The sequence below is a fragment of the Achromobacter sp. MUI-25009338 genome (assembly GCF_057359325.1).
In genome coordinates this window covers 1824862-1938392 of sequence record NZ_CM170627.1, presented here as the reverse complement: position 1 = coordinate 1938392, position 113531 = coordinate 1824862, and the positions used below count along the sequence as shown (strand labels likewise).

The window sequence follows — 113531 nt, the reverse complement described above, 5'->3', positions numbered from 1 at the left end:
TTCTTCAGTAGACATAAACACCCTCGGACTATGCGACCCGTGCCGATATCGGGCGATGATAGCCCTTTCTACGAGAACAGATTGCGCACCCGCCGGGCCACGTCCACGCTCGGCGCCTGCGGCTGCGGCGACGCGCCGCGCCCTTCGGGCAGCGGCGGGGGCTTGGGCAGGTGCTCGAACAGCGGCAGCATCGCATTCGAGATGTAGCGCGTGCGCGAGCCGTAGACGTGGCGGTCGCCCATGCCGGTCTGCTGGTGCACGTAGAAGCGCTGCGGCACGATGAGCTGCAGGCGCTCGCGGGCGCGCGTCATGGCCACGTACAGCAGGCGGCGCTCTTCCTCGATCTCTTCGGCCGTGCCGGTGCTCATGTCGGACGGGATGCAGCCGTCCACCACGTTCAGCACATAGACCGCCTTCCATTCCTGGCCCTTGGCCGAATGGATGGTGGACAGGATCATATAGTCCTCGTCGCGCAGCGGCGCGCCGGATTCGTCGCTGGTGGCGTCCGGCGGGTCCAGGGTCAGCTCGGTCAGGAAGCGCTCGCGCGACGGATAGCCCGAGGCGATGCGCAGCAGCTGGTCGAGATCGGCGCGGCGCACCCGGGCGTCGTCGTACAGCCGCTCCAGCTGACTGCCGTACCAGCGCAGGGCCAGGTCGGCGTCGGCCGGCCACTTCAGGCCGGGATCGCACAGCGCGGCGTAGGTGTCGGCGAAGCCGCGCCATTCCTCCTGGGCCGCCGCGCCCGGCTTGAATTCGCGCAGCGCCTGCAGCGGCTGCGGCGAGGCCGACATGGCGTCCATCAGCCTGGCCGCGGTGGCCGGGCCGATGCCCGGCAGCAGCTGCGCCACGCGAAAGCCGGCCATGCGTCCGCGCGGATTCTCGGCCCAGCGCAGCAGCGAGAGCAGGTCCTTGACGTGCGCGGCCTCCAGAAAGCGCAGCCCGCCGAACTTCACGTAAGGGATGTTGCGGCGGGTCAGCTCCAGTTCCAGCGCGGCGCTGTGGCTGGAGGTGCGAAACAGCGCGGCCTGCGACTTGAGCGTGGCGCCGCCCTCGCGCTGGGCCAGCACCTGGTCGGCGACCCAGCGCGCCTGGCCGGCCTCGTCGCTGACCGTCACCAGCTCGGGCAGCTGCGACGACTGGCGGTCGGTCCAGAGATCCTTGGCATAGCGTTCCGTGGCCTGGCCGATGACCGCGTTGGACGCGTTCAGGATGGGCTGGGTGGAGCGGTAGTTGCGCTCCAGCGTGATGACGCGCGCCGGGTCGGGAAACTGCGCGGGGAAGTCCAGGATGTTGCGCACGGTGGCCGCGCGGAACGAATAAATGGCCTGGGCGTCGTCGCCCACCACGGTCAGGCCGCGCCCGTCGGGCTTCAGGGCCAGCAGGATGGCCGCCTGCAGGCGGTTGGTGTCCTGGTACTCGTCGACCAGCACGTGGTCGAAGCGCGCCCCCAGGTCGGCCGCGATGCCGGGGTCGCCCATCATCTCGGCCCAGTAGAGCAGCAGGTCGTCGTAGTCCAGCACCTGCTGGTCCTGCTTGGCCGCGACGTAGGCGCGAAACAGGTTCTTGAGTTCGTCCTCCCATTGCGCGCACCACGGGAAGGCGGTCTTGAGCACGTCGGCCACGGGCGTCTGGCTGTTGACCACCCGCGAATAGATCGCCAGGCAGGTGCCCTTGAGCGGAAAGCGCGACTTGGTGGCCGACAGCCCGAGTTCGTGGCGCACCATGCCCATGAGGTCCTCGGCGTCGCCGCGGTCATGGATGGTGAAGGTTTCGGCCAGGCCGATGCGCTGCGCGCAATCGCGCAGCAGCCGCGCGCCGATCGCGTGGAAGGTGCCGGCCCACGGCAGCGACGGCGGCTGCTGCGTGGAGCGCAGGTTCATCGCCCGCTGCAGCACCGTGCCCACGCGCCGCTCCATCTCCAGCGCCGCGCGGCGCGAGAACGTCAGCAGCAGCATGCGCTGCGGGTCCGCGCCGTTGAGAATCAGGTGGGCGACGCGGTGCGCCAGCGTGCTGGTCTTGCCCGAGCCGGCGCCCGCGATCACCAGCAGCGGCGCGGCCGCGCCGAATTCGGCGGCTTCGCGCTGGGCGGGATTGAGATCGGCCAGGGGATCGGGGCGTTCGGAGGCGGACGGAGACGGCAGGCTGTTGGGGTCGGACATGGAACGGGGGCCGCCGGCGGCGGCCTCGGCAGGCAAGGCGCCGGGACATTGCCCGGCTCGGGATTGGCACTGTATATTTATACAGAATTTTTTGGATTCCGTCTGATTCCGTGCGCCTTCTGACCGGCACCGCTTCCTGGACCGACCCCACGCTGCTGGCCTGCGGCCGGTTCTATCCGCCCGAGGCCCGCAGCGCCGAGGCGCGGCTGCGCCATTACGCCTCGCGCTTCGGCATGGCCGAGGTCGATTCCAGCTATTACGCCATGCCCACGGCGCAAAACGCCTATCTGTGGGACCAGCGCACGCCCGACGGATTCGTCTTCAACATCAAGGCCTTCCGGCTGTTCACCGGGCACCAGACGCCGCTTTCGGCGCTGCCCGCCGACATCCGGCGCGAACTGGCCGACTGGCCCGAGCCGCTCATCTACCACGACCAGATGCCGTCCGACCTGCGCGACGAGCTCTGGCGCCGCTTCCAGCTGGCGCTGGAGCCGCTGCGCCTGCCCGGCAAGCTGGGCGCGGTGCATTTCCAGTTTCCGCCCTGGGTGCGGCGCGATGCGCGCGGCATGGCGCGGGTCGGCGACTGCGCGCGGCGCATGGAAGAACACCTGGTGTCGGTGGAGTTCCGCCACGCAAGCTGGTTCGCCACGCCCGCGGCCACCGAGGCCACGCTGGCGTTCGAGCGCGAGCTGGGCGTGGCGCACACGGTGGTGGACGCGCCCCAGGGCTACGCCAACACGGTGCCCGCGGTCTGGGCCTGCACCCATCCGGAACTCGCGCTGCTGCGGCTGCACGGGCGCAACGCGGCGACCTGGAACGCATCGGGCGCGGCCTCGTCGGGACGCTTCCAGTACGAGTACACGGAGCAGGAACTGGCGGAGCTGGCCGAACGCTTTGCGCGGCTGGCGGCGCAGAGCGCGCAGGCGCACGCCGTCTTCAATACCAATTTCGAGGACCAGGGCATGCGCAACGCCGCCGCCTTCGCCGCCGCGTTAGGGCGACGGCCGTAGCGCGGCGGCCTTGGCGCCGCGCCGGGCGGCGGGCGCGTGCGCCACTTCCGCCAGGCTTTCCAGCAGCACTTCGAATTTGCGCGCGATCTCATGGTCGGGCACGCAGGCGTAGCCCAGCAGCAGGCCGGGCCGGCGCGCCTCGTCGTTGACGTAGTAGCGCGACAGCGCGCGCGTCAGCACGCCTTTGCCGTGCGCCACTTCCACCACGCGCCGGTCGTCCATGTCCGGCGGCAGCGTCAGCACCAGGTGCAGGCCGGCCATGCTGGCGTCGCGGTGCAGCCACTGCGGCCCCAGCCGCCTTTCGATCAGATTGACCAGCATGGCGCGGCGGCGTCCGTACAGCATGCGCATGCGGCGGATGTGGGCGGCGTAATGGCCGTCGGCGATGAAGGTGGCCAGCGCCGCGTGCGTCATCAGGTGGCCTTCGCGGTACAGCTCGGCGTGCGCGGCCTGGAACGCCGCGGTCAAGGCCTTGGGCAGCACCAGGTAACCCACGCGCAGGCCCGGATACAGCGTCTTGCTGAAGGTGCCCATGTAGATCACGGGCGCGTCCGGCTCCAGCCCCAGCAGCGAGGCGATGGGCCGGCCGGAGAAGCGGAATTCGCTGTCGTAGTCGTCTTCGATGATCCAGCTGCCGCTGGCGCGCGCCACGGCCAGCAGCTGGCGGCGGCGCGCCAGCGACATGACCGGGCCCAGCGGATACTGATGCGAAGGCGTGACGAAAATGAAGCGCGGCGGCTCGACGGGCGATTCCGGCAGCCGCATGCCCTCCTCGTCCACCGGCAGGTGCAGCGTGCGCAGGCCGTTGGCCTGCAGCACGGTGCGCGCGCCCCAGTAGCCGGGGTCCTCGACCCAGGCGGTTTCGCCGGCCTCGCCCAGGATGCGGGTGGTCAGGTCGATGGCCTGGTGCAGTCCCTCGGTGATCAGGATCTGCTCGGGGTCGCAGTCGATGGAGCGCGTCAGCGCCAGATGCTGCGCCAGCGCCTCGCGCAGCGCCGGCAGGCCGCCGCCGTACGAGTAGGTCAGCAGGTCGGGCGTGGGATTGCGCCACAGGCCGCTCATGATGCGGCCGAACTTCTTGTGCGGGAACTCGGCCAGGTCGGGCACGCCGGGCATGAACGCGCCCCACTGGTAGGGCGAGGCCGAGGCGCCGTCGACGATGGCCGCGCCGCGCGCCGACAGCGCCGGGCGCGGCACGGCCGGCGGCGGCTGGCGGCGGCGCCGGCCGCTGGCCAGGTAGGAGTCCGGCACCGAGGCGTTGACGAAGGTGCCGTTGCCCTGGCGGCTGCGGGTATAGCCTTCGGCCAGCAGCTGGCTGTAGACGTGCACCACGGTATTGCGGGCGATGCCCAGCTCGGCCGCCAGGTCGCGCGTGGCGGGCAGCCGCGAGTCCGCGGCGATGGCGCCGTCCAGGATGGCTTCGCGGATGCCCTGGTACAGGCGCTTGTTCATGGGACCGCTGGCGCCGTCGCCCAGGCGCAGCAGCAGCAGGTCACCGACGATGGAACGCAATTGGTTCTACCCGTTTTAGAAAAGTGGTTCCCATAAATGGGGCCATCGTAGCATTAAATATTGGTTTTACCGTCCCCATCACGCTCTGCGAGGCCGAGATGAAGAATCAGGATCTGAATACCCGCCGTTCCCTGGCCACGCCGCGTGGCGTCGGCGTTATGTGCGACTTCTACGCCGTGCGCGCCGAAAACGCGACGCTGTGGGACGCCGAGGGCAAGGAATACATCGATTTCGCCGGCGGCATCGCCGTGCTGAACACCGGCCACCTGCATCCGAAGGTCAAGGCCGCGGTCGCCGCGCAGCTCGACGCATTCACCCATACGGCCTACCAGATCGTTCCGTACGAGGGCTACGTCACGCTGGCCGAGCGCATCAACCGCGTCGCGCCCATAGCCGGCCTGAAGAAGTCGGCCTTTTTCACCACCGGCGTGGAAGCCGTGGAGAACGCGGTGAAGATCGCGCGCTCGGCCACCGGGCGCTCGGGCGTGATCGCCTTTTCCGGATCGTTCCACGGCCGCACCATGCTGGGGATGGCGCTGACCGGCAAGGTCGCCCCCTACAAGCTGTCGTTCGGCCCGATGCCGGGCGACATCTACCACGTCCCCTTCCCCAATGCGGCCCAGTCCGTCAGCGTGGCCGATTCGCTCAAGGCGCTGGACCTGCTGTTCAAGTGCGATATCGATCCGCGCCGGGTCGCGGCCATCATCATCGAACCGGTGCAGGGCGAAGGCGGCTTCAACATCACCCCGCCGGCGCTGATGACGGCGCTGCGCAAGGTCTGCGACGAGCACGGCATCCTGCTGATCGCCGACGAGGTGCAGACCGGATTCGGGCGCACCGGCAAGCTGTTCGCCATGGAGCACCACGCGGTCCAGGCCGACCTGATCACCATGGCCAAGAGCCTGGGCGGCGGCTTCCCGATCTCGGGCGTGGTCGGACGCGCCGAGATCATGGACGCGCCGGCCGCCGGCGGCCTGGGCGGCACCTATGCCGGCAACCCGCTGGCGGTGGCCGCCGCGCACGCGGTGCTGGACGTGATCGCCGAGGAAAAACTGTGCGAGCGCGCCGCCGTGCTGGGCGAGAAGCTGCGTGCGCATCTGGAAGGACTGCGCGCCACGGTCCCGGGCATCGCGGACGTGCGCGGCCTGGGCTCCATGGTCGCGCTGGAACTGAACGACGCCGCCAGCGGCAAGCCGGACGCGGAAGCGGTCAAGCGCGTGCAGGCGCGCGCCCTGGAGCGCGGCCTGATTTTGCTAAGCTGCGGTGTGTACGGCAACGTTCTGCGCTTCCTGTACCCCTTGACCATTCCCGACGCCCAGTTCGACCGGGCGCTGGCCATCCTGTCCGAGGTTTTGGCCGCCTGATGCGCGGGGCCTGACCATTCAAGGAGACTGCAACATGACCGCATTGACTCAACCGCTGGCGCGCCCGGATCTGCTGCGCGACGCCTGCTACCTGGACGGCAAATGGGTGGGCGCCGGCGACGGCCCTTCCATTCCCGTCGACAACCCTTCCACCGGCAAGACCATCGTGTCGGTGCCCAAGCTGGGCCGCAAGGAAACCGAGCAGGCCATCGCCAGCGCCCAGGCCGCCCTGCCCGCCTGGAGCGCCAAGACCGGCAAGGAGCGCGCCGCCATCCTGCTGAAGTGGGCGCAGCTGATGCTTGCGCACCAGCGCGACCTGGCCGCCATCATGACCTCGGAACAGGGCAAGCCCGTGACCGAGGCCGCCGGCGAGATCGCCTACGCCGCCTCGTTCCTGGAATGGTTCGCCGAAGAAGCCAAGCGCATCGACGGCGACATCCTGCAAAGCCCCAAGGCCGGCCAGCGCCTGATGGCGCTCAAGCAGCCCATCGGCGTCACCGCCGCCATCACGCCGTGGAACTTCCCGGCCGCGATGATCACGCGCAAGGTCGGCCCGGCGCTGGCCGCCGGCTGCACTATGGTGGTCAAGCCGGCCCAGCAGACGCCGCTGACCGCGCTGGCCCTGGCCGTGCTGGCCGAAGAGGCCGGCGTGCCCGCGGGCGTGTTCCACGTCATCACCGGCAGCTCGCGCGAAATCGGCGCGGCGCTGTGCGAAAGCGAGGTCGTGCGCAAGCTGAGCTTCACCGGCTCCACCGAAGTCGGCCGCACGCTGATGGAACAGTGCGCGCCCACCATCAAGAAGCTGTCGCTGGAACTGGGCGGCAACGCGCCCTTCATCGTGTTCGACGACGCCGACCTGGACCGCGCCGTCGACGGCATTCTGGCCTCGAAGTACCGCAACGCCGGCCAGACATGCGTGTGCGCCAACCGCATCTACGTGCAGGCCGGCGTCTATGAAGAGATCGCCAAGCGCCTGGTGGCCAAGGTCGAAGCCATGAAGGTCGGCGACGGCTTCGCCGAGGGCGTGACGCAGGGCCCGCTGATCGACGCCAGCGCGGTCGAGAAGGTGCAGGAACACATCGCCGACGCCACCGCGCACGGCGCCAAGGTGATCGCCGGCGGCAAGCCGCATGCGCTGGGCGGCACGTTCTTCGAGCCGACCGTGGTGCGCGACGTAACCCAGTCGATGCGCTTCGCTTCCGAAGAAACCTTCGGCCCGGTGGCCCCGCTGTTCCGCTTCGACACCGAAGAGGAAGTCATCGGCATGGCCAACGACACCATCTTCGGCCTGGCCGCTTATTTCTACACCCGCGACTACGCCCGCATCTGGCGCGTGTCCGAGGCGCTGGAATACGGCATCGTCGGCATCAACACCGGCATCATTTCCAATGAAGTCGGCCCGTTCGGCGGCGTCAAGCAATCGGGCCTGGGACGCGAAGGCTCGAAGTACGGCATCGAGGAGTACCTGGAGATCAAGTACCTCTGCGTGGACCTGGGCGCCTGAGCCCGTCGGCGGCCATAAAAACGGGAGGGCCGCGCGCCCTCCCGTTTTGCATCCGCCGCCCGCGCCGGCGTGGTAGATTTGCCCGTTCCCTGGATAAGCCACGAGCGCAATGAGCAGAACCTTTACCCGCGAGGAAACCCGCCGGCTGGCGGCCATACTGGCCGAGACGGCGCAGACCGAAGTCATGCCGCGTTTCCGCAACCTGCCCGACGGCGCGGTGCGCGGCAAGACCTCGCCGCGCGACCTCGTGACCGACGCCGACGAGGCCGCCGAGCGCCTGATCGCCGCGCGCCTGTCCAGGCTGTATCCGGGCGCGGTGCTGATCGGGGAAGAAGCCTCGGCGCGCAATCCGGCGCTTTTGAACATGCTGGTCGACGCCGACCTGGCTTTCCTGATCGACCCCATCGACGGCACGCGCAACTACGTCGCCGGCCTGCCGCTCTTCGGCATGATGATCGCGGCCTGCCATCGCGGCGACGTGATCGCCGGCGTGATCTACGATCCGCTGAACCGCGACGGCGCGCTCGCCGTGCGCGGCGAAGGCGCCTGGATCGAATACGAAAACGGCCGCCAGGCCGCGCTCGCCGTGGCCAGCCCCGCCCCGCCCGAGGACATGGACGGCCTGATCGCCACCGGCAACCTGCCCGAGCCGCTGCGCTCCACCGTCAACGGCAATCTCTCGCGCCTGGCCAGCACCGCGTCGCTGCGCTGCGCCGCGCACGAATACCGCACGCTGGCCGCCGGCCACTGCCACGTCGCGCTTTACAACCAGCTGACCGCCTGGGACCACGCGGCCGGCTGGCTGCTGCACCGCGAAGCCGGCGGCTATTCGGCGCACTTCGACGGCTCGCCCTACAAGCCCACGCACCGCACCGGCGGGCTGCTTTACGCGCCCGACGCCGGCAGTTGGCAGGCGGCCCGCCGGGCGCTTATGGGGGACGGGGCCGAATCCGCCGAGACTTGACAAGACCGCCCCGGCCCAGGGTCAAAAATCCGGGTAATCCCTAGGAGTTATCCCCAGTTCCTGTGGACAACCCTATGGAAAGGTCTGTAACCGCGGCAAAAAAACCTTGCGCGGCAAGCACTTGCTTAGACCGGTCAAAAACCGGCCTGCCGCCGGCCTGGTTACAAGGCCTCCAGCGCCACCGCGCAGGGCTGTTCCACTTTGAGCGCCAGCATGGCGTCGGCGCGGGTGCGGCCCAGGTTGATCGCCGCTATCGGCACGCCGTTGCGCGCGGCGGCGGCCACGAAGCGGTAGCCCGAATACACCATCAGCGACGAGCCGACCACCAGCACCGCGTCGGCCGCCGCGAGCGCGTCATTGGCGCGCTCCACGCGGGCCGCGGGCACGGTTTCGCCGAAGAACACCACGTCCGGCTTGACCACGCCGCCGCAGCGCGGACAGGCCGGCACGCGATAGCGGCCGAAGTCCTCGCCGTCCAGGTCGGCGTCGCCGTCGGGCGCGTCCTCGGCCTCCAGCGCCAGCCAGTCGGGATTGGCTTGCTGCAAGGCCTGCTGCCAGGCGTGGCGGTCGCCGCGCCAGTCGCAGGCCATGCAGCGCACCTGGTCCAGCCGGCCGTGCAGGTCCACCACTTCGCGGCTGCCGGCGGCCTGGTGCAGGCCGTCGACGTTCTGCGTCACCAGCAGCCCCACGTTGCCGCGCGCCTCCAGCCGGGCCAGCGCCCGGTGCGAGGCATTGGGCTGCACCTGGCCGAACCGGCGCCAACCGACCATGCTGCGCGCCCAGTAGCGCGCCCGCGCCGGCTCGCCGCCCATGAAGGTCTGCAGCGTCATGGGCGGGGTGCGCTTCCAGGCGCCGTCGGCGTCGCGGTAATCGGGAATGCCGGAATCGGTGCTCACGCCCGCCCCGGTCAGCACGAACAGCCGCGGGTGGCGGTCGACGAAGCCGCGCAGCGCGGCCAGGTCCGAGGTCCGCGTGTCCATCCGTTCAGCCGCCCAGGCCGCAGTCCGGCATGTCGCTGACCAGGCTGGCCTGGGTGACGTTGCTGCCCGGCGGCACGCTGCGCGTGAGCCAGACGTTGCCGCCGATGGTCGAACCCTTGCCTATCGTGACGCGGCCCAGGATCGTGGCGCCGGCGTAGATCACCACGTCGTCCTCGATCAGGGGGTGGCGCGGCAGGCCTTTCTTCAGTTCGCCGTTCTCGCCCGGCGGGAAGCGCTTGGCCCCCAGCGTGACCATCTGGTAGAGCCGCACGCGGTCGCCGATGATGGCGGTTTCGCCGATCACCACGCCGGTGCCGTGGTCGATGAAGAAGCTCTTGCCGATGGTGGCGCCCGGATGGATGTCGATGCCGGTGTCGGCGTGCGCGATCTCGGCCACCATGCGCGCCAGCATCGGCACGTTCAGGCGGTACAGCACGTTGGCCAGGCGGTGGTGGATCATGGCCGCCACGCCGGGATAGCACAGCAGCACTTCGTCGACGTTGTGGGCCGCCGGGTCGCCCTGGTAGGCGGCGGTCACGTCCAGGTCCAGCGCGGCGCGCACGCGCGGCAGCTCTGCGCCGAACTGGCGCACGATCTCGATGGCGCGCTGGCGCGTGTCCGCCGAGGCGGCCTGTTCCGGCCGGCCCACGTACTGCAGCTCCAGACAGACCTGGTGCAGCAGCGCGTCCAGCGCCGCGCCGATGGTGTGGCCGACGTAGAAGTCCTCGACCTCTTCGCGCAGGTCGATCGGGCCCAGGCGCATCGGGAACAGCGCGCCGCACAGATCCTTGACGATCTGGCGCAGGCTTTCCTGGGACGGGAATTCGCGCAGGTCGGCGTCCTCGCGCAGGCGTCCGCGCGGGCCGCGCCAGGCCACGCGCGCCTCGCGCAGGCCCGACACGATGCTGTCCAGGTTCCAGTGGGCCGGCGTGGTGGAGGACGGCCCGCTCATCGCCGTTGCTCCGGCCGGGCGCCGGCCGCGCCGGCATGCGGATAGAAATCGAACATGGTGGTACCTCGCTGACGGTGTATTGCCCCGGCGGCGGGCGCCGGGCGATGTTGCTTCGCAATAATTCCGTCAACTGTAACCGCTCGCGCCCATTTCCCGGAATCCGTCCGACATGGCGTAGGGGTTTATGCCGCGTAGCCCTGCGGATTGCCCTGTTGCCAGCGCCAGCCGTCGGCGCACATCGCGTCCACGTCGTGCGTGCTGCGCCAGCCCAGCAGCGAGGCCGCCAGCGCCGGATCGGCCCACATCCGCTCGATGTCGCCGGGCCGCCGCGGCTGCGTCTGCAGCGGGATGCGGCAGCCGTTGACGCGCTCGAAGGCGCGCACCAGCTCCAGCACACTGGTGCCCTGCCCCGTTCCCAGGTTGACCGCCACGAAACCGGGATGGCCGGCCGAATAGGCCAGCGCCTGCACGTGGCCCTGCGCCAGGTCCATGACGTGCAGATAGTCGCGCACGCCGGTGCCGTCGGCCGTGCCGTAGTCGTCGCCGAAGACCCGCAGATAGGGCTGGCGCCCCACCGCCACCTGCGTGATGTAGGGGAACAGGTTGTTGGGCGTGTCGCGCGGGCTTTCGCCGATCCGGCCGCTGCGGTGCGCGCCGATCGGGTTGAAGTAGCGCAGCGTGACGGCGCTGAAGCCGGGATCGGCCTTGCACACGTCGCGCAGCATCTCCTCGACCATCAGCTTGGTGCGGCCGTAGGGATTGGTGGGCGCCAGCGGATGGGCCTCGGTGAACGGCAGGTACTGCGGCTCGCCATAAACCGTGGCCGAGGAACTGAACACCAGGCGCGCCACGCCGGCGGCGCGCATGGCGCGCAGCAGCGCCACCGAGCCGCCGACGTTGTTGTCGTAGTACTTGAGCGGGTCGGCGACCGATTCGCCGACCGCCTTGCTGCCGGCCAGGTGCAGCACCGCGCCCACCGGCTCGCCGCGGGCGGCCGCCTCGCGCAGCACCGACTCCAGCAGGCCGGGGCTGCGGATGTCGCCCTCCACCAGCGGAATGCGCGCGCCGCACAGCTCCTCCACGCGGCGCACGGCCTCGCGGCTGCCGTTGCTGAAGTCATCGACCACCAGCGGCCGCTGGCCGGCCGCCAGCATCGCCACCAGCGTGTGCGTGCCGATGTAGCCGGCCCCGCCCGTCACCAACACATGCAGATCCGGCATGGACTGCGGCCTCCTTCAAAGATGCGCGGCCACGCCCGGCACCCAGGCATGGCGCGGACGCGGCGCCTGCGCGTGGCTGCGGTAGCGGTCGATCCAGTACGAGGTGGACGCGTCATGGCCCCAGTCCACCACGCCGGCCGACACCGGCACCGCCAGCTCGCGCTCGATGCCGGTGGCCAGGCGCTTGCCCAGTTCCACGCCCCACTGGTCGAAGGGGTTGATGCCCCACACCACGCTCTGCACGAACACCTTGTGCTCGTACAGCGCCAGCAGCGCGCCCAGCCCGCGCGGATCGAGCTGGCGCAGCACGATCAGCGTGGACGGCCGTCCGCCCGGATGGACCATGTGCTGCGCCAGGGTGAGCGCGTGCTCGCGGTCGTCGATGTGGGCCACGTCCAGCAGCGCCTGCTCCAGGCTCTTGCCGCGCAGCAGCGCCTGGCGCTGGGCCAGGCAGTTGGCCAGCAGCTTGCGGTGCGCGTCGGGGCTGTCGGCATGGCCTTGCAGGCTGGCGATGAAGTCCACCGGCGCGCCCGCTTCGCTTTGATGCAGCCACTGGAAGAAGGTGTGCTGGCCGTCGGTGCCCGGCATGCCCCAGATGATGGGCGCGGTCGGCACGCCGACCGCGGCGCCGTCGCCCGCGACCCGCTTGCCCAGCGATTCCATCTCCAGCTGCTGCAGATAGGTGACCAGGTGCAGCAGGCGCGCGCTGTAGGCGGCGATGTTCAGCGAGTTGTGGCCCAGCACGCTGCAGTTGACCAGGCCTGCCAGCGCCAGTTGCACCGGCGCGTTCGAGCCGAACGGCGCCTGCTGGAAATGCTGGTCCATGGCCTGGGCGCCGGCCTGCATGCCGATCAGCACCTCGGCGCCCACCGTCAGCGCGATGGACAGGCCGGCGACCGACCAGACCGAATAGCGCCCGCCCACCCAGTCGCACATCTTGAAGACCTGGGAGGCCGGCACGCCCAGCGCGCGCGCGGCCGACGGATTGGCGGTCACGGCGGCCAGCTGTTCCGACACGTCGGCCGCACCGCCCTGCTTGAGCCAGGCGATGGCGGCGCGCGCGTTGTGCAGCGTCTCGGCCGTGGTGAAGGACTTGGACGACACCACCACCAGGCAGCGGCGCGGGTCCAGCCCGGCCACGGCGTCATGGAAGGCGTGCCCGTCGATGTTGGACACGAAGCGGATCTGGCGCCGCTGCGAGGCGCCGCCGAAGGCCTGGATCGCCAGGCGCGGCCCCCAGTCGCTGCCGCCGATGCCGATGTGCAGCACCGTGGAGAAGTCGGCGGTCTGGTCCACCCTGCGCACGAAATCCATCATGCGCGCGTATTCGCAGACCGAGTCGGCATCCTGGCCGTCCGGCTGCTCGCGGGTGCGCCCGGCGCGCAGCGCGGTATGCCAGGCCGGCTTGCCTTCGGTCCAGTTGACCGGCTCGCCGGCGAACAGCGCGCGGCGCGCCTCGGCCAGTCCGCGCGCCTGCAGCAGGGACTGCGCCGCGGCGTCCAGCGCCGGCGACTGCCGCTGCATGGTCAGGTCCACGCACAGTCCCGCCGCCTCGATGACCTTCAGCGCCCCGGCGTCCAGTGCGGCGGATTGCGCGGCCTGCGCGAACCCCCGCCATTCGGGGCTGTCCGCCAGGCCGGAATCCGCCCTCGACGCTTCAATCGCATTGTTGGCCTTTCCCATCGCGTGATGCTCCTTAAAACGGTAAACGAACATGAGGGGCAATGCGTCGGAACGCGTTGCGGAAGTCCTCCTCGATACGGGCCAGTGCGGCCACGGTGTCTCCTTCGAAACGCAACACCACGGTAGGCGTGGTGTTGGACGGACGCGCCAGACCGAAGCCGTCGGCATAGTCCACGCGCACTCCGTCCAGATTGCTGATGGAGACCGCGCCGGGGAATTCCCCCTGCGCGCGCAGCGCCTCCACCAGGTCGAACTGCTCGCCTTCGGCGGTTTGCAGCTTGATTTCGGGCGTGGCGCATGCCTGCGGCAGGCCCTCCAGCAGCGCGGACGGGTCCGGCGCCGCCGACAGGATTTCCAGCAGGCGCGCGGCGGCATAGATGCCGTCGTCGAAGCCGTACCAGCGTTCCTTGAAAAAGATGTGCCCGCTCATCTCGCCGGCCAGCAGCGCGCCGGTCTCGCGCATGCGCGCCTTGATCAGCGAATGCCCGGTGCGGCACATGGTGGGCTTGCCGCCGGCCTCGGTGACGGCGCGCGCCACCAGCCGGCTGCACTTGACGTCGTACAGGATCTCGGCGCCCGGATTGCGCGACAGCACGTCGCGGGCGAACAGGATCAGCTGGCGGTCGGGCCAGATGATCTGCCCGGACTTCGTCACCACGCCCAGCCGGTCGCCGTCGCCGTCGAACGCCAGGCCGACCTCGCAGTCGGAATAGCGCAGGCAATAGATCAGGTCCTGCAGGTTCTGGGGATCGGCCGGATCGGGATGATGGCCGGGAAACGAACCGTCGACTTCGCAGAACAGTTCGGTGACTTCGCAGCCCAGCGCGCGAAACAGCGCCGGCGCCACCGCGCCGGCCACGCCGTTGCCGCAGTCGATGGCGATCTTCATGGGCCGCGCCATGCGGATGTCGCCCAGCAGGCGCGCCGCGTAGCAGGGCTGTATCTGCATCTGGGTGCGCCCGCCGGCCACGCCGGCCGACTCGATCGGCTGGCGCATCGCGTCGCGCAGCGCCGTGATGCCTTCGCCGTACAGCGAGGCGCCCTCCATCACGATCTTGAAGCCGTTGTGCGCGGGCGGGTTGTGGCTGCCGGTGACCGCGATGCCCGCCCCCGTGTCCATCAGGCGGGTCGCGAAGTACACCATCGGCGTGGTCGCCATGCCGATGTCGATGACGTGCATGCCCGCCGAGCGCAGCCCGGCCTGCAGCGCGGCCGCCAGCTCCACGCTGCTCAGGCGCCCGTCGCGCCCCACCACCATCGACCGCGCCCCCTGTTCGCGCGCCCGAGCCCCCGCCGCCATGCCCAGGCTGTGCGCGAACCGCGCGTCGATCTCGTCCGGCACCGTGCCGCGTATGTCGTAAGCCTTGAAAACCGCATCCAGAATTTGCGGGGTGTCCCAGCCAAATGTTCCGTGCATGCCATCTTCTCCGGGTGGCGTTTACTTACTTTGGACCGTTCTGTTTGAAATCGCCGTAATAGGCCGCGCGGGAATAGCGGTAGCTTCCGTACTTGGAACGGAAGCCGAAGCGTTCGGGCAGCAGCTTGAGACCGTTGAACAGCACGCCGTCGACCGGCGCGCCAGCCTGGATCAGGCGCTTGGCCGTCTCCCGGATCTCGCCCACCGTGTTCATGCCGGAGCGCACCACCACCATGACCGCCGCCGCATGCGTGCCGACCACGGCGGCGTCCGGAGACGACAGCACGGGAGCCGTGTCCAGAATCACCATGTCGTACTGCGACGCCAGTTCGCGCAGGGTCTCGCCGAACACGGGCGAGGCCAGCAGCTCGGAAGGATCGAAGGTCACCGCGCCGGTGGCGATGAAGTCCACGCCCTCGGACACGCTGTGCTTGCGCACGCGGCTCAGCGGAATCGTGCCCGACAGCACTTCGAACAGGCCGTCTTCCTTGGGCACGCCGAAATAGCGGTTCAGCTGGCCCTTGCGGAAGTCGGCGTCGATCAGCAGCACGCGCTTGCCCACGCCGCCCTGGATGAAGGCGAAATTGGCCGACAGGAACGACTTGCCCACCCCGGCCACCGGCCCCGTGAACATGACCATGTTGTTGGCCGACTGGCGCAGCGAGGCCTGCAGCACGTTGCGGAAGGAACGCAGGCTTTCGATCGGAGGCGCGTTGCCCTGGCTCTGCGCCAGCAGCGCGGGCACCGTGGCGTTCTTGCGCCGGCTGCGGCGCCACAGGCGGTCCTGCATGTCGCTGTAGGGAATGGCGGCCAGCACCGGCAGGCCGGTATGGCGCTCGACGTCTTCCGGCTCCGACAGGCCGCCGAACAGCGCGTTGCGCACGAAGGCGCACAGCATGCCGAAGATCAGGCCGAAGGCCGTGGCCACGCCGATGATGATGGCGGCCTTGGGGCGCACCGGCTTGTCGGGCTGCACCGCGGCGTCCAGGATGCGCACGTTGCCCACCTTGCCCGCGCGGATCAGGCGCAGCTGCTGGGCGTTGTTGAGCAGCGTGGTGTAGAGCTCGGTGTTCACGCGCACGTCGCGCACCATGCGCACCACGTCCTGTTCGAGGTCGGGCAGTTGCCGGATGTGGCCGCCGATGCGGTCCACGTCGCCGGTCAGCGCGGAGATCTGGCGGTCCAGGGCCACGATGCTGGGATGGCTGGGCGCGAAGCGCGTGATCATCTCCTGGCGCTTGGCGCGCAGTTCCATCACGCGGGTCTGCGCGTCGACCGACTGGCCCAGGATCAGCTTGGCCTCTTCGCTCAGGTCGATGGTGCCGCGCTTGTTGCGCAGCGAGTTGTACTTGGTCTCGGCCGCGTCCAGCTCGCTCTTGAGGATGGGCAGCTGCTTTTCCAGAAAGACCAGCGACTTCTCGGCCTGCGCCGACTTGCGGTTGAGGTTCTGCTGCACGTACTCCTGGCCGATCTGGTTGAGCACGGCGGTCGTCATCACCGGATCGTTGCCTTCCAGCGTGACGCCGATCACGCCCGAGGTGCGGCCGCGTTCGAAAATGCCCAGGCGCCCCTGCACGTCCTCGATGGCCGCCAGGCGCGAGCTGCGCGACACCACGAACTCGGTTCCCGGACGGCCGCTGAGCGCGTCGACGTGCACGTCCAGCGCGCCGCCGCCCGGCAGCAGGAAATGCTCGGGCTTGCCGACGGTGCCGTTGAACGTGGCGCCGGTCAGCTTGTCGTTGAGCGTGTAGCGTCCGTCGCCCAGCGTGGTGATGCGAAACGGCTTGCCCAGCCATTCGTTGGGCACGTCCAGCTGCGAGACGGCGATGGTCTCTCCGCCCCAGGCGTAGCCGCCGCGCGGCAGGCTGGACGGATAGGGCAGGCTTTCGTAGCGCTGCGCCAGCCATTCACCCACCACCGGGAAGTAGCGCGGCTTGGCGTGGATGTACAGCAGGAACTTGTCCACGGCCGGGCCGACCACCATGCGCGAGCGCAGCACTTCCATTTCGCCCGAGGTTTCGGCCTTGGTGTCGAACATGGTCGAGACGTCGCCCAGCAGGCTGCGGCTCTGGCCCTGCGGCAATTCTTCCTCCACTTGCACGATGATGTCGGCGGAGTAGACCTTGGGCGTGACCATCACATAGGCAACCGCTCCCAGAAAGGCGAGCAGCGTGATGGCGAGGATCATCCACCGGTTGGAGAAGATGGCGTCGACGTGGGACGTCAACGGGGTTTCCTGTTGGCGAGCCGGCACGGACGGCTCGAACGATTCGATAGGCAACGACATGCAGCTCTCCAAGAGAAGGCGCCGCTGCGGGTAGCGGCGCCCCCAAAGGCGTGGGTTAAAAACTAGTCAATGGCTTTCACGGTCTGTACCGTCTGCGCGCTCGGGAACAGGTTGCTGATGAAGCGGTTCCACCTCACCAGGCCGGCCGAATCCACGAACACAACGTCTTTGGGTTGCAACTCAAACTTCTCCCCTACTGCCAAGGCTTGCGGTGAACCGGCGTTCAGATGGAACACCAGCGGCTTCGCCTGCTCCGTGCTGCGCACGACAAAGATCTGCGACGGATTCGAGGTCGTCTGATTCGGCCCTCCCGCCAAACCCAGCGCCTCGGTCAACGACATGCGGCCGTCGCGCATTACTGCCGCGGTGGGCAGGGTGACCTCGCCCATCACGAATACCTTGCTGTCGTCGCGCGGCGTCACCCTCACGGTGTCGCCCGGCTTCAACAGCACCTGGTTCAAGTCCTGGCCGCGTTCGATCAGGGCCGGCACGTTCACGCGGGTGCGGCGTCCGTCGCGGATCACGTACACCGAGCTGCGATCGCCCGTCGGCAAAATCCCGCCGGCCCGGTTGATCGCTTCCAACAGGGTCATCGGAATGTCGTTGATCGCAATCGCGCCAGGCGTCTTCACCTCGCCGTCCACGTAAATACGCTTGCTGCGATAGCCCAGCACGCGTACTGTGATCTGCGGGTCCTGGATGTACTTGCTTGAACTATTCACTATGAGATTGCGCGCCTGGAGTTCCGTCAACCCCGCCACTTTCAGCAGTCCGGCATAGGGAAATTGGATATATCCAGTGGATGAGACCGTATAGCCCGGAATGCCCGAGGCGGTATCCCCGATGGCTAGTTCGGTCACCCCAGTCCCAATGGCGTAGGTTTGCGTCGGAAGGACGAGTTCGGGGTGATCCCACACCACGATGGAAAGAATGTCGCCCGGTCCGATGAGGTAGGGCCCGGACTTTCCGTACAGCTTTTCGACGCCATCGCTGGCGATCAGGGCTTCGCGCGCGCGCTGCTCTTCGAGCACCAGGCTGGGGGTGATCTGTCTTATCTCAGCTTTGGAGTTGGGGTCCAGCGGGTCGGCGAGCTGGTTGGCGTCAAACGTCATACCGGGGGACAAGGCGCAAGCGCCCAGCGAGGACACGAGCGCGATAGCGGCTATGGCTCGGCTCAACGTTCCGAAAAATGTAGTCATGGCAAATCCACTTGTGAATGACTTCGTTGCTTGGAAAGGAGCCCGATGCGTAACGGGTTGCGACATTCCACTCTCTTTTCCTGGCCCCGCACATTCGACGGATGTCCTAAGCCTTCTCCTACATCGTTTGGAGGTTTCGGGTGGCCCGGGCACTCAATAAGATTTTGTCGGTAGCCACAGGCTTTGCGGCGGTGCACGGCTTTTTTTCCCGCGCGCGGCAGGCCGGCTTCCAACGAACAGGAGTGCGCGATGGAACCGTCCCAAACGGACACGTCGACCAGATTCAGCGGGGCAAGCTATCTCTATCGCTTGCTGGATGCCGCGATCGTGATTGCCTGCGGCCTGACCGCCACCGGATTGAAATTCTCGGATGACGCGCTGGCGGACCCTCCGCAAATCCATCTGTTCCTGATCTACCTGTGCGGCCTGGGCGTGGTCGCGATCTTCCCGGCGTTCCGGCTGTACGTGTCCTGGCGCGGCCGTCGCCTGACCGACCTGGTCGGACGCAGCGTGGCGGCCTGGGCCCTGGTGTTCGCGCTGGGCATCTGCATCAGTTTTCTCATGCACCAGACCGCCGCGATATCCCGCATATGGGCGGCGACCTGGTTCATCATGACGGCGCTGGCGCTGATCGGCGTGCGCATCGCGGTCTACTCGGTGCTGGGCGCGGCGCGCGACCGCGGCATGGACCGCAAGCGCGTGCTGCTGGTGGGTTTCGGCGCGCTGGGCCACGACCTGTGGCGCCGCGTCGAGCAATACCGCAACACCGGCTACGAAGTGGCCGGCATCTACGCCGAGCCGCACGAGAACCTGCCGCCGCAGGTCCGCCGCCTGCATGAGCTGGGCGGCCTGCACGACTTCGTCAAAGAGAACAACGTGCGCGAGATCTGGATCGTGCTTCCGATGGAGGCCGGTCAGGAACTGCGCGAAGTGCTCTACCACCTGCGCAACGACCTGGTCGACATCCGCTGGATTCCCGACGTGATGTCCATCCAGCTGCTCGGCCACCAGATCGGCGAATTCCTGGGCCTGCCGGCCATCCAGCTCAACAGCCTGCCGGCCGCCGGCGTGCGCGGACTGGCCAAGGAAGTGTTCGACCGCAGTTTCGCGCTGTGCGCGCTGATCGGCCTGTCGCCCGTCATGCTGACCGTGGCCCTGCTGGTGAAAGCGACTTCGCGCGGGCCGGTGTTCTTCACGCAGCCGCGCCTGGGCGTGGACGGCAAGGTGTTCCACGTCTACAAGTTCCGCACCATGACCGTGCACCAGGAACAGGGCGTGGTCACGCAGGCCACGCGCAACGACAGGCGCGTCACGCGCATCGGCGGCTTTCTGCGGCGCACCAGCCTGGACGAGCTGCCGCAGTTCCTCAACGTGCTGATGGGCGACATGTCGGTGGTCGGTCCGCGGCCCCACGCGCTGGAGCACAACGAACTCTACAAGGACTTGGTGCAGCGCTACATGATGCGCCATCGCGTCAAGCCGGGCATCACGGGCTGGGCCCAGGTCAATGGCCTGCGCGGCCAGACCGACACCCTGCGCAAGATGAGCGACCGGGTCGAGCACGATATCTATTACATCCAGAACTGGACGTTCAGGATGGATCTGCTGATCATCGCCCGCACGGCGGTATCGGGATGGACGGGCCGCAATGTCTACTGAACCGTTGGGATGGCCCGAGCGGCGGGGAACGGCCGCGCGCGCAGACGGCGTGCTGGCCGGCGCCGACTTCCGCGAGGCGGTCGAGATGCTGCCGCTGGTGTCGATCGACCTGCTGCTGCGCGATGCGCGCGGCCGCTACCTGACCGGGCTGCGCGCCAATCCGCCCGCCCAGGGCGCCTGGTTCGTGCCGGGCGGACGCATCCGCAAGAACGAAACGCTGCGCCAGGCGCTGTGCCGCATCGCGCGCGAAGAACTCGGCTTGCCCGTACCCGACCAGGCCTGGCGGCCGCGCGGCGTGTACGAGCATTTCTATGGCACCAATTTCGCAGGCGAGGCCGGACGCTCCACGCATTACGTCGTCCTCGCCTATGAAGCGGAAATTCCGTTGGACATCTCCAGCCTGCCGCAGGCCCAGCACCGCAGCTACCGCTGGCAGCCCGCGGCGGCCATCGCCGCCGATCCCGGCGTCCATCCGTACACCCAGGCCTACTTCAAGGAGTGAGCGCCATGACGAATCCCCCTCCCCCGTACCGGGCAGTCATCCTCTGCGGCGGCTCCGGCTCGCGGCTGTGGCCGCTGTCGCGCGAGCTGCTGCCGAAGCAGTTCATCCGCCTGACCGATGACCGCAGCCTGTTGCAGAACACCCTGCTGCGCCTGGCGTCGGCGGGCGCCGAAGCCAGGCCCACGCTGGTCTGCAACGACGCGCACCGCTACATCGCGGCGGAACAGGCGCTGGAACTGGGCATCAAGGACGCCGAGGTGATCCTGGAGCCGTTCGCGCGCAACACCGCGCCGGCCATCGCCGCCGCCACGCTGCGCGCCATGCGCGACGGCGAGGACCCGGTCATGCTCATCATGCCCTCGGACCACGTGCTGGAGGACGGCGAAGTGCTGCGTGCCGCCTTCGCCGAGGCCTACCAGGCGGCCCTGCAGGGCGCGCTGGTGACCTTCGGCATCACGCCCACCGCGCCGCTGAGCGGCTACGGCTACATCCAGGCCGACGAGCCGGGCGAAATGGGGCCGGCGCGGCGCGTGCGCCGCTTCGTCGAGAAACCCTCGCCCGAAGTGGCGCAGCGCTTCATCGACGACGGCGGCTATTACTGGAACAGCGGCATGTTCGCCTTCCAGGCCTCGGTATTCCTGTCGGAAATGGCCCGGCTGGCGCCCAAGATGCTGGAACAGGTGCAGGCGGCGGTGGCCATCGGCCACGGCGAGAACGCCCTGTTCCACCTGGACGGTCCGTCCTTCGAGGCCTGCCCCAGCGATTCGATGGACTACGCCATCATGGAGCGCACCGACAGCGCCGTGGTGATTCCGCTGGCCGCCTCGTGGAGCGACGTGGGCGCCTGGGACGCGGTCTGGGGCATCGCGCAGAAGACGGTGGAAGGCAACTCCACCACCGGCGACGTGATGGTGGAGGATTCGCGCAACTGCCTGATCCACTCGACCAGCCGGCTGGTCGCCTCGGTGGGGCTGGACGATATCGTCGTCATCGAAACGGCCGACGCCGTGCTGGTGGCGCACAAGTCCCGCTCGCAGGACGTCAAGCGCCTGGTGGAAGTGTTCAAGACGCAACACCGCTCCGAGCTCAACCACCACCGCGAAGTGCAGCGCCCCTGGGGCTCTTACGACTCGGTCGGCCAGGGCCCGCGCTACCAGGTCAAGCGCATCACGGTCAAACCCGGGGCGCGCCTGTCCTCGCAGATGCATCACCACCGGGCCGAGCACTGGATCGTGGTGTCGGGCACGGCGCGCATCTACAACGGCGACAAGCAGTACCTGCTGACCGAAAACCAGTCGACCTACATCCCGCTGGGCGAGATCCACAGCCTGGAGAACCCCGGGAAGATTCCGCTGGAAATCATAGAGGTGCAGTCGGGCGCGTACCTCGGGGAGGACGACATCGTTCGATTCCAGGATATGTATGGCCGAGTTTGAGAGGGATGAGGAGAGGATTCCATTCTGGCGGCCTGGGGCGGCGCGGATCTGCCTGCCGGTGGCGGGGTTGTTCTTTCTCGTCTTGATCACGGTGGGCAACCTGCCAGGGCTGGCGGCGGAAATGTCCGACGCCTTCGGCGACAAGCGCTTGCACCTGGCCGCCTATTCCCTGCTGGCGGGACTGGTCTATGCCTCGGTCAACCGGCGCCCGGCGCTGGTGGCCATGCTGACCGTCACCATCCTCGGAATGGTGGATGAATCGATCCAATCCCTTTTTCCCTACCGAGAGGCTGAGCTCTTAGACCTTTTGGCCGATATCTCCGCGGCGGGTGCAACAGTAATCTCATTGCACATCGGTACCGCAGCCTTCGGCTCCTTTCGTGCAGTTACTAAGTCTTAAGGATACAACCATGCCAAAACGGGCATTGATTACCGGCGTCACCGGCCAAGACGGGTCCTACCTGGCGGAGTTCCTGCTTGCCAAGGGCTATGAGGTCCACGGCATCAAGCGGCGCGCTTCCCTGTTCAATACGGCCCGCATCGATCACCTGTACCAGGACCCTCATGACCAGCCGCGCAACTTCGTGCTGCACCACGGCGACATGACCGATTCCTGCAGCCTGATCCGTATCGTCCAGTCGGTGCAGCCGGACGAGATCTACAACCTGGCCGCGCAAAGCCACGTCGGGGTCTCGTTCGAAGAACCGGAATACACCGCCAACGCCGACGGCCTGGGCACCCTGCGCCTGCTGGAAGCCATCCGCATCCTGAAGCTGGAGAACAAGACCCGCTTCTACCAGGCCTCGACCTCCGAGCTGTACGGCCTGGTGCAGGAGATTCCGCAGAAGGAGACAACGCCGTTCTATCCGCGCAGCCCGTACGCGGCGGCCAAGCTGTACGCCTACTGGATCAGCGTGAACTACCGCGAAGCCTATGGCATGTACGCCTGCAACGGCATCCTGTTCAACCACGAATCGCCCAAGCGCGGCGAGACCTTCGTGACCCGCAAGATCACCCGCGGCCTGGCCCGCATCGTGCTGGGCCTGCAGGAGTGCCTGTACCTGGGCAACCTGTCGGCGCTGCGCGACTGGGGCCATGCGCGCGACTACGTCGAAATGCAGTGGCTGATGCTGCAGCAGGACACGCCCGAGGACTACGTCATCGCCACCGGCATGCAGTACAGCGTGCGCGAGTTCATCAATACCGCCGCGCGCGAGCTGGGCATCCTGCTGGCCTGGGAAGGCGAAGGCCTGGAAGAGACCGCCACCGTGCTGTTCTCGCCGGTGCACGACGTCAAGCCCGGCCAGGTCATCGTGCGCGTGGACCCGCGCTACTTCCGCCCCACCGAAGTGGAAACCCTGCTGGGCGATCCCACCAAGGCGCGCGAGAAGCTGGGCTGGTCGCCTCGCATTTCCTTCGCCGAACTGGTCAAGGAAATGATCGAGAGCGACCTGCGCGACGCGCGGCGCGATGCGCTGGTCGAGCAGAACGGCTACGAAATCTACGCCTACAAGGAGTAGTCGGACATGACGAACCAGGAGCAACGCGTCTTCGTCGCCGGGCATCGCGGCATGGTGGGCGCCGCGATCACCCGCGAGCTGCAGCGCCGCGGCTACGGCAACGTGATCACCCGCAGCCGCGCCGAACTGGACCTGGAAAACCAGAACCAGGTGCACCGCTTTTTCTCGACCACGCCGGTCGACGTGGTGTACCTGGCCGCCGCCAAGGTGGGCGGTATCCTGGCCAATCAGACGCACCCGGTGGAGTTTCTGTACAAGAACCTCATGATCCAGTGCAACGTCATCCGCGCCGCCCACGCGGCGGGGGTGCGCAAGCTGTTGTTCCTGGGTTCGTCATGCATCTACCCGCGCGAGGCGCCGCAGCCCATCCACGAGGACGCCCTGCTCACCGGGCCGCTGGAATCCACCAACGAACCGTACGCCATCGCCAAGATCGCGGGCCTGAAGCTGTGCGAGGCGTACCAGCGCGAATACGGCGCGCGCTTCATCTGCGCGATGCCGACCAATCTGTACGGCCCGCACGACAACTACGACCTGCAGAACAGCCACGTGCTGCCCGCGCTGATCCGCAAGTTCCATGAAGGGCGCGAAGCCGGCCAGGACGCCGTGACCATCTGGGGCACGGGCGCGCCGCTGCGCGAGTTCCTGTACGTCGACGACCTGGCCCAGGCCTGCGTGATGCTGATGGAGCATCCCGACGCCGAGGGCATCTACAACATCGGCGCGGGGCAGGACATCTCCATCGCCGACCTGGCCAGGCTGGTGGCGCGCGTGGTCGGCTACACCGGCGAAATCGTCTACGACACCAGCAAGCCCGACGGCACGCCGCGCAAGCTGATGGATTCGTCGCGGATGCAGGCGCTGGGCTGGAAGCCGGAGATCTCGCTGACCCACGGCATCACGCTGGCCTACGGGCATTTCCTGCGCGAGCGCACGCAGCAAGCGCTGCCCGTGGCCTGACGGCCGTATCGACAGGCCCTCGCCATGCTCGGATTGCTCAGGAAACACATCGCCGGCAACGCCTCCTTCTGGGGGCTGGTGGAGTACGGCATCGGCCCGGTGGCGGCGCTGGTGGCCCTGCCCATCCTGTTCCGCCAGCTGGGCACGGTGGGCTTCGGCCAGTATTCCATGATCATCGCCCTGGCCGGCTTCGGCAACGCCGCCAACCTGGGCGCGGCGGTGACGGCCACCAAGCTGGTGTCCGAGCGCCTGCACGAGCCCGGCGGCGCCTATCGCGCCGCCGGCGTCAGCATGTCGCTGATCGGCTGCGCGCTGGGCGTGGTGACGCTGGCCGCCCTCATGCTGTGGGGCGCGGTGGGCCTGGGCTGGCCCGACGCCACTTTCGGCGGCGTGGCGGTGACGATGCTGGCGCTGCCGGCGCTGGCCATCTACCTGACCCAGCAGTACGACCAATTGTTCTCGGGCTGCCTGAAGGGGCGCGAGGATTTCCGCGCCACGGCGCTGTGCGAGGTGTTCAGCCGCAGCGGCACGATGGCGCTGGCCTGCGCCACGGCCTGGATGACGGCCTCGCCCACCTGGACCGGACTGGCTCAGGCGCTCGGGCTGCTGCTGGCTGGCAGCGTCAAGATGGGCGTGTTCTCGTGCGCCTACGGCCGCCTGGTGGTGCGCCCCGTGCGCGACCGCGGCGCGATGATGGACGCCTTCCGCTTTTCGCGCTGGTCCTGGCTCAACAGCCTGAGCGCGCTGGCCTTCGGCTCGGTGGACCGCGTGCTGGTGGGCAGCCTGATGGGGCCCGCCGCGCTGGCCATCTATACCGTGGGCGTGCAGGTCGGGCAGATCATCCACACCGCCTCGGTCGCCATTTTCCAGAAGGCCATGCCGCGCGTGAGCCGGCTGTCGGCCTCCCCTCCCTATCCCGGCGCCGCCGAACGCGAGATCCGCCGCATGATGCTGTGGAACCTGGCGCTGTCGGCCGGGGCCACGATCGCCGTGCTGGCCGTCAGCCGCCCGCTTCTGAACATGTTGCTCAGCGCCAGCGTGGCCCAGGACCACCTTGGAACCTTCCAGCTGCTCATCATCGCGTCGGGGCTGCTGTCCCTGAACGCCGCGGCGCATTTCTCCCTGCTCGGACTCGGCAATTCGCGGGCGGTCGCCATCCTGAACGGACTGGGCGGCCTGGCGATGCTGTGCGTCATGGCGGGGCTGGTGCAGATTGCGGGCGAACACGCCGCCGCCTGGGGCCGCATGGCCTACGCGGCGATCACGCTGGCGGGCGTGGCCTTCGCCATCCGCCAATCCCGTCCCGATTTCCCTGGTGTCGTGCCTGCGGCCACCCGATAACCAACAAGCTGAGGTATTCCATGCGCAAGCGCCATAACGAGTATTCACGCCAGCTCATCGACTTTGTCCGCGAGCTCCGCCCGCCAGCCCCGATCGCCGGCGGCCTGATGCCCAAGGTGACCATCGTGACGCCCTCGTTCAACCAGGCCCGCTTCCTGGAACGCACCATTCTGTCGGTGCTGAACCAGGGCTATCCGCGGCTGGAGTACATCATCATCGACGGCGGCTCGACCGACGGCAGCGTGGACATCATCCGCAAGTACGAGCGCTACCTGAGCTATTGGGAAAGCACGCCCGACCGCGGCCAGTCCCACGCCATCAACAAGGGCTTCGAGCGCGCCACCGGCGACTACGTGGGCTGGCAGAACTCCGACGACCTGTATTTCCCGGGCGCGCTGCGCAAGCTGGGCGCGGCCGCGTCCAAGGGCCGCGCGCCCATCGTCAGCGGCAACCTGTTCGTGGCCGACGCCAACAACCGGATCTTCCGCAAGATCCACTACACCCCGGTTAACCGGGGCACGCTGACGGTGGTCAAGGCCTCCATCCCGAACCAGTCCGCCATCTTCCGCCGCGACCTGCTGCGCAAGTACGGCCTGCTGCAGGAAAGCATGCGCTACTGCATGGACCTGGAGCTGTGGAGCCGCCTGCTGCGCGAGGGCAAGAACCTGATCGTGCCCGACGCCATGGGCGTGTACACGGTCCACGACGAGACCAAGACCGCGCTGATGCAGGACGTGCTGCTGGAGGAGCGCGAGCAGATCGTGACCCGCATCCGGCGCACCGAGCCGGGCCTGGGCCGCCTGTTCGAACTGTCGTGCAGGGCCTCCAAGGTGGCCGCGCACGCGCGCCAGGGCGATCTGTCCTACCTGTTCGAAAAGCTGACCACCAAGATCTTCGGCCGCGACGACTGGGCCGCCCACTAGCATCGCCGGGCCCAGCCTGACGGAGAAAAGCCGCAATGAATCCGCACCGCCGCCTTTCCACTCTGCACCTGCTCGGCCTGTTCGCCTTCACCGCGCTGGCGCTCAACGACGACCGCTTCATCCTGGGGGTGGGCAGCTTCAAGCTGTCGCCCTTCGATTTCCTGTTCGTCGCCATGCTGGGAGTCAAGGCGCTGCGGCTGGCGGACCCGCGCGCCTACGCCCTGCCGCGCGGCCTGCTGGGCCTGCTGCTGGGGCTGCAGGCGCTGTCGGTGGTCTACCTGCTGCTGGTGTCGGTGGACCACCCCGGCATCGAGACCGGCGACGTGGCGCGCGACCTGCGCATCGTGTTCTATTTCCTGTGCACGCCGTTCCTTTGCTACAAGGACATCGACAGCCCGCATGCCTACGCCGTGCTGCAGAAGTACATCGTGGCGGCCTGCCTGGCCGTGGCCACGCTGATGCTGCTGGAGCAACTGCAGGGCTTCAGCGTGTCCAATCCGCTGCGCAACGTGCGCCTGGGCGTGTGGGCCATTCCCTTCGGCGTGGTGTCGCTGCTGTACTTCCGGCGCACGCTGAACGTGTCCGGCCCCAAGGCCTATGCGCTGACCGTCTACATGCTGCTGGCGCTGGTGTTTTCGCTCAACCGCAGCCAGTACCTGCAACTGGCCGCCTCGGTGCTGATCGCCGTGCTGCTGGGCGCCGGTCCCGAGATCCGGCGGCGCGCCGTGCTGGTGTTCGCGCCGGCCGCGATCGCCGGCGTGCTGGTTTTCGCCAGCATCGGCTACCTGGACGTGCTGACCAACCGCATCTTCAGCGTCGAGCGCCTGGACGAGGACTCCAGCTACGGCGCGCGCATCCAGGAGATGCAGGGCCAGATGGACTCCTTCGCCGAAAGCCCGGTGTTCGGCAAGGGCGCCGGCTTTCGCAGCTGGGTGATGGGCGAGAACGGCTTCGAGCTGAGCACCTTCGCCCACAACTCCTGGGCCTTCTACCTGATGAAGTTCGGCGTGGTCGGCACCATCATGATCATGCTGCCGCCGCTGCTCATCCTGCTGCTGACGCTGCTCAGGCGCTACGCCCATCCCGGCCTGGAGCTGCACCGGCGCTACCTGCTGGCCACCGCGCCCATCTACATCTTCATCGATTCGCTCTCGGGCGGCCTGGCCTACGCGCCCAAGACCGCCTTCACCGGATTCCTGCTGTGCTATTGCCTGTCGCTGATGCGCAATGCGCAGATCATGCCCGTTCCCTCGACTACGCCGCCCGCCCCCAGCCCCCGTCCGGCCGCCGCGCGCCGGGCGCCAACACGAGTGATCCCACATGCCTGATGTTTTGTTTGTCGCGCCGGACCTGCACGGCGGCGTCGGAAGATGCGTCGCCTTCATCGTGGACGCGCTGCCGGAACAGGGGGTGGATTCCGCCCTGTTCCTGCTGCGCTCGCGCAACCGGGAGTATCCCGTCTCCAACCCCAAGGTCACGCGGGCGCTGCCCGTGTACGAATCGCCCGCCGCGCTGCGCCTGATGCTGCCCGTGGCGTTCCTGCGCCTGCTGCGCCAGATCCGGCGCGACAAGCCGGCCATCGTCTGCTCGCACGGCCTGCTGTGCAACATGCTGGTGGTGCTGGCCAAGAAACTGCTGCGCGGCCGCTTCAGCACCGTCGCCTTCGAGCACAGCAGCCCCGCCATCCATTACGGCGCCTCGCGCATGCGGCGCCTGAAGTGCTGGCTGGTGAGCCAGACCTACCGGCGCCACGACGCCGTGGTCGGCGTATCGCGCGGCGTCAAGGAGGACCTGGTCAGCATGTTCCCGCCGCTGCGCGGCAAGGTCCACACCATCTACAACGGCGTGCCGCTGGACAATGTCCGCCGCCAGGGCGCGGCCGCCGCGCCCCAGCCGCCGCAGCAGGCCCCGGCGCAGGCGCCCTACCACGTGGTGGCGGTCGGCCGCCTCGAAGCGGTCAAGGACTACGCCACCCTGATCGACGCGGCCGCGCTGCTGGACGATCCCGGCATCGCCTTCACCATCCTGGGCGAAGGCTCCGAACACGACGCCCTGCAGAAACGCATCGACGAACACGGCTCGCGCACCCCGGTCAGGCTGGCCGGCCACATCGACAACCCGTTTCCGGTGATCGCCGGCGCCGGCGCCTTCGCCCTGACCTCGGTGCGCGAGAGCTTCGGCAACGTGCTGGTCGAGGCGCTGTGCCTGGGCGTGCCGGTGATTTCCACGGACTGTCCCCACGGCCCCGCCGAGATCCTGGACGCGGGCCGCTACGGCCTGCTGGTGCCGGTGGGCGACGCCGCGGCGCTGGCCGACGCGGTGCGCCGCCTGGCCTACGACAGCGAGATGCGGCAGCGGCTGGCCGCCCAGGGCCCCGAACGCGCCGACGCGTTTTCCCTGGAGCGGCACTGCCGCAACGTCATCTCGCTATTTCAGCCGCTCATGCAGCGCGGCACGCCCTGAACAGGAAGCATCATGCAGAAGATACCGGTTTCGGTCGTCGTCATGACGAAGAACGAGGAACGCAACATCGCCAAGTGCCTGAAGGCGCTGGTCGAATTCGATGAAGTCTTCGTGGTGGACTCCAACAGCACGGACGCCACCTGCTCCATGGCGACCGCGCTGGGGGCCAAGGTCTCCAACTTCCAGTGGAACGGCAAGTATCCGAAGAAAAAGCAGTGGTGCCTGGAGCAGCTGCCGTTCTCGCATCCCGTGGTGCTGTACGTGGACGCCGACGAGGAAATGACCCCGGGCCTGGCCGCCGAGATCCGCGAGGCGCTGCCGCGCTTCGCCGCCGGCGCCGGCGGCGCCTTCGTGCCCTTCGACTACGTGTTCTGCGGCAAGAAGCTGGAGCACGGCCACCGCGTCTACAAGCTGGCGCTGCTGGCGCGCGACCGTTCCCGCTTCCTGGACTACGACGACCTGGACGTGGCCCACATGTGGGAGGTCGAGGGGCATTACCAGCCGCAGGTCGAGGGCGAGACCTTCGCGCTGCGCGAGCGCATGGTGCACAACGACCACGATTCGCTCTTCCACTATTTCGACAAGCACAACCGCTATTCCGACTGGGAAGCCAACCTGCGCACCAAGGGCCTGATGAACGACCCGCGCGAAGCCAACGTGGGCGCGCGCGCCCTGCTCAAGCGCATCTTCCAGGCCATGCCGTTCAAGGCGCCGATCGCCTTTCTGCACTCCTACGTGTTCCGGCTCGGCTTCCTGGACGGCAAGGCCGGCTACGACTACGCGGTGGCGCGCGCCATGTACTACTGGCAGATCCGCATCAAGACCGAGGAAATCCAGAAGGCGCGCCAGGCCAGCGCGGCCGCGGCGCGCGACGACGCCGTGGCGGGAGCGGCGAAATGAGCGCCCTGCAGCGTCTGGACCAGTTCACGCTGGCGCCCGGCCAGCGCGGCCGCTCCGCCCTGACGGTGCAGCTGTGGTGGATGGTGCAGGGCACGCTGTTTCGCTGGTCGCCGCAGGTGGCGTACGGATTTCGCCGCTGGCTGCTGCGCTGCTTCGGCGCGCGCATCGGCCGCAAGGTCCTGATCCGGCCCAGCGCCACGGTCACCTACCCCTGGAAGGTGGAGATCGGCGACTACGCCTGGATCGGCGACGAGGCGGTGATCTACAGCCTCGGGCCGATCCACATCGGCGCCCATGCCGTGGTGTCGCAGCGCAGCTACCTGTGCGCGGCCGACCATGACGCCGCGCAGCCCGCGTTTCCGCTGCGCGAGCGCGCGGTACGCATCGAGGAAGGCGCCTGGGTCGCCACCGACGTATTCATCGGCCCCGGCGTGACGGTGGGGCGCGAAACCGTGGTCGGCGCCCGCAGTTCCGTATTCCGCAACCTGCCGGCCGGCATGATCTGCCACGGCAATCCCTGCCGGCCGGTGCGGCCGCGCCAGGCTGGCCCGGCATGAAAATCCTCGTCTACGGCATCAACTACGCGCCCGAGCTGACCGGCATCGGCAAGTACAGCGCCGAAATGGCCGAATGGATGGCCGCGCGCGGCCACCAGGTCAGCGTCGTGACCGCCCCGCCCTACTACCCCCAATGGCAGGTGCAGGAAGGCTACCGCGCGGGCCGCTATCGCAAGGAAACGCGGCGCGGCGTCACCGTGCGCCGCGCGCCGCTCTGGGTGCCGGCCAGGCCGGGCGGGCTCAAGCGCCTGATCCACCTGGCCAGCTTCGCCCTGTCCAGCCTGCCGTCGCTGCTGCGCGCCGCCGCCGGCCGCCCCGACCTGATCCTGGTGGTCGAGCCGGCGCTGTTCTGCGCGCCCGCCGCGTGGCTGGCCGCAAGGCTGTGCGGCGCGCGCGCGTGGCTGCACATCCAGGACTACGAAGTGGACGCGGCCTTCGAGCTGGGCCTGCTCAAGGGCGCCGGCCTGCGCGCCGCCGTGCGCCGCGCCGAACGCTGGCTGATGCGCCGCTTCGACCGCGTCTCCACCATCTCGGGCCGCATGCTGGACCTGGCGCTGGCCAAAGGCGTCGACCCCGGCCGCGCCCTGCTGCTGCCCAACTGGATAGACGTGAACGCCATCGCGCCGCGCAGCGGCGGCGACTACCGCGCCGAACTGGGCATTCCGACCGACGCCGTGGTCGCGCTGTACTCGGGCAACATGGGCGGCAAGCAGGGCCTGCAGACCCTGGCCGACGTGGCGCGCCGCCTGGACGGCGAGACCCGCCTGTGGTTCGTGTTCTGCGGCCAGGGCCCGGAACGCGCGCCGCTGCAGGCCGCCTGCCAGGGACTGGAGCGGGTGCGCTTCCTGGACCTGCAGCCGGCCGAGCGGCTGGGCGAACTGCTGAACACCGCCGACGTCCACCTGCTGCCGCAACGCGCCGGCGCGGCCGACCTGGTCATGCCGTCCAAGCTGACCGGCATGCTGGCCAGCGGCCGGCCCGTGGTCTGCGGCGCCGCGCCCGGCACCGAACTGGCCGCCGTCGTGGCGCGCTGCGGCCTGGTGACCCCGCCCGAAGACGGCGCGGCCATGGCCGCAGCCGTGCGCACGCTGGCCGACGACGCGCCCCGGCGCGAAGCCCTGGGCGCGGCCGCGCGGCAGTATGCGTTGGCGCATCTGCACATCGATGCGGTGCTGGCCGAGGCGGAGCGTGAGTTCATTGCGGTGGCCGAGTCGAAAGACAAACCGGCCGAGCGCAACGCCGGGGTTTGAGGCGGGGAAAACCGGTCTTCATGTGGCGTTCAGCGCGTAGGATGGGTGCAGCGCGCGCTTGCCCGGGCCAGAACGCCGGATCTCCAACGCGCGTAACCCATCGGCCGGCGCAAGCCGGCGATTCTGGTGCCGGCAAGAAATCCAACTCTGCATGCGACGAAAAACGGCGGCTGGCGCCGCCTGATGGGTTGCGCGCGTTTGGCGCTTGGGTTCTTGTGTCGGTGGTCTCGCGCTTGACCCATCCTACGGGTCTTCATCCTGGCGGATCGCGGTCGGTGGGGCGCCGTTGCGGACCAGGCCCATCTGCACGGCGATGTAGGCGGCTTCGGCCTGGTTGCGGGCGTTGAGCTTCCAATACAGGGTGCGCGCATGGCTCTTGACGGTGGCCACCGAGATGCCGACCTGTTCGCCGATCTCGCGCATGGTCTTGCCCTGCACCAGCAGTTGCAGGATCTCTTCCTGTCTTTGCGTCAGCTCGCGTAGCGCCTGCGGCGCGGCCTGGGTGGCGCCCTGCGGCCGGGCCACCGCCTGCGGATAGCATTGGCCGCCCGCCATCACCAGGCTCACCGCCGCGGCCAGCGCGTCCGGGTTGGACGCCTTGGGCAGATAGCCCGCGACGCCGGCGCGCGCGCATGCCGTCATCACGCCCTGGTCCAGCACGGTGTACAGCACCAGCACCAGGCGCGGCATGAAGAACGCCATGGACTGCGACAGCAGGCCCACGTCCTGTTCCGCCAGGCCGCTGCAACCCACCACCAGCAGTTCCACTGGGCGGTTGATAGAGCTGGACATGTTGAGCAGATGCGCTGGCGAGATGGCCAGGATGTCGTCGGCGTTGCGTACGCGCTCCAGCACATGCTGGATCGCCACACGAAGCAGAGCGTAGTCTTCGATCAGTACGGTTGTCATCCCCGGGGGAACCTTGTGACACTCGGCCCATACACGGTTCCCATGACGCTGGCGCATCGCTTGCCGCTATCGCGGCGTGACGGCGTCATCGACTTCACGGGAAGCTCGCCCACAGCATCGGATCGCATTGGCGAGGCGGCGGTGGTTCGCCCTTTCGAGCCATGCTTGCGGACACAACCCATGCTATCAGCGGCTACGTCCGCTGAATCTCGTACAGGTGGATGAATGGCGGTGGAATGCGCTTGCATTGCGACCGCTGCACTGCTATGAACGGCGTAGCCTCGATGGCTATGCGCATCCGGCAGCGGGACGCCTGGCGTCCCGGACTGCCGGACCGACTGCGCGACCGGCAAGCGCTATCCGACCTTGCGCCCATACATCTGTCCTGCGTCCACATCCCTGCCACTGCTGGGCTCGTGCCATTCCAGCGTGGCGCCGCGCTGCAGCGCCGCGTAGACGGCTTCGCCCTTGTTTTTGACATGCAACCGTTGGTACAGCGTACAAGCGTGCGTCTTGGCCGTCGCCACCGAGATATTGAGCATCCTGCTGACCGTCTTGATCGGATAGCCGCGGGCCAGCAGCACCAGCACTTCATACTGCCGCGGGGTGATCTGCAGCAACTGCGCGCCCGCGCTGACCGGCATGGCGCTCTTGGCGGGAGCGTCCTCGGCGTCGCGCGCCGGCAAGGCGCACACCGACTGCTGCGCCGGCGCCTGGATGGCCTGCTCGCTGGGGAAGCACTGGCCGCCGGCCATGACCAGGCGGATGGCCGCCTCCAGGATTTCGACCGAAGCCGTTTTCATCAGGCAGCCGTAGATGCTGGCTCCCGGCAGGCCCTGCACCGGCATCGGCAATGGCATGACGTCCGTCAGAAGCAGGATCCGCTTCGGCGTCAGCACCCGCTGGATTTCATGCAGCGCGCTCCACGCTTCGTCGGTATCCACCGGCAGTCCATAGATCAGGAGATCGGCGCCAGCGTGCACGCCATCGGCCTTGGAAATATCCGCCAGGCCCATCCCCTCGATTTCCCACACATCGTCCAACTTGCTAAGAATCTGCCACAACCCCAGCCGCAGGAGCGGATGGGCTTCAATCAGGACCATCTTGGCCATGGTGTCCTCCCGGTTTTTCGACGGCCTAGAAAGGATCTTCGCTGTGCTGAAGACTATTTTTTTTCCAACCCTGCGGGGGTGGTCCGCAATATCCCGGAATATCTAATGAAGCTGAACCGGGACATTTGGGCTGGGAGACTTTGGTAGCCACCATAACGGATGGCATGGACCCATCTTATGGTTCGAAATCCGCAAAATCAAGACGTTTGCCCACGATATAATCCGATAAAAACAGACATCATTCGTGAGCCTTAATCAATATAGTAAATATGGCTGAGCAGCGGCTTTGATGCTTTCCGGCGCTAGGGTTTTCACCAGGATTTTCGGCGTCCACACTTGCCTTTCCCTATGAAAGCCGTGGCGCGGGCATGCGTCCCCGCTAGGCCGGGCGCGGCTCCGGCCGTGAAAAAGCCGCGTTCGGGCATCTGCCGGACACGGCCGTAAAACGCGGGCGCCAGGCCCGATTTCTGTCCAGATGTATCTGCTGACACATTCCGCCCGTAGGCGCATTGCTTATTCGAAATATGGGTAACATTTTAATTTGTGCGTCACGCGCATCATTTACTCCATATAAGCGAAGTCGAATACCGTATGGCCGCCCTGGTGATGCCAATGGTGCATTGAAGCATGACGCTTCCTCAGGAAATTGGCGTAGTGGATTTCGCCGTCCGTTTCGACGTAGGTGGAGGGCGACAGCTCCTCTATCCGGTTGAGCGAGACGCCCTTGCCGTAGTGGCAGAAGCCCTGGTACTGGGCGCAGCGCATCACTTCCCCCTCGGGCGACACCACGATCCCGGCGTTGCGGGCCCGCATCGGATTGCGCACGATGGGGTTGCACGCATGCGGCGTCCACTCAGTCGAGCGCGGCGAATCGGCGAAGAAGGCGAATAATTCGTCGCAGTGGCTCTGGCCATCCGTGCGGTCGATATTAGTTAATAGCCACCAATATTTTCCGTGCTTGAAAATAATCGTATCGACGGCGGATATATTGGTCATCAGATTAACATCCAGCTCCCACTTCAATGGAAATTCCGTGCATTTCCATAATTCTATACTGCGATTTCCGCAGGTTTCCGGAACCATGTATGTCACGCCTTCGTGCTCGAATATATACGGAAACGAAAGGTGGTAAGGCAGGTTCAGGGCCGTGCCCAGCAGGCGGAAAGCCCCGTCGGAGTAGGTCGCGACGGAGATCGTACCCTTGCGGGAATTAAAATCGTAGTCCTCGAAAAATATATATGGCTTTTTATCCTGGGTATATACAAATGGATCTGCGAAGAATCTGCCCTTGGGCGGTTGCAGGACCATGGCCTCGGATACTACGGCCTGCTGCCGGAAAGACGGGAACATTCCAATCCGCCAGCGTATATTGCGTTTCATGACGCGCCGCACAATCAAATCCGACATCAACCAGGCCTGGCGCGCGATATAAGCGGCGGAATTCCACTCCGCCGGATCGGCGCGGCGCTGGCCGCTCATGATCTGCATGCCGGGCGGCGCCGCCCCCTGGCGCAGTCGCGCGAGCGCCTGGAGCGCGTCATAAACCATGAAGTTTCCGAGGCTGAATGCGCGCGCCTGATTCTTCAACCAGAACACTTCGGTGTTGAAACTGCGCTGGTCCAGAAGCTCGTCGTCTTCGAGCCGAGCGCCGACGCGCCAGAGTTTTACCGTGGTGTGGTCCTCGCGCTGGTAGACCTCCCAGAAGCCGGCGTAGCGGCTGGTCTGCACCGCGATATCCGAATAACTCAGCTGCCATACGCCCAGCCGGGCCCAGTCCTGCAGCTGTTCGCGCGAGGCCGGCGACGTGCCCAGCGTAATCACCAGGTCCAGCTCCAGCGCGGCCACCGCGTCCTGCAGCGCCGCCGGCGCGGCCTGGTGCGCCAGCGGCACGACCGCGGCCGAGTCCGCCGGCAGGCTGCCGCGCAGGTCGCGGCACTCCAGCATGGCGCGCTGCTTGGCCGGCAGCAGCCTGCCCTCCAGGCGCGACAGCGTGCCGAACAGCGCCTTGACGCCCAGGCGCGGCTCCTCGCTAGGCGCGTGCATTACCAGCAAAGCGGCAACTTCGAAATCCTGGCTGTGCCGGAGCCACTCGACCATCTCGTGCATCCAGCCGGGCTGTTCCAGCCCGTCAACCAGCAGTCCCACTTTGAAGGTCTTCATTTCTGCTCCTGAGTCTGCACCGCTGCCCGTACAGCGAACGGGCTAGCCATGCTTGGCGGTCTCATCGATGGTGTGCGTCTCTATCTCCTCGCGCTGATACTGCGGTCTTTTGCGCCTATGTTCCAGCCCGCATTTAATCTAGGCCGGCAGCCCGAGGCGGGCGGCCCGTTCATCATTCCGACGGCCGAGTACAGCGCTCGCCGGCCTGCGCGGAAGTCCTCGTCCATGAGTAGGAGCCGTAGGGCTGCCAACGGCGTACCGGCGGCTCGCGGCTGCGCCGCTAGTGGTAAACCCTATTCGGGATAGCCGAGGCTCGCATCTCCGCCATCGCTAGCGCATAATGGTTTTTAAACGAACGTTTGAATTCAACCTTATGCAAGAAATCAGCCAGCCCACTACCCGTGACGCGATCCTGGATACGGCCGAGGCCCTGTTCGCGCAGCAGGGGCACGACGCGACGTCGATGCGCCAGATCACCAGCGCGGCCGGCGTGAACCTTGCTTCGGTGAACTACCACTTCGGCTCCAAGGAGTCACTCGTCCAGGCGGTGCTAAAACGCCGCCTGGCCGTGCTGAACCGCGAGCGCCTGCGGCTTTTGGACGAACTGGAGGCGCAGGCCGAAGGCCGGCCCCTCAAGCCCTCGCAGATCGTGGACGCCTTTTTCGGCACGCTGCTGCGCCTGGCCGCCGATCCGGCCCAGGCCGGCAGCACCTTCCTGCCGCTGCTGGAACGCACCATGACCGACCCGTCCGACTTCATCCGCGCGCTGTTCGCCGAAGAGTACGCGGACGTGCTGGAGCGCTACCGCAACGCGCTGTTCGCCGCGCTGCCCGACGTGCCCAAGGCCGAAATCATGTGGCGTTTCCAGTTCATGCTGGGCGCCACCTCGTACGCCATCATCGGCACCGACCTGCTGCGCTCCGTCACGGGCTGGACCATCGACGAAGCCGAACAACCCAACAACCCCGAGCTGCTGCTGCCCCGCCTGATGAGCTTTCTGCTGGGCGGGCTGCGCTCGCCCCTGCCGCAAATGCCTTAGGGCGGGACGGCCGGCCGCAAACGAAGAACATGGAGGCAAGAACATGAACGCAGTCATCCTCGCCCTGGCCGTCATCGTGCTGCTTGCGGCCGTCGTGCTGGGCGTGCGCCCGATCCGCCGCGCCCTGCTGTCGGCGCCGGTCTTCCGGCTCTACAGCAAGGTGCTGCCGCAGATGTCGGACACCGAGCGCGACGCGCTCGAGGCCGGCACCGTGTGGTGGGAAGGCGAGCTGTTTCGCGGCCGCCCGGACTGGAGCCGGCTGCTGGCGTACCCGCGTCCCCGGCTGAGCGAGGATGAGCAGCGCTTCCTGAACCACCAGGCCGAGGAGGCCTGCCGCATGGTCGACGACTGGGAGGTCACGCAGCAGCGCTACGACCTGCCCGCGCCCGTCTGGGACTACCTCAAGACCCAGGGTTTCCTGGGCATGATCATTCCCCGCGAATACGGCGGCCTGGGCTTCTCGGCCTATGCCCATTCCGAGATCGTGACCAAGCTGTCCACGCGCTCCTCGGCGCTGGCCGTGTCGGTCATGGTGCCCAATTCGCTCGGCCCGGCCGAACTGCTGCTGCACTACGGCACCGATGAGCAGAAGAACCACTACCTGCCCCGCCTGGCGCGCGGCGAGGAAGTGCCGGCCTTCGCGCTGACCAGCCCCTGGGCGGGCTCCGACGCCGCCGCCATCCCCGACAGCGGCATCGTCTGCAAGGGCGAATGGCAGGGCCGCGAAGTGATAGGCATGAAGGTCACCTGGGACAAGCGCTACATCACGCTGGCCCCGGTCTGCACGCTGCTGGGCCTGGCGTTCCGCCTGTACGACCCGGACGGCCTGCTGGGCGGCAAGAAAGACCTGGGCATCACTTGCGCGCTGGTGCCGCACGACCATCCCGGCGTCGATACCGGCCGCCGCCATTTCCCGCTGAACGCCATGTTCATGAACGGCCCCACGCGCGGCACGGACGTGTTCATGCCGCTGGACTTCATCATCGGCGGGCCGGCCATGGCCGGCCAGGGCTGGCGCATGCTGATGGAATGCCTGGCGGCGGGCCGCTCGATCTCGCTGCCCTCGTCGAACACCGGCATGTCCAAGCTGACCGCGCGCGCCGTCGGCGGCTATGCGCGCGTTCGCAGCCAGTTCCGCACCCCGGTGGGCAAGTTCGAGGGCGTGGAGGAAGCGCTGGCGCGCATCGGCGGCAACACCTACATGATGGACGCCGCGCGCGCCATGACCGCCGGCGCGGTGGACCTCGGTGAAAAGCCCTCGGTCGTGTCCGCCATCGTCAAATACCACGTCACCGAACGCGCCCGCCAGGTCGTCAACGACGGCATGGACGTGATCGGCGGCAAGGGCATCTGCCTGGGCCCCTCCAACTTCCTGGGCCGCGCCTACCAGCAGATCCCCATCGGCATCACCGTGGAAGGCGCCAACATCCTCACGCGCAGCCTGATCATCTTCGGCCAGGGCGCGATCCGCTGCCATCCCTACGTGCTGGCGGAAATGCAGGCGGCCCAGTCGCCCGACCGCCGCCAGGGCCTGATCGATTTCGACCGCGCCTTCTGGGGCCACGCGGCCTTCGTCGTGCGCAACGCGCTGCGCGCCGCGGGCGCCGCGCTGACGGGCGCGCGCTACGTGCGCGTGGACGCCGACGTCGCGCCCGAAATGAAGCGCTACTACCAGCAGCTCAGCCGCTACAGCGCCGCGTTCGCGCTGCTGGCCGACAGCGCCATGCTGGTGCTGGGCGGCAGCCTCAAGCGGCGCGAGCGCCTGTCGGCGCGCCTGGGCGACATCCTGTCGCAGATGTACCTGGCAAGCGCCGCGCTCAAGCGCTACGAGGACGAGGGCCGCCAGGCCGCCGACGCGCCGCTGGCGCACTGGTCCGTCCAGGACGCGCTGTACAGGCTGCAGCAGGCCTTCGACGGCGTGCTGGAAAATTTCCCCAACCGCGCGGCCGCCTGGGCGCTGGCCCGCCTGGTGTTTCCGTGGGGCCGCCCCCAGGCCCTGCCGTCGGACCGTCTGGGCCAGGACGTGGCGCGCCTGCTGATCCAGCCGGGCGCGGCGCGCGACCGCCTGACCGCGGGCTGCCACCTGCCGGCCACCGAGCAGGAACCGGTAGGCGCGATCGAACTGGCGCTGGCGGCCACGCTGGAGGCCGAGCCCATCGAAGCCAAGATCCGCGAACTCGAAAAGCGCGGCGCGCTCGACGGCAACCCCAAGGCCAACGTGCGCGACATCGCCGATGCCGCCTATGCGGCAGGCGGCATCACCGCCGAGGAATACGCGGTGGTCCAGCGCCGCAACCGCTTGCGCGACACCGTGGTGCGCGTCGATGATTTCGCCTTCGACTTCGGCGCGGGGCAGGACATCGAACCCGCGGCCGAACGCAAGGTCGCCTGAAGGAGGCAACGGATGGCATTCAAACCGGTCTACGTCGTCGATGGCCTGCGCACGCCTTTCCTGAAGGCGCGCAGCGGGCCGGGCCCGTTCTCGGCCGGCGATCTCGCCGTGCAGGCCGGCCGCAGCCTGCTGCTGCGCCAGCCCTACGCGCCCACCGACCTGGACGAGGTCATCGTGGGCTGCGCCGCGCCCTCGCCCGACGAAGTGAACATCGGCCGCGTGATCGCGCTGCGCCTGGGCTGCGGCAACAAGGTGCCGGGCTGGACCGTGATGCGCAACTGCGCCTCGGGCATGCAGGCGCTGGATTCCGCCATCGCCAACATCCAGTCCGGCCGTTCGGAACTGGTGCTGGCCGGCGGCACCGACGCGCTGTCGCGCGCGCCGGTGTTGTTCTCGGACGACATGGTGCGCTGGCTGGGCGGCTGGTACGCGGCCCGCGGCGCTGGCGCCAAACTGGCGATGCTGCGCCGGTTCCGGCTGCGCAACCTGGCGCCCGTGATCGGCCTGCTCAAGGGCCTGACCGACCCCGTGGTGGGCCTGTCCATGGGCCAGACCGCCGAGAACCTCGCCACCCGGTTCAATATCGATCGCCAGGCGATGGACGCCTACGCGGCCGAGAGCCACCGGCGCGCGCTGGCGGCCCGCGCCGCCGGCGCCATGGGCGAGATCGCCGCCTTGATCGACACGCAAGGCAGGCTGTACGCTGAGGACGACGGCGTGCGCGCGGACTCCACGCCCGACAAGCTGGCCAAGCTCAAGCCGGTCTTCGACAAGCCCTGGGGCAACATCACGGCGGGCAACAGTTCGCAGGTCACCGACGGCGCCGCCATGCTGGCGCTGGCTTCCGAAGAAGCCGTGCGCAAATGGAATCTGCGGCCGCTGGGCCGCATCGTCGACAGCCAGTGGGCCGGCCTGGATCCCGCGCAGATGGGCCTGGGGCCGGTGCATGCCGCCACCCCTATCCTGCAACGCCACAACCTGGGGCTCAACGATCTGGACTTGTGGGAAATCAACGAAGCCTTCGCCGCCCAGGTGCTGGCCTGCATGGCCGCGTGGCGCGACGAAGCCTATTGCCGGGAACACTTCGGCACCGCGGCCTGGGGCGAACTGGACCGCGCCCGGCTCAACGTGGACGGCGGCGCGATCGCCATCGGCCACCCGGTGGGCGCATCCGGCGCGCGCATCGTGCTGCATCTGCTCGACGCGCTCAAGCGCCGCGGCGCGCGGCGCGGCATGGCGGCCATCTGCATCGGCGGCGGCCAAGGCGGCGCGATGCTGGTCGAAACCCTGGACGAGGACCGCCCATGACGACGATCGATACGCTTTCCCACTGGCGCCTGGAGCGCGAGGCCGACGGGCTGGCGTGGCTGACCTTCGACCGCGCCGGCAGCGCCGTCAACGCCCTGTCCGCCGACACCCTGGCCGAACTCGCCGTGGTGCTGGACGCGCTGGACGCGCAGCCGCCGGCGGGCCTGATCATCCGCTCCGGCAAGACCACCGGCTTCATCGTGGGCGCGGACGTCAACGAGTTCGCCAGCCTGGACACGCCCGAGCAGGCGCGCGCGCTGGTCGCGCGCGGCTGGAACCTGTTCAACCGCGTGGCCGCGCTGCGCTACCCGACGCTGGCACTGATCGAAGGCCACTGCCTGGGCGGCGGCCTGGAGCTGGCGCTGGCCTGCCGCTGGCGCCTGGTGGCCGACCAGCCGGGGACCTCGCTGGCGTTGCCCGAAGTAATGCTGGGCATTTTTCCCGGCTGGGGCGGCATGCTGCGCCTGCCGCGGCTGATCGGCGCGCCGGCGGCGCTCGACATGATGCTGACCGGCCGCGGCGCCGACGCGCGCCGCGCCGCGGCGCTGGGCCTGGCCGACGCCCGCGTCCCGCCGCGGCTGCTGCTGGCCGCGGCCCGCCAGACCGTGCTGTCGGGCAAGGCCCCACGTCGCGCGCGCGGCCCCGGCGCCTGGTTCAGGCGCTGCACCGACCACTGGCCGCTGAAGGCCATCATCGCCTCGCGCGCGCGCAAGCAGATCGCGGCCAAGGATCCGCAGGGCCACTATCCCGCGGCGCCGGCCATCGTCGACATCTGGGAAAAACACGGCGGCAACGCGCTGCAGGCGCCCGCGCTGATCGACCGCATCATCGCCTCGGGCACCGCCCGCAACCTGCTGCGCGTGTTCCGCCTGCAGGAACGCCTGAAGGCCAACGGCAAGCAGCCCGGCGTCCCGCCGGCGCGCCACGTGCACGTAGTGGGCGCCGGCGTGATGGGCGGCGACATCGCGGCGTGGTGCGCGCTCAAAGGCATGACGGTCACGCTGCAGGACCAGGACATGGCGCGCATTGCGCCGGCCCTCAAGCGCGCCGCGGCGCTGTACGCCCGCCGCCTGAAGGACCCGCGCCTGGCGCGCGCCGCGTTCGATCGCCTGATTCCCGACCCGGCGGGCGACGGCGTGCCGCTGGCCGACGTCGTCATCGAAGCCATCAGCGAGCAGCCCGAGGCCAAGCGCGCGCTGTATCGCGCGCTGGAACCGCGCATGCGCGCCGACGCCCTGCTCGCCACTAACACTTCCAGCCTGCCGCTGGAAACCCTGCGCGCCGGCCTGGCGCGCCCGGCCCAACTGGTCGGCATCCACTTCTTCAATCCCGTGGCGAAGATGCCGCTGGTCGAAGTGGTGCACGCCGACGGCGACGACGGCGCGGCGCAGGCGCGGGCCTGCGCCTTCGTGGGCCAGATCGACAAGCTGGCGCTGCCGGTGAAAAGCGCGCCCGGCTTCCTGGTCAACGCCGTGCTGGCGCCTTACATGCTGGAGGCCATGCGCAGCGTGGACGAAGGCCTGGCGCCGCAGGCCGTGGACGCGGCGATGGTGGCCTTCGGCATGCCGATGGGTCCGCTGGAGCTGGCCGACACCGTGGGCCTGGACATCGCGCGCGCCGCGGGCGAGGAACTGGCCGGCGGCGCCGAGCCGCCGCGCTGCCTGGCCGACCGGCTGGCGCGCGGCGAATTGGGCAAGAAGACCGGCCAGGGCTTTTACGCCTGGCGCGACGGCAAGCCCGTCAAGAATGGCGCGGCCTCCCCTGGCGCCCCGCCGGGACTGGCGCGCCGCCTGATTCAGCCCTTGATCGACGCCACCCGCGAGCGCGTCGAGCAAGGCATCGTCGCCGACGCCGACCTGGCGGACGCCGGCGTGATTTTCGGCACGGGTTTCGCCCCCTTCACGGGCGGCCCCATGCATTACCAAGGCAGCGACAGGCCGGCAACAGCCGGGCTGGCAGGACCCGCAGTGCAATAGAGACATACATCAAACACGAGGAGGCATCACCATGCGCAGCAAACGTTCCTTGTCCTTGAGCACCTTGTCGGCCGTCGCGGTTGGCCTGGGCGCGGCAACGACGGCCCATTCCGCCGGCTTCCAGCTTCTTGAGCAGAACGCCAGCGGCCTGGGCAACGCTTACGCGGGCTCGGCGGCAAATCCGGAAAACGCCAGCATCATCTACTACAACCCGGCGGGCATGACCTATCTGCCGGGCCTGAACGTCTCGGGCGGCGTCAACCTGATCAGGCCGTCGTTCAAGTTCAAGGACAACGGCGACAGCCGCAATCCCAGCATCCCGGGCCTGCCGGGCACCGGCCTGGGCGGATCGGTCCCCACCGGCGGCAACGGCGGCGACGCCGGCAGCCTGGGCGTGGTTCCCAACCTCTACGGCTCGTGGCAGCTGAACGAACAGTGGTACATCGGCCTGGGCATCGGCGCGCCGTTCGGCCTGATGACCGATTACGACGACGGCTGGGTCGGCCAGTACCACTCCAACAAGTTCGACATCAAGACCATCAACATCAACCCGTCGATCGCCTACAAGGTCAACGAGAAGTTCTCGATGGGCTTCGGCCTGAACTGGCAGCACATCGACGCCAACTACAAGAAGAAGACCGTGCTGCCCGTACCCGGCATGCCGCTGGGCACCACCGGCGACGCCGACCTGAACCTCAAGGGCGACGCCTGGGGCTGGAACGTGGGCTTCATGCTGCAGCCGACCGAGGACACCCGCATCGGCCTGTCGTACCGCTCCAAGATCAAGCACACGGCCAAGGGCGACACCGACATCGACAACATCTACCCGCGCGGCAACTCGGTCTCGTTCGACGCCAAGGCCTCGGTGACGCTGCCCGACACCCTGATCCTGAGCGCGGCGCACCAGCTCAACGAGCGCTGGGAACTGCTGGGCGACGTGTCGTGGACCGGCTGGAGCAGCATCCCCGAACTCAAGATCCGCAACTCCGGCCCCGGCGCGCGCGACGACGAACTGCCGCTGAACTTCCGCGACAGCTGGCGCGTCGCGCTGGGCGCGAACTACAAGTTCGCGCCGGACTGGAAATGGAAGTTCGGCGTGGCCTTCGACCAGTCGCCCGTCTACCAGGCGTCCGACCGCCCGACCTCGCTGCCCGACAACGACCGCTACTGGTTCTCGACCGGCGTGCAGTGGCAGGCCGGCAAGAACACGACGCTGGACGTGGGCTACACCTATCTGTACCTGCGCAAGACGGACATCGACACCACGTCCGGCAACGCCTTGACCAAGGGCCGCGTCGCGGGCACCTATGACAGCAACGCCCACATCCTGGGCGTGCAGCTGTCGTCCCGCTTCTAGCCTTTCCGCCCTGCCCGGAGGGCGGGTTCGCCCCGCCCTCCGTTTTTTCAGGAGACTTCCTTGAGCAAGTTCCTCGTCAAACACGCCGCCGTCCTGGGCGCCGGCGTCATGGGCGCGCAGATCGCCGCCCACCTGGCCAACGCCGGCGTGCCCGTCACGCTGTTCGACCTGGCCGCGCCCGAGGGCGATCGCAACGGCATCGTCAACAAGGCGCTGGCCGGCCTGAGGAAACTGGAGCCGGCGCCGCTGGCCGGCGCCGCGCGCCTGGCGCTGATCACGCCGGCGAACTACGACGACCACCTGGACCGCCTGCGCGGCTGCGACCTCGTGATCGAAGCCATCGCCGAGCGCATGGACTGGAAGACCGCGCTGTACGAACGCATCGCGCCGCACGTCGCGCCCGACGCCCTGATCGCCTCCAACACCTCGGGCCTGTCGATCGACGCGCTGGCCCACGCGCTGCCCGAGAGCCTGCGCGAACGCTTCTGCGGCATCCACTTCTTCAACCCGCCGCGCTACATGCGGCTGGTGGAAATCATCGCCACCCCGCACACGCGCGCCGACGTGCTCGACCAGCTCGAAACCTGGCTGACCTCCAAGTTGGGCAAGGGCGTGGTGCGCGCGCTGGACACCCCCAACTTCGTGGCCAACCGCATCGGCGTGTTCTCGATCCTGGCGGCCATGCACCACACGTCCCGCCTGGGGCTGGGCTTCGACGAGGTCGACGCCCTCACCGGCCCGAAGATCGGCCGCCCCAAGAGCGCCACCTACCGCACCGCCGACGTGGTCGGCCTGGACACCCTGGCCCACGTCGTGGGCACCATGGAAAAGAACCTGCCTGACGATCCGTGGCACCGGTACTTCGCCCTGCCCGGCTGGCTGTCGGCCCTGATCGCCAAGGGCGCGCTGGGCCAGAAGAGCGGCGCCGGCGTCTACCGCAAGCAGGGCCGCGACATCCAGGTGCTGGACCTGAAGGCGCAGGACTACGTGCCCAGCGCCGGCAAGCTGGCCGACGAGGTCGCCGCCCTGCTCAAGGAACGCGATCCCGCGCGCCGCTTCGCCGCACTGCGCGCCTCCGCCCATCCGCAGGCCCAGTTCCTGTGGAGCCTGTTTCGCGACATCTTTCACTACAGCGCGGTGCAGCTCGAACACGTGGCCGACAACGCGCGCGACCTGGACCTGGCCATGCGCTGGGGCTTCGGCTGGTCGCAAGGGCCGTTCGAGACCTGGCAGGCCGCCGGCTGGCAGGACATCGCCGCGGCCGTGGCCGAGGACATCGCCGCCGGCCGCGCCATGAGCGACGCGCCGCTGCCGGCGTGGGCGCTGGAGCCGGCCCGCCAGGGCGTGCACACGCCCGAAGGCTCGTATTCGGCGCGCAGCGGCCAGCTGCATCCGCGCTCCAGCCTGCCGGTGTACCGCCGCCAGCTGTTCCCCGAGCGCCTGTACGGCGAAGGCGCCGCCGCGCGCGGCGCCACGGTCTGGGAAAACGAAGGCGTGCGCCTGTGGCATCTGCCCGAGCACGACGCCGGCATCGCCATCCTCTCGGTCACGTCGCGCAACCACACGCTGGGCGCCGAAGTACTGGAAGGCGTGCTGCAGGCGGTGGCCCGCGCCGAACGCGAATTCGACGGCCTGGTGATCTGGCACGACGCGCCCTTCGCGCTCGGCGCCAATCTGCAGCAGGTGTCGGAAGCCTGCGCCGCCGGCCAATGGGAAATGCTGGAAGCCACGGTCGAGAAATTCCAGCGCGCCTCGCAGGCCTTCAAGTACGCGCAGATTCCCACCGTGGCCGCGGTGCAGGGCATGGCGCTGGGCGGCGGCTGCGAATTCCTCATGCACGCCACGCACCGGGTGCTGGCGCTGGAAAGCTATATCGGGCTGGTCGAGGCCGGCGTGGGGCTGATTCCGGCCGGCGGCGGCAGCAAGGAGTTCGCCGGCCGCGCCGCCGCGCTGGCGGCGCGCACAGCCACGCCGGGCGAGGTCTTCCCGTACCTGCAGCCGGTGTTCCAGAACATCGCCACCGCCCAGGTCGCCAAGAGCGCGCTGGAGGCCATCGCGGCCGGCTTCGGCCGCGACCGCGATGTGGTGGTTTTCCATCCGGACGAGCTGCTGTTCGTCGCCATCGGCCAGGCCCGCGCCGCCGCCGAGGCCGGCCACACGCCGCCGCCGCGGCTGCGCGACGTGCCGGTGGCCGGACGCGGCGGCATCGCCAACTTCGAAATGGTGCTGCTCAACATGCGCGAGGGCGGCATGATCAGCGCCCACGACTACCGCGTGGCGCGCAGCGCCGCCGTGGCCCTGTGCGGCGGCGAGGTCGACCCCGGCGCCAAGGTGGACGAGGAATGGCTGCTGGCGGTGGAACGCCGGGAATTCATGGCGCTGCTGCGCACGCCGGAAACCCAGGCGCGCATCCGCCACACCCTAGACACCGGCAAGCCTTTGAGGAACTGATATGAGCAAGCAGATTCAAGACGCTTACATCGTGGCGGCGACGCGGTTGCCGGTGGGCAAGCGCAACGGTGCCTACGCGACCACGCGGCCCGACGACATGCTGGCGGCGGCGATCAACGGCGCGCTGGCGCAGGCGCCGGGGCTGGACCATGCCCGCATCGAAGACGTGATCGCCGGCTGCGCCATGCCGGAAGCCGAACAGGGCATGAACGTGGCGCGCATCGGCCTGCTGCTGGCGGGGCTGCCGCAAAGCGTGGCCGGGGTCACCGTGAACCGCTTCTGCGCCTCGGGGCTGCAGGCGGTGGCCGACGCCGCCGCGCGCATCCGCATGGGCGAGGCCGACATCATGATCGGCGCGGGCACCGAGTCCATGAGCGCCATGCCGCAGATCATGGGCAACAAGGTGGCGATGAACCCGGCCATCTTCGCGCATGAAGAAAATCTCGGCATGGCGTTCGGCATGGGCCTGACCGGCGAAAAGGTCGCCGAGCGCTGGAAGGTCTCGCGCGAGGACCAGGACGCCTTTGCGCTGGCTTCGCACCAGAAGGCCTGCGCGGCCATCGCCGCCGGCCATTTCCGCGCCGAGATCACGCCTTACGAAGTGGTGGCGCACCTGCCCGACGGCGCCAGCGGCGCGGTGCGCGAGGTGCGCCGGCTGGTCGAGGTGGACGAAGGCCCGCGCCCGGACAGCAGCGCCGAGGCGCTGGCCCGGCTCAAGCCGGTGTTCGCGGCGCGCGGCAGCGTCACGGCCGGCAACAGCTCGCAGATGTCGGACGGCGCGGCCGCCGTGGTCCTGGTGTCCGACCGCATCCTGCGCGAATTCAACCTGAGTCCGCTGGCGCGCTTCGCCGGTTTCGCGGTGGCCGGCGTGCCGCCCGAGGTGATGGGCATCGGCCCGGTCGCGGCCATTCCCAAGGTGCTGGCGCGCGCCGGCATCGGGCAGGACGCGCTGGACTGGATCGAACTGAACGAAGCCTTCGCCGCCCAGTCGCTGGCGGTGATCCGCGAACTGAAGCTGGACCCGGCCAAGGTCAACCCGCTGGGCGGGGCCATCGCGCTGGGCCATCCGCTGGGCGCGACCGGCGCGATCCGCACCGCCACCATCGTCCACGGCCTGCGCCGCACCGGCGGCAAGTACGGGCTGGTGACCATGTGCATCGGCACCGGCATGGGCGCGGCCGGCCTGTTCGAAGCCATGTAGGTGGCGCGCCGGCGATGAAGCCCTATTGGTTCAAGAGCCTGTCGCCGCGGTGGCGCGCGCGCCTGATGCGGGTGGGATTCAACCTGCATCCGGCGTTCCGCGCCACCGGCGGGCGCGTGGTGCACGTGTCGCCGGACTTCCAGCACATCCGCATCAAGCTGCCGCTGCTGCGCCGCACGCGCAACATCGTCGGCTCCATGTACGGCGGCTCGCTGTTCGCGGTGACCGACGGCGCCCACCCCACCATGCTGATGTCCGCGCTGGGCGCGGACCACATCGTCTGGGACAAGGCCGCGACCATCCGCTACCGCAAGCCGGCCTACGCCACGCTGTACGCCGATTTCCGGCTGCCGCCGGGCGAGATCGCGGAGATCCGCCGGCTGCTGGCGCAGCATCACGAAACCACCCGCAACTACACGGTCGAACTCAAGGACAAGGACGGCGTCGTCTACGCCGTGGTGGAGCGCAGCATCTACATCGCGGACAAGACGTTCTACAAGCGCAAGAACACCGGCGGCGCGGACTCCGGGCCGCCGCCCTGACCTCCCCGGACATCGCCGTCAGCCGTTTGCGCGACAATACGCCCGCGCGGGCGGCGCCGAAGACGGTCCGCCCGGGCAACCCGCAGCAGTGCATACGAGCGACGATGGAACGAATCTGGCAGAAGAGCTACCCACCCGGCGTCCCCGCCGAGATCGACCTGGACGGCGCGACCACGCTGGTATCCGTGGTGCGCGAAAGCTGCCTGCGCTACGCGGACAAGACCGCGTACATCAGCATGGGCAGGCCGATGCGCTACGCCGAGCTGGACCGGCTGACGCGCGACTTCGCGGCCTGGCTGCACGCCAACGGCCTGGGCCGCGGCGACCGCGTCGCGCTCATGATGCCCAACCTGCTGCAATACCCGGTATGCCTGTTCGGCGCGCTGCGCGCCGGCTGCGTGGTGGTCAGCTGCAATCCGCTCTACACCGCCCATGAACTGCAGCATCAGCTGGCCGACTCGGGCGCGCGCGCCATCGTGGTGGCCGACAACTTCGCCGCCACGCTGGAAAAGGCCCTGCCCGGCACCGCGATCGAACGGGTGCTGGTGACCTCCATCGGCGAAATGCTGGGTCCGCTCAAGGGCCGCCTGGTGGACTTCGCGGTGCGCCGGATCAAACGCATGGTGCCCGCGTGGACCATACCCCGCGCCGTCCGGCTGGGCGCGGCATTGCGCGCCGGGCGCGCCGCGCCCTTCGAAGAGGTCCCCCTCGACCAGCGCGACCTGGCCTGCCTGCAATACACGGGCGGCACCACCGGCGTGGCCAAGGCCGCCATGCTGACCCACGGCAACCTGGTGGCCAATCTCAACCAGGCCTACGCCTGGGTGCGCCCGCTGGTGACCGAGGGCGAGGAATGCATCGTGACGGCGCTCCCGCTCTATCACATCTTCGCGCTGACGGCGAACTGCCTGACCTTCATGCGCATGGGCGCAAGCAACCTGCTCATCATCAATCCGCGCGACATCCCCGGGCTGGTCAGGGAAATGCGCAAAGTACCGTTTTCCGCTTTCACCGGCGTGAACACGCTGTTCAACGCGCTGCTCAACAACCCGGATTTCGCGCGCCTGGATTTCTCGCGGCTGCGGCTGACCATGGGCGGCGGCATGGCGGTGCAGCGCGCCGTGGCCGAACGCTGGCGCGCCGTGACCGGCCGCTCGCTGGCGCAGGCCTACGGCCTGACCGAGACCTCGCCGGCCGTCACCATCAATCCGCTGGACGTGCAGGCGTTCACCGGTTCCATCGGCCTGCCCGTGCCGTCGACCGACATCTCGATCCGCGACGACGCCGGCCGCGAGCTGGGCATAGGCGAAAGCGGCGAGATCTGCGTGCGCGGCCCCCAGGTCACGCAGGGCTACTGGAATCGCCCCGACGAGACGGCGCTGGTCATGTACCCCGACGGGTTCCTGCGCACCGGCGATATCGGCTACGTGGACGAGAACGGCTACGTGTTCCTGGTCGACCGCAAGAAAGACATGATCCTGGTGTCGGGCTTCAACGTCTATCCCAACGAGGTCGAGGACGTGGCCGCGCTGCATCCCGGGGTCAAGGAAGTGGCGGCGGTCGGCGTGCCCGACGAGCGTTCGGGCGAGGCGGTCAAGCTGTACGTCATCCGCAAGGACCCGGCGCTGGACGCCGAGACCCTGATCGCGCATTGCCGCCAGCAGCTGACCGGCTACAAGGTGCCGCGCTACGTCGAGTTCCGCGAGGACCTGCCGCGCAGCAGCGTGGGCAAGATCCTGCGCCGCGAGCTCAAGCCCGCGGCGCCCCCGGTGCGGGCCTGAGGCGCGCTACCACTGGCCGAAGAAAATGCCGGCCCGCTTGTGCGCGTTGGTGGATTTTTCGATGGCCTCGTCGCTGATGGTGGTGCGGCGCTTGGTGCGCAGCATCCATTCCAGCAGGCGCTGGCGCAGCGCCTGGCGCGTGCCGGCATGCGCGCTGCTGCGGCCCAGGTCCTGGAACTCGCCGGGATCGGCCTGCAGGTCGAACAACTGCTCGGGTTCGTCCAGCCAGTACACGTAGCGCCAGCGGTCCGTGCGCACCGACCAGGCGCGCGCGTTCTGCGGCGTCTTGCCGCACAGCACGCGGGCCTGGCGGAAACTGTAATCCAGCTCCGAGAACACGCAGTCCCGCCATGCCGCCGCGCCATCGCCGCCGCCATGCAGCAGCGTCTGCAGCTCGCGGCCTTCCAGCCGGTGACCGGGGACGGGCGCGCCCAGCGCGCGCAGCACCGTGGGCGCCACGTCCACGCTTTCGACCATGTCGGCAAGCGCCTTGCCGCGCGTGGCGTCGGCCTGGGCCGACGGGTCCATCACGATGAACGGCACGCGCTGCACGGTGTCGTAGAACAGCTCTTTTTCGCCCAGCCAGTGATCGCCCAGGAAGTCGCCGTGGTCGGCCGTGAACACGATGAGCGTGTTCTTCATGAGGCCCGCGCCCTCCATGTAGTCGAACAGCCGGCCCAGGTGGTCGTCGAGCTGGCGGATCAGGCCCTGGTAGGCCGGGCGCACCACCCGCACGCATTCGTCGGTGGAGAAACTGAGGCTTTCCTCATGCTGGCGGTAGGCCGCGACCACCGGATGCGCGTCGGCCAGTTCTTCCTGGTTGCGCTGCACCGGCAGGCACTGGTCGGCCGTGTACATCCGGTGGTAGGGTGACGGCGCCATGTACGGCCAATGCGGCTTCACGTAGCTCAGGTGCAGCACCCAGGGCTGGCTGCCGCGGCGCTTCATGAAGTCCAGCGCCTGGTCGGTCATGTAGGCGGTTTCCGAATGCGCCTCGGCCACGCGCGCCGGCAGGTGCACGTTGCGCATGTTCCATCCGCTGGCCACGCGCCCGTCGGCGTCCAGGCCGGCGATGACGTAGTCGGTCCAGGGATCGGCGCTGTCGTAGCCATGGCGGCGCAGGAACGCCGGATAACCGCTTTCGTCGCCGGGTTCGTGGTGGCCGTCGTAGCGGTCCAGCTCGGTGAAGCCGCCGCGGCTGAGCAGCACGCCCAGCTCGGAGGCGCCGTCGATGGACAGGCGCTCCATGCCGGCCTTGTCGGCAATGATGTGCGTCTTGCCGGCCAGCGCCAGGTCGCGGCCCTGCCCCGCCAGGTACTCGCCCAGCGTGACTTCGTTGACCGACAGCGGCACGCGGTTCCAGGTCGCGCCGTGGCTGGACGGATAGCGCCCCGTGTAATAGCTCATGCGCGAAGGGCCGCAGACGCCCGAATTCACGAACGCCCGGTCGAAGCGCGCGCCGCGCGCGGCCAGCGCGTCCAGGCTGGGCGTCTGCAGATAGGGATGGCCATAGCAGCTGAGGTGATCGGCCCTGAGCTGGTCGGCCATGATGAACAACACGTTCTGCACGGTACTCATGCCTGCTCCTATTGTTCCGCCTTGAAGCCGGATTCTCGCACCACGGGCTCCCACTGCTTGCGGTACGCGGCCAATTCTCGGGCGGTTTCGCCCGCGTCCATGGACACCGGCTCCAGGTAGACCGCGCGCACCGCTTCCTGCATGGCGGGCTCCTTCATGACGGCGGCGATGTCCGCGCTCAGGCGGTCGATCCTGGCCTGCGGCATCGACGCCGGCGCGAAGAACGCGTTCCAGCCATCGGCCACCAGGTCCAGGCCCTGCTCGCGGAAGGTGGGCACGTCATTCAGTTCCGCGGGGCGCTGCTCGCCCGACGTTGCCAGGATGCGCAGCTTGCCGGAGCGGTGCTGCGGCAGCAGGGTGTCGAGCGAATCGATGCCTTGCGGCAGGACGCCGCCTATCAGTTCGGTGATCAGCGGCGACGAACCGCGGTAGCCGACCACCTCGGGCGCGTCGCCCAGCTCGCGGCCCAGCATCAGCGCGAAGAAATGCGGCAGGCTGCCGGTGGCCGGCACGCCCAGGCTGAACTGCCTGGGATGACTCTTCAGCCACTGGCGCAGGCCGTCCACGTTCCGGATCGGCGAATCGGCCGACACGGCCAGCGCGAACTTGTAGCGGCTGACCAGCGACACCGGCTTGAAATCGCGCTGGGCGTCGTAGCCGGCCTTGGCGTACACCAGGGGCGCCACCACCATGACGGCCGGATTCGCCAGCATCAGCACGTTCTGCTCGGCCGATACCGCGCGCATGCCCTGCGCCGCGATGCGCCCGCCCGCGCCCGATTTGTTCTCCACCACCACGGGCACGCCCACCCGCTCCGTCAGCCGGGTGGCGACCAGCCGCGCGATGCGGTCGGAACTGCCGCCCGGCGCATACCCCACCACGATCGTCAGCGGGCTTTCCAGCGGGGCCTGCTGCGCACAGACCTGCGGCACGGTTCCCGCCAGCGCTGCCGCGACCGCGGCGCCCGTCATCCACTTAAGCATTGTCTTCTCCTGCCGACAGCTGCGCTGTCGATTATGGTGATTACTGCCTGTCCCCGGATGGGAAAGCCGACTGTAGCAACGCGGATATTTGTTGATCTAATCCACTACTTGCAATCATGATTTGCGTTGCCTCAAGAAAGGAGCAGCCATGCAGAACCCCCTCCCGCCTGGCCAACGTCCCGTGACGGACATGCTGCTGTACCGGCTCTACCAGGCCTGGTGGCAATCCAATCCGGTGTTCCTGCGCCTGTGCGAAGGACGGTTCGGCATCACGCGCCGCCAATGGCGCATCCTGGCCTGTACGGTCGAAGACGGCACCATGAGCACGGCCGAACTGGCGGCCACCGCCAAGCTGGACCTGGCGCGCACGTCCCGCACCGTGGGCGCGCTCTGTGAAAAAGGCTTGCTGCGCCGCCTGCACGACAGCGCCGACCGCCGCGTGGTGCGCGTGGCGGTGACGGACGAGGGCCTGGCCCTCTACCAGGGCCTGCTGCCCGAAATCGCCCGGCTCAACGACCTGCTGGTGCAGGACCTGAGCGCCCAGGAAGTCGCCGTGCTGCGCGACCTGCTGGGCCGCATCGAACAGCGCGGACGCCGCATGTCGCAGGACAACATCGTCGCGGAAAAGGCCAGCAGGCGAGAGGGCGGCACGCGCCGCGCCCGCCCAACCTGAGGCCGCGCATCCGCCGCTATTGATCGGCCTTGAAACCCGATGCCCGCACCACCGGCTCCCATTGCTTTTGATAGGCCGCCAGCGCTTCGGCGGTTGCGCCGGCGTCCATGGACACCGGCTCCAGGAACGCCGCGCGCACGGCTTCCTGCATCTCGGGTTCCTTCATGACGGCCGCGATATCCGCGCCCAGCCGCTCGATCCTGGCCTGCGGCATCGCAGCCGGCGCGAAAAAGGCATTCCAGCCCTCGGCCACCAGGTTGACGCCCTCCTCGCGGAAGGTGGGCACGTCGGGCAGATCGGCGTCGCGCTTCTCGCCTGAAACGGCCAGGATGCGGACCTTGCCGGAACCGGCCAGCGGCAGCAGCGTATCCAGCGTGGTGATGCCTTGCGGCAAGACGCCGCCGACCAGCTCGTTGATCACCGGCGTCGAGCCCCGGTAGCCGACCACCTCGGGCTGCTCCTTCAATTCGCGGCCCAGCATCAGCGCGAAAAAGTGCGGCAGGCTGCCCGTGGCCGGCACGCCGATGGTGAGTTGCCTGGGATGCGCTTCGATCCACTGGCGCAGGTCCGCCAGGTTCTTGATCTGCGAATCCGGAGGCACGGCCAGCGCGAACTTGTAGCGGGTGACCAGCGACACCGGCTTGAAGTCGCGCTGGGGATCGTAGCCGGGCTTGGCATAGACCAGCGGCCCCACCACCATGACGGCCGGATTCGCCAGCATCAGCACGTTCTGCTCGGCCGACGCCGCCCGCATGCCCTGCGCCGCGATGCGCCCGCCCGCGCCCGACTTGTTCTCCACCACCACGGGCACGCCGACGCGCTCGGCCAGCCGGCTGGCGACCAGCCGCGCGACGCGGTCCGCCGTGCCGCTAGGGGCAAACCCCACCACGATCGTCAGCGGTCCTTCCAGCGCAGCCTGCTGCGCACCGGCCGGCGCAACGGCGCCCGCCAGCATTGCCGCGACCGCGGCTCCTGCCATCCATTTACACATGCTTGTCTCCTGGTGACAGCGGCCCACTGTCGTTTATGGTTGTCGCTGCAAGGCCGGCTCCCGAATGCGGGATTCGAATGTAGCAACGTGAGCATTTATTGATCTAATTCAGGACTTGCGGACATGAACTGCGACACCTCGAACGGCCAGCGCTGCCTGGCGGACATGCTGCTGTACCGGCTGTACCAGGCCTGGTCGCAAGCCAACCCCGTCTTCCTGCGACTTTGCGAAGGGCGCTTCGGCATCACGCGCCGCGAATGGCACATACTTGCCTGTGCCGTCGAAAGCGGAAGCATGAGTTCGGCCGAACTGGCCGCCGTCGCCAGGCTGGATCTCACGCGTACGTCCCGCACCCTGAGCACGCTCTGCCAGAAGGGCTGGATACGCCGCAGGCAGGACGGCGCCGACCGCCGCGTGGTGCGCGTGGAAGCCACCGAAGAGGGCAAGGCCCGCTATCACGCGCTGCTGCCCGAAATCGCGCGCCTGAACAATCTGCTGGTGCAGGATCTGGACGATCGGGAGGTCGCCCTGCTGCGCGATTTTCTTGGCCGCATCGAACAGCGCGGACGCCGCATGTCGGAGGACAACGTCGTGGCGGAAAAGGCCAGCCGCCGCGACGGAGGCACGCGCCGCGCGCACCTGTCCTGAAGCCTGACTGTCGCGCCGGACCAACAACCGGCGGCACCGCCACCCGCCCCCGCGCGCCGCCGCCAAACCCCTGAAACAACGGGTTTTTTTCGACCCCACGCCCTGCCGGCCGCCCTGGCCCGCGGGGCTTTTTTACATTTTTGGCGGACTGTTTCTTTGAATTGCATGGCCGCAATAATTAATAATAATTATCGTTGTCATTCGCATGTCAGTCCATTTGACGGCCGCGCGGCCGCTGGAGATTCCACTTGAAACGCCATTTCCACCCGGCCGCCCGCCCTGCGCGGCCGCAAGCCCTGTTGCCCCTGGCCGCCGCGCTGGCCGCCTGCCTGGGCGGCGCCGCGCAGGCCCAGCCCGCCGAACCCGCCACGCTGCTGCCCGCCGTGGAGGTCACGGGCGCGGCGGAAACCGCCACCAGTCCGGTCGCCGGCTACGTGGCCACGCGCAGCGCCACCGGCACCAAGACCGACACGCCGCTGTCGGAAACACCCCAGGCCATCACCGTGATCCCGCGCGACCAGATCGTCGACCAGGGCGCCCAGAACATCCAGGACACCATGAATTACGCCGCCGGGGTGCGGCCGAACGCGTACGGCGTGGACAACCGCGCCGACTACGTGCGAGTGCGCGGCGTCGAGCCGGTGCAGTACCTGGACGGCCTGCGCCAGTACTTCAGCTTCAACAATCCGCGCACCGAGGTCTATGCGATGGAGCGCGTGGAAGTGCTGCGCGGCCCGTCCTCCATGCTGTACGGACAGGGCAGCACCGGCGGCATCGTCAATCTGGTCAGCAAGCGGCCGCTGGAAGAAGCGCAGCGCGAAATCGGCGTGGTGCTGGGCAACCACAACCGCCGCGAGATCCAGGCCGACCTGACCGGCCCGGTGACCGAAGACGGCCAATGGCTGTACCGCGTCATCGCGGTCGGACGCGACAGCGACACCCAGGTGCAGTACGCGCCGGACGACCGCCTCATGCTGGCGCCCTCGCTCACCTGGCGTCCCAGCGCCGCCACCTCGCTGACGCTGCAGGCCACCTGGCAGAAGGACCGCGCCGGCACCACGCAATCGTTCCTGCCGTGGAGCGGCTCGGTGCAGGAGAATCCCAACGGCCGCATTCCGACGCGGCGCTTCACCAGCGAGCCGGGCTTCGACGCCTACGACACCGAGCAGTTCAGCGTGGGCTGGCTGTTCGAGCACCAGTTCAACGACACCTGGAAGGTGCGACAGAACTTCCGCAACACGGTCAGCAGCGTCGACTACAAGACGCTGTATCCCAACGTGTACGGCGCGCGCCGCGGCGATTCCTACATCGATGCCGAGCAGCAGACGGTCGACCGCTACTTCTACGTCAACAAGCCGCGCATGCGCACCCTGCTGGCCGACCAGAACCTCGAAGGCAAGCTGCACTGGGGCCGCACCGAACATACGGTGATCTTCGGCATGGACTACTCGCGCTACCGCGAGACCAGCCAGACCGCCACCGGCGCCGGCTCGCCGCTGAACCTGTTCCATCCCGAGTACGGCAACGCGCCGCAATACGAATTGAGCGACAAGCCCAAGCAGAACCAGCAGCAGATCGGCTTCTATGCCCAGGACCAGATCACCTTCGACCGCAACTGGATCTTCCTGGCCGGCATCCGCCGCGACCGCGCCGACAGCACCACCGCGGGCCAGGACCGCGAGACGGACCTGGCCACCACCAAGCGCTTCGGCCTGATGTACGCGGCGGACAACGGCTGGTCGCCTTACCTCAGCTACAGCGAATCGTTCACGCCCATCGCCGGCGCCGATTTCTACGGCGACCGCTGGCAGCCGATGCGCGGCAAGCAGGTCGAGGCCGGCATCAAGTACATGCCCAAGGACGCCGACATCGAATTCACCGCCGCCGCCTACGACCTGCGCGAAGAGAACCGCCAGACCAACGACCCCGACAATCCCAACAACCAGGTGCAGGCCGGCAAAACCCGCACCCGCGGCGTCGAACTGGAGCTGCGCGGGCGCGTCACCAAGGAACTGGACGTGATCGCCAACTACATCTACACCGACCTCGACCCGCAGCTGGAGGCGCAGCCCAAGCACATGGCGTCGATGTGGGGCAAGTACCGCTTCGCGCTGGCCGGCCAGCCCGGCTTCGCGGTGGGCGCCGGCGTGCGCTACCTGTCGGCCTTCCGCGACGGCGGCGCGCCCGAGACGCCCGCCGTCACGCTGTTCGACGCCATGATCAGCTACGACAACGGCCCGTGGCGCTACGCCCTGAACGTCAACAACATCGCCGACCGCAGCTACGAAGTGGTCTGCCTGGACCGCGGCGACTGCTTCTACGGCGCGCGCCGCACGGTCATGCTGAGCGGCGCCTACCGCTTCTAGCGGCGGGCGCGGGAAAACCTGTACGTACATGCTGTACGTACAGGTGTACACTACGGTTTTCCTTCGTCTTTTCAACCACCTGACAGACGCCTGCACTAACGTCTGCATCTAGAAAACCGTCCTGGAGACTCGACAGTGTCGACCGAAACTTCCCGCTCGCCCTTTTTTGGCACGATGCAGAAAATCCCCGGGGGATTGATGCTGGTGCCGCTGATCCTGGGTTCCCTGATCGGCACCTTCGCCCCCGACGCGCTGGCCATCGGCGGCTTCACCACCGCCCTGTTCAAGAACAGCGCCCTGCCCCTGATCGCGCTGCTGATCTTCGCCACCGGCACCCACGTCAACGCCCGCACCGGCGGCCCCATCCTGGCCACCGCCGGCACCATCCTGCTGATGAAGACGCTGGTGCCCGCCACGCTCATCATCATCCTGGGCAGCTACGTCGGCCTGGACGGCGTGATGGGCGTGTCCATCCTGGCGCTGCTGGCGGCCTTCGACAACAGCAACGGCGGCCTGTGGCTGGCCTACACCGGCCAGTACGGCGACGCCCGCGACCGCGGCGCCTACGTGGCCAGCGCGGTCAACGACGGTCCCTTCTTCAGCCTGCTGTTCCTGGGCGCCTCGGGCCTGGCCGACATCCCGATGGTGGCCCTGGTGGCGGCGCTGGTGCCGTTCCTGCTGGGCGTGGTGGTCGGCAACCTGGACCCCAAGTGGCGCGACGTGCTCAAGCCCGTGCCGAACATCGTCATCCCCTTCTTCGCCTTCGCGCTGGGCACCGGCATCAACCTCGGCGCCGTGGTCAGCGGCGGCGTCAGCGGCCTGATCCTGGGCCTGATCATCAGCCCCATCACCGGCGGCCTGGTGTACCTGGGCTACCGTTTCATCCTGCGCCGCGGCGGCAAGAGCGGCCTGGGCTTCGCGGCCGGCACCACCGCCGGCAACGCCATCGCCACCCCCGCGGTGGTGGCGGCGGCCGACCCCAACTTCCAGCAGTACGTGTCGACCGCCACCGCGCAGGTCGCCGCCTGCGTGCTGATCAGCTCCATCCTGGCTCCGGTGCTGGCCTCGTTCTTCCTCAAGCGAGCGGGCGAACTCAAGTCCGAAGAGGCCGACGCGGCCGACGCGCACCCCTCGCTGCGCGAGGCGCGCGGAGAGGCGCTTTGAATCCCGCCATCGCCATCGTCGCCGACGACCTGACCGGCTCGGGCGATACGGCGGTGCAGTTCGTCCGCGCCGGCTGGAGCACGCACCTGTCCATCGGCGGCGCCGACGAAGCGCTGGCCGGGCCGGCCACCGCCGGCGTCGAAGTGCTGGCCGTGACCACCAACAGCCGCGCGCTGGCCTCCGAGGCCGCCGCCGCGGTGGTGCGCGACAACGTGCGCCGACTGCGCGCGGCCGGCGTGACGCGCCTGTACAAGAAAGTGGACTCCACGCTGCGCGGCGCCTTCAAGGCCGAGGTCGACGCGGCGCGCGAGGCCTGGGGCCCGGACACGGTGGCGGTGATCTGCCCCGCCTTCCCGGCCACCGGCCGCACCGTGCAGGCCGGCGTGCTCTACGTGAACGGCAAGCCGGTCACCGAAACCTCGGCCGCCACCGACCCGGTCACGCCGGTGACCGAAAGCCATATCCCCACCCTGCTGGGCTGCGCCCACGTGGCGCAGCACGACGGCGACACGCCCGAAGCGCTGGCCGCGCGCATCCGCCAGGCCGGCCCGACGGTGGCGGTGGACGCCGCCAGCGACGCCGACCTGGAGCGGCTGGCGCGCGCCATCGGCCTGCTCGGCGCGCAGGCGCTGCCGGTGGGCGCGGGCGGCCTGGCCGCGCCGCTCGCCCGGGTCTGGGCCGGCGCCGACCAGTCCGCCCCTGTGGTCGTGGTGGTGACCTCCCAGCACAGCGCGGCGCGCGCCCAGGCGGCCGCGCTGCAGGCCGCCGGCGCCGACACCTGGACGCCGTCGCTGGCCGACCTGGCCGATGACGCCGCCTGGCAGGCCTGGAGCCAGCCGCTGCTCGCGGCCCACGCCCAGGCGCCGGCCGAGGCCGGCACGGTGCTGCTGTTGGCCCCCGAAGGCCAGCGCGACGGGCTGGATTCCGAGACCGTCGCCGAACGCCTGGGCGGCCTGGCCGCGCAGCTGATCGCGGCCTCGCAGGCCGCCGGCGTGGTCGCCACCGGCGGCGACGGTGCGCGCAGCGTGCTGCTGGCGCTCGGCGCCCGCGGCATCGCGCTGGTCGACGAAGTAATGGGCGGCGTGCCCCTGGGCACGCTGACCGGAGGCACGGCCGCCGGCCTGCCCGTGGTGACCAAGGCCGGCGGCTTTGGCGCCGAAGACGTACTGGTTCGCGCGGTGCGCGCGATCCGCGACAGGAGATTCAAGCAATGACACAACCCCAACCCAACAAGCTGCCGCTGCTGGCCGTGACCCTCGGCGACGTGGCCGGGATCGGGCCGGAGATCACGGCCAAGATGCTGATGGGCCATGACGAACTGCGCCAGAAGGCGCGCCTGCTGGTGGTCGGCGACGTGGACGTCATGGCCAACGCGGTGCGCAGCCTGGGCGGCGATCCCGCCATCGTGCGCAAGCTCGAGCGCGCGGCCGATTGCAGCAACACCCCCGGCACCATCGAAGTGCTGCAGGCCGGCCCCTCGCTGGCCCACGTCAAGCTGGGCGAAATCAGCCCCGACGCCGGCGACGGCTCGGTGCGCTTCGTCACCACCGCCTGCGCGCTGGCGCGCGCCGGCGAGGTCGACGGTATCGTGACCGCGCCGCTGAACAAGGCCGCCATGCACGCCGCCGGCCACAAGTGGCCCGGCCACACCGAACTGCTGGCCCATGAATTCGGCGTCAAGACCTTCTCGCTGGTGCTGTCGGCCGGCGACCTCTACATCTTTCACGCCACCACACACGTGTCGCTGCGCCAGGCCATCGAGAACCTGACCCCGGCGCGCATGCGCGCGGTGCTGCGCCTGGCCGGCTCGTTCGCCAAGGCGCTGGGCCGCGGCGACCAGCCGGTGGCCGTCTCCGGCCTGAACCCGCATGCCGGCGAAAACGGCATCTTCGGCAGCGAAGACGCCGACATCCTGGCGCCCGCCGTGGCCGAGGCCAACGCCGAAGGCATCCTGGCCGCCGGCCCGATCCCCGCCGACGCCCTGTTCCCGCAGGCCGTGCGCGGCAAATGGAAGTTCGTGATCGCCTGTTACCACGACCAGGGCCACGCGCCCTTCAAGGCGGTCTACGGCGACGACGGCGTGAACATCACCGTCGGCCTGCCGGTGGTGCGCGTCTCGGTCGACCACGGCACCGCCTTCGACATCGCCGGCCGCGGCATCGCCCGCGAAGACAGCCTGGTCCTGGCCGCCGAGCGCGCCGCGCACCTGGCCCCGGGCTGGACGCATGTATGGGAAACTGCGCGGGCACAAACCGGAGGTTGATTCCCCTATGTCCACGGCGCCCGCCACGCACGATGCCTTGCCCGCACTAGACCGCTCCGGCGATACGCCGCTGCATGCCCAGGTGGCCACCTTGCTGCGCGGATACATCCGCACCAACCGCCTGGCGGCCGGCACCGCGCTGCCCAGCGAGGCGGGGCTGTGCGAGCGTTTCGGCGTGGCGCGCAGCGTGGTGCGCCAGGCCCTGGCGGCGCTGGCTTCCGAAGGCCTGATCCAGCGCGAAAGCGGCCGCCCGGCCACCGTGGCCGCGCCGCAGGAGCATCGCCGGCTGGTGCAGCGCTCCACCGGCCTGTACGAGCAGTTCGCCCAGTCCGGCGTCGCGCTGCAGACCCGCGTGCTGGCTCTCGCCCGCGCCGAGCCGCCCGCGGAAGTCGCCGAATTCTTCGGCACGACCCGGCTGCTGATGCTGGAACGCCTGCGCCACGTGGCCGACGCGCCGCTGGCCTATGTGCGCACCTGGCTGCCGGCCGACGCCGTGCCCGGGCTGCGCACCGAAGACCTGACCGACGCCTCGCTACACGGCGTGCTGACGCGGCGTTTCGGCCTGCGTCCCGGCGCCGGGCGCAATCAGATCCGGGCCGTGGCCGCCGACGCCACCCTGGGCCGCCTGCTGGACACGCCCGCCGGCACGCCGCTATTGATGCTGCAGGGCCGCGGCATGGATCAGCTGGACCGGCCGCTGGAATGGTTCACCACCTGGCACCGCGCCGAACAACTGGTGTTCGACGTGGACGTCAGCGTGGGCCACGAAAGCTTGCAGCCGAGGCTGCAGACCGGCGCCGCGGCGTCCGAGGCCGCGCCCGAAGCGCACGACCCGCTGGCGCGCGCCCAGGCCCTGGTGGCCGAGCTTTCCGCCGAACTGGCGAGGCTGCGCGCGCAGCCCTGAAGCGCATCCCCCGCCGGATGTGGCGCGGGCGCCGGCTCCCGCCGGTCCTCATCCCAGCAGGTTGTCGCGCACGTGCAGCAAATGCCGGCGCACGGCCTCCATGGCCCGCTCGGCATCGCGGTCATGCAGCGCCTCGACGATCTCGCGATGTTGCGCCTGATAGGCTTCGCGCCGCTCGGGCGTCAGGCTTTTGCGCTTCAGCGCGCCCCAGGTCGCCTGCGACCGCGCAGCCGTCATCAGCGCGAACACCTTTTCGATGAAGAGATTGTGCGTGGCCATGGCCATCAGCTCATGCAGCCTGGCATCCCAGATCTCGAACGTCTCGAAATCGTCGGCGGCCTCGGCCTGCGCGCAGGCGTCCTGCATGGCCGCGAAATCCGCGGGCGTGCCGTGCCGCACCACCAGCGCCGCAATCGCCGGCTCCAGCGCCAGCCGCGCCGCCATCAACTCGGCGGGGCTGGTGGACGGTACTTCAGCGCGCAGCAGCGCCTCGGCTTGCGCCAGGGCCGAGGGCGGATTCACGTAGGTTCCGCTGCCCACGCGCTGCGAGATCAGGCCTTCGTTCTTCAAGTCCGCCAGCGTGCGGCGCACGGTGGAGCGGCTGATGCCGAACTGTTCGCCGAGGGCGCGCTCCGTGGGCAGGCGATGGCCGGCAGGCCAGGCGCCGGATTGCAGATTTTCGATGATGACCGCACGCATGGCAGAAGCTTTGTCCATGGACCTTCCTTAATGGCTAGCGGCCAGATAATACCAAATAGTACCAATAAAATCTTTGCGGGCGACTAAACGAATAGGAAAACCGCTCTGTCTTGGTATATTCTCGTTCGAAATTGGGCTTGCATAGCTTAAATTGGTATTTTTTGGTATTAAACAATGGCGGCCCAGAACCGCCCAGGGAGCGAGAATGAAGATTGCAGTATTCCGGATCAACGGCGAGCGCCGCATCGGCGTGGTCTCCGACGATGGCGGCAGCGTGACCGCCCTGGATTTTCCGCGCGAGCTCGCGGCGGCCGGCGCGCTGACGGTCGTGCAATGGCTGGCCGAAGGCCGCGCCCTGCCGGCCAGGATCGGCTCGCCCCACCCCTGGGACCAGGTGGAACATGAAGCGCCCCTGCCCGCGCAACAGCGCAATCTGTTCTGCGTGGGACGCAACTACCACGCCCACGCCAAGGAACTGCGCGACTCCGTCTTCAAGGACAACGACGCCAACCCCGAATCCTGGCCGATCGTGTTCACCAAGGTGCCGCAGACCGTGGTCGGTCCGTGGGCCGACGTGCACCTGCCCGTGGGCATCTCCGACAAGATCGATTACGAAGCCGAACTGGCGGTGGTGATCGGCAAGGGCGGCCGCAACATTTCCCGCGCCGAGGCCATGAGCCACGTGATCGGCTACACGGTGGTCAACGACGTCACGGCGCGCGACGTACAGATGCGTCACCAGCAATGGGACCTGGGCAAGTCCTTCGACACCTTCTGCCCCATGGGGCCCTGGCTGGTGACGGCCGACGAGCTGGACGGCAGCAAGACCCGCGTGCGCTGCTGGGTCAACGGCGAACTGCGCCAGGACGGCAACACCGAAGACCTGATCTTCGACATCCCCACGCTGATCGAAACCTGTTCGCGCGGCATCACGCTGCATCCGGGCGACGTCATCGCCACCGGCACGCCGGCGGGCGTGGGCCAGGGCCTGACCCCACCGCAGTTCCTGAAGCAGGGCGACGTGGTGCGCGTGGAGATCGACGGCATCGGACACATAGAAAACCGCTTCGTCTGAGCGCAAGCCCCGGACCTGAACACGGGGCGACGCCACAATAAGGAGTGAGACATGAATCTGCGATGCACCCGGGCGGCCGCGGCCGCCCTGTTATGGCTGTGGGCCGCGAACGCGCCGGCCGCCGGCTATCCCGAGCGTCCCGTGACCCTGCTGGTGCCCTTCCCGCCCGGCGGCGTCGCGGACACGATCGCGCGGCCGCTGGCCCAGGCCATGGGCGAACAGCTGGGCCAGACCGTCGTCATCGAGAACAAGGGCGGCGCGGGCGGCGCCATCGGCATCGGCCAGGCCGGCCGCGCCAAGCCGGACGGCTACACCTTGCTGATGAGCCTGTCGTCCATCTCCATACTGCCGGCGGCCGATCGGCTGCTGGAACGCAAGCCGGCCTATCGGCTGGACCAGTTCGTGCCCATTGCAAGGATCACGGCCGATCCCACCATGCTGGTGGTGCGCGCGGATGCGCCGTACGACACACTGGCGGAATTCGTCGACGCGGCCAGGAAGCAGCCCGGCAAGCTCAGCTACGGCTCTTCCGGCATGTACGGCACCATGCACGTGCCGATGGCCATGCTGCAGAACGCAGCCGGAATCAAGATGATGCACGTGCCCTTCACCGGCGCCGGGCCCGCCGTGCAGGCGCTGGCCGGCGGCCAAGTCAACGCCCTGGCCACCGGGCCGTCCAGCGTCATGCCGCTGATCCAGGCCGGGCGGTTCAAGGCGCTGGCGCATTGGGGCGACGGCAAGCTCGACAGCCTGCCGGACGTGCCGTCCTTCAAGTCGCAGGGCTATGACATCGGCTTCGTGCAATGGTCCGGCGTGTTCGCGCTGGCCGGCACGCCGCCGGCGGTCATCGACAAGCTGCGCCGCACGCTCAAGGACATCGCCAACGATCCCGAAGTGCAGGCCCGCATCGCCGGTACCGGCAGTCCCATGCAATACCTGGACGCGCCTGCGTTCGACGCGTATTGGAAGCAGGACTCGGCCTCGCTGGAGGCGGCGGTCGAACGGATCGGCAAGGTCGAATAGCCCGGCCGCGTGGCCTGCGCGCCGGGCCCGCTCACAGGCGCGCGGCCGCGGGCGCCAGTTGCCGCGCCAGCGCCTTGCGATCGACCTTGCCCACCGAGTTCTCCGGCAGGCGCTCCATCCAGCGCACCTCGCGCGGCACGTAGATCCGGCCCAGGCGCGCCAGCACCGCGGCCTGTATGCCGGCCTCGTCCGGCGCGGCGTCGCCGGCGCGCTGCACGAAGATCACGGGCACTTCGCCCAGGTCCTCGTCGGGCGCGCCCACCGCGCAGCAGGCCGCCACCCCGGGCAGCCCGGTCACCACCCCTTCTATCAGCGCCGGCGAAATGTTCTCGCCGCCCCGGATGATCACGTCCTTGATGCGGCCGGTGATGCTCAGATAGCCCTGCTCGTCGAAACGCCCCAGATCGCCCGTGCGCAGCAGCCGCGGCGCATCGGCGTCGGCGCCGTCCACGCCCAGATACCCCAGCATCAGGCTGTCGCCCTCGATGCAGATCTCGCCTTCGCCGCCCGGCGCGGCCTGCGTGCCGTCGGGCAGGCGCAGGCTCACGCGCTGGCCGGCCAGCACCGTGCCCACGGAACCCACGCGGCGCGCCGCGGGCGGATTCATGGTCGAGGTGCAGGTGGCTTCCGACAGCCCGTACGACACCACCAGCGGACAGCCCAGGAAGGCCTCGATGCGCCGGTGCAGGGCTTCGGTGATGGGCGCCGAGCCGCACCGGGCGAAGCGCAGCGCCGCGAGGCTGGCCGGATCGAATTCCAGCTCCAGCATGCGCGCATACATGGTGGGTACGCCGGTGATGATGGTGGGCCGGAACGCCGCGAGCAATCCCGGCATGTCCTCGGCCCGGAAGCGGCCGGCCAGCGCCACGCACGCGCCCGCCAGCAGCGGCGTGAAAATCTGGTTGTTGAGCGCATTGGTGTGATGCAGCGGCATGACGTGCAGCAGCCGGTCGCCGGGCGTCAGCCCGGTATGCGCCAGCACGCCGCGCGCGTTGTTGGCCAGCCCGCGATGGCTGAGCAGCACGCCCTTGGGATTGCCGGTGCTGCCCGACGTGAACAGCAGCAGGCCGGCCTCGCCGGGCGCGGCGTCGCTGGCGCCGCGCCAATCCAGCGGTCCTTGCGCGACCGCGCCCGCCTCCAGCAGGCGTTGCGGCGCCAGGCCGCTGGCCCGGGCCGTCGCGGCGTTGGCCTCGTCGTGCAGCATCCAGCCCAGTCCCACCGCCGCCACGCGCCGGGCGGTCTCCGCGTCCGACAGGCGCGGCTCCAGCGGACACGGGCATGCGCCCGCCGCCATCACGCCCAGAATGGCCAGCACCTGGGCCTGCGAACGTTCCATCGCGATCGCCACCAGGCTGCCGCGCGCCACGCCGGCGGCGCGCAGACCGCCGGCGATGCGTCCGACCTCATGGTGCAGACCGGCATAGGTCAGCACGCCGTCCGCGGTCGCGATGGCGGGCCGGCCGGCCCATTGCGGCTGGCTCCACAGGCGCGCGAAAGCGGCCACCAGGGTGGCGTCGGCGATCGTCATGGCGGTCTCCTAACGCAGTGCGACGGCGGCGTCGCGCTCGAACTGCCCGTCGGGGTCCAGTTCGCGCAGCGCGCGCGCCTCCGCCGCCGTGGGCGGCGCGGACGGCTCGGCGCCCGAGGCGTCGAACTCGAACCCGGTGCGCTCGCGCACTTCAGACAGGCTGGATTCCGGATGCCAGGACTGCAGCGCGAGGCGCCCGTCGCGCTTGACGAACACGGCGATAGGCGTGACCACGCCATGGAATCCGCCCCAGGAAGTCATGAAGTCCAGCCTGGGCACGAAGGTGCGGCGCGAGTGCTCGGTGCGCCAGGTGCAGGCGCGCCTGGCGGTGGGCAGCATCACCGCGCCGCCGCCGCCGCCCGGCAGCCGCACCTTGGGTTCGTGCCAGTCGCCGATGCAGGAATTGTTGGCGCAGCCTTCCCCGTCGATCTGCGCGGCGCCCAGGAAAGTCAGGTCCATGCGGCCGCGCGTGCACAGGTCGTAGAAGTCCTCGTTCGAGAAAATCGAGGCCGTGTGCTCGGCCAGCACCGGGTCGGAGCTGGAGATGGGAACGTGCGAGGGCCGCGGATTCACGCCGCCGGCCACGTTGATGTAGACGAAGTCCCAGTCGTAGGCGCGCTTGGCCAGCAGGCAGGCCAGCATGGGCAGGGTGGAGTTCACGCCGCTGAAGGTGATTTCGTCCGGCCGGATGAAACGCGCCAGGTTGGTGACGATGTACGAAAAGCCCGACCATTGCTCAGCCATGCTGCACCTCCCGCGCTTCGGGCGCCGCGGCCATGTGCGCCGCGAGATCGCCCTGCTTGTCCATGTATGCCTCCACCGCCGGGTAGTCGATGGCGTAGTCCGGCCAGCAGGACCCCGGCCAGGCGCTGCCCGGCGCCACGGCATACGCCTGCACCATGAAGAACGGCACCAGCGTGGATTCGGGGTTGGCTTCGAACACCGCGCTGTCCACCATCTTCTCGGCCACCACCAGCACGCTGCCGGCGGCGCGCGACATGATCCGGTCCCAGTGCGCGGTGCCGTGCACGCGCACGTTGCCCAGCGCGTCCACCTCCGACGCCTGGATCACCGCAAAGTCGGGGCGGATGGCCGGCACCACCCAGGTCTGCTGGCCGCTGCCATAGGGATCGTCCAGGCATTTCCAGCCGTTGAGTTCGGGCAGGCCGCTGCCGTGCAGGCCGCCGCAAGGCTGGAACGGCACGCCGAAGGCGGCCGCCCGCAGGCCGGCCGTCAGGCTGGCGCAGGCGTGTTCCTCCAGTTCGATCTCGCGACGCTCCACCGCCTTGCGATACCACGGCGCCAGGCCGAAGTTGCCTTCCATGGCGACGATGCCCGCGCGCACGCGGCGCAGCGCGCCGGCGCGGCACAGGATGTCCACGTCGTAGCCCGGCGACTGCTTGATCAGTTCCAGGTCGCGCCGCCCCTGCCGGATCAGTTCGCGCACGAAGGCGAACGGTCCGCGGTGCAGGAAGCTGCCGCCCAGCGCGATCGATGCGCCGTTGGGCACCAGCGCGGCCAGCTCGGCCAGCGTGCGCTGCTTGTCCTTCTGATTGAAACCCGATGCCATGATGTCTCCTTGCCTGCTCGTTCTTTTGCGTCTAGCGCGCCTGCAGATACGCAGCCACCCGGTCCTTCAGGCCCGGCTGGGCGGCGGAGCGCACCAGGCGGGCAAGATCCGTGTCCGGCGTTTCCGCCGACAGCGCCGCGTACAGCTGGACGCGGCTCGCGCAGCTCAGCGCGGACGCGGCGTCCAGCGCCTCGCGTTCAATGTCGGGCCAGTCCTGCGCGGCGGCGAGGCGGCTGGCGAAGCCGTCCCGCAACGCCTCTTCCGCGCCGAACGTGGCCGCCTGCTCCAGCACCGCGCGCGCCCGTTCCGCGCCCACCAGGGCCGCGTAACGGCGCGTGCCCAGCACCAGGCCGAACTTCAGCCCGGGCATGCGGAACGTGGCGTCCGGCGCGCTGACGCGCCATTTGCAGGCGCCGAACAGGTCCACGCCCGCGCCGAAGTTGCGGCCGTGGGCCAGGCCCAGCGTCAGGCACGGCGACGCCGCCAGCCGCTGCAGCAGCATCTCGATGCGCACGAAGCGCAGCAGCAGATCGCCCTCGCTCTGTTCCTGCCAGCCGCCGAAGTCGAAGCCCGCGCTGAAGTTCCTGCCCTCGCCCTTGAGCACGACGAGCCTGGCGCCCGCGGCCTCGGCCTCGTCCAGCGCGGCGATCAGCGCTTCCACCAGTGCCGCCGACAGGGCGTTCATCTTGTCGGGCCGCGCCAGCGTCAGCACGTGCGCCGCTCCCTGCCTGTCGATGCGCAGGACGTCGTTCATTGCGCCGTCTCCTTGCGGGCCGCGCGCAGCGGGCCCAGCACCTCGTCGTTGTGTTCGCCCAGCGCCGGCGGACGGCGGCGCAAGGCGGTGGTCTGGCCGTCGAAACGCACGGGCAGCCCGAACGTGCGGGTGCGCACGCCGTTGGGCAGGTCCACGGGCTGCACCCAGCCCATGTGTTCCACCTGCGGGTCCGCCAGCACTTCGGAATAGGTGTTGATGGGCGCGCACGGCACCCCGGCCGCGCGGAAACGCGCCAGCCAGGTCTGGGCGTCCTCGGTTTCGAAGATCGCCTCCAGGATCTCGCGCAGCGCCGTCTGGTTGCGCGCGCGGGCGCTGGTATCGGTGAAACGCGGATCGGCCAGCAGATCCTCCCTGCCCACCGTGGCGCACACGCCCTTCCACAAGGCCTGGTTGCCCGCCGCCATGCCGAAGTAGCCGCCCTTGCAGCGGAAGGCCTGGTACGGCGCATTGCGCGGATGCGCCGATCCCAGCTTGACCGGGTCCCTGCCGCTGCCGAAGAACTCCGACGTCTGCAAGGCCGCGATGCCCAGCGTGGCGCCCAGCATGGGCACGTCGATATGCGTGCCCTGCCCGCTGGCCTGGGCCGCGCGCAGCGCCGACGCGATGGCGAATGCGCCGTACAGGCCGGCCGAAAAATCGGCCACGGGAACGCCGCATTTCACGGGTTCGCCGCCGGCCTCGCCGGTCACGCTCATGATGCCGCTCATCGCCTGGATGGTCAGGTCGAACCCGCCTTCCTGCGAACGCGGCCCCGACTGGCCGTAGGCCGAGATCGAGCAATAGACCAGCCGGGGGTTGGCCTCGCGCAGTTGCGCGTATCCCAATCCCAGGCGCTCCATCACGCCGGGCCGGTTGTTCTCGATCAGCACGTCGGCGGACAGCGCGAGCTCGCGCGCCAGGGCCAGGTCGCCGGGGTCCTTCAGGTTCAGCGTCACCGAACGCTTGTTGCGGTTCAGCGACGCGAAGTTCTCGCTATAGCCGTCGGAAATGGGCGGCCAGCTGCGCAGCGTGTCGCCGCCTTCGGGGTTTTCGACCTTGATCACATCGGCGCCCATGTCAGCCAACAACATGCCGCAAAAAGGCCCCGCCGCGACATTGCAAATCTCCAGCACTGTGATGCCGGCCAGCGCCGAACTGGGTGTCATGCCTTACCTCTCGTTATGAAAACTCAATATTTGGGACTAGCAAATCATTATAAAAGCACGCCGCGAAACCGGGCATCATTCAACGCACGCCAGATGCAAGGCCATGAATTGCAGCATGAATCCTAGTGCATTCCCTAAGCCACGTGCTTATTTGTTGACCAGAATATCACCGTATGGAATTCTAAGTAAACCATTTTTTGGAATTCATATCCTATATTTTAGGACTTATGAAGAAACGAGGCCCCGCCCCGACACCAAGGAGACTTCCATGAAGAACACGTGGCGCATCGCCCTGGCGGGCATGGCGCTGGCTTTGGCGGGCGGCGCGGCCGCCGCCGACGCCTGGCCGACCAAACCCATCCGCATGGTGGTTCCCTTCCCGCCCGGCGGGGCGACCGATGCCGCCGCGCGCATCTATGCGCAGCATCTGGGCGACTACCTGGGACAGGGCGTGGTCGTGGAAAACAAGGCGGGCGCGGGAGGCGAGATCGGCGCGGAGTACGTCGCCAAATCCCCGGCCGACGGCTACACCTTGCTGATGGGCGCCGTGGGCAGCCACGCGATCCATGCCGCCATGCCGGACAAGCCCGGCTATGACTTCGGCACCGCCTTCGTGGGCGTGTCGATGGCCACCAGCATGCCCATGGCCGTGGCCGTGAACAGCGGCAAGATCCCCGCGAAGAACATCCGGGAACTGATCGATCTGGCCAAGAGCCGGCCGGGTTCCATCACCTTCGGTTCGGCCGGCCCCGGCACGTCCCAGCACATGGCGGGCGAACTCTTCCAGGTCGTGACGGGCACCCGGCTCATGCACGTGCCCTACCGCGGCAGCGGCCCGGCCATCACGGACTTGCTCGGCGGCCAGATCGACATGGTGATCGAAACGCTGCCGGCGCTGCTGCCGCACATCGCAACCGGCAAGATCCGCCTGCTCGGCGTCACCACGGCCACGCGCGCCACCGCGCTGCCGGACCTGCCCACGCTGGCCGAGCAGGGGGTGAAGGATTATTCCGTCGCCACCACCTACGCGCTGCTGGCGCCTGCCGGCACGCCGCCCGCCGTGGTGGACAAGCTCTCGGCCGGCATGCAGAAGGCCGCCGCCATGCCGTCCGTGCAGCAGGCCGCGCGGAAACTGGGCGCGGACGCCGTGGCCACCTCGCCGGCCGACACCGGCCGGGTGCTCAAGCAGGAAGTGGCGCGCTGGGCCGACGTGGTGCGCTTGTCGGCGGCGAAATGATCAACAGCGGAAACGCAGGGGGCTATTGATCCAGATAGCCGCGCCGATAGCCCATCCCCTGCGAAATGGACTGCGCGCAGGCCGCCACGTCCGGCGCCAGCTGCTTCATCCTGGTCGCGCTCAGGCGGTCCAGCGGACCCGAGATGCCCACCGCGGCCACCGGCTGGTCCAGGCTGTTGAACAAGGTCACGGCCAGCCCGCCCACGCCTTCGCGCCATTCGCCCCGGTTGATCGCATAACCGCTGCGGGCGATTTTGCGCAGTTCGTCCTTCAGCAGCGGCATCGACACGATGGTCGACGGCGTATGGCGCACGAGCTGGTCGGCGTAGCGCTCGACGTAGCCCTCGGGCTGGTAGGCCAGCAGGGCCTTGCCGGTGGCGACGGCATAGGCCGGGGCGCGGCCGCCCACCATGGAGTAGGCGCGTATGGGCTGGGGGCTGTCGATCTTGTCCACGTAGACCACGTCGAAGCCGTCGAGCACGGACAGGTGCACGGTTTCGCCCGTCTGGTCGGCCAGCGTGCGCATGAAGGGAGCGGCCAGCTTGCGCAGGTCCAGCTGGGCAAGCTGGCGCGCGGCCAGCTCGAACAGTCTGACCGAACCGCGGTAACCCCCGCCGTCGTCATCCTTGATCACGTAGCCCGCATGCATGAGCGTCTGCAAGGTGCGGTGCGTATTGCTGCGGGTCAGCCCCACGCGGGCGGCCAGCGCATCGATGCTGCGCGGCGGATCGTCCACGTCGGTGACCGCTTCCAACACCATCAAGCCTTTGAGCAGCGTCTTGTCCATTACATATTTCCTAATATTTAGGACAAAATAGCACGAGACGCCGGGCCCGGCCAGGGTCTAGCGCACGCCGTCCGCGATCGCGGCCCGCACGGCTTGCGAGCGGTCCCAGAGGTTGGGCTGGCTGGCCGAGGAATAGCCCGACACGAACGGCTTGGCCTGGCCGCTGGCCGGGTCATAGACGTGGCGCGACACCGCGCCGATATTGCCGCCGTACAGATGCACGCTGATGGAGACCTGGTCCGCGTGCGCGTTCGAAACCCGGTGGATGTCGCCTTCTTCGGGCGACAGGCGCGCCACGTCGCCGGGGCGCAGGGTCGTGGCCGGGCCGGCCGGCGCCAGGCGGCCCTGGGCGTCGCGCGCGTAGCGCTGGTCGACCTCGGCGCCGCGCAGCATGCCCACATAGCCCCAGACTTCGTGGTCGTGCACCGGCGTGGACTGCCCCGGCCCCCAGACGAAACTCACCAGCGAAAAGCGCTCCAGCGGATCGCAATGCAGCAGGTACTGCTGGTAGTACTGCGGATGCGGCGCAGTGCAGGACTCGGGCAGCCAGTCGTCATGGCGCACCAGGTCGGCGAACGCCGCCTCCAGCGCCGCGCTCTGCCGCAGCCCGTCGGCCGACGCCATGCGCGTGGCCGTGGCAATGAAACCGCGCAGCCGGTCCAGGCCGGTTCGAGAGTCAGGCATTCGTATCTCCAGGTCAGGGGTAAATCCCAGATGAGAAATCCAGTATCCATCATTCGGGACAAATGCGCATCCCGCGGCTCGCCCGCCCCGCCGCCGGCGACCGATTTTTTCTTGACAGGCCCATGCCCGCGCGTGCAGCGTATCGGACTGCCTGCAAGATAGAAAATGAATCCTACGCATCTACAAATTCCCGCCACGCTGGCGCATGCCCTGCGGGCGGCGCGCCGCGTGCTGGTATTCACCGGCGCGGGCGTTTCCGCCGAAAGCGGCATCGCCACCTTCCGCGACGCGCTCACCGGCCTGTGGTCCCGCTTCGACGCGCAGGCGCTGGCCACGCCCGAGGCCTTCAGGGCGCATCCCGACATCGTCTGGGGCTGGTACGAATGGCGCCGCGCCCAGGTGCTGCGCGCCACGCCCAACGCCGCCCACCGCGCCATCGCCGAACTGGCCCGGCACGTGCCGGAACTATGCGTCGTCACGCAGAACGTGGACGACCTGCACGAACGCGCCGGCAGCCTCGGCGTCGCGCACCTGCACGGCAGCCTGCACGCGCCGCGCTGCTCGGCCTGCGGCGCGCCCCAGGCCTGCGCCGATGACGCGCCGCAGGAGCCCGAAGAAGGCAGGCGCATCGCGCCCCCGGCCTGCACGCGCTGCGGCGCGCCGGTGCGGCCCGGCGTCGTCTGGTTCGGCGAAAGCCTGCCCGTCGACGCGTGGAACACCGCCATCCGCGCCGCCGAGCAATGCGACCTGCTGCTGAGCATCGGCACCTCGGCGCTGGTCTACCCGGCCGCCGAGCTGCCGCAGCGCGCGCTGGCCGCCGGCGCCATCGTGGCCCAGATCAATCCGGCCGCCACGCCGCTGGACGCGCGCGCGCACCACAACCTGCGCGGCCCGGCCGCCGAGCTCATGCCCAGGCTGCTCGACAGCGCCGGATTCGGCGCGGGCGGCGGCGATTGAATCGCCCGGCGACGTAAAGATTCGTGAGGATGTTCGGCCCAGGGGAAACCCCAAATCCCACCCCGCCCAGCGCGGGATACAGTGGCGCAATAGGTTTCGGCAGTGGAGATCATCATTCCATTTTCCTGGAGACTTCCCGACGTGTTCGTGCGCTCGCCAGACGGTGTCCTGCACCGCGTGGTGCGCCACGCCACGACCGCTGAAACCATCGCCAAGCTCGAAAGCATGCCCAGCAGCTACCATCTGGACTGCGAATGCAAACTCGACAACGGCGAGACCCTCTGCTGGATCGGCAATGACCGCTACCGCCAATTGAACGGCGGCCAGATCTTCACTGCCGAACCCGCGGTCGCCGCGCCCCATTTCAACGCCCGCAAGAGCGGCTTCGCGGCAGGCGGCGAGCACACACCCGGTAGCAAACCCGACCCGCGCAAGAAGCTTGCCGCGGGCCAGGACCATGTACCATTGGCTGTCGTCAATCTGAAAACCGGCAACGACTGGAGCCTGATACGCGCATGGCGCGAGCATCTCAATATCAGCACCGCTGATATGGCTGCCCGGCTGGGCGTGGATCACTCCATTTACATCGAACTGGAACGGCCGCGACCGCGGCCCCGGCAGGCCATCCTGGACCGCGTATCTGCGGCGCTGGGCGTGTCTCCCGACCAGCTCGACGATTCCTTGTTAGGAGGACATTTCCACTGAAATGTCCGAATGATTCTGGCGTCGCATACCAATGACCCGCGCATGGAGGTGTAAATATGCTCGGCACGGCAAGACGGCTTACCGATGTCCTCGCCACCGCTCCGGATGGCACGCTGTACCGTATCGAACGCTTCGTTTCGGGCCACGATGCGTGCTCCGCAATGGGCACGTCCCGTTTCGATCCGAAGACCCACTGCGTATGCCGCACCAGCGCCGGCGACCAGGTCGCCTGGCTGGGCGGACAGGCCTACCAGCTGCTGAAAAGCGGCACGGCCCTGACGGCGGTGGACCGACGACGGCAACAGTGAACACCGCGTAAAAACAGAAAGCGGCTTGATGATTGCTCATCAAGCCGCTTTTTGTATTGTCCGGATCTTGCCGCGCACATCGCCATGATGCGTGTCGGCATGAAATCGAATTGGCGCGCCCGGCAGGATTCGAACCTACGACCCCCTGGTTCGTAGCCAGGTACTCTATCCAGCTGAGCTACGGGCGCCCCGAAAGAGGCGTGTTTATACCATGAATCAAATAGGCTGCGCAAATCGGCACGGGCCCGCCCATACTTGACCCAGGTCAAGGAAATGGGCGGGCGCCGCGCAGTACGCTGATTGGGTACGCGACGGACCCGCGCCTCGCCGCGGTTTTCATTCCACTTCGACGCGGACCGGACAGCAGGTATCGTCATGGCCAAGAAGTTTCCGCTGCATCCCAAGCACCCCGAACGCATCTGCTGGGGCTGCGACCGCTACTGTTCCACCGATTCCATGGCCTGCGGCAACGGGTCGGGGCGCACCATGCATCCCGCCGAAACGCTGGGCGAGGACTGGTACACGGTGGGCGACTGGGGATTCGACGAAGAAGAAACGCCGGCGCAGAAAACCGTCGCGATGCTCCAGCCCTCGCCCTGAAGACGGCGCCGGACGGATTAAAACCTCCGGCCACATCCCCGCATACCGCGAAACTAGTCCAAATAAACCGGTTCATGCGTGCACCGTTGCGCGGCTGCACAGTTTAAAAAATAATTGGATTTTTTTCGGAGTCGGGCAGATTATCTCGCCAGCGGGAAAAAATACCGTCGCGCCAGCGCGGCCCATCAATTCGACCTACGGAGATCCGCCGCCACGCCTGAATCAATGCGGTCCAACTAGCTTGAAAACAAATCGTTTTTCTGTTTGAAGCCTCACCGAACTTCACAGCCAATTCTTATTGGAGCGATAAAAATGAAGCTGAGCCGTCGCAAATTCAATGCAGGTGGTCTTACCTTACTCGCAGCCGGCACGCTGGCTGGGCCGGCCCGGGCCGCCGACGGGCTGATCGCCGATCTGCCCGAGGGCGATGAACAATTCGGACTGGCGACCGACGCCTATATTTACGCCTACCCGCTGGTGACCATGGAAATGACCCGAAGAGTCATGACCAACGTCGCCGAACCGGAGGGAACCCGGGCGCCGATGGGGCACCTCATCAAGCTGCGCCACTATCCGGACGCCAAATTCCGGGACGTCACGGCGCCGAACGCCGACACCCTCTACACCACGGCCTTTATCGACGTGGGCGACGAACCCTGGGTGGTCAGCCTGCCCGACCTGCACGGCCGCTACGCCCTGTTTCCCATGCTCGACGGCTGGACCACGGTATTCGACGTCCCCGGCAAGCGGACCACGGGCACGGGGGCGCAGACCTTCATCGTGACCGGCCCCGGATGGCAAGGCGCCGTGCCCGAGGGCATGACGCATTACAAATCCCCCACCAGCATCGTCTGGCTGCTCGGCCGCATCTACTGTTCCGGCACGTCCCAGGACTACGCCGAGGTGCACAAGATCCAGGACGAGGTCAAACTCAGCCCGCTGAGCGCCTGGGGCAAAAACTGGACCCCGCCCAAGGGCAAGGTCGATCCGTCCATAGACATGAAGACCCCGGTGCGCGACCTGGTCAACAATATGGACGCGATCGCCTACTTCACGCTGTTCGCCGAACTCCTGAAGCGCAATCCTCCCAACGCGGCCGACGCTCCCATGGTGGCGAGACTGGCCTCGATCGGCATCGTGCCGGGGCAGGACTTCGACCGCAGCAAATTCAATCCCGAATTCGCCCGGCGCGTGCCGCAGGTCGGTTTCGGGCGCATCATGACGCATTTCAAATCCAGCGGCGGCGATATCCAGGAAATCGACGGCTGGGGTTTTACGACCAAGACCGGCATTTACGGCACCAATTATCTGCAACGCGCCCTGGTCGCCGCGATCGGTCTGGGCGCCAACCGTCCGCAGGACGCGATCTACCCCACTTCGCTGCAGTCGGACACCGGAGCGATCAAACGGGCCTATAACGGTTCGGAAAAATACGTCCTGACCTTCAAGAAAAGCATGACCCCGCCGGTCTCCGGATTCTGGTCATTGACCATGTACGACGATAAATATTTCTTCGTCGACAACCCGCTCAACCGCTATTCCATCAGCGCGCGCCAGGCGCTGAAAACCAAGCCCGACGGCTCGATCGACCTGCTCATCCAGCATGATTCCCCCGGCCCCGAACTGGAGTCGAACTGGCTGCCGGCGCCCAAGGGCAGGTTCATCCTGATGATGCGCCTGTACTGGCCCAACGAAAGCGACCCGTCGATCATCAACGGCACCTGGACCATACCCCCCGTCAGGCGGGTGAGCTGATCCCCGCAGCGCGGGAGGGTTTGCGATGAAAAACAAGCTCAGCGGCGGCCTGCTTTGCGGGCTGCTCCATGGCGCGTCCGCGCTGGCGGCGGGCGCGGACGCGCCCGCGCAGCAGGCCGGGCCTTCGGATCAATGGGAGTTTGCGGTCACGCCCTACTTCTGGGCGGCCGGCTTCTCCGGCAAGGTATCCCAGCCGCGCCTGCCCGTCATCGACGTGGACGCGGATTTCGGCAAGCTGTTCGACAACCTGGATTTCGGCGCCATGCTGATCGGCGAAGCGCGCAAGGGCCGCTACAGCATCTTCGGCGACCTGATCTACACCAAGATCGGCACCCAGGGAGACACGCCGCACGGCCTGCTGGCCACCAGCGCCGACGTCAAGACCTCGACCTTCGCCGGACTCATCGGCGCCGGCTATTCCGTGCTGGAAAACTCGCCGCACCAGCTGGACGTGGTCGCGGGCCTGCGGGTGTGGTCGGTCGACACCGACATCACGCTCAAGGGCGCGCACCTCAACGGCAGGAAACGCAGCGACGGCGACACCTGGGTCGACGGCCTGGTGGGCGTGCGCGGAAACTATGCGATCAACCCGAAGCTCTACGTCACGGGCTGGGGCCTGATCGGCGCCGGCGGGGCGCAAGCCGATTGGGACCTGGGGCTGGGCCTGGGCTACCGCGTCAGCAAAAACGTCTCGGCGGCCATCGGCTACCGCGCCATAGGCGTGGACTACAGCCGGGGGGATTTCAAATTCGACGCCGTGCTGCAAGGCCCCATGGCGGGACTGACGATCCGGTTCTAGCCGCGCCACGCAAAACAAAAAGGCCTTCGATCGAGATCAAAGGCCTTTCCATTTTCTTTGCTGTATTGGCCAAATCCGGATTCGGATTTGGCGCGCCCGGCAGGATTCGAACCTACGACCCCCTGGTTCGTAGCCAGGTACTCTATCCAGCTGAGCTACGGGCGCTCCGGCAAAGAGGCAAAATTATATCAGAAAATCTTGCCGTGCTTTTACTGCTTTTTACTGCTTCTACTTCTACTGCGTTTTTGCTTGAACCATCATTCCGATGGCGCGCCCGGCAGGATTCGAACCTACGACCCCCTGGTTCGTAGCCAGGTACTCTATCCAGCTGAGCTACGGGCGCGTGTCAGAGCAAGCCTTGAATAATAGCGTTATTTCAGAAGGCGCGCAAGTCAGGAAGATTGCGCATCGATATCCAGCCTTGTCATCAGCGCCCTCGCCTGCTCGACCACATCCGCGTCGTTGGGCCGGAAATCCATGCGCAGCGCCTGTGGCAATCGGGAGAAATGGGCGTGGCAGCTGTGGGCATAGGCCGGATCGTAATGTTCGTCTATCAGCTCGCGCGCCAGCTCGCGCCGCGCGCCCAGGTCCACCAGCGCCTGCCAGCCGCTGACGCGCTCGCGGCTGTGCAGGCCGACCAGGCGCTGCAGCTGCGCCTTCAGCAACGCGGGATCGTCGAACAGTTGCGCGTAGTCCTGCTGCAGGAACGCGGCCCGGTCCTCGCGGCTGGAGCGCACATCCACGCAAGGGCTGTCATGCATGGCGGCCAGCAGCGCCGCCGGCAAGGCCACCGCGCCGATCTTGCGGCTCTCGGCCTCGACGAACACCGGGCGCGACGGATCGAGCTGGCGCAGCGCCTGCGCCAGCCGCGTATCGAAGCCCTTTTGCGTAGGCTGCGGCACCCCGGCCCACGCCCCCAGCAGGGAACCGCGATGCGCGGCCAGCTGTTCCAGGTCCAGCGTCTGCGCGCCCGCCCTGCCCAGCGCGTTCAGCAGCCGCGTCTTGCCGCTGCCGGTCGGCCCGGTCAGCACGATGTAGCGCAGCGTGCCCGGCAACTGCTCCAGCGCTTCCAGCGTCGCGCGGCGATAGGCCTTGTACCCGCCATCGAGCTGGCGCGCGCGCCAGCCGATCATGTTGAACATGGTCGTCATGGAGCCCGAGCGCGTGCCGCCTCGCCAGCAATAGACCAGCGGGCGCCAGCCCTGCGGCCGGTCCACGAAAAGGCTCTCCAGATGCGCGGCGATATTGCGCGCCACCAGCGCCGCACCGACCCGAGAGGCCTCGAACGGCGAGACCTGCTTGTAGAGCGTGCCGACCACGACGCGCTCCTCGTTGCTCAGCACCGGCGCGTTGATCGCGCCCGGAATATGGTCATCGGCGAATTCGAGCGGCGTGCGCACATCGATGATCTCATCGAAGTCGTCGACCCGGTCGAGCGTGGCGAGCAGGTGTTTCAAGGTGGCGGCGCGAAAGAGGGAAAGCTCGATTCTCTCATGCCGGAAAGAAGGCGGGCGCGCATCGAGGCATGGCGGCTTGCCTTCACAGGAACAATTTGACGATGCCCCCGATCACGACCACTACCGAGATACCCAGCCCGAACGGGTACCAGAATGCCTCGCGGGTGAGCTTGTGTCCCTCCGCATAGAACTTGATCTGTTCCGCAAAGAGCTTGTCGGCTTCAGCGTTGAGCTTGCTGATCTCGGCACGGATTTTTTCCAGTTCGGCGTCTTCCATGTCGGCAACCTTTGCTGTGCTCATCACGGCGGTTCCTTGTTAGAAAAACAGCTTGGCAAAAGCCACCCCCGCGCCGAACATGGCAATGGCGACCGTCACCGGATACCAGAATGTCTCGCGCGTAATCTTGCCGGCCTCGGCGCCTATGCGGAGCGATTCCGCCATCAGCTTGCTGATCTCTGCACGAATTTTCTCCAGTTCAGCTTCTTGCATGTTGGCGACCCCTGTTGTGCCTGTCGTGGCGTTTGCCTGCGAGCGTACGCGGCCGCACGCCGTGCGCCGCCTCCGGAAAAAATTATAGGTATGGCCTGGCGATTCCGAAACCTTCCTCCGGTCCTAGGGGACTGCGTATTTGCCGAGGGAGGCAAGAAAAAACCCGCAGAGCTTACGCTTCTGCGGGTTTTTGGGACATCGCGACGGATCGCGGCGTCCATGTCTGGCGGAGATGGTGGGATTCGAACCCACGATGCAGTTTTTAGCCACATACTCCCTTAGCAGGGGAGCCCCTTCAGCCTCTCGGGCACATCTCCGAAGAGAACGAGATTCTAGCACGACTTTTTTGACTCATGCCGCCGACGGGGCGGCCAGCGCGAAAAAAATCGTGCCGTAGCGCTTGTTCAGGCCTTCTCGGCGGGCGCCTGGTCCAGGCCGAAGGCCTTGTGCAGCGCGCGCACGCCCAGCTCCATGTACTTGTCGTCGATGATGACCGAGGTCTTGATTTCGCTGGTGCTGATCATCTGGATGTTGATGCCTTCCTGCGACAGCGTCTGGAACATCAGGCTGGCCACGCCCACGTGCGAGCGCATGCCGATGCCGACGATGGAGACCTTGGCGACCTTTTCGTCGGTGGACAGTTCGCGCGCGCCCACGGCGGGGATGACTTCGCGCTTGAGCAGGTCCACGGCGCGCGCGAATTCATTGCGGTTCACGGTGAACGAGAAGTCGGTCGTGCCGGCCACGGACTGGTTCTGCACGATCATGTCGACGTCGATGTTGGCGGCGGCGACCGGACCCAGGATGGAGAAGGCGATACCGGGTTTGTCCGGAACGGCCAGCAGGGTGATTTTGGCTTCGTCGCGGCTGAAGGCGATGCCGGAGACAACGGCGGCTTCCATTTTTTCGTCTTCCTCAAAAGTAATCAGCGTGCCCGAGACCATTTCTTCTTCGAGCGGGATGAGCGGGTCGGTCAGCGAGGACAGGACCCGCACCGGCACACGGTATTTGCCGGCGAATTCGACCGAGCGGATCTGCAGGACCTTGGAGCCCAGCGAGGCCATTTCCAGCATTTCCTCGAAGGAAACGACGGCCATGCGGCGCGCTTCGGGCACCACGCGCGGATCGGTCGTGTAGACCCCGTCGACGTCGGTGTAGATCAGGCATTCGTCGGCCTTGATGGCGGCCGCCACGGCCACGGCCGAGGTGTCGGAGCCGCCGCGGCCCAGCGTGGTGATGTGGCCTTCGGGATCGACGCCCTGGAAGCCCGTGACGATGACCACGCGGCCGGCGTCCAGATCGCCGCGGATGCGCGCGTCGTCGATGGCGCTGATGCGCGCCTTGGTGAACGACGAATCCGTGCGCACGGGCACCTGCCAGCCGGCATAGCTGCGCGCCGGCACGCCTTCGGCCTGCAGCGCGATGGCCAGCAGGCCGCTGCTGGCCTGCTCGCCGGTGGCGGCGATCATGTCGAGCTCGCGCGTGTCGGGCTGGGGCGAAATCTCGCGCGCCAGGCCGAGCAGGCGATTGGTTTCGCCCGCCATCGCCGACGGGACTACGACAACCTGGTGGCCGGCGGCGTGCCACTTCGCGACGCGGCGCGCCACGTTCTTGATGCGCTCGACCGAGCCCATCGAAGTACCGCCATATTTGTGAACGATCAGGGACATCTCGTACTCTGGCTGGGAACCCGCCGCAAAAGGTTGACGGGCAAAGCCGTATATTCTAGCGCGACGGTAAAAATTTGCGCAGTTTGTGCAATTTTCCGTCCATGGCGCGGCTATTTCAGGGATTTTCCCGGGGTTCGACCCAGACCCTGCCCCGATGGCAGCGGATGACGTGGCCGGCCTGCTCCACCCGCAGCTGGCGGTCGTGGCCCAGGCTGTGCAGCCCGCGCAGCTGGCGCAGCAGGTCCTGCATGCGGGCCTCGGTCGGCATGCGGGCGCCGTTGCGCTGCAGCCAGTGGCGCAGCACGTGCGCCTGGCGCGCATGCGACAACTCGCGCCAGGCGCGCAGCGAAAAGCTGGCGCCGTCCGGGCCGGGCTCCAGCGACGCGAAATCGGCCTGCGCCACTTCGTCCAGGATTTCGGCCGCCTGCGCCATGTGGCGCGCATGCCGGGCGACGATGGCCCGCCATCCCGGCCAGCGGGCGTCCAGCACGGGCGCCAGCAGTTCGCGCACGGCCGCGCGCGTGTAGCGGGGATCGGCGTTGGTCGGGTCCTGCACCGGGCGCCAGCCGCAGGCCCGCTCGACGGCCTGCGCCGCGCGCAGGATGAGGCCGCGGTCCAGCTCCAGCCACGGCCGCACATAGGCCACGCCGTCGCGCCGCGCGACGGGCGCCATGGCCGCCATGCCCTCGAGCCCGGTGCCGCGCAGCAGGCGCAGCAGCACGGTTTCGGCCTGGTCGTTGCGATGATGCGCCAGCAGCACGTGCGCCGCCCCCGCCTCCCGGGCCAGCCGCGCCAGGGCGGCGTAGCGGGCGTCGCGCGCTGCGGCCTCGATGCCCTTGCCGGCGGCCGCGTCGACCTCGACGCGGGCCTGCGCCAGCGGCAGCGCCAGCAGGTCCGCCAGCACGCGCGTCTGCCGCTCCCATGCGTCGGCGTCGGCCTGCAGGCCGTGGTGCACGTGGATGAGGATCACGTCCATGCCCAGCTGCGGCGCCATGGCGGCCGCATGCACGGCCAGCATGGCCGAGTCCGCGCCGCCGCTCAGCGCCACGGCGACGCGCGCCGGCCGCTCGGGCAAGGCCAGCAGCGCGCGGCGCAGGGCCGCGGCGAGATCGTCGGACAGGGGCAGCGGATGAACTGCGCCCGCCGCGCCCCGAGAGCTGTCTTCGGGAGTCGGGCGGGCGTTCATGATGGGGAACGGCGCGTGGCGCGCAGCGCCGGCGCGAAGCCGGCGCCCGGGCCTCAGGCGCGCACTTCCTGGAAGTTGCCGTAGGACAGCAGGCGCTGCACGCGCTGCTCGACCAGCTGCTCGGGCGTCATGTCCTGCAGCTGGCGCAGCGCATCGCCCAGCGCACGGCGCAGCAGGCGCGCCATGACGCGGGGATCGCGGTGAGCGCCGCCCACGGGTTCGTTGACCACGCGGTCCACCAGACCCAGGTCCTTCAGGCGCGGCGCGATGATGGCCAGGGCCTCGGCGGCCTCGGGCGCCTTGTCGGCGCTGCGCCACAGGATGGAGGCGCAGCCTTCCGGCGAGATCACGGCGTAGGTGGCGTACTGCAGCATCAGCACGGCGTTGCCCACGGCGATGGCCAGGGCGCCGCCCGAGCCGCCTTCGCCGATGATGGTGCAGATCACGGGCACCTTGAGCTCGGCCATGGCGTAGAGGTTGCGGCCGATGGCCTCGGACTGGCCGCGCTCTTCGGCGCCGATGCCCGGATAGGCGCCCGGCGTGTCCACGAAGGTGAACACGGGAATGCCGAACTTCTCGGCCAGGCGCATCAGGCGCAGGGCCTTGCGGTAGCCCTCGGGACGCGGCATGCCGAAATTGCGCGCGGCGCGTTCCTTGGTGTCGCGGCCCTTCTGGTGGCCGATGACCATGCAGGGGGTCCCGTTGAAGCGCGCCAGGCCGCCGACGATGGACTGGTCGTCGGCGTACATGCGGTCGCCGTGCAGTTCATGGAAGTCGGTGAATATTTCGCGCACGTAGTCCAGCGTGTAGGGACGCTGGGGATGGCGGGCGACCAGGGCCGTCTGCCAAGGCGTGAGCTTGGCGTAGATTTCCTTGGCCAGGGTCTGGCTCTTCTGCTGCAGACGTCCGATTTCGTCGGAGATGTCCACCGCCGAATCGGCCTGCACGTAGCGCAGCTGCTCGATCTTGTTCTCAAGCTCGGCTAGCGGTTGTTCGAATTCCAGAAATGTATTGCGCATGTAGTGTGGTTCCGTAGATGGGCTGCCCGGGGTGCGTCAGTACTGGACCGGAGCCGGTTCCAGACTGCGCCACAAATACCAGGTCGCCACGGTACGCCAGGGTTGCCACGCCAACGAGACTTCGCGAGCCTCGAAGCGAGAGACAGGCTCGCCGCTGAAATAGTGTAGCGAGATTGCCTTGAGCAACCCGGGATCATCCAGCGGCAAGACGTCGGGCCGCTGCAGATTGAAAATCAAAAACATCTCCGCCGTCCAGCGTCCGATGCCGCGGATGGCGACCAGCTCGGAAATGACGGCTTCATCGTCCATGGCCGCCCATTTCTCGGGATGCACCCGGCGTTCGCCGAAATGCACGGCCAGGTCCAGCACGTATTCGGCCTTGCGCTGCGACAGCCCGGCGGCGCGCAGGCCGTCGAGGCCGACGCGCAGCACCGCGACCGGCGTGGGGCGCTTGCCCGCCGCGTCGATGAACCGGGTCCAGGCGGTGTCGGCCGCCTTGGGCGAGACCTGCTGCCCGATGATGGCGCGCGCCAGCGTCACGAATGGCGTGCCGCGCGAAGTCAGCCATACCTCCGGGTGCTGGGGGATGATCTTCTTCAGGATGCGGTCGCGCCGCATCAGGTGGGCTACGGCGGCTTCCCAATACTCGGGCTTGGGAATCTCGAGGTCGGCGGTGGACATGGCGGGCGGTTCCTGGCGGCTCACGCGCGACGCCATTGCGTCAGGCCGCCCGGCTTGTCGTCCAGCTCGATGCCGGCCTCGCGCAGTTCCGCGCGGATGCGGTCGGCCTCGGCGTAGTTGCGGGCGGCCTTGGCCGCCGCGCGCGCCTCGATCAGCGATTCGATCGCCTGGGCGTCGAGCGCGCGGCGCTCGCCCTGCTCCATGGCGGCCGCCGAGTAGCGGGTGGGCGACTGGAAGTAGGCCGCCGGCTCCTGCTGCAGCAGGCCCAGCAGGGCGCCCAGCGCCTTCATCTGGCCGGCGCTGCGCGCGCTTTTTTCGCGGTTGGCTTCGGAAGCCAGCTCGAACAGCGCCGCCACGGCGCCGGAGCTGTTGAAGTCGTCGTCCATGGCGGCCTTGAAGGCCTGGGCCTGGGGCTCGTTCCAGTCGATGCCCTGGTCGTCGGCGGGCACGTTCTGCAGCGCCTGGTACAGGCGGTCGAGCGCGTTCTGGGCGTCGACCAGGTTGTCCGGCGTGTAGTTCTGCGGGCTGCGGTAGTGGTTGCGCACGATGAAGAAGCGCACCATCTCGGCCTCGCGCGGATTGACGCGGTAGCTGGACTGGTCGGCCGCCGGTTCGTCCTGCGCGATGGTCTGGCGGATGGTGCGGAAGTTGCCCAGCGACTTGGACATCTTGTCCGAGTCGACCATGAGCGGGCCGCAGTGCATCCAGATATTGGCCAGCGTACCGCCGAAGGCGCCCTCGGTCTGGGCGATTTCGTTTTCGTGGTGCGGGAATTTCAGGTCCGGCCCGCCGCCGTGGATGTCCAGCGGCAGCCCCAGCAGGGCCTTGCTCATGGCCGAGCATTCGATGTGCCAGCCCGGCCGGCCCAGGCCGTAGGGCGACTCCCATTTGGTGTCGGCCGGCTCGTCTTCCTTGGCCGATTTCCAGAGCACGAAGTCGAGCGGGTCGCGCTTGGCCGAGCCCACCGCCACGCGCTCGCCGGCGCGCAGGTCGTCCAGCGTCTTGCCGGAGAGCTTGCCGTAGCCGGGGAAGCCGCGCACGGCGTAGTTCACGTCGCCGTCGTCGGCCTGGTAGGCCAGGCCGTTGCGTTCCAGCTTGCCGATGATGTCCAGCATCTCGCCCACGTACTGCGTGGCGCGCGGCTCGCGGTCCGGCGTGGCCACGCCCAGCGCGCGCTCGTCGGCGTGCATGGCGTCGATATAGAACTCGGTCACTTCGCCGATGCGGCGGCCGGTCTCGACCGCGCGGCGGATGATCTTGTCGTCGATGTCGGTGATGTTGCGCACGTAGTCGACGGCCAGCCCGCTGGCGCGCAGCCAGCGCTGCACCACGTCGAACGACACCAGCATGCGGGCATGGCCCAGGTGGCAGAAGTCGTAGACGGTCATGCCGCACACGTACATGCGCACCTGGCCGGCCTGGGCCGGCTTGAACGGTTCTTTGGTACGCGATAAGGTGTTGTAGATTTGCAGCATGGCGCGTGGTTCGGCTTTGTTGTTCGGCTCAGCAGTTCGGCTTTGTTGTTCGGATGAGTTTTCCGTGGCGGACGCGGAAAAAAGATGCCATCGAAGGACGATACCCCCGACGCCAGCATCCGGGTTGGACGAGAGTCAAAACCCAACCGGGGCTAAAATGGTGGTCGTCAAGTATAGCAAGCGGCCCGGTCGCGCGCGTAAGCGCCGGCCAGCCACGACTTTTAACGGATGACCACGTGACTATCAAGCCGCGCCTACGCGTCGCCCTGCTCGCCCTGGCCCTGGCGGGCGTTCCCGCTGGAGCCTCTCTTGCACAGTCCATGGCCGGCGGCGGGGGCGCGAACCCCAACGCCAACCGGACCACCCTGGACCCCATCCCGCCCGAGGGCGGCTGGGACAGCCTGGCCAACATGCTGGAAGCGATCAAGCCCGGCGTCGACACGCGGCTGATGCCTTCGCCTTCGCAGATCACCACGCACATCGAACGCCTGCTGAACCACGGCGACAACGAAGAGGCGCTCGCGCTGATCGAGAAACGCCAGGCCGAGATCAAGGGCCAGCGCGGCACCGACGTGCAGCTGATGTTCCAGCACGCGCGCGCCCTGGCCGCCCTGAATCGCACCAACGAGGCCATCGACGTCTACACCGAGATGACCACCGAATTCCCCGAGCTTCCGGAACCCTGGAACAATCTGGCCGCTCTATATGCAAGCCGCGGCGAGCTCGATCGCGCGCAGGACGCCCTGCAAATGGCGCTGCGCGCCGATCCCGGCTATGCCGCCGCGCGCGCCAATCTGGGCGACCTGCAGCTGCTGCAGGCGCTGAGCACCTATAGAAAGGCCGCCCGCGAAGGCGTGCCGGGCGCGCAGCAAAAGGCCCAGGAAGTCGAAACCATGTTGAAGGATAAACAAGGCAAATGATGTCCCGTTTTTCTCCTCTGCACCTGCTGCGCCTGACGGCGTGCTCGTTCGCGCTGGCCGCTTTCGCGCCGGCGCTCGTCAGCGCCGCTCCGGCGGCCAATTCCTCCACCTCCACCTCTGAAGGCACAAAAGCCATGAGCACCAACCCCCGCGTCAAGCTTCAAACGAACCAAGGCGACATGGTCATCACCCTGGATGCCGCCAAGGCTCCCAAGACCGTCGAGAACTTCCTGACCTACGTCAAGGAAGGCTTCTACAACGGCACGGTGTTCCACCGCGTGATCGATGGCTTCATGATCCAGGGCGGCGGCTTCGAACCGGGCATGAAGCAGAAGCAGACCCACGCCCCCATCGAGAACGAAGCCAACAACGGCCTGAAGAACGACAAGTACACCCTGGCGATGGCCCGCACCAGCGATCCGCACTCGGCCACGGCGCAGTTCTTCATCAACGTGTCCAACAACGACTTCCTGAACTTCACCGCCCCCACGCCCAACGGCTGGGGCTATGCCGTGTTCGGCAGCGTGACCGAAGGCACCGACGTGGTCGACAAGATCAAGGGCGTGAAGACCGGCAACAAGGGCTTCCACCAGAACGTCCCCAACGAGGACGTCATCATCGAGAAGGCCGAAGTTCTTGAATAAGATCAGCCTGCCCGGCCCCATCTGGCTGGCGTCCGACCTGCACCTGGGCCCGGCCACGCCGGCCACCCTGGAGGCCTTCACGGCCTTTCTGCAGGCGGCGCGCGAAGAAGCCGCCGCCCTGCTGCTGCCGGGCGACATCTTCGACGCCTGGATCGGCGACGACGTGATCCGCGCCGCGCCGCCGTGGCTGGCCACGGCGCTGACGGCGCTGCGCGAGACCGCCGCGCGCATCCCGGTGTGGCTGGGCCGCGGCAACCGCGACTTCCTCATCGGCGAAGAGCTGGCCCGGGCGCTGGGCGCCCACCTGCTGCCCGAGCCCGCCCTGCTGGAAACGGATTTCGGCCCCATCCTGCTGACCCACGGCGACGAGTTCTGTACGGACGACGCCGCCTATCAGCAGTTCCGCCAGATGGTCCGCAATCCGCGCTGGCAGGCCGAGTTCCTGGGCAAGACCATTCCCGAACGGCTGGCGATGGCGCAGCAGGCCCGCGGCGAAAGCCAGGCGGCCAACCAGGCCAAGTCGATGGAGATCATGGACGTCAACCCCGGCGCCATCGAAAAGGTCCTGCGCGACACGGGCGTGCGCGTGCTGGTGCACGGCCACACCCACCGCCCGGCCCGCCACGTGCTGGACGTCGACGGCCGCAAGTGCGAACGCTGGGTGCTGCCCGACTGGGACTGCGACCACGTCAACCCGCCGCGCGGCGGCTGGCTGGTCATCACGTCCGACGGCCCGGAGTTCTACGACCTGGAACCGTAAGCCCCATCGGCCGGTCCGAGCCGGCATCCGTCCATGGGACGGATGCCGGCTTTTTCATTTGCGCGCAAGCGGACCTCAGCGCGTGAATATCCACGCGGCCACCACGCCGCCGAACACGATCCGGTACCAGGCGAACACGCGGTACGTATGGTTGGCGACGAAACGCAGCACGGCTCGCACCACCACCATCGCGCTCAGGAACGCCGCGACGAAGCCCACCGCGATGCCCGACAGGTCCTGCTGGGTCAGCAGGTCCATGTTCTTGTACATGTCGTAGACCGCCGCGCCCAGCATGGTCGGCATGGCCAGGAAGAACGAGAATTCGGTCGCCGTCTTGCGCTGGATGCCGGCGATCATGCCGCCGATGATGGTCGCACCCGAGCGCGAGGTGCCCGGGATCATGGCCAGGCACTGCGCCACGCCCACGCCCAGCGCCTGCTTCCAGGAAATCTGCTCCAGCGTGCGGGCCGTGGCGCGCTCGTCGGAGGCGGTGTCGTCGGCCGCGCCCGGCTGGTCGCCCGGCGTGTGATGGGTCTTGCGCTCCACGTACAGCATGATGAGCCCGCCCAGCACCAGGGTCACGACCACCACCGCCGGGTGGTAGAAGATGCTCTTGATCGACTTGATGAAGATCGCCCCGATCACGGCGGCCGGCAGGAAGGCGATGATCAGGTTGCGGGTGAAGGCCACCTCGCTGGGCACGCCGGTCAGCGTGCCGCGCGCCAGCCGCAGCAGGCGCGCGCGGAACACCCACATCACCGCCAGGATGGAGCCCAGCTGGATCACCACCTCGAAGACCTTGCCCTGGCTGGACTCGAAATTGATCCAGTCGCCCACCAGGATGAGGTGGCCGGTGCTGGACACCGGGATGAATTCCGTCAGGCCCTCGATGACGCCCAGGACGAATGCTTTGATCAGGTATAGCGCGTTGTCGGTCACGATACAGGTTCTGTCCGGTTAGTCGTTGGCGGGAGAGGCTTCGTCGGCATGCAGCTCTTGCGGCCGCTTCTCGACGCGCACCAGGGCGATGCGGCGGCCGTCCATTTCGAGGACTTCGAAGCGGAAATGGTCGTGGTGGATCTCGTACTCGCAGGCGTCGCCCGGCTTGGGCAGGTGGCCGAAGCGCGACAGCAGGTAGCCGGCCAGGGTCGAGAAGTCCTGGGCGTCGTCGACCAGGCCTTCGGTTTCGAGCACCTGCTCGACGTGGTGCAGGTCGGCCGCGCCGTCGATCTTCCAGGTGTTCTCGCCGTCGGCGACGATGTCGGGCAGTTCGTCCTCGTCGGGGAATTCGCCGGCGATGGCCTCGAAGACGTCGATGGGCGTCACCAGCCCCTCGATCGCGCCGAATTCGTCGGCCACCAGCACGAGCTGGCCGCGCGAGCGCTTGAGCGTATCCATCAGGCGCAGGATGCCGATGGATTCGTGCACGATGATGGGATCGCGCAGGCGGTTGCGGCGCACGCGGCCCTCGGTGATCAGGTCGGCCACCAGGTCCTTGGCGCGGCCGATGCCCAGCACCTCGTCGAGCGACCCGCGACAGACCGGGAAGAAGCTGTGCGGCGCCTCGGTCAGTTGGTTGCGGATGGTCTGCGGATCGTCGTCGATATTGATCCAGGAGACGTCCGTGCGCGGCGTCATGATGGAGCGGATCGAGCGCTCGGCCAGGGTCAGCACGCCGCTGACCATGTTGCGCTCTTCGACGCCGAAGGCCGGCACGGTCGGGCCGTCGACGCTGGGCAGGTCGGGTTCGTCGGCCGGCGGCCGCTTGCCCAGCATGCGCAGCACGGCCGAGGCGGTGCGCTCGCGCATGGGACGGCGCGCGTCCAGCTTGAGCAGGTTGCGGCGCGCCACCTGGTTCAGCGCCTCGATGGCGACCGAGAAGCCGATGGCCGCGTACAGGTAGCCCTTGGGCACCTTGAAGCCGAACGCCTCGGCCAGCAGCGAGAAGCCGATCATGAGCAGGAAGCCCAGGCACAGCACCACCACCGTGGGGTGGGCGTTGACGAAGCGCGTCAGCGGCTTGGACGCCAGCAGCATGATGCCGATGGCGATGACGACGGCGATCATCATGATCGCCAGGTGGTCCACCATGCCGACGGCGGTGATCACCGAATCCAGCGAGAACACCGCGTCCAGCACCACGATCTGCGTCACGATCACCCAGAAGCTGGCGTAGACGCGCGGCCCGGACGAGCCGCCGTGCTGGCTGCCTTCGAGGCGCTCGTGCAGCTCCATGGTGCCCTTGAACAGCAGGAACAGGCCGCCGATCATCAGGATCAGGTCGCGTCCCGAGAAGGAAAGCGGGCCGACGGAAAACAGGGGGGTGGTCAGCGTGACCAGCCATGACATGACCGACAACAGCCCCAGGCGCATGACGAGCGCCAGGCTCAGGCCCATGATGCGCGCGCGGTCGCGTTGCGCAGGGGGCAGCTTGTCCGCCAGGATGGCGATGAAAATCAGGTTATCGATTCCCAGGACGATCTCGAGGACGACCAGGGTAAGCAAGCCGACCCACGCAGTGGGGTCCAGCAGCCACTCCATCAGGAGCTCCAAAAGTTACACGACCGATAATCGTACATGGAAAATCCGTGACACGCCGGTGACGCCGCCCCTCCGTAAGCCTGATGTACAGGCGGTTTAGGCCATAGGAACCAGCCGCCGGACAGAAAAAAACCGGCCTGGGGCCGGTCTGTTCCTGGCGCGCGAGCCGCTTAGTTGCTGAGCTTGAGCGTGCCCTTCATGACGGCCCAGTGGCCGGGGAACGAGCAGAAGAACGCATAGGCTTCGCCCGCGGTCAGCTTGGACACGTCGAAGGTGACCGAATCCGATTCGCCGCCGCCGATAACCTTGGTGTGCGCGATGACGCGGCTGTCGCCCTGCTTGACGTAGTCCTGGGCGGCGCCGGCGTTCATGCCGTCGGTGGCCACGCCCTGGCGGTCGGCTTCCTTGGTGAGCACCCAGTTATGGCCCATCGCGACCTTGGGCATCTTGCCCACGTGCTTGAGCGTCACGGTGAATTGCTTGCAGCTTTTGTCGACCACCATTTCCTTCAGGTTGAACTGCATGGCGTCGTTGCCTTCGATGGTGGCTTCGCATTGCGCGGCCAGCGCGGGCAGGCTGGCGGCGGACAGGACGATGGCGAGGGTGGCTTTTGCCAGCATGGGAATTCTCCGTAGACAGGGGCGGCGTTTGGATTCTCCGCAAGCCACATGCCTGCGTCGCTGCCGCTAGGCACAAGTCTAGGACACCGAAAAAAACACGCTATTGACGGACATCAAGTCCGTCCGGATCGCATGCCGCAAAACCGGGAAACCCCCAGGTTTTGTAGGGGTATTGAGGTTCTGGCGAGAAGGAAACGGAGGCCGTTGATAAACCGCAATACCACCCGTCCTGGATCTTCTTAGGATGCGTCAAACCTTTGCAAATAGAACCAGAAGAGTACAGGCATGCAGGGCAGCACAGCGGGGCGGGAGTTCATGCGGATCGTCGGATTCATGCGGGCAGCGTTCATTGCGCTGCTGCTCTATATATTGGGCGCCGGCCTGGCGCAGGCGCAGCGGCTGCCCGACTTCCTGGCCACTACCCCGATCGGCGAGATCTTCCCCGGCGCGGACCGCGTCGACGCCCCCGCCGGCAAGCCGCTGGCCGCCAAGGCCTATGCCGGCTCGCGCCCGCTCGGCGTCGTCTACCTGACTTCCGACGTGGTCAACACGCGCGGCTATTCCAGCAAGCCCATCGACGTGCTGGTCGGGCTGGCCAACGACGGCCGCATCGTCGGGGCCAAGCTGGTCGAGCACCACGAACCCATCGTCCTCATCGGCATCCCCCAGGCCAAGGTGGACCATTTCATCAGCGGCTACGTCGGCCTCAATTTCGTCGACTCCCCGCCCCGCCACGGCGCGCCGCCGCCGGTGGACATCATCAGCGGCGCGACCGTCACGCTGATGGTGATCGGCGACAGCATCACGCGCTCGGCCATCGCCGTGGCGCGCGCCCACGGCATCGACAAGACCGCCGCACCCGTCCAGCAGGCCGCGCCGGCCGCCGCGCGCGCCGTCGACGAATCGCGCGACACGCCGCAGAGCTGGCAGGCCCTGCTCGACGCCGGCGCGGTGCGCAACCTGAGGCTCACGCCCGAGGACGTCAACCAGGCCTTCCGCGCATCCGGGCGCGACGACGCCGCCGCGGTCGCCGACGGCAGCGGCAATGCCGACACCTTCATCGACCTGTACGCCGCGCTGGTGAGCGTGCCGGCCATCGGCCGCAGCCTGCTGGGCGACACCGAATGGCAGCGCCTGAAGGAAAGACTCAAGCCCGGCCAGCAGGCCATGCTGGTGGCGGGCAACGGCGCGTATTCGTTCAAGGGCTCGGGCTACGTGCGCGGCGGCATCTTCGACCGCATCGAGGTGATCCAGGACGAAAGCAGCTTCCGCTTTCGCGACCGCAACCACCAGCGACTGGCCGACGTGGCCGCCGAGGGCGCACCGGCGTTTCGCGAAGTGGCACTGTTCATCGTGCCCGACGACGCCGCGCTCGACCCGGTCGCGCCCTGGCGCCTGCAGCTCATGGTGCAGCGCGTGCTCAGCGTGAAGGACAAGGCGTTCGTCACCTTCGACCTGCCCTACGAACTGCCGCAGGCCTACACCAGGCCCGTCGCCGGCGCGCAACCCGCGGCGGCGGCGCCGGCCGCGACCGCTCCCGCCCCGACCACGCAGGCCGCCGAAGAAGAACCCGCGCCCGCGCTGTGGAAGCAGATCTGGCGCGGCAAGTCCGGCCAGGTGGCCGTGCTGACGGTGGCGCTGGTGGTGCTGGTGGGCATCTTCTTCTTCCAGGACCAGCTCACCAGCCGGCCGCTGCTGCACGACCGCCTGCGGCTGGCGTTCCTGGCGTTCGCGCTGTTCTGGATCGGCTGGTACGGCCAGGCCCAGCTGTCCATCGTGAACGTGCTGACCTTTTTCTCGGCGCTGCGCACCGACTTCCGCTGGGAGTACTTCCTGATGGACCCGCTGGTGTTCATCCTGTGGTGCGCCACCGCGATCTCGATGGTGTTCTGGAACCGCGGCGCGTTCTGCGGCTGGCTGTGCCCGTTCGGCGCGCTGCAGGAGCTGGCCAACCGGGCCGCCAAGCGCCTGGGCGTGCGCCAGCTGAAGATCAGCCACGGCGTCAACCAGCGCCTGTCGACGCTGAAGTACGTGATCTTCCTGCTGCTGTTCGGCTTCTCGCTGTACGACCTGGCGCTGGCCGAGCAGCTCTCCGAGATCGAGCCCTTCAAGACCGCCATCATCCTGCGCTTCGTGCGCTACTGGCCCTTCGTGCTCTTCGCCGTGGCGGTGCTGGCGGCCGGCCTCTTCGTGGAACGCTTCTTCTGCCGCTACCTCTGTCCGCTGGGCGCGGCGCTGGCGATTCCCGCCCGCCTGCGCATCTTCAACTGGCTGCGCCGTTACCGCGACTGCGGCAACCCCTGTCAGCGCTGCAATCTCGAATGCCCGGTACAGGCCATCGACCCCACCGGCGAGATCAACCCGAACGAGTGCATCCAGTGCCTGCACTGCCAGATGCTCTACCACCATGACCAGAAGTGTCCGCACCTGATCCAGAAAAAGGCCAAGCGCGAGCGCCGCCGGCCCCAGGCCGAGCCCGCCGAGCAGCCCATCGTGATCCACCGCCTGCCGAGCCAGAAACCCGAAGCCGAAGCCTGAATCCAGTTCTTGCCGTTGCGCCATTCCGGGGCGGAAACGCCGCCCCCCGGACGGCGGGCAGCGGATGGAACTTTCTTACCCCACGGCGCGAGCCGCCGTTCCTACCAAGGAGTTATCCATGTCCGACAAGAATCCCGAAAAGGGCGGCCTTTCTCGCCGCAGCTTCCTCGGCACCGCAGCCATCACCGGCGCCGCCGGCCTGGTGGCGGGCGCGCAGATCCCCACCGCGCATGGCAAGGACGCCAAGGGCGCCAACGGCGTGCTGGGCCACGTCGCGCCGGGCGATCTGGACGAATACTATGCGTTCAACTCCAGCGGCCAGTCGGGCGAAGTGCGGGTGCTGGGCCTGCCGTCCATGCGCGAGCTGGTGCGCATCCCCGTCTTCAACCACTGCAGCGCGACCGGCTGGGGCCGCACCAACGAAAGCCGCAAGATCCTCACCGAAGGCCTGACGCCCGAGACCCGCGCCTACCTCAAGGACAAGGGCGGCGTGTTCGCCAACGGCGACGCCCACCACCCTCACCTGTCGTTCACCGACCGCACCTACGACGGCCGCTACCTGTTCATCAACGACAAGGCCAACAACCGCGTCGCGCGCATCCGCCTGGACGTGATGAAGACCGACAAGATCACCGAGCTGCCCAACGTATCGGGCGTGCACGGCCTGCGGCCGCAGCGCTATCCGCGCACCGGCTATGTGTTCGCCAACGGCGAGCACATCGTGCCGCTGCCCAACGACGGCAAGGTGATCGACGATCCCAAGAAGAACTTCTTCGCCATCTACACCGCGATCGACGGCGACACCATGAAGGTCGCCTGGCAGGTGCTGGTCGACGGCAACCTGGACAACGGCGACGCCGACTACCAGGGCAAGTACTCCTTCTCCACCTGCTACAACTCGGAGAAGGGCGTGACGGTGGAAGAGATGTCGGCCAACGAGCAGGACTGGGTCGTGGTGTTCAACATCAAGCGCATCGAGGAAGCCGTCAAGAAGGGCGACTACAAGATGATGGGCGGTGTGCCGGTGATCGACGGGCGCCACGGTTCCAAGTACACGCGCTACATCCCGGTGCCGAACTCGCCGCACGGCTGCAACGCCGCGCCCGACGGCATCCACATCGTGCTCAACGGCAAGCTCTCGCCCACCGTCACGGTGCTGGACGTGCGCACGCTGGACGACCTGTTCGACGACAAGATCAAGCCGCGCGACTGCGTGGTGGCCGAACCGCAGCTGGGCCTGGGCCCGCTGCACACGGCCTTCGACGGCCGCGGCAACGCCTACACCACGCTGTTCATCGACAGCCAGATGGTCAAGTGGAACCTCGACCTGGCCAAGCGCGCCTTCAAGGGCGAGAAGGTCGACCCCATCATCCAGAAGCTGGACGTGCACTACCAGCCCGGCCATAACCACACCACCATGGGCGAGACCCGCGAGGCCGACGGCAAGTGGCTGGTGTCGCTGAACAAGTTCTCGAAGGACCGCTTCCTCAACGTGGGTCCGCTCAAGCCCGAGAACGACCAGCTCATCGACATCTCCGGCGACGAGATGAAGCTGGTGCACGACGGCCCCAGCTTCGCCGAGCCGCACGACATGTGCCTGGTGCACCGCTCCAAGGTCCACCCGCTCAGCGTCTGGAAGCGCGACGACCCCATGTGGGAGGACGCCCGCCAGATGGCCAAGAAGGACGGCGTCACGCTGGAGGACGCCGCCAAGGTGGTGCGCGACGGCAACAAGGTGCGCGTGTACATGATGGCGGTCGCGCCCATGTTCAGCATCAAGAAGTTCGAGGTCAACCAGGGCGACGAAGTCACCGTGGTGGTGACCAACATGGAGGTGATCGAGGACCTGACGCACGGCTTCACGCTGGAAGGCCACGGCATCGCCATGGAGATCGGACCGCAGGCCACTTCGTCGGTCACGTTCACCGCCGACCGCCCGGGCGTGTACTGGTACTACTGCCAGTGGTTCTGCCACGCGCTGCACATGGAGATGTCCGGCCAGATGATCGTCCATCCCAAGAAGACCGCGTAGCGTCCATGACAGTCATCGCAATGCCGAAGGGCGGCAGGAGGACCGCCCGCGCCGCGCTGGCGGCCTTCGCCCTGGCGCTGTCCGGCGCCGCGGCGGCGGCCGTGCACACGCTCGCCCCCGGCGCCGACCTGGCGCAGGCCGTCGCCGCGGCGCAGGACGGCGACGTGCTGCGCCTGGCCCCCGGCACCTATTCCGGCGGCATCGTCATCGACAAGCCGCTGACGCTGGAAGGGCCGGCCGACCGCTCGGCGGTCATCGCCGGCACGCGCCAGGGCCGCACGCTGTGGATCAAGGCCGCCGACGTGTCGCTGCGCAGCCTGACCGTGACCCGCTCCGGGTTGAGCCTGTCGGACATGGACGCCGGCGTCTTCCTCGACCGCACGGCGCACCGCGCCCGGGTGGAAGGCAACGACATCCTCGACAATCTCGTGGGCGTGCACGTCTGGGGGCCGCAGGACGCGCTGGTGCGCGGCAACCGCATCGTCGGCAACCGGGAACTGCGCGTGGCCGAACGGGGCAACGGCGTCACGCTCTGGAACACCCCCGGCACCCGCGTGCTGGACAACGACATCTCGGCCGGACGCGACGGCATCTTCGTCAACACCAGCCGGCTGAACACCTTCAGCGGCAACCGTTTCCACGACCTGCGCTACGCGGTGCACTACATGTACACCAACGAAAGCGAAATCAGCGGCAACGTCGCCGCCGGCACCGACGTGGCCTACGCCATCATGTTCTCGCACCAGCTGATCGTGCGCGACAACGTCGCCGTCGACAGCCGCGAGCAAGGGCTGATGCTGAACTACGCCAACCAGTCCCGCATCACCGGCAACTCGGTGGACCGCGCGGGCAAGTGCGTGTTCATCTACAACGCCAACTACAACGAATTCCAGGACAACCGCTTCGCCAACTGCGACATCGGCGTGCACTTCACCGCCGGCTCCGAAGGCAACCAGGTATCCGGCAACGCCTTCATCAACAACCGCAACCAGGTCAAGTACGTCAGCACCCGGACGCTGGACTGGTCGGTCGCGGGCCGCGGCAATTACTGGAGCGACAACACCGCCTTCGACCTGGACGGCGACGGCATCGCCGATACCGCCTACCGGCCCAACGACGTGGTCGACCAGCTGCTGTGGCGCGCGCCGGCCGCGCGCATCCTGCTCAACAGCCCGTCGATCGCCATCGTGCGCTGGGCGCAATCGCAGTTCCCCGCCATCCTGCCCGGGGGCGTGATCGACAGCGCGCCGCTGATGCAGCCGCCGCCGCTGCCGGCCCGGCTGCCCAAGGAGTCTCCATGAATACCGACCTCGTGACGCTGTCCGGCGTCAGCAAGCACTACGGCGCGCAGCGGGCCATCGACGGCCTGGACCTGCAGCTGCGCGAGGGCGAATGCGTCGCGCTGGCCGGCCACAACGGCGCCGGCAAGAGCACGCTCATCAAGCTCATCCTGGGCCTGATCCGCCCCACCCAGGGCCGCGTCGCGCTGTTCGGGCACGACGCCCACAGCCCGGCCGCGGCGCGGCTGCGCAACCGTATCGGCTACCTGCCCGAAACCGTGGCGCTGCATCCGTCCATGACCGGCGAGGAAACGCTGGCGTTCTACGCCCGGCTCAAGCGCCAGCCGCTGTCGGGCAACGCCGCGCTGCTGGAGAGGGTCGGCATCTCGGGCGCGGCGCGCCGGCGCGTGGGCGGCTATTCCAAGGGCATGCGCCAGCGCCTGGCGCTGGCCCAGGCCCTGCTGGGCCAGCCGCGCGTGCTGCTGTTCGACGAGCCCACCACCGGCCTGGACCCGGCCTCGCGCCTGATGTTCTACGACATCGTGCACGAGCTGCGCGCCGCCGGCGCCACCATCCTGCTCAGCACGCACGCGCTGTCCGAACTGGCCGGCCACGCCGACCGCATCGTGGTGATGAAGGCCGGCAGGAAGATCGCCGACGGCGCCATGTCGGCGCTGCGGCGCTCCACCGGCCTGCCCATCCGCATCCGCCTGACCCTGGCGCACGCCGACGCGCCGCCGGCCGGCGCCTGGCGCCGCATCGAGGCGGGCCGCTACGAGCTGGCCTGCCTGGAACACGACAAGATCGCGGCGATCCGCAGCATCGGCGCGCTGTCGTCCGACATCCACGACCTGGACATCCAGGTGCCGAGCCTGGACGACATCTATGCACATCTGCTTGAACGGGAAGACGTATGAACGCGGTAGGCACCATCATCGGCAAGGAAATCCGCGACGGGCTGCGCAACCGCTGGGTGCTGGCCACCGCCCTGCTGCTGGCCGCGCTGGCGCTGGCCCTGGGCCTGCTGGGCAGCTCGCCCAGCGGCACGGTCAAGGCCGAGCCGCTGACCGTCACCGTGGTCAGCCTGTCCAGCCTGTCCATCTTCCTGGTCCCGCTGATCGCCATGCTGCTGGCCTATGACGCCGTGGTCGGCGAAGTCGACCGCGGCACCATGGCGCTGCTGCTCAGCTATCCGGTCTCGCGCTGGCAGGTGCTGGTGGGCAAGTTCATCGGCCACCTCGCCATCCTGGCGCTGGCCACGGGCGCGGGCTACGGCTCGGCCGGGCTGGCGCTGCAATGGGCCTACGGCGGCCTGGACATCGGCGCCTGGCAGCCGTTCGCGCTGCTGATCGGCGCCAGCGTGCTGCTGGGCGCCAGCTTTCTCGCAATGGGCTACCTGATCAGCACGCTGGTGCGCGAGCGCGCCACGGCCGCCGGCATCGCCCTGGGCGTCTGGCTGTTCTTCGTCGTCATCTACGACATGGCGCTCCTGGGCGTGCTGGCCGCCGACCAGGGCCGCCACGTCAGTCCCGGCCTGCTCAACGCGCTGCTGCTGCTCAACCCCTCGGACGTGTACCGGCTGCTGAACCTGACCGGCTTCGAGAACATTTCGCTGTACGCCGGCATGGCGGGCGTGAGCGACCAGGCCAGCCTGCCGACGTCGGCGCTGATCGCCGCGCTGCTGCTGTGGGTCGCCGTGCCGTTCCTGCTGGCGGCGGCGGCATTCAGGAGGAAACAACTATGAGACGCCTGCGGCTCGCCCTGGCCCTCGCGGCCCTGCTGAGCGCCGCCGCCTGCGGCAGCGGCGCCGATTCCGAGGCCCCGCCCCCGCCGCCCCAGGCCGTGACGCTGGAATCGGTCGGCCACTACTGCGGCATGGCCTTGAACGAACATGGCGGCCCCAAGGGCCAGATCTTCATCAAGGGGCGCGTGGCGCCGGTGTGGTTCTCGTCGATCAAGCAGGTCTTCGCCTATACCCTGCTGCCGGAAGAACCCAAGGCCATCAGCGCCATCTACGTCAACGACATGGGCACGGCCGGCCCGGACGGCGCGCCCGATCCGTCGGTGTGGATCGACGCGCGCCAGGCCTACTACGTCATCGAAGGCCGTTTCATCGGCGGCATGGGCGTCGAAGACGCGATGCCGTTCTCGCAGCGCGAACGCGCCGAAGCCTTCGCCCGCGCCCACGGCGGCCGCGTCGCCGCCTTCGCCGACGTGCCGGAAGCCTATGTCTTCGCCCAATAGTCCCGCCCCACTCCGCAGGCCTGTCGCCATGAATCCTACCCGCCGCCGTTTCATCGGCATCGCCGCCGCCGCATCCGCGCTGGCGCTCGCCCCCCTGCCCGCGCGCCGCGCCGCGGCTTCCATCGCGCCCACCGTGTGGCGCGGCGTCGCCCTGGGCGCCGACGCCGAACTGCGCCTGTACCATCCCGAACCGCAGGCGGCGCAGCGCCTGATCGCGCAGGCGCTGCAGGAACTGCGTCGGCTCGAAGGCATCTTTAGCCTGTACCGCGAAGACAGCGCCCTGTCGCGCCTGAACCGCCAGGGTTATCTGGACGATCCGCCCGCCGACCTGCTGCAGCTGCTCAGCGTGAGCCTGCGCTACGGCAGGCTCACCGGCGGCGCCTTCGACCCCACGGTGCAGCCGCTGTGGCAGCTGTACGCCGGGCACTTCTCGCAGCCGGGCGCCGATCCCGCCGGGCCGTCCGCGCAGGCGGTGGCGCGGGCGCTGGCTCGCGTGTCGCGTGAAGACGTGGCGCTGGACAGCGGCCGCATCGCGTTGGGCCGTCCGGGGATGGGGATCACGCTCAACGGGATCGCCCAGGGCTACATCACCGACCGCGTCACCGAGCTGCTGAAGCTGGGCGGGCTGGAGCGGGCGCTGGTGGACATGGGCGAAATCCAGGGCATGGACAGCCGCGCCGCGGCCGCCGACTGGCAGGTCGGCCTGGCCGACCCGCAGGACCCCGCGCGCCTGCTGGCCACCGCCAGCCTGCGCAACCAGGCCCTGGCCACCTCCGGCGGCTACGGCACCGCGCTGGACGCCGAGGGCCGCTACACCCATCTCTTCGACCCGCGCACCGGCCGCGCGCGTCCGCTATACCGCAGCGTGTCCGTCATGGCGCCCAACGCCACCCTGGCCGACGCCCTGTCCACGGCGTTCTCGCACATGCCGCTGGACGCCGCGCGGCCCATCGTGCGCGAACACGGGCTGCGGGCATGGTTCGCGTTGCCGGATGGGGGGCTGAAGGTGTTGGAAGCGGGGGGCTGAAAGGGGTTGTTGATGGCGGCTGGCGCCGCCCGATGGGTTTCGCGCGTTTGGCGGTGCGTTGCTTGTGTCGGATGGGGCGCGTTGCACCCATCCTACGTTCGAGGCACCCATCGTAGGATGAGTGCAGCGCGAGATTCATTGGGCGGCGCCAGCCGCCCGGCCATCACGCCGCCGAAGGCGGGTTCAGCGAAGACAGCATCTGCGTGAAGATCTTGGGGCTGGCGGCCAGCACGTTGCCGCTGTCCATCCAGCCCTGCTCGCCGTCGAAGTCGGCGACCAGGCCGCCGGCTTCCAGCACCATCAGGCTGCCCGCGGCCAAATCCCAGGGCTTGAGGCCCACGCCGCAGAAGCCGTCCAGGCGGCCGCAGGCCACGTAGGCCAGGTCCAGCACGGTCGAGCCCAGGCGGCGCACGCCCGTGCTGCCTTCGGCCATCTGGCGGAAACGCGCCGAGCCCTGTTCCGGGTCGCCCGAGTTGGGCCAGTGCGCGCCCAGCAGCGCGTCGTGGTAGCGGGTGCGGCCCGAGACGCGCACGCGGCGGTCGTTCAGGAACGTGCCGCTGCCGCGGCTGGCGGTGAACAGTTCATTGCGCGACGGATCGTAGATCACCGCCTGGGTGACCTGGCCGCGCTGCGTCAGCGCGATGGAGACCGCGTAGTTGGGCAGGCCGTGGATGAAGTTCGTGGTGCCGTCCAGGGGATCGATGATCCACTGGAATTCGGCCTGGTCCGGACCCTGCAGGCCGAATTCCTCGCCCAGGACGGCATGCTCCGGATAGGCCGCGCGCAGCGTCTCGACGATGGACTCCTCGGCGGCGCGATCGACTTCCGTGACATAATCCCGCGGCCCCTTGCGAGCCACGCTGAGTCGTTCCAAATCCATGCTGGCACGGTTGATAATGGTGCCGGCACGCCGGGCCGCCTTGATGGCGATGTTGAGCATCGGGTGCATAAAATTCCGTACGAATGCGATGAGTTGGCTTGATGATAGGCCGCTTGCCGCCCCCTGCGGCCGGGGGAAATCGACCCAGAAAACCAGGAAGGCACTAAGCCAAACGTGCCATTTTAAATGACTCAAGCATTTTCACGCGTTCGCTTCATCATGGTGAACCCCAGCCACCCCGGAAACGTCGGTTCGGCGGCCCGCGCCATCAAGACGATGGGCTTTTCCGAACTGGTGCTGGTGGCCCCCAAGTTTCCGGATGTAACCAGTCAGCCCGAGGCCGTGGCGCTGGCCAGCGGCGCGCTGGACGTGCTGGAAGGCGCCCAGGTCTACGGTTCGCTCGAAGCGGCGCTGGCGCCGGTGACGCTGGCCTTCGCGCTGACCGCCCGGGTGCGCGACCTCGGCCCCCCGCCCTGCGACATCCGGCAGGCCGCCGAACTGGCGCGCGGCCACCTGGCGGACACGGCCGAGGGCGTGGCCGCGGTGGTGCTGGGCACCGAGCGCGCGGGCCTGACCAACGCCCAGATCGCGCTGTGCCACCGCATCTGCCACATCCCCGCCAACCCCGAATACAGCTCGCTGAACGTGGCCCAGGCCTTGCAGCTGGCCGCCTGGGAACTGCGCTACGCGCTGCTGGCGGCCGCCGGCGCCCCGCTGCTGCCGGCCTCGACCGCGCAGGAACCCGCGCGCGGCGCCGCGCCGGCCTCCGGCGAGGCGGTGCAGGCTTTCCTGGCGCACTGGGAAGAGGCGCTCGTGGGCGTCGGCTTCCTGGACCCCGCCCATCCCAAGAAGCTGATGCCGCGCATGCGCCATCTTTTCACCCGCCTGGAGTTGAGCCGCGACGAGGTGGATATGATGCGCGGCGTCTGCACGGCCATGCTGAAGAAAAGCCGGAACGGGCAGTAGGCCGCGCAAAAAAATAGGGATGGGCCATGGCCCATCCCCACGCATCGGTCGCCGGGCGGCGCGCCGCCCGCGACACGAAGATCAATCCACTTTGGCGCCCGAGGCCTTGACCACCGGGGCCCAGCCTTCCACTTCGGACTTGATGAACTGGCCGAATTCGGCCGGCGTGGTCTTCACGCCCACCGCGCCCAGGCTCTCGAAGCTCTTCTGCACTTCCGGCTTGTCCAGCGCCTTGACCATGGCGGCGTTCAGCGTGTTGACGACTTCCGGCGGCGTGCCGGCCGGGGCGATCAGGCCGAACCACGACGACACGTCGAAATCCTTGTAGCCCGATTCCTGCATCGTCGGCAGGTCCGGCGCGCTCTTGGAGCGTTCCTTGGTCGTCACGGCCAGGGCGCGCAGCTTGCCCGACTGCACGTGCGGCCACGACGAGGGCATGTTGTCGAACATGAACTGCACCTGGCCGCCGACCAGGTCGGTCACGGCCGGGGCGCTGCCCTTGTACGGCACGTGCAGCACGTCGATGCCGGTCTTCATCTTGAACAGCTCGCCCGCCATGTGGATGGAGGTGCCGCTGCCCGAGGACGCGAACGCCAGCTTGCCCGGGTTCTTCTTGGCGTAGTCGACCAGTTCCTGCACCGACTTCACCGGCACCTGGGGATTGACCACCAGGATGTTCGGCACCTTGGCGCCCAGCGCCACCGGCGTGAAGTCCTTGGTCAGGTCGAAATTGACGTTCTTGTACAGGGTCTGGTTGATGGCGCTGGTCACGGCCACGAACAGCAGCGTGTAGCCGTCGGGCGTGGCGCGCTTGACCTGGTCGGTGGCGATGTTGCTGCCGGCGCCCGGCTTGTTCTCGACCACGAACGACTGGCCGAGGCTTTCGGTCAGTTCCTTGGCCATGATGCGGGCGATCACGTCGGTGGTGCCGCCGGCGGAAAAGCCCACCACGATGCGTACGGGCTTGTCGGGATAGGCGGCGTGGGCGGACCCCATGGCGAATGCGCTCGCGGCGGTGGCCAGAACGGTGGCGGCAAGACGCCGCAGGGCAGGCTTTTGACCCTTAGTCATAGTGTCTCCGTGCAGGTACTGTCCATAAAATGGACGATTTGAATTGTTGGATGAGGCATTCTCAGCTATACACGGCCGCTGCATCAAGGTAGAGTCCACGGTACGGACAATGGTTTTCCCTTGACCGTTCCGGAATAACCCTTAGTTTTCAGAGAATTCCATGCAAGACAGCGACGCCGCGGCCGCAGGCCCGCGCACTTTGCGGCGCGGGCTGGCCGTACTGGCCGCCCTGCGAGATCAAGGCCCGGACGGCCTGAGCGTGACCGACATCGCGCGCCTGACCGGCATCCAGCGCCCCACTATTTATCGCCTGCTGGCCGCCCTGCTCGACGCCGGGCTGGTGCTGCCCGTGGCCGGCACCAAGAAATACCGCGCCCAGCTGGCGGTGGACCCGGACACGCGCTCGCGCGATCCGCGGGTGCGCCAGCTGCTGCCCGTGCTGCGCCGGCTGGCCGACCGCACCGGCGACGCGGTGTTCCTGGTGGTGCGCGACGAGGACGATTCCATCAGCCTGCACCGCGAGATCGGCAGCTATCCGGTGCAGATCCTGGCCACCTACGCCGGCAAGCGCCAGCCGCTGGGCGTGGGCTCGGGCGGCATGGCCCTGCTGGCCGCGCTGCCCGACGATACGGCGCGCGGCATCGTCGAGCGCAATTCCGGGCGCCTGGACGAATACGGCGGCATGACGCCGCAGGAAATGTTCCGCCTGATCGAAAACACCCGCGCCCGCGGCTATTCCGTGGTCGGCAACCACGCGGTGCGCGGCGCGCTGGGCGTGGGCTGCGCCCTGCTCGACGCCCAGGGCGCGCCGCTGCTGGCGGTCAGCGTCACGGCCATCATCGACCGCATGCCCGCCCAGCGCCAGCGCGAAATCGCCGGCTGGATCAAGGCGGAACTGGCGCGGCTCGCCGTGCAGGCCTGAACGGCCGAAAAAAACGGGCGCCGGGCGCCCGTTCGTACTGCCGCGTCGCGTCCGCGTTCAGGCGGGCGCGCCGGTCTTGGGGTTCTGGATCTCGCGCAGCGGGATCGGCGGCTGGAAGCCGGCCCGCTCCAGTTCGGTGCGGATCTGCTGGTAAAGGCCCCAGCGCAGGTCCCAGTACTTGGCGGCATCGGCCCACACGCGCACGTTGACGATGACGCCGTTCTCCTTGTAGTCGAACACCTTGACCTGCGGTTCCGGGTCTTTCAGCGCATCTTCGCGCGCGTCGACCAGCGCCTGCAGCTTGGACAGCACCTGCTCCAGGTCGTCGCCGTAGCGCACCGGCACCGGGATATCCAGGCGGCGCGTCTTGTTGCGGCTGTAGTTGGTGATGGTCGCGTTCCAGACGGTGCTGTTGGGCAGGGTCAGGTGGATGCCGTCGACCTGGACCAGCCGCGTCAGGAACAGGCCCACCTCTTCGACCGTGCCGTCGGCGCCCGAGCTCAGCGCCACGTATTCGCCGGCGCGGATGGGACGCAGGATGAGCAGCATGATGCCGGCCGCGATGTTCTGCAGCGTGCCCTGCAAGGCCAGGCCCACGGCCAGGCCGGCGGCGCCCAGCACCGCGATCAGGCTGGCCGTCTGCACGCCGAAACGCGCCAGCACCGCGATCACGGTGAAGATGCGCACCGTCCAGACCACGGTGCTGTAGAACATCGGCACGATCGTGGGATCGATCTTGCTGGAGCGGGCCGCGGCCCTGCGCACCCAGCCGCCCAGCAGCGACGACACCCACCAGCCGATGACGAGGATCAGCAGCGCCACGAGCAGATTGCCGCCCAGCTCCATGAGCTTGGGAGCCCAGGCATTAAATTCTTTCAAGGCTTCTTCCATGGAATCTCCTGTAATTGCCGGTTGCCGGAAAAAACGACCAGGGACTTTATCAGATGCGGCTTGCGCCTGGCGCCGCGGCGCGGTCCCGTCGTGTCAAGGTTTGTAAGGATACGACCGATACGGCTCAGGCGCCGGCCGCGACCTTGCGGAAATGATTGTCCCAGGCGAGTTCGCGCGCAGGCGGCAGGACGCGGTCCTGTTCCTGGCCGGCGGCGTCGACGCGCAGCATCGCGCCCGTGCCGCTGCTGACCAGAAAGCCCCCGGGCGCGGCGGGCGCCACGCCGCAGCCGTCGGCCAGCGCGGTCGTGCCCAGGCAGCGGCCGCTGGCCGCCTCCCAGTAGATCACCTGCCCGCCCACCGGGCTGGACGTGGCGACGACGGCGCCGGCCGCGTCGACCGAGACCGAGCCGACGTAGTTGCGCATCTGGCGCAGCACCGGTTCGGGGCCTGCGAACAATTCCAGCCGGCCGCCGCGCCGGTGGCGGCCCACCAGCGCCGGCCGGTCGGCCGCCGGCCCCATGTACTGGCAGCCGAACCAGACGCTGCCGTCGGCGGCCAGCGCAAGATGGCGGATCGACAGACGATGCAGTTCGGGCGCGAGCTCGTGGCGCTCCAGCAGCTCGCCGCTGGCCGCGTCGATATAGGCCAGCGACGGCCGCATCGTGTCCAGGTTGAGTTCCAGCTTGCCGTAGTCGGGATGCGTCAGGATGCCGCCGTTGGCCACGCACAGCGTCTTGCCGTCGGGCATCAGCACCACTTCGTGCGGGCCGATGCCGCCGGTGTCGAACTCGCCGACGCGGCGGTACGCGCCGCCGGCGCTGGCGTCGTACAGACCGAGCACGCCGCGCCCGGCCTCGAAATCGTTTTCGGTGGCGGCCAGCAGCCGGCCGCCGTCCAGGTAGGCCCCGTGGCCGAAGAAATGCCGCTCGTCGTGCATGGGCAGCGCCTGCGGGCCGCCCGCGCCGCGCAGCGAGAACGCCAGCGCGAAAAAGCCGGGCTGGCGCCCGAACACGACCGCGCGCCCGCCGGCCGGATCGATGGCGAAGCTGTGCCCGCGCGCCGGCATCGGCACCACCAGCCGGTCGCGTCCGGTCTCATCCAGCAGCACCGCTTCGTCGCGGCCCCCGCGCTTGCGCGCGCTGAGATACAGGACCGCGCCGTCCGCGGGCGCGGCGGCCAGCGCCGCGCCGGGCGCCAGGCCCAGCGCGGCCGCCAGCGAGAGGAAGCGGCGCCGGTCAATCGCCATCGAGCGCATTGAATCCGATCATGACGCCCAGGGCGGGCGCCAGGTCCTGGTCGACGATGGCCTTGGCGTTCTGCAGCGTCAGCGACGCCAGCGTCAGCAGCCGTCGCCCTTCTTCGCCGGCCAGCGCCTGCTCCAGCGGGACCGGCACGGCGCGCAGGGTGCGCGCGGCGCTGGCCAGCTCGCCGGTCACCGACGCGGCCATCCACTCCTCGCCCGCCGGCAGCGGATAGGCGCCGGCCCGGTAGAACGCATCGAGCGCCTCGGCGTTGGCGGCCACCAGTTTCATCGACAGCTTGCTGCGCCAGAACGCCGCGCGCTTGGGACGCGCCTGGCCGGCGTTCTCGCCCAGCACGGGCACGATCTTCACGTCGCGCGCGAACTGCAGGCCGGTCGACAAGGCCTTCATGGCCTCGGCCGCCACTTCCTGCGAATCGCGGTAGAGGTCGTTGCCGGGCTGCGGACGCGCGAACTGGCGTCCGAAGCCGCCGTCGGCGCTCCAGGCCTGGGCCACGTCGCGCGAGATCGTGGCGACGTTGGCGGCCACGGCCCGCGCATAGCCGCAGGCGTAGGCAAAGCCCGGCGTGCCGTGCTTGTCCAACAGGGCCGGCTCGCCGTAGAGCACGTATTCCAGCGCCGGCAGGCCCTGCACCGCCACGCTGCGCCCGGCCAGCGCGCCGGGCGCAAGCAGCGCCTGGTCTTCGGCCGCGAGCAGCGCCTGCACCTGCCTGGGCATCACGCCGCGGGTGTCGGGCCAGAACGCCAGGCGCTCATAGCGGTTGGCCTGCACCAGCGGCCCGAAGCGCAGGATCTCCACGCCGGACCAGGCCAGCGCCAGCCGCTCGAAGCTCTCTTCGATCCGGGCCGCGCCGGCCGCGCCGGGCTGGGCGCACCACTTGCCCAGTTCGCCCTCCAGGGCCGAGGCGGCGTCCGCCATCGTGGCCACGGCCGGACGGGCGTAGTCGCGCGCCAGCCGTTCGCCCAGGTCGGCCGGCAGCCCGGCGGCCGCGGCCCACGGCGCGGCCGCTACCAAGGCCGCCGCGGCGGCCAGTTTCAGTACGTGCTTGGCGTATCCCGCCATTACAGAGACTCCAGGAAACGGATCAGATCGGCGCGTTCTTCGGGCGTCATCGCGACCACCCGATCGCGCGCCGGCTTGGCCTCGCCGCCATGCCACAGCACCGCCTCCAGCAGGCTGCGCGCGCGCCCGTCGTGCAGCCAGGTGGCGTTGGGATTGACGGTCTTGGTCAGGCCGATGCCCCACAGCGGCGGCGTGCGCCATTCGCGGCCGGTGGCCTCGCCGTCGGACACGCCGTCGGCCAGCTCGTCGCCCATGTCGTGCACCAGCATGTCGGTGTAAGGCCAGATCAGCTGAAAGCGGTGCTCGGGCTGCCTGGCGTTGCGGCTGGTCACGTACTTGGGCACGTGGCACGCGATGCAATTGGATTCGTAGAACAGCTTCTTGCCGGCCAGCACGCGCGCGTCGTCGGCCTCGCGGCGCTGCGGCACCGCCAGGTTGGTGGAATAGATGGTGACGAAATCCATTAGCTTGCCCGGCACTTCCTCGTCGCCGAAGCGCGGCTGCGCGCCGTGCGGCATATCCAGGCACTGCGGCTGCGCGGCGGTGCAGTCGCCGGAATGCCTGGGGAACAGCGGCGTGGACAGGCCCATGTCGTTGGAGAACGCGGCCGCGCTCTGCTGCGCCACCGTGGGTTGGCCGGCCTTCAGGTTGAAGCGTCCCAGCACGCGCGCGCCGGTGCGGGCGTCGGTCACCCAGTTGGCCTTGCCGACGATGCCGTCGCGCCGGTCCGAGCCCACGTTGGCCAGGATATCGGCCTCGTGGATGGCTTCGAGCAGGCCCAGCCCGATCATGGGCGGGGCCAGGCGCGGCGAGATCTGCGTATCGGCGCGCAGCGGACCGTAGCCGGGGTTCTCGATGCGGTAGGTCGGCTTCATCAGCGTGGCGGTCTCGCCGCCGTTGAGCGCCACCGTGACCGGCTCGTACTCGATCTCCATGCGGCCTTCGGCCGGCAGCCCCGCCACCGCGAAGTTCTGCAGCTGCACGCCGTAGACCGGCTCGGGCAGCGAGGCGATCTCGTCGGCGGCCAGCCTGGGATGGCCGCGGTCGGGACCCTGCGGCACCGCCAGGCGCAGCAGCAGCGCCACGGCGTCGGTGCGTTCGAGCGGATCGAAGCCCGGCACGGTGCCGCGTCCGTCCTTGGTATGGCAGGCCTGGCAGGAACGCGCGTTGAACAGCGGCCCCAGCCCGTCGGAGGCCTGCGTCGAGGCCGGCGCCGACACCCAGTCCTTGCGGAACAGCCCGTTGCCGACCAGGAACTGCTGGCGCCCTTCGAAGCTCATGTTGGCCGACGGGTGCGAAAAAATGTCGGCGTTGATCAGCTTGTTGATGGTGGCGGCCCCGGCCTGCATGGTCTCGAAGCTCTCGACCTTGGAGAAGTCGCGCGTGGGCGCGGTGATGGCCGTGACGCGCTTGCGGTCCTCGGCGCTCAGGTCGTCGCGCCCGGCGGGCAGGTCGGGCGCGGCGGCGGCGACGGCGTGCGCCGACGCCGCCAATACGGCGGCTAATGCGAATTTCACTGGAATACGGCGTCGGGTTTGTCCAGGCTGTCGGAACCTTCGATGGAGACCTTGCCCAGCTCCAGCAGCGCGATCACGCGCTCCAGGCTGCGCGTCTGGTCGACCAGGCGGTCGATGGCGGCCTGCACCACGGCGTTGCCTTCCTTGTTGCCGTCGGCAATCATCTGGTCGTAGGTTTCCACCGTTTCGGCGCGGGTCTTCATGGCCTGCATGGCGGCGACCGTGGCGTCCAGCTTGGCGCGCACTTCGGCGTCGAGCTTGGGGTCCTTGGCGCGGACCAGGTCGGACAGGCTGGCGCCCGAGACCGTCTTGCCATCGATGCGGGTGTACGCGCCGAGGTAGACGTTGCGGATGCCGATCTGGTCGTAATAGTGGGAGTTGTGCGTGTTGTCCGAGAAGCAGTCGTGCTCTTCCTCGGGATCGTGCAGCATCAGGCCCAGCTTCATGCGCTCGCCGGCCAGTTCGCCGTAGGACAGGCTGCCCAGGCCCGTCAGCATGGCGATCAGGCCCGCCTTGGGGTCTTCCTCGACGGCCTTGCGCGCGGCGCCGTCCTTCTTCCAGTTGCCGACCATCTCTTCCAGGTCGGACACCAGCAGGTCGGTCACGGCCTTCAGGAACTCGACCCGGCGCTCGCAATGGCCGCCGGTGCATTGCTTGGGATCGAAATCCGTGTGCGGGCGGTTGCCCGAATGGCGCTCCTGCGGCGTGCCCTTGCGGTCGGCCGGCGCCGGGCCGGTGCCGTTCAGGTCCTGGCCCCACAGCAGGAATTCGATGGCGTGATAGCCCGTGGCCACGTTGGCCTCGTTGCCATCGGCCTCGTGCAGCACTTCGGACAGCAGCTCGGGCGTGATCTTGCTGACGTCCACCGTCTTGCCGCCGACCGAGATCTTCGAATTGGCGATGACGTTGACCGCGTAGTAGGCGTTCTCGTCGTTCTCGGTGCCGTACGAGGCGTCGACGTAGTCGATCAGGCCTTCGTCCAGCGGCCAGGCGTTCACGCGGCCTTCCCAGTCGTCGACGATGGGGTTGCCGAAGCGGTAGGCCTCGGTCTGCTGGTACGGCACGCGGGCGGCCAGCCAGGCCGCGCGCGCGGCCGCGAGCGTCTCTGCGCTGGGCTTGGCGATCAAGGCGTCGACGGCCTTGCGCAGCGTCCGGGCGGAAGCCAGCGAATCTTCGTAGCCGGCCAGCGCCAGGTCCGAATACGTGGCGACCACAGCCTTGGGTTCGACGGCCGCCTGGGCCACGCCTCCGAATACCGTGGCGGCCAACACCGCTCCCAACAACAACTTGCGCATCGACGTTCTCCCGTATCTGGACAGGGCCCCGCCCCCGCGGCGGTTCCCTGGTCTTTGGATTTTGAGGATGCGAGTGTAAACAATTTTCGTTTGTTGTTCAGAATACCGTCAGATACCGGGCTTTTTGTTGGCCCCTGCGGTGGTGCGCCATGCACCAACACGGCCCATGCGGCGCACCAGCCGAACGCCGCTTCTGCCTTGCGCCGCCGTTGCGGCAGGCCGGATGCGGCCTGGCATGGCTCTTGCTTGATGTCCTCCATATGCACGCGTGTTCACAAGCGCCATATCCATTGCCGACCAGGAGAGCCTCGCATGATCGACCGAAACAAGCCCTTTGCCTTCAACGCCAGCCGCCGCCGGCTGATCCGGGGCGCCGCGCTGGGCGCCGCGGCAATGGCGGCGCCCGCGCTCGTGCGGGCGCAATCGGGCCCGGTCATCCGCATCGGCTTCTGGCCCGTCGCGGCCGGCCTGCCCTTCTACGCGGCCCTGGAAAAGGGCTACTTCAAGGAGGCCGGCCTCAACGTCGAGGCGCTGAAGTTCGCCGGCCCGCAGCAAGTCATGGAAGCCATGCTGGCCGGCCGCGCGGACGGCAGCGCCAACGGCACCGGATCGGCCAACCTGGCCATCGGCGAGATAGCCTCGCCCGGCCTGTTCAAGATTTTCGCGTCCAATCCCAGCAACGCGCGCAACGTGCTGGATGAATTCATCGTCGCGAAAGACAGCCCCATCCAATCCATGGCGGACCTCAAGGGGAAAAGGGTGGGAACCGGGCCCGGCATCCAGAATTCCACGCTGGCCAAGGCGGTGCTGGAGCGTGCCGGCGTGACCGGGGCGACCGTGGTCGAACTGGCGATCAGCCAGCACGTCGCCGCGGTCGCCGCCGGCCAGCTCGATGCCTGCTACACGCTCGAGCCCACCGGCACCGTGGGCCGGCTCAACGGCACCACCCGCGTGCTGGAGGCGGGCGTCATCGCCAAGTATGTGCTGGGCGATCCGATGGCGCCGTGGTTCGGCGGATCGGCCTCGCTGACCACCGCCTTCCTCGAAAAGCATCCCGAGGAAAGCCGGAAATTCATCGCCGCGTATGCCCGCGGCATCGAGCTGATCCGCGGCAAGCCCGACGAGGCGCGCCCCTACATGAAGGGCTACACCGCGATCGAAGGCCCGATGACGCAGGCCGTGCCGCTCGCGGCCTACACGCTCTACGACGAATTCACGCCAAGCGACATCCAGTACTTCCAGAAGTACTTCGACCTCTTCGCCGAAAAAGGCGTCTTCGCGCAGAAGGTCGACGTCTCCACGATGCTTTACAAGGGCTGAGCCATGACCGCGACCGCATTGACCGCCGCCACGCCCGAGGCGAAACGGCCCCCGCGCAGGTTCCGCGCCGCCCGCCTGCTGCCGCTGATCGGGCCGTTGGCATTGTTCATCGTGTGGGATCTGGTGCTGCGGCTGCAGCTGGTCAGCCCCGTCCTGCTCCCCACCCCGGGCGCCGCCCTCGCGGCCCTGGCCAGGGGCATGGCGGGAGGACCGCTGCTGGGCGACTTCCTGTCGTCGCTGAACCGGACCCTGCAGGCCTTCCTGATCGCCGGCTTGATCGGCGTGCCCCTGGGCGTGCTGCTGGGCAGCAGCGAAAAGGCCTACCGCAGCGTCGAGTTCCTGGTCGACTTCTTCCGCTCCACGCCGTCCTCGGCGCTGATCCCGCTGTTTCTGATGATCTTCGGCGTCACCGACATGAACAAGATCGCCATCGCCGCCTTCGCGGCGGTGCTGGTGATCCTGTTCAACAGCGCCTATGGCGTGATCAATGCGCGCAAACAGCGCGTCATGGCGGCGCGCGTGATGGGCGCGTCGCGCTGGCGCATCTTCAAGGACGTGCTGATCTGGGAAAGCCTGCAGCCCACGTTCGTGGGGCTGCGCAGCGGCGTATCGATGGCGCTGGTCATCGTCATCGTGGCGGAGATGTTCATCGGTTCCGACAGCGGGCTGGGCAATCGCATCATCAACTCGCAGCAGGTGCTGAACGTGCGCGAAATGTACGCCTCGATCCTGGCGGCCGGCGCGCTCGGCTATGCGCTGAACATTCTTTTTCTCGTGCTTGAAAAGCGCGTCGTCCATTGGAGCGGCCGGTAAATGTCCACCGTCATCAATCCCGTCATCGCCCCGGCCCCCGCGGCCGCCCCCTTCACCCCGGGCCCGCTGGGCACGCACATCACGATACGCGGGCTGACCAAATACTTCGCCGGCTGGCCGTTGTACGAGAACTTCGACCTCGACATCCCCAAAGGCAAGATCGTGTCCGTCTTCGGCCCCAACGGCTGCGGCAAATCCACCCTGATCAACATGATCGCCGGCCTGATCCCGGTCGATTCGGGCGAGATCCTGTTCGACGGGAAGTCGCTCGCGCAGACCAAGATCGGCTATGTCTTCCAGAACTACCGCGAAGCCTTGTTCCCCTGGCTGCGCACCATCGACAACATCGCCTATCCCCTGCTCCTCGAAGGCCGCAGCAAGGCCCAGGTCGACGCGCGCGTGGAAGAGCTGGTGGCGTCGTTCGACGTCAAGTTCGACCTGAAGCGCTATCCGTACGAGCTGTCCGGCGGGCAGCAACAGACCGCATCCATCATGCGCGCGCTGGCTCCGGGGCCCGAGGTGCTGTTCCTGGACGAGCCCTTTTCCGCCCTGGACTTCGAGATGACCCTGTTCATCCGCGAGAAGCTGCAAGAGGTTTTCATGCAGACCGGCACCACCATGCTGCTGGTGTCGCACGATCTGGAAGAAGCCGTGTACCTGGCCGATCAGGTCCTGCTGCTGACCAGGCGCCCGACCCGGGTCGCCGAGATCCTGGAGTATCGCGACGCCCGCCCCCGCACCGTGGAAACGCTGTCCGAACCCAGCTTCATCCGGACGAAGAAACTCAGCCTGGAGATTTTCCAGCGCGAAGTGCGCAGACCGTCCGCAGGCTCTCTTTCCGAATAAGAAAATGCGTAATCCGCATTGAGCCGGCTCCAGGACAGGTCTACACTGACCGTTCCTCTACCGCCTGGAGCATGCGCCTCATGAGCACCTACAAGATCGCCGTATTCGTCGGTAGCCTGCGCGCCGCGTCGTTCAATCTGCGGCTGGCGCGCGCACTCGAGAAGCTGATGCCCGCGGACTTCAAGTTCGACTACGTCAGCCTGGGAGACGTGCCGCTCTACAACCAGGACAACGAAAACAACATGCCCGCGCCCGCCGCCAAGCTCAAGCAGCAGGTCGCCGACGCCCAGGGCGTCCTGTTCGTGTCCCCCGAGCACAACCGCTCGCTGCCGGCCGCCCTCAAGAACGCCATCGACTGGGGCACGCGCCCCTACGGCACGAATTGTTGGGCGGGCAAGGCCGCCGGCATCGTCGGCACCTCGCCCAGCGCCGCCGGCACCGCGCTGATGCAGCAGCACCTGCGCAACATTCTGGCCGCCGAAGGGGCCAACGTCCTGACCACGCCCGAGGTGTTCCTGCAGTTCCACGAAGACCTCATCGACGACCAGTACAACATCACCAACGAAGGCACGCGCAAGTTCCTGCAAGGCTGGATCGACCGCTACGTGGACTGGATCAAGAAGTTCAACGCCTGATCGCCGCCGTTGCCGGCCGCGAGCCACGCTCCAGCCGGCAGAGATCGCCTGCCCTACCTCCAGGCGATCGAGCCCTCCGATGCGTCGGAGGGCTTTTTTTTCGCCGGGGCGGATACCCCCTTGCCGGTTATCCCCGCCGACTGTGGAGAAACTTGAGGAAAGCCTTGGGGTAGAACCGAAATCCCCTGTCGCGCCAGGCACTTGCAAGCGGCGATCAAAAACTGCGCAATCCGTCTTTTGGATGATTTCGGGCGGGTTTA

At 68.1% G+C, this 113531-nt stretch carries 100 protein-coding genes and 4 tRNA genes (1 of these 104 running past the window's edge); 58 read left to right on the top strand and 46 right to left on the bottom strand.

What is annotated here, in order from left to right; all coding sequences use genetic code 11:
• A protein-coding gene (locus AC1IQ6_RS09265) for a magnesium and cobalt transport protein CorA (RefSeq protein ID WP_209165163.1) crosses the window boundary here: on the bottom strand, positions 1 to 15 show its 5' end (the start). 990 nt of this gene lie to the left of the window's left edge; 15 of the gene's 1005 nt are visible here — the first part of the coding sequence; its start codon is at positions 13 to 15; its stop codon lies beyond the left edge, outside the window.
• A gap of 53 nt (positions 16 to 68) precedes the next feature.
• Positions 69 to 2159 carry an ATP-dependent helicase gene (locus AC1IQ6_RS09260; RefSeq protein WP_485866197.1) on the bottom strand — a complete coding sequence of 697 codons (2091 nt, stop codon included), beginning with the start codon at positions 2157 to 2159 and terminating at the stop codon, positions 69 to 71.
• A 110-nt stretch (positions 2160 to 2269) separates the two neighbouring features.
• Here AC1IQ6_RS09260 and AC1IQ6_RS09255 point away from each other — a divergent pair, with 110 nt between their 5' ends.
• Positions 2270 to 3169, top strand: a complete 900-nt coding sequence (locus tag AC1IQ6_RS09255) for a DUF72 domain-containing protein (RefSeq protein ID WP_102772457.1) — start codon at positions 2270 to 2272, stop codon at positions 3167 to 3169.
• Here AC1IQ6_RS09255 and pdxR read toward each other — a convergent pair.
• Positions 3152 to 4681 carry a MocR-like pyridoxine biosynthesis transcription factor PdxR gene (pdxR, locus tag AC1IQ6_RS09250; protein ID WP_485866196.1) on the bottom strand — a complete coding sequence of 510 codons (1530 nt, stop codon included), beginning with the start codon at positions 4679 to 4681 and terminating at the stop codon, positions 3152 to 3154. The two genes, AC1IQ6_RS09255 and pdxR, sit on opposite strands and share 18 nt — an antisense overlap.
• Positions 4682 to 4779: 98 nt before the next feature.
• Here pdxR and AC1IQ6_RS09245 point away from each other — a divergent pair, with 98 nt between their 5' ends.
• The 3 genes from AC1IQ6_RS09245 to AC1IQ6_RS09235 all read left to right on the top strand — a co-directional run bounded on the left by AC1IQ6_RS09245 (position 4780) and on the right by AC1IQ6_RS09235 (position 8513).
• Complete coding sequence (locus AC1IQ6_RS09245) at positions 4780 to 6045, top strand: 4-aminobutyrate--2-oxoglutarate transaminase (protein ID WP_209165158.1); 1266 nt, start codon at positions 4780 to 4782, stop codon at positions 6043 to 6045.
• A 34-nt stretch (positions 6046 to 6079) separates the two neighbouring features.
• Positions 6080 to 7549 carry an NAD-dependent succinate-semialdehyde dehydrogenase gene (locus AC1IQ6_RS09240; RefSeq protein WP_479731407.1) on the top strand — a complete coding sequence of 490 codons (1470 nt, stop codon included), beginning with the start codon at positions 6080 to 6082 and terminating at the stop codon, positions 7547 to 7549.
• A 109-nt stretch (positions 7550 to 7658) separates the two neighbouring features.
• Positions 7659 to 8513: an inositol monophosphatase family protein gene (locus AC1IQ6_RS09235; protein WP_485866195.1), complete on the top strand. Its 855-nt coding sequence runs from the start codon at positions 7659 to 7661 to the stop codon at positions 8511 to 8513.
• Positions 8514 to 8674: 161 nt separating this feature from the next.
• Here AC1IQ6_RS09235 and AC1IQ6_RS09230 read toward each other — a convergent pair whose 3' ends face one another.
• From AC1IQ6_RS09230 to AC1IQ6_RS09200, 7 genes are all read right to left on the bottom strand, one after another.
• Positions 8675 to 9493, bottom strand: a complete 819-nt coding sequence (locus AC1IQ6_RS09230; RefSeq protein ID WP_485866194.1) for an NAD-dependent protein deacetylase — start codon at positions 9491 to 9493, stop codon at positions 8675 to 8677.
• 4 nt (positions 9494 to 9497) lie between these two features.
• A complete protein-coding gene (gene epsC / locus AC1IQ6_RS09225) occupies positions 9498 to 10445 on the bottom strand; it encodes a serine O-acetyltransferase EpsC (protein ID WP_102772462.1) in 948 nt (315 codons plus the stop codon).
• 182 nt (positions 10446 to 10627) lie between these two features.
• Entirely contained in the window at positions 10628 to 11665 is a 1038-nt protein-coding gene (gene galE / locus AC1IQ6_RS09220) for a UDP-glucose 4-epimerase GalE (RefSeq protein ID WP_111824628.1), read from the bottom strand.
• A 15-nt stretch (positions 11666 to 11680) separates the two neighbouring features.
• The gene (gene pgi / locus AC1IQ6_RS09215) at positions 11681 to 13348 is read right to left on the bottom strand and encodes a glucose-6-phosphate isomerase (protein ID WP_102772464.1); all 1668 of its coding nucleotides are present in this window, start codon (positions 13346 to 13348) and stop codon (positions 11681 to 11683) included.
• A 13-nt stretch (positions 13349 to 13361) separates the two neighbouring features.
• Positions 13362 to 14765, bottom strand: coding sequence for a phosphomannomutase/phosphoglucomutase (locus AC1IQ6_RS09210; protein ID WP_485866193.1), 1404 nt, complete (start codon positions 14763 to 14765; stop codon positions 13362 to 13364).
• Positions 14766 to 14790: 25 nt separating this feature from the next.
• Positions 14791 to 17052, bottom strand: a complete 2262-nt coding sequence (locus tag AC1IQ6_RS09205) for a GNVR domain-containing protein (RefSeq protein WP_102772466.1) — start codon at positions 17050 to 17052, stop codon at positions 14791 to 14793.
• A gap of 62 nt (positions 17053 to 17114) precedes the next feature.
• Positions 17115 to 18251, bottom strand: a complete 1137-nt coding sequence (locus AC1IQ6_RS09200; RefSeq protein WP_102772467.1) for a polysaccharide biosynthesis/export family protein — start codon at positions 18249 to 18251, stop codon at positions 17115 to 17117.
• Between the two features lie 249 nt (positions 18252 to 18500).
• On the opposite strand from AC1IQ6_RS09200, the gene AC1IQ6_RS09195 reads away from it, so the two are divergent.
• The 13 genes from AC1IQ6_RS09195 to AC1IQ6_RS09135 are packed head-to-tail and all read left to right on the top strand — an operon-like array spanning position 18501 to position 31762.
• Positions 18501 to 19910: an undecaprenyl-phosphate glucose phosphotransferase gene (locus AC1IQ6_RS09195; protein WP_102772468.1), complete on the top strand. Its 1410-nt coding sequence runs from the start codon at positions 18501 to 18503 to the stop codon at positions 19908 to 19910.
• Complete coding sequence (locus tag AC1IQ6_RS09190) at positions 19900 to 20412, top strand: GDP-mannose mannosyl hydrolase (RefSeq protein ID WP_168202093.1); 513 nt, start codon at positions 19900 to 19902, stop codon at positions 20410 to 20412. The genes AC1IQ6_RS09195 and AC1IQ6_RS09190 overlap by 11 nt, the downstream gene beginning before the upstream one ends.
• A 5-nt stretch (positions 20413 to 20417) precedes the next feature.
• The gene (locus AC1IQ6_RS09185) at positions 20418 to 21848 is read left to right on the top strand and encodes a mannose-1-phosphate guanylyltransferase/mannose-6-phosphate isomerase (protein ID WP_111824625.1); all 1431 of its coding nucleotides are present in this window, start codon (positions 20418 to 20420) and stop codon (positions 21846 to 21848) included.
• Positions 21835 to 22248, top strand: a complete 414-nt coding sequence (locus AC1IQ6_RS09180; protein ID WP_102772470.1) for a VanZ family protein — start codon at positions 21835 to 21837, stop codon at positions 22246 to 22248. Before AC1IQ6_RS09185 ends, AC1IQ6_RS09180 begins: the two co-directional genes overlap by 14 nt.
• A gap of 10 nt (positions 22249 to 22258) precedes the next feature.
• Positions 22259 to 23368, top strand: a complete 1110-nt coding sequence (gene gmd / locus AC1IQ6_RS09175; protein WP_062684102.1) for a GDP-mannose 4,6-dehydratase — start codon at positions 22259 to 22261, stop codon at positions 23366 to 23368.
• 6 nt (positions 23369 to 23374) lie between these two features.
• Positions 23375 to 24328 carry a GDP-L-fucose synthase family protein gene (locus AC1IQ6_RS09170; protein WP_102772472.1) on the top strand — a complete coding sequence of 318 codons (954 nt, stop codon included), beginning with the start codon at positions 23375 to 23377 and terminating at the stop codon, positions 24326 to 24328.
• A 24-nt stretch (positions 24329 to 24352) separates the two neighbouring features.
• On the top strand, positions 24353 to 25669 hold the full coding sequence (locus tag AC1IQ6_RS09165) for a lipopolysaccharide biosynthesis protein (RefSeq protein ID WP_485866192.1): 1317 nt from the start codon (positions 24353 to 24355) through the stop codon (positions 25667 to 25669).
• Positions 25670 to 25689: 20 nt separating this feature from the next.
• The gene (locus AC1IQ6_RS09160) at positions 25690 to 26592 is read left to right on the top strand and encodes a glycosyltransferase family 2 protein (protein WP_102772474.1); all 903 of its coding nucleotides are present in this window, start codon (positions 25690 to 25692) and stop codon (positions 26590 to 26592) included.
• 35 nt (positions 26593 to 26627) lie between these two features.
• On the top strand, positions 26628 to 27920 hold the full coding sequence (locus AC1IQ6_RS09155) for an O-antigen ligase family protein (protein WP_102772475.1): 1293 nt from the start codon (positions 26628 to 26630) through the stop codon (positions 27918 to 27920).
• Positions 27913 to 29055, top strand: coding sequence for a glycosyltransferase (locus tag AC1IQ6_RS09150; protein WP_102772476.1), 1143 nt, complete (start codon positions 27913 to 27915; stop codon positions 29053 to 29055). The genes AC1IQ6_RS09155 and AC1IQ6_RS09150 overlap by 8 nt, the downstream gene beginning before the upstream one ends.
• A 12-nt stretch (positions 29056 to 29067) precedes the next feature.
• The gene (locus tag AC1IQ6_RS09145; protein ID WP_102772477.1) at positions 29068 to 29955 is read left to right on the top strand and encodes a glycosyltransferase family 2 protein; all 888 of its coding nucleotides are present in this window, start codon (positions 29068 to 29070) and stop codon (positions 29953 to 29955) included.
• The gene (locus AC1IQ6_RS09140; protein ID WP_102772478.1) at positions 29952 to 30512 is read left to right on the top strand and encodes a putative colanic acid biosynthesis acetyltransferase; all 561 of its coding nucleotides are present in this window, start codon (positions 29952 to 29954) and stop codon (positions 30510 to 30512) included. Before AC1IQ6_RS09145 ends, AC1IQ6_RS09140 begins: the two co-directional genes overlap by 4 nt.
• Complete coding sequence (locus tag AC1IQ6_RS09135; RefSeq protein ID WP_485866191.1) at positions 30509 to 31762, top strand: WcaI family glycosyltransferase; 1254 nt, start codon at positions 30509 to 30511, stop codon at positions 31760 to 31762. The genes AC1IQ6_RS09140 and AC1IQ6_RS09135 overlap by 4 nt, the downstream gene beginning before the upstream one ends.
• A gap of 243 nt (positions 31763 to 32005) precedes the next feature.
• Here AC1IQ6_RS09135 and AC1IQ6_RS09130 read toward each other — a convergent pair whose 3' ends face one another.
• From AC1IQ6_RS09130 to AC1IQ6_RS09120, 3 genes are all read right to left on the bottom strand, one after another.
• Positions 32006 to 32671 (bottom strand): response regulator transcription factor, encoded by a 666-nt coding sequence (locus tag AC1IQ6_RS09130; RefSeq protein WP_102772480.1) that lies wholly within the window; start codon positions 32669 to 32671, stop codon positions 32006 to 32008.
• A gap of 356 nt (positions 32672 to 33027) precedes the next feature.
• The gene (locus AC1IQ6_RS09125; RefSeq protein WP_485866190.1) at positions 33028 to 33783 is read right to left on the bottom strand and encodes a response regulator transcription factor; all 756 of its coding nucleotides are present in this window, start codon (positions 33781 to 33783) and stop codon (positions 33028 to 33030) included.
• Positions 33784 to 34344: 561 nt separating this feature from the next.
• Positions 34345 to 35943, bottom strand: a complete 1599-nt coding sequence (locus AC1IQ6_RS09120; protein WP_111824621.1) for a glucosamine inositolphosphorylceramide transferase family protein — start codon at positions 35941 to 35943, stop codon at positions 34345 to 34347.
• A 373-nt stretch (positions 35944 to 36316) separates the two neighbouring features.
• Here AC1IQ6_RS09120 and AC1IQ6_RS09115 point away from each other — a divergent pair, with 373 nt between their 5' ends.
• The 9 genes from AC1IQ6_RS09115 to AC1IQ6_RS09075 all read left to right on the top strand — a co-directional run bounded on the left by AC1IQ6_RS09115 (position 36317) and on the right by AC1IQ6_RS09075 (position 49990).
• Positions 36317 to 36982, top strand: a complete 666-nt coding sequence (locus tag AC1IQ6_RS09115; protein ID WP_485866189.1) for a TetR/AcrR family transcriptional regulator — start codon at positions 36317 to 36319, stop codon at positions 36980 to 36982.
• A gap of 43 nt (positions 36983 to 37025) precedes the next feature.
• Positions 37026 to 39374 carry an acyl-CoA dehydrogenase gene (locus AC1IQ6_RS09110; RefSeq protein WP_485866188.1) on the top strand — a complete coding sequence of 783 codons (2349 nt, stop codon included), beginning with the start codon at positions 37026 to 37028 and terminating at the stop codon, positions 39372 to 39374.
• Between the two features lie 12 nt (positions 39375 to 39386).
• Positions 39387 to 40682, top strand: a complete 1296-nt coding sequence (locus tag AC1IQ6_RS09105) for an acetyl-CoA C-acetyltransferase (RefSeq protein WP_111824618.1) — start codon at positions 39387 to 39389, stop codon at positions 40680 to 40682.
• Positions 40679 to 42658: a 3-hydroxyacyl-CoA dehydrogenase NAD-binding domain-containing protein gene (locus AC1IQ6_RS09100; RefSeq protein ID WP_485866187.1), complete on the top strand. Its 1980-nt coding sequence runs from the start codon at positions 40679 to 40681 to the stop codon at positions 42656 to 42658. The genes AC1IQ6_RS09105 and AC1IQ6_RS09100 overlap by 4 nt, the downstream gene beginning before the upstream one ends.
• Before the next feature lie 31 nt (positions 42659 to 42689).
• The gene (locus AC1IQ6_RS09095) at positions 42690 to 44015 is read left to right on the top strand and encodes an OmpP1/FadL family transporter (RefSeq protein WP_111824616.1); all 1326 of its coding nucleotides are present in this window, start codon (positions 42690 to 42692) and stop codon (positions 44013 to 44015) included.
• A gap of 60 nt (positions 44016 to 44075) precedes the next feature.
• Entirely contained in the window at positions 44076 to 46466 is a 2391-nt protein-coding gene (locus AC1IQ6_RS09090) for a 3-hydroxyacyl-CoA dehydrogenase/enoyl-CoA hydratase family protein (RefSeq protein WP_102772481.1), read from the top strand.
• A gap of 1 nt (position 46467) precedes the next feature.
• Complete coding sequence (locus tag AC1IQ6_RS09085; RefSeq protein ID WP_479731395.1) at positions 46468 to 47667, top strand: acetyl-CoA C-acyltransferase; 1200 nt, start codon at positions 46468 to 46470, stop codon at positions 47665 to 47667.
• Between the two features lie 14 nt (positions 47668 to 47681).
• Positions 47682 to 48209 carry a DUF4442 domain-containing protein gene (locus AC1IQ6_RS09080; RefSeq protein ID WP_102772483.1) on the top strand — a complete coding sequence of 176 codons (528 nt, stop codon included), beginning with the start codon at positions 47682 to 47684 and terminating at the stop codon, positions 48207 to 48209.
• 104 nt (positions 48210 to 48313) lie between these two features.
• Entirely contained in the window at positions 48314 to 49990 is a 1677-nt protein-coding gene (locus AC1IQ6_RS09075) for an AMP-binding protein (protein WP_209165136.1), read from the top strand.
• Between the two features lie 6 nt (positions 49991 to 49996).
• Here the strand turns inward: AC1IQ6_RS09075 and AC1IQ6_RS09070 are convergent, their stop codons facing one another.
• Both AC1IQ6_RS09070 and AC1IQ6_RS09065 read right to left on the bottom strand, forming a co-directional pair.
• Complete coding sequence (locus AC1IQ6_RS09070; protein ID WP_479731394.1) at positions 49997 to 51568, bottom strand: sulfatase-like hydrolase/transferase; 1572 nt, start codon at positions 51566 to 51568, stop codon at positions 49997 to 49999.
• 8 nt (positions 51569 to 51576) lie between these two features.
• On the bottom strand, positions 51577 to 52551 hold the full coding sequence (locus AC1IQ6_RS09065; RefSeq protein ID WP_479731393.1) for a Bug family tripartite tricarboxylate transporter substrate binding protein: 975 nt from the start codon (positions 52549 to 52551) through the stop codon (positions 51577 to 51579).
• A 148-nt stretch (positions 52552 to 52699) separates the two neighbouring features.
• Between AC1IQ6_RS09065 and AC1IQ6_RS09060 the strand changes: the two genes are divergently transcribed.
• Complete coding sequence (locus tag AC1IQ6_RS09060) at positions 52700 to 53224, top strand: MarR family winged helix-turn-helix transcriptional regulator (protein ID WP_111824610.1); 525 nt, start codon at positions 52700 to 52702, stop codon at positions 53222 to 53224.
• A gap of 16 nt (positions 53225 to 53240) precedes the next feature.
• Here the strand turns inward: AC1IQ6_RS09060 and AC1IQ6_RS09055 are convergent, their stop codons facing one another.
• Positions 53241 to 54215, bottom strand: a complete 975-nt coding sequence (locus AC1IQ6_RS09055; protein ID WP_102772488.1) for a Bug family tripartite tricarboxylate transporter substrate binding protein — start codon at positions 54213 to 54215, stop codon at positions 53241 to 53243.
• 123 nt (positions 54216 to 54338) lie between these two features.
• Between AC1IQ6_RS09055 and AC1IQ6_RS09050 the strand changes: the two genes are divergently transcribed.
• The 6 genes from AC1IQ6_RS09050 to AC1IQ6_RS09025 all read left to right on the top strand — a co-directional run bounded on the left by AC1IQ6_RS09050 (position 54339) and on the right by AC1IQ6_RS09025 (position 61560).
• On the top strand, positions 54339 to 54863 hold the full coding sequence (locus tag AC1IQ6_RS09050) for a MarR family winged helix-turn-helix transcriptional regulator (protein WP_485866186.1): 525 nt from the start codon (positions 54339 to 54341) through the stop codon (positions 54861 to 54863).
• A gap of 248 nt (positions 54864 to 55111) precedes the next feature.
• Positions 55112 to 57229, top strand: a complete 2118-nt coding sequence (locus tag AC1IQ6_RS09045) for a TonB-dependent siderophore receptor (RefSeq protein ID WP_485866185.1) — start codon at positions 55112 to 55114, stop codon at positions 57227 to 57229.
• A 135-nt stretch (positions 57230 to 57364) separates the two neighbouring features.
• The gene (locus tag AC1IQ6_RS09040; protein WP_111824607.1) at positions 57365 to 58393 is read left to right on the top strand and encodes a 2-keto-3-deoxygluconate permease; all 1029 of its coding nucleotides are present in this window, start codon (positions 57365 to 57367) and stop codon (positions 58391 to 58393) included.
• A complete protein-coding gene (gene dtnK, locus AC1IQ6_RS09035) occupies positions 58390 to 59607 on the top strand; it encodes a D-threonate kinase (RefSeq protein WP_485866184.1) in 1218 nt (405 codons plus the stop codon). The genes AC1IQ6_RS09040 and dtnK overlap by 4 nt, the downstream gene beginning before the upstream one ends.
• Positions 59604 to 60656, top strand: a complete 1053-nt coding sequence (pdxA, locus tag AC1IQ6_RS09030; protein ID WP_102772493.1) for a 4-hydroxythreonine-4-phosphate dehydrogenase PdxA — start codon at positions 59604 to 59606, stop codon at positions 60654 to 60656. The genes dtnK and pdxA overlap by 4 nt, the downstream gene beginning before the upstream one ends.
• Positions 60657 to 60663: 7 nt before the next feature.
• Positions 60664 to 61560, top strand: coding sequence for a GntR family transcriptional regulator (locus AC1IQ6_RS09025; RefSeq protein ID WP_209167052.1), 897 nt, complete (start codon positions 60664 to 60666; stop codon positions 61558 to 61560).
• 48 nt (positions 61561 to 61608) lie between these two features.
• On the opposite strand, the gene AC1IQ6_RS09020 is transcribed toward AC1IQ6_RS09025, so the two are convergent.
• Entirely contained in the window at positions 61609 to 62277 is a 669-nt protein-coding gene (locus AC1IQ6_RS09020) for a FadR/GntR family transcriptional regulator (RefSeq protein ID WP_485866183.1), read from the bottom strand.
• 187 nt (positions 62278 to 62464) lie between these two features.
• Here AC1IQ6_RS09020 and AC1IQ6_RS09015 point away from each other — a divergent pair, with 187 nt between their 5' ends.
• Together AC1IQ6_RS09015 and AC1IQ6_RS09010 are read left to right on the top strand one after the other, a co-directional pair.
• Positions 62465 to 63334, top strand: coding sequence for a fumarylacetoacetate hydrolase family protein (locus AC1IQ6_RS09015; RefSeq protein WP_485866182.1), 870 nt, complete (start codon positions 62465 to 62467; stop codon positions 63332 to 63334).
• A 51-nt stretch (positions 63335 to 63385) separates the two neighbouring features.
• Positions 63386 to 64357 (top strand): tripartite tricarboxylate transporter substrate binding protein, encoded by a 972-nt coding sequence (locus AC1IQ6_RS09010; protein ID WP_485866181.1) that lies wholly within the window; start codon positions 63386 to 63388, stop codon positions 64355 to 64357.
• Between the two features lie 31 nt (positions 64358 to 64388).
• Here the strand turns inward: AC1IQ6_RS09010 and AC1IQ6_RS09005 are convergent, their stop codons facing one another.
• From AC1IQ6_RS09005 to AC1IQ6_RS08985, 5 genes are read right to left on the bottom strand one after another with little or no spacing between them, the layout of a single operon-like run.
• Complete coding sequence (locus AC1IQ6_RS09005) at positions 64389 to 65885, bottom strand: class I adenylate-forming enzyme family protein (RefSeq protein ID WP_479731389.1); 1497 nt, start codon at positions 65883 to 65885, stop codon at positions 64389 to 64391.
• Between the two features lie 9 nt (positions 65886 to 65894).
• The gene (locus AC1IQ6_RS09000) at positions 65895 to 66629 is read right to left on the bottom strand and encodes a CoA-transferase subunit beta (protein ID WP_209167050.1); all 735 of its coding nucleotides are present in this window, start codon (positions 66627 to 66629) and stop codon (positions 65895 to 65897) included.
• Positions 66622 to 67455, bottom strand: coding sequence for a CoA transferase subunit A (locus AC1IQ6_RS08995; protein ID WP_102772497.1), 834 nt, complete (start codon positions 67453 to 67455; stop codon positions 66622 to 66624). Before AC1IQ6_RS08995 ends, AC1IQ6_RS09000 begins: the two co-directional genes overlap by 8 nt.
• Positions 67456 to 67486: 31 nt before the next feature.
• Positions 67487 to 68209, bottom strand: coding sequence for an enoyl-CoA hydratase/isomerase family protein (locus AC1IQ6_RS08990; RefSeq protein ID WP_485866180.1), 723 nt, complete (start codon positions 68207 to 68209; stop codon positions 67487 to 67489).
• On the bottom strand, positions 68206 to 69375 hold the full coding sequence (locus AC1IQ6_RS08985; RefSeq protein WP_102772499.1) for a CaiB/BaiF CoA transferase family protein: 1170 nt from the start codon (positions 69373 to 69375) through the stop codon (positions 68206 to 68208). The genes AC1IQ6_RS08990 and AC1IQ6_RS08985 overlap by 4 nt, the downstream gene beginning before the upstream one ends.
• Before the next feature lie 268 nt (positions 69376 to 69643).
• Here AC1IQ6_RS08985 and AC1IQ6_RS08980 point away from each other — a divergent pair, with 268 nt between their 5' ends.
• Positions 69644 to 70612 carry a tripartite tricarboxylate transporter substrate binding protein gene (locus AC1IQ6_RS08980; RefSeq protein ID WP_102772500.1) on the top strand — a complete coding sequence of 323 codons (969 nt, stop codon included), beginning with the start codon at positions 69644 to 69646 and terminating at the stop codon, positions 70610 to 70612.
• A gap of 22 nt (positions 70613 to 70634) precedes the next feature.
• Here the strand turns inward: AC1IQ6_RS08980 and AC1IQ6_RS08975 are convergent, their stop codons facing one another.
• Both AC1IQ6_RS08975 and AC1IQ6_RS08970 read right to left on the bottom strand, forming a co-directional pair.
• Positions 70635 to 71399, bottom strand: coding sequence for an IclR family transcriptional regulator (locus tag AC1IQ6_RS08975; protein ID WP_111824600.1), 765 nt, complete (start codon positions 71397 to 71399; stop codon positions 70635 to 70637).
• Positions 71400 to 71456: 57 nt separating this feature from the next.
• Complete coding sequence (locus AC1IQ6_RS08970; RefSeq protein WP_111824599.1) at positions 71457 to 72083, bottom strand: cysteine dioxygenase family protein; 627 nt, start codon at positions 72081 to 72083, stop codon at positions 71457 to 71459.
• 165 nt (positions 72084 to 72248) lie between these two features.
• Between AC1IQ6_RS08970 and AC1IQ6_RS08965 the strand changes: the two genes are divergently transcribed.
• From AC1IQ6_RS08965 to AC1IQ6_RS08955, 3 genes are all read left to right on the top strand, one after another.
• A complete protein-coding gene (locus AC1IQ6_RS08965; RefSeq protein WP_111824598.1) occupies positions 72249 to 73040 on the top strand; it encodes an SIR2 family NAD-dependent protein deacylase in 792 nt (263 codons plus the stop codon).
• A 102-nt stretch (positions 73041 to 73142) separates the two neighbouring features.
• Entirely contained in the window at positions 73143 to 73745 is a 603-nt protein-coding gene (locus AC1IQ6_RS08960; protein WP_102772504.1) for a helix-turn-helix domain-containing protein, read from the top strand.
• Between the two features lie 161 nt (positions 73746 to 73906).
• Complete coding sequence (locus tag AC1IQ6_RS08955; protein ID WP_246842339.1) at positions 73907 to 74053, top strand: hypothetical protein; 147 nt, start codon at positions 73907 to 73909, stop codon at positions 74051 to 74053.
• A gap of 111 nt (positions 74054 to 74164) precedes the next feature.
• On the opposite strand, the gene AC1IQ6_RS08950 is transcribed toward AC1IQ6_RS08955, so the two are convergent.
• Positions 74165 to 74241, bottom strand: a tRNA-Arg gene (locus AC1IQ6_RS08950).
• Positions 74242 to 74428: 187 nt separating this feature from the next.
• Here AC1IQ6_RS08950 and AC1IQ6_RS08945 point away from each other — a divergent pair.
• The 3 genes from AC1IQ6_RS08945 to AC1IQ6_RS08935 all read left to right on the top strand — a co-directional run bounded on the left by AC1IQ6_RS08945 (position 74429) and on the right by AC1IQ6_RS08935 (position 77207).
• Positions 74429 to 74653 (top strand): DUF3079 domain-containing protein, encoded by a 225-nt coding sequence (locus tag AC1IQ6_RS08945; RefSeq protein ID WP_111824596.1) that lies wholly within the window; start codon positions 74429 to 74431, stop codon positions 74651 to 74653.
• Between the two features lie 312 nt (positions 74654 to 74965).
• Complete coding sequence (locus tag AC1IQ6_RS08940) at positions 74966 to 76408, top strand: DUF1254 domain-containing protein (RefSeq protein WP_485866179.1); 1443 nt, start codon at positions 74966 to 74968, stop codon at positions 76406 to 76408.
• A gap of 25 nt (positions 76409 to 76433) precedes the next feature.
• Complete coding sequence (locus AC1IQ6_RS08935) at positions 76434 to 77207, top strand: hypothetical protein (RefSeq protein WP_479731383.1); 774 nt, start codon at positions 76434 to 76436, stop codon at positions 77205 to 77207.
• Positions 77208 to 77295: 88 nt separating this feature from the next.
• On the opposite strand, the gene AC1IQ6_RS08930 is transcribed toward AC1IQ6_RS08935, so the two are convergent.
• From AC1IQ6_RS08930 to cysS, 11 genes are all read right to left on the bottom strand, one after another.
• Positions 77296 to 77372, bottom strand: a tRNA-Arg gene (locus AC1IQ6_RS08930).
• A 101-nt stretch (positions 77373 to 77473) separates the two neighbouring features.
• Positions 77474 to 77550: transfer RNA gene (locus tag AC1IQ6_RS08925), tRNA-Arg, on the bottom strand.
• A gap of 49 nt (positions 77551 to 77599) precedes the next feature.
• Positions 77600 to 78664 (bottom strand): tRNA 2-selenouridine(34) synthase MnmH, encoded by a 1065-nt coding sequence (mnmH, locus tag AC1IQ6_RS08920; protein ID WP_485866178.1) that lies wholly within the window; start codon positions 78662 to 78664, stop codon positions 77600 to 77602.
• Positions 78665 to 78746: 82 nt separating this feature from the next.
• On the bottom strand, positions 78747 to 78965 hold the full coding sequence (locus AC1IQ6_RS08915) for a hypothetical protein (protein WP_485866177.1): 219 nt from the start codon (positions 78963 to 78965) through the stop codon (positions 78747 to 78749).
• A gap of 15 nt (positions 78966 to 78980) precedes the next feature.
• The gene (locus AC1IQ6_RS08910) at positions 78981 to 79154 is read right to left on the bottom strand and encodes a hypothetical protein (protein ID WP_168202092.1); all 174 of its coding nucleotides are present in this window, start codon (positions 79152 to 79154) and stop codon (positions 78981 to 78983) included.
• A 224-nt stretch (positions 79155 to 79378) separates the two neighbouring features.
• Positions 79379 to 79471 (bottom strand) — tRNA-Ser (locus AC1IQ6_RS08905).
• 87 nt (positions 79472 to 79558) lie between these two features.
• On the bottom strand, positions 79559 to 80824 hold the full coding sequence (locus AC1IQ6_RS08900) for an aspartate kinase (RefSeq protein ID WP_102772511.1): 1266 nt from the start codon (positions 80822 to 80824) through the stop codon (positions 79559 to 79561).
• Positions 80825 to 80939: 115 nt separating this feature from the next.
• On the bottom strand, positions 80940 to 81920 hold the full coding sequence (gene tilS, locus AC1IQ6_RS08895; protein WP_485866558.1) for a tRNA lysidine(34) synthetase TilS: 981 nt from the start codon (positions 81918 to 81920) through the stop codon (positions 80940 to 80942).
• A 143-nt stretch (positions 81921 to 82063) separates the two neighbouring features.
• Positions 82064 to 83029, bottom strand: a complete 966-nt coding sequence (locus AC1IQ6_RS08890) for an acetyl-CoA carboxylase carboxyltransferase subunit alpha (RefSeq protein ID WP_102772513.1) — start codon at positions 83027 to 83029, stop codon at positions 82064 to 82066.
• A 36-nt stretch (positions 83030 to 83065) separates the two neighbouring features.
• Entirely contained in the window at positions 83066 to 83710 is a 645-nt protein-coding gene (locus AC1IQ6_RS08885; protein WP_209166910.1) for a DNA-3-methyladenine glycosylase family protein, read from the bottom strand.
• Positions 83711 to 83730: 20 nt separating this feature from the next.
• Complete coding sequence (gene cysS, locus AC1IQ6_RS08880) at positions 83731 to 85185, bottom strand: cysteine--tRNA ligase (RefSeq protein ID WP_485866176.1); 1455 nt, start codon at positions 85183 to 85185, stop codon at positions 83731 to 83733.
• A gap of 236 nt (positions 85186 to 85421) precedes the next feature.
• Between cysS and AC1IQ6_RS08875 the strand changes: the two genes are divergently transcribed.
• The 3 genes from AC1IQ6_RS08875 to AC1IQ6_RS08865 all read left to right on the top strand — a co-directional run bounded on the left by AC1IQ6_RS08875 (position 85422) and on the right by AC1IQ6_RS08865 (position 87509).
• Entirely contained in the window at positions 85422 to 86105 is a 684-nt protein-coding gene (locus AC1IQ6_RS08875) for a tetratricopeptide repeat protein (RefSeq protein ID WP_485866175.1), read from the top strand.
• A gap of 134 nt (positions 86106 to 86239) precedes the next feature.
• Positions 86240 to 86749, top strand: coding sequence for a peptidylprolyl isomerase (locus AC1IQ6_RS08870; protein ID WP_111825512.1), 510 nt, complete (start codon positions 86240 to 86242; stop codon positions 86747 to 86749).
• Complete coding sequence (locus tag AC1IQ6_RS08865) at positions 86742 to 87509, top strand: UDP-2,3-diacylglucosamine diphosphatase (RefSeq protein WP_102772516.1); 768 nt, start codon at positions 86742 to 86744, stop codon at positions 87507 to 87509. Before AC1IQ6_RS08870 ends, AC1IQ6_RS08865 begins: the two co-directional genes overlap by 8 nt.
• A gap of 75 nt (positions 87510 to 87584) precedes the next feature.
• On the opposite strand, the gene AC1IQ6_RS08860 is transcribed toward AC1IQ6_RS08865, so the two are convergent.
• The 3 genes from AC1IQ6_RS08860 to azu all read right to left on the bottom strand — a co-directional run bounded on the left by AC1IQ6_RS08860 (position 87585) and on the right by azu (position 90670).
• Positions 87585 to 88448: an undecaprenyl-diphosphate phosphatase gene (locus AC1IQ6_RS08860; protein ID WP_102772517.1), complete on the bottom strand. Its 864-nt coding sequence runs from the start codon at positions 88446 to 88448 to the stop codon at positions 87585 to 87587.
• Positions 88449 to 88466: 18 nt separating this feature from the next.
• Complete coding sequence (locus AC1IQ6_RS08855; RefSeq protein WP_102772518.1) at positions 88467 to 90050, bottom strand: TerC family protein; 1584 nt, start codon at positions 90048 to 90050, stop codon at positions 88467 to 88469.
• A gap of 170 nt (positions 90051 to 90220) precedes the next feature.
• Complete coding sequence (gene azu, locus AC1IQ6_RS08850; protein WP_102772519.1) at positions 90221 to 90670, bottom strand: azurin; 450 nt, start codon at positions 90668 to 90670, stop codon at positions 90221 to 90223.
• 333 nt (positions 90671 to 91003) lie between these two features.
• Between azu and AC1IQ6_RS08845 the strand changes: the two genes are divergently transcribed.
• The 7 genes from AC1IQ6_RS08845 (at position 91004) to AC1IQ6_RS08815 (ending at position 99791) form a co-directional block, all read left to right on the top strand.
• Entirely contained in the window at positions 91004 to 93208 is a 2205-nt protein-coding gene (locus AC1IQ6_RS08845) for a NosR/NirI family protein (protein ID WP_102772854.1), read from the top strand.
• Positions 93209 to 93326: 118 nt separating this feature from the next.
• A complete protein-coding gene (gene nosZ / locus AC1IQ6_RS08840) occupies positions 93327 to 95240 on the top strand; it encodes a TAT-dependent nitrous-oxide reductase (protein WP_111824588.1) in 1914 nt (637 codons plus the stop codon).
• A 5-nt stretch (positions 95241 to 95245) separates the two neighbouring features.
• Positions 95246 to 96541 carry a nitrous oxide reductase family maturation protein NosD gene (gene nosD, locus AC1IQ6_RS08835; RefSeq protein WP_485866174.1) on the top strand — a complete coding sequence of 432 codons (1296 nt, stop codon included), beginning with the start codon at positions 95246 to 95248 and terminating at the stop codon, positions 96539 to 96541.
• Positions 96538 to 97437 (top strand): ABC transporter ATP-binding protein, encoded by a 900-nt coding sequence (locus AC1IQ6_RS08830; protein WP_102772521.1) that lies wholly within the window; start codon positions 96538 to 96540, stop codon positions 97435 to 97437. Before nosD ends, AC1IQ6_RS08830 begins: the two co-directional genes overlap by 4 nt.
• The gene (locus AC1IQ6_RS08825; protein WP_102772522.1) at positions 97434 to 98264 is read left to right on the top strand and encodes an ABC transporter permease; all 831 of its coding nucleotides are present in this window, start codon (positions 97434 to 97436) and stop codon (positions 98262 to 98264) included. Before AC1IQ6_RS08830 ends, AC1IQ6_RS08825 begins: the two co-directional genes overlap by 4 nt.
• Positions 98261 to 98764: a nitrous oxide reductase accessory protein NosL gene (locus AC1IQ6_RS08820; RefSeq protein WP_485866173.1), complete on the top strand. Its 504-nt coding sequence runs from the start codon at positions 98261 to 98263 to the stop codon at positions 98762 to 98764. The genes AC1IQ6_RS08825 and AC1IQ6_RS08820 overlap by 4 nt, the downstream gene beginning before the upstream one ends.
• Positions 98765 to 98792: 28 nt before the next feature.
• Positions 98793 to 99791: an FAD:protein FMN transferase gene (locus tag AC1IQ6_RS08815; RefSeq protein WP_209166912.1), complete on the top strand. Its 999-nt coding sequence runs from the start codon at positions 98793 to 98795 to the stop codon at positions 99789 to 99791.
• Between the two features lie 163 nt (positions 99792 to 99954).
• On the opposite strand, the gene AC1IQ6_RS08810 is transcribed toward AC1IQ6_RS08815, so the two are convergent.
• A complete protein-coding gene (locus tag AC1IQ6_RS08810; protein ID WP_102772525.1) occupies positions 99955 to 100740 on the bottom strand; it encodes an inositol monophosphatase family protein in 786 nt (261 codons plus the stop codon).
• Between the two features lie 117 nt (positions 100741 to 100857).
• Between AC1IQ6_RS08810 and AC1IQ6_RS08805 the strand changes: the two genes are divergently transcribed.
• Positions 100858 to 101637: an RNA methyltransferase gene (locus AC1IQ6_RS08805; protein WP_111824583.1), complete on the top strand. Its 780-nt coding sequence runs from the start codon at positions 100858 to 100860 to the stop codon at positions 101635 to 101637.
• 81 nt (positions 101638 to 101718) lie between these two features.
• On the opposite strand, the gene AC1IQ6_RS08800 is transcribed toward AC1IQ6_RS08805, so the two are convergent.
• Positions 101719 to 102708, bottom strand: coding sequence for a Bug family tripartite tricarboxylate transporter substrate binding protein (locus AC1IQ6_RS08800; protein WP_102772527.1), 990 nt, complete (start codon positions 102706 to 102708; stop codon positions 101719 to 101721).
• 160 nt (positions 102709 to 102868) lie between these two features.
• Here AC1IQ6_RS08800 and AC1IQ6_RS08795 point away from each other — a divergent pair, with 160 nt between their 5' ends.
• Entirely contained in the window at positions 102869 to 103630 is a 762-nt protein-coding gene (locus tag AC1IQ6_RS08795) for an IclR family transcriptional regulator (RefSeq protein WP_102772528.1), read from the top strand.
• A gap of 57 nt (positions 103631 to 103687) precedes the next feature.
• Here AC1IQ6_RS08795 and AC1IQ6_RS08790 read toward each other — a convergent pair whose 3' ends face one another.
• From AC1IQ6_RS08790 to AC1IQ6_RS08770, 5 genes are all read right to left on the bottom strand, one after another.
• Positions 103688 to 104521, bottom strand: coding sequence for a mechanosensitive ion channel family protein (locus tag AC1IQ6_RS08790; RefSeq protein WP_102772529.1), 834 nt, complete (start codon positions 104519 to 104521; stop codon positions 103688 to 103690).
• Positions 104522 to 104645: 124 nt separating this feature from the next.
• On the bottom strand, positions 104646 to 105767 hold the full coding sequence (locus AC1IQ6_RS08785; protein ID WP_102772856.1) for a DUF1513 domain-containing protein: 1122 nt from the start codon (positions 105765 to 105767) through the stop codon (positions 104646 to 104648).
• The gene (locus AC1IQ6_RS08780) at positions 105757 to 106845 is read right to left on the bottom strand and encodes an imelysin family protein (protein ID WP_485866172.1); all 1089 of its coding nucleotides are present in this window, start codon (positions 106843 to 106845) and stop codon (positions 105757 to 105759) included. The genes AC1IQ6_RS08785 and AC1IQ6_RS08780 overlap by 11 nt, the downstream gene beginning before the upstream one ends.
• Positions 106845 to 108362, bottom strand: a complete 1518-nt coding sequence (locus AC1IQ6_RS08775) for a di-heme oxidoreductase family protein (RefSeq protein WP_485866171.1) — start codon at positions 108360 to 108362, stop codon at positions 106845 to 106847. Before AC1IQ6_RS08775 ends, AC1IQ6_RS08780 begins: the two co-directional genes overlap by 1 nt.
• The gene (locus tag AC1IQ6_RS08770) at positions 108359 to 109657 is read right to left on the bottom strand and encodes an imelysin family protein (RefSeq protein WP_102772532.1); all 1299 of its coding nucleotides are present in this window, start codon (positions 109655 to 109657) and stop codon (positions 108359 to 108361) included. Before AC1IQ6_RS08770 ends, AC1IQ6_RS08775 begins: the two co-directional genes overlap by 4 nt.
• 312 nt (positions 109658 to 109969) lie before the next feature.
• Here AC1IQ6_RS08770 and AC1IQ6_RS08765 point away from each other — a divergent pair, with 312 nt between their 5' ends.
• The 4 genes from AC1IQ6_RS08765 to AC1IQ6_RS08750 all read left to right on the top strand — a co-directional run bounded on the left by AC1IQ6_RS08765 (position 109970) and on the right by AC1IQ6_RS08750 (position 113271).
• A complete protein-coding gene (locus AC1IQ6_RS08765; RefSeq protein ID WP_102772533.1) occupies positions 109970 to 110977 on the top strand; it encodes an ABC transporter substrate-binding protein in 1008 nt (335 codons plus the stop codon).
• Positions 110978 to 110980: 3 nt separating this feature from the next.
• The gene (locus AC1IQ6_RS08760; RefSeq protein WP_485866170.1) at positions 110981 to 111790 is read left to right on the top strand and encodes an ABC transporter permease; all 810 of its coding nucleotides are present in this window, start codon (positions 110981 to 110983) and stop codon (positions 111788 to 111790) included.
• Positions 111791 to 112636 carry an ABC transporter ATP-binding protein gene (locus tag AC1IQ6_RS08755; RefSeq protein WP_102772534.1) on the top strand — a complete coding sequence of 282 codons (846 nt, stop codon included), beginning with the start codon at positions 111791 to 111793 and terminating at the stop codon, positions 112634 to 112636.
• An 80-nt stretch (positions 112637 to 112716) separates the two neighbouring features.
• Positions 112717 to 113271, top strand: coding sequence for an NADPH-dependent FMN reductase (locus AC1IQ6_RS08750; protein ID WP_102772535.1), 555 nt, complete (start codon positions 112717 to 112719; stop codon positions 113269 to 113271).
• Positions 113272 to 113531: the final 260 nt, after the last annotated feature.

Coding starts and splice junctions, on each gene's coding strand:
- AC1IQ6_RS09260 (WP_485866197.1), bottom strand. CDS start 2,159: ATGTCCGACCCCAACAGCCTGCCGTCTCCGTCCGCCTCCGAACGCCCC.
- AC1IQ6_RS09245 (WP_209165158.1), top strand. CDS start 4,780: ATGAAGAATCAGGATCTGAATACCCGCCGTTCCCTGGCCACGCCGCGT.
- AC1IQ6_RS09240 (WP_479731407.1), top strand. CDS start 6,080: ATGACCGCATTGACTCAACCGCTGGCGCGCCCGGATCTGCTGCGCGAC.
- AC1IQ6_RS09235 (WP_485866195.1), top strand. CDS start 7,659: ATGAGCAGAACCTTTACCCGCGAGGAAACCCGCCGGCTGGCGGCCATA.
- AC1IQ6_RS09230 (WP_485866194.1), bottom strand. CDS start 9,493: ATGGACACGCGGACCTCGGACCTGGCCGCGCTGCGCGGCTTCGTCGAC.
- epsC (WP_102772462.1), bottom strand. CDS start 10,445: ATGAGCGGGCCGTCCTCCACCACGCCGGCCCACTGGAACCTGGACAGC.
- galE (WP_111824628.1), bottom strand. CDS start 11,665: ATGCCGGATCTGCATGTGTTGGTGACGGGCGGGGCCGGCTACATCGGC.
- pgi (WP_102772464.1), bottom strand. CDS start 13,348: ATGGGAAAGGCCAACAATGCGATTGAAGCGTCGAGGGCGGATTCCGGC.
- AC1IQ6_RS09210 (WP_485866193.1), bottom strand. CDS start 14,765: ATGCACGGAACATTTGGCTGGGACACCCCGCAAATTCTGGATGCGGTT.
- AC1IQ6_RS09205 (WP_102772466.1), bottom strand. CDS start 17,052: ATGTCGTTGCCTATCGAATCGTTCGAGCCGTCCGTGCCGGCTCGCCAA.
- AC1IQ6_RS09200 (WP_102772467.1), bottom strand. CDS start 18,251: ATGACTACATTTTTCGGAACGTTGAGCCGAGCCATAGCCGCTATCGCG.
- AC1IQ6_RS09195 (WP_102772468.1), top strand. CDS start 18,501: ATGGAACCGTCCCAAACGGACACGTCGACCAGATTCAGCGGGGCAAGC.
- AC1IQ6_RS09190 (WP_168202093.1), top strand. CDS start 19,900: ATGTCTACTGAACCGTTGGGATGGCCCGAGCGGCGGGGAACGGCCGCG.
- AC1IQ6_RS09185 (WP_111824625.1), top strand. CDS start 20,418: ATGACGAATCCCCCTCCCCCGTACCGGGCAGTCATCCTCTGCGGCGGC.
- AC1IQ6_RS09180 (WP_102772470.1), top strand. CDS start 21,835: ATGGCCGAGTTTGAGAGGGATGAGGAGAGGATTCCATTCTGGCGGCCT.
- gmd (WP_062684102.1), top strand. CDS start 22,259: ATGCCAAAACGGGCATTGATTACCGGCGTCACCGGCCAAGACGGGTCC.
- AC1IQ6_RS09170 (WP_102772472.1), top strand. CDS start 23,375: ATGACGAACCAGGAGCAACGCGTCTTCGTCGCCGGGCATCGCGGCATG.
- AC1IQ6_RS09165 (WP_485866192.1), top strand. CDS start 24,353: ATGCTCGGATTGCTCAGGAAACACATCGCCGGCAACGCCTCCTTCTGG.
- AC1IQ6_RS09160 (WP_102772474.1), top strand. CDS start 25,690: ATGCGCAAGCGCCATAACGAGTATTCACGCCAGCTCATCGACTTTGTC.
- AC1IQ6_RS09155 (WP_102772475.1), top strand. CDS start 26,628: ATGAATCCGCACCGCCGCCTTTCCACTCTGCACCTGCTCGGCCTGTTC.
- AC1IQ6_RS09150 (WP_102772476.1), top strand. CDS start 27,913: ATGCCTGATGTTTTGTTTGTCGCGCCGGACCTGCACGGCGGCGTCGGA.
- AC1IQ6_RS09145 (WP_102772477.1), top strand. CDS start 29,068: ATGCAGAAGATACCGGTTTCGGTCGTCGTCATGACGAAGAACGAGGAA.
- AC1IQ6_RS09140 (WP_102772478.1), top strand. CDS start 29,952: ATGAGCGCCCTGCAGCGTCTGGACCAGTTCACGCTGGCGCCCGGCCAG.
- AC1IQ6_RS09135 (WP_485866191.1), top strand. CDS start 30,509: ATGAAAATCCTCGTCTACGGCATCAACTACGCGCCCGAGCTGACCGGC.
- AC1IQ6_RS09130 (WP_102772480.1), bottom strand. CDS start 32,671: ATGACAACCGTACTGATCGAAGACTACGCTCTGCTTCGTGTGGCGATC.
- AC1IQ6_RS09125 (WP_485866190.1), bottom strand. CDS start 33,783: ATGGCCAAGATGGTCCTGATTGAAGCCCATCCGCTCCTGCGGCTGGGG.
- AC1IQ6_RS09120 (WP_111824621.1), bottom strand. CDS start 35,943: ATGAAGACCTTCAAAGTGGGACTGCTGGTTGACGGGCTGGAACAGCCC.
- AC1IQ6_RS09115 (WP_485866189.1), top strand. CDS start 36,317: ATGCAAGAAATCAGCCAGCCCACTACCCGTGACGCGATCCTGGATACG.
- AC1IQ6_RS09110 (WP_485866188.1), top strand. CDS start 37,026: ATGAACGCAGTCATCCTCGCCCTGGCCGTCATCGTGCTGCTTGCGGCC.
- AC1IQ6_RS09105 (WP_111824618.1), top strand. CDS start 39,387: ATGGCATTCAAACCGGTCTACGTCGTCGATGGCCTGCGCACGCCTTTC.
- AC1IQ6_RS09100 (WP_485866187.1), top strand. CDS start 40,679: ATGACGACGATCGATACGCTTTCCCACTGGCGCCTGGAGCGCGAGGCC.
- AC1IQ6_RS09095 (WP_111824616.1), top strand. CDS start 42,690: ATGCGCAGCAAACGTTCCTTGTCCTTGAGCACCTTGTCGGCCGTCGCG.
- AC1IQ6_RS09085 (WP_479731395.1), top strand. CDS start 46,468: ATGAGCAAGCAGATTCAAGACGCTTACATCGTGGCGGCGACGCGGTTG.
- AC1IQ6_RS09080 (WP_102772483.1), top strand. CDS start 47,682: ATGAAGCCCTATTGGTTCAAGAGCCTGTCGCCGCGGTGGCGCGCGCGC.
- AC1IQ6_RS09075 (WP_209165136.1), top strand. CDS start 48,314: ATGGAACGAATCTGGCAGAAGAGCTACCCACCCGGCGTCCCCGCCGAG.
- AC1IQ6_RS09070 (WP_479731394.1), bottom strand. CDS start 51,568: ATGAGTACCGTGCAGAACGTGTTGTTCATCATGGCCGACCAGCTCAGG.
- AC1IQ6_RS09065 (WP_479731393.1), bottom strand. CDS start 52,551: ATGCTTAAGTGGATGACGGGCGCCGCGGTCGCGGCAGCGCTGGCGGGA.
- AC1IQ6_RS09060 (WP_111824610.1), top strand. CDS start 52,700: ATGCAGAACCCCCTCCCGCCTGGCCAACGTCCCGTGACGGACATGCTG.
- AC1IQ6_RS09055 (WP_102772488.1), bottom strand. CDS start 54,215: ATGTGTAAATGGATGGCAGGAGCCGCGGTCGCGGCAATGCTGGCGGGC.
- AC1IQ6_RS09050 (WP_485866186.1), top strand. CDS start 54,339: ATGAACTGCGACACCTCGAACGGCCAGCGCTGCCTGGCGGACATGCTG.
- pdxA (WP_102772493.1), top strand. CDS start 59,604: ATGACACAACCCCAACCCAACAAGCTGCCGCTGCTGGCCGTGACCCTC.
- AC1IQ6_RS09025 (WP_209167052.1), top strand. CDS start 60,664: ATGTCCACGGCGCCCGCCACGCACGATGCCTTGCCCGCACTAGACCGC.
- AC1IQ6_RS09020 (WP_485866183.1), bottom strand. CDS start 62,277: ATGGACAAAGCTTCTGCCATGCGTGCGGTCATCATCGAAAATCTGCAA.
- AC1IQ6_RS09015 (WP_485866182.1), top strand. CDS start 62,465: ATGAAGATTGCAGTATTCCGGATCAACGGCGAGCGCCGCATCGGCGTG.
- AC1IQ6_RS09010 (WP_485866181.1), top strand. CDS start 63,386: ATGAATCTGCGATGCACCCGGGCGGCCGCGGCCGCCCTGTTATGGCTG.
- AC1IQ6_RS09005 (WP_479731389.1), bottom strand. CDS start 65,885: ATGACGATCGCCGACGCCACCCTGGTGGCCGCTTTCGCGCGCCTGTGG.
- AC1IQ6_RS09000 (WP_209167050.1), bottom strand. CDS start 66,629: ATGGCTGAGCAATGGTCGGGCTTTTCGTACATCGTCACCAACCTGGCG.
- AC1IQ6_RS08995 (WP_102772497.1), bottom strand. CDS start 67,455: ATGGCATCGGGTTTCAATCAGAAGGACAAGCAGCGCACGCTGGCCGAG.
- AC1IQ6_RS08990 (WP_485866180.1), bottom strand. CDS start 68,209: ATGAACGACGTCCTGCGCATCGACAGGCAGGGAGCGGCGCACGTGCTG.
- AC1IQ6_RS08985 (WP_102772499.1), bottom strand. CDS start 69,375: ATGACACCCAGTTCGGCGCTGGCCGGCATCACAGTGCTGGAGATTTGC.
- AC1IQ6_RS08980 (WP_102772500.1), top strand. CDS start 69,644: ATGAAGAACACGTGGCGCATCGCCCTGGCGGGCATGGCGCTGGCTTTG.
- AC1IQ6_RS08975 (WP_111824600.1), bottom strand. CDS start 71,399: ATGGACAAGACGCTGCTCAAAGGCTTGATGGTGTTGGAAGCGGTCACC.
- AC1IQ6_RS08970 (WP_111824599.1), bottom strand. CDS start 72,083: ATGCCTGACTCTCGAACCGGCCTGGACCGGCTGCGCGGTTTCATTGCC.
- AC1IQ6_RS08965 (WP_111824598.1), top strand. CDS start 72,249: ATGAATCCTACGCATCTACAAATTCCCGCCACGCTGGCGCATGCCCTG.
- AC1IQ6_RS08955 (WP_246842339.1), top strand. CDS start 73,907: ATGGGCACGTCCCGTTTCGATCCGAAGACCCACTGCGTATGCCGCACC.
- AC1IQ6_RS08945 (WP_111824596.1), top strand. CDS start 74,429: ATGGCCAAGAAGTTTCCGCTGCATCCCAAGCACCCCGAACGCATCTGC.
- AC1IQ6_RS08940 (WP_485866179.1), top strand. CDS start 74,966: ATGAAGCTGAGCCGTCGCAAATTCAATGCAGGTGGTCTTACCTTACTC.
- AC1IQ6_RS08935 (WP_479731383.1), top strand. CDS start 76,434: ATGAAAAACAAGCTCAGCGGCGGCCTGCTTTGCGGGCTGCTCCATGGC.
- AC1IQ6_RS08915 (WP_485866177.1), bottom strand. CDS start 78,965: ATGAGCACAGCAAAGGTTGCCGACATGGAAGACGCCGAACTGGAAAAA.
- AC1IQ6_RS08910 (WP_168202092.1), bottom strand. CDS start 79,154: ATGCAAGAAGCTGAACTGGAGAAAATTCGTGCAGAGATCAGCAAGCTG.
- AC1IQ6_RS08900 (WP_102772511.1), bottom strand. CDS start 80,824: ATGTCCCTGATCGTTCACAAATATGGCGGTACTTCGATGGGCTCGGTC.
- AC1IQ6_RS08890 (WP_102772513.1), bottom strand. CDS start 83,029: ATGCGCAATACATTTCTGGAATTCGAACAACCGCTAGCCGAGCTTGAG.
- AC1IQ6_RS08885 (WP_209166910.1), bottom strand. CDS start 83,710: ATGTCCACCGCCGACCTCGAGATTCCCAAGCCCGAGTATTGGGAAGCC.
- cysS (WP_485866176.1), bottom strand. CDS start 85,185: ATGCTGCAAATCTACAACACCTTATCGCGTACCAAAGAACCGTTCAAG.
- AC1IQ6_RS08870 (WP_111825512.1), top strand. CDS start 86,240: ATGAGCACCAACCCCCGCGTCAAGCTTCAAACGAACCAAGGCGACATG.
- AC1IQ6_RS08855 (WP_102772518.1), bottom strand. CDS start 90,050: ATGGAGTGGCTGCTGGACCCCACTGCGTGGGTCGGCTTGCTTACCCTG.
- azu (WP_102772519.1), bottom strand. CDS start 90,670: ATGCTGGCAAAAGCCACCCTCGCCATCGTCCTGTCCGCCGCCAGCCTG.
- AC1IQ6_RS08845 (WP_102772854.1), top strand. CDS start 91,004: ATGCGGGCAGCGTTCATTGCGCTGCTGCTCTATATATTGGGCGCCGGC.
- nosZ (WP_111824588.1), top strand. CDS start 93,327: ATGTCCGACAAGAATCCCGAAAAGGGCGGCCTTTCTCGCCGCAGCTTC.
- nosD (WP_485866174.1), top strand. CDS start 95,246: ATGACAGTCATCGCAATGCCGAAGGGCGGCAGGAGGACCGCCCGCGCC.
- AC1IQ6_RS08830 (WP_102772521.1), top strand. CDS start 96,538: ATGAATACCGACCTCGTGACGCTGTCCGGCGTCAGCAAGCACTACGGC.
- AC1IQ6_RS08825 (WP_102772522.1), top strand. CDS start 97,434: ATGAACGCGGTAGGCACCATCATCGGCAAGGAAATCCGCGACGGGCTG.
- AC1IQ6_RS08820 (WP_485866173.1), top strand. CDS start 98,261: ATGAGACGCCTGCGGCTCGCCCTGGCCCTCGCGGCCCTGCTGAGCGCC.
- AC1IQ6_RS08815 (WP_209166912.1), top strand. CDS start 98,793: ATGAATCCTACCCGCCGCCGTTTCATCGGCATCGCCGCCGCCGCATCC.
- AC1IQ6_RS08810 (WP_102772525.1), bottom strand. CDS start 100,740: ATGCACCCGATGCTCAACATCGCCATCAAGGCGGCCCGGCGTGCCGGC.
- AC1IQ6_RS08805 (WP_111824583.1), top strand. CDS start 100,858: ATGACTCAAGCATTTTCACGCGTTCGCTTCATCATGGTGAACCCCAGC.
- AC1IQ6_RS08800 (WP_102772527.1), bottom strand. CDS start 102,708: ATGACTAAGGGTCAAAAGCCTGCCCTGCGGCGTCTTGCCGCCACCGTT.
- AC1IQ6_RS08795 (WP_102772528.1), top strand. CDS start 102,869: ATGCAAGACAGCGACGCCGCGGCCGCAGGCCCGCGCACTTTGCGGCGC.
- AC1IQ6_RS08790 (WP_102772529.1), bottom strand. CDS start 104,521: ATGGAAGAAGCCTTGAAAGAATTTAATGCCTGGGCTCCCAAGCTCATG.
- AC1IQ6_RS08785 (WP_102772856.1), bottom strand. CDS start 105,767: ATGGCGATTGACCGGCGCCGCTTCCTCTCGCTGGCGGCCGCGCTGGGC.
- AC1IQ6_RS08780 (WP_485866172.1), bottom strand. CDS start 106,845: ATGGCGGGATACGCCAAGCACGTACTGAAACTGGCCGCCGCGGCGGCC.
- AC1IQ6_RS08770 (WP_102772532.1), bottom strand. CDS start 109,657: ATGCGCAAGTTGTTGTTGGGAGCGGTGTTGGCCGCCACGGTATTCGGA.
- AC1IQ6_RS08765 (WP_102772533.1), top strand. CDS start 109,970: ATGATCGACCGAAACAAGCCCTTTGCCTTCAACGCCAGCCGCCGCCGG.
- AC1IQ6_RS08760 (WP_485866170.1), top strand. CDS start 110,981: ATGACCGCGACCGCATTGACCGCCGCCACGCCCGAGGCGAAACGGCCC.
- AC1IQ6_RS08755 (WP_102772534.1), top strand. CDS start 111,791: ATGTCCACCGTCATCAATCCCGTCATCGCCCCGGCCCCCGCGGCCGCC.
- AC1IQ6_RS08750 (WP_102772535.1), top strand. CDS start 112,717: ATGAGCACCTACAAGATCGCCGTATTCGTCGGTAGCCTGCGCGCCGCG.